Origin of the sequence: Phytohabitans maris, from assembly GCF_031085175.1 — a bacterium.
In the GTDB taxonomy this organism is placed as follows: Bacteria; Actinomycetota; Actinomycetes; order Mycobacteriales; family Micromonosporaceae; genus Phytohabitans; species Phytohabitans maris.
Genome location: NZ_JAVHUY010000046.1, coordinates 1 through 81989, shown reverse-complemented (window position 1 = coordinate 81989; position 81989 = coordinate 1). Strand labels below are relative to the sequence as shown.

Annotated in this window: 76 protein-coding genes, 21 tRNA genes and 7 pseudogenes; 42 read left to right on the top strand and 62 right to left on the bottom strand. The window is 69.4% G+C overall.

The window, feature by feature from the left end; translation table 11 throughout:
• Together RB614_RS35430 and RB614_RS35425 are read left to right on the top strand one after the other, a co-directional pair.
• Nucleotides 1–1755: acetyl/propionyl/methylcrotonyl-CoA carboxylase subunit alpha (locus RB614_RS35430; protein ID WP_308717057.1), on the top strand; the 1755-nt coding region annotated here is incomplete at its 5' end.
• 177 nt (nucleotides 1756–1932) lie between these two features.
• Nucleotides 1933–2811, top strand: a complete 879-nt coding sequence (locus RB614_RS35425; RefSeq protein ID WP_308717056.1) for a phosphotransferase family protein — start codon at nucleotides 1933–1935, stop codon at nucleotides 2809–2811.
• Here the strand turns inward: RB614_RS35425 and RB614_RS35420 are convergent.
• The 3 genes from RB614_RS35420 to RB614_RS44450 are packed head-to-tail and all read right to left on the bottom strand — an operon-like array spanning nucleotide 2808 to nucleotide 3387.
• Nucleotides 2808–3038: an alpha-hydroxy-acid oxidizing protein gene (locus tag RB614_RS35420; protein WP_308717055.1), complete on the bottom strand. Its 231-nt coding sequence runs from the start codon at nucleotides 3036–3038 to the stop codon at nucleotides 2808–2810. The genes RB614_RS35425 and RB614_RS35420 overlap by 4 nt on opposite strands.
• Complete coding sequence (locus RB614_RS35415) at nucleotides 2999–3202, bottom strand: hypothetical protein (RefSeq protein WP_308717054.1); 204 nt, start codon at nucleotides 3200–3202, stop codon at nucleotides 2999–3001. Before RB614_RS35415 ends, RB614_RS35420 begins: the two co-directional genes overlap by 40 nt.
• Entirely contained in the window at nucleotides 3169–3387 is a 219-nt protein-coding gene (locus RB614_RS44450; RefSeq protein ID WP_428983171.1) for an SDR family NAD(P)-dependent oxidoreductase, read from the bottom strand. The genes RB614_RS35415 and RB614_RS44450 overlap by 34 nt, the downstream gene beginning before the upstream one ends.
• On the opposite strand from RB614_RS44450, the gene RB614_RS35410 reads away from it, so the two are divergent.
• A complete protein-coding gene (locus RB614_RS35410; protein ID WP_308717053.1) occupies nucleotides 3338–4081 on the top strand; it encodes a cytochrome P450 in 744 nt (247 codons plus the stop codon). The two genes, RB614_RS44450 and RB614_RS35410, sit on opposite strands and share 50 nt — an antisense overlap.
• Here RB614_RS35410 and RB614_RS44445 read toward each other — a convergent pair whose 3' ends face one another.
• Both RB614_RS44445 and RB614_RS35400 read right to left on the bottom strand, forming a co-directional pair.
• On the bottom strand, nucleotides 4082–4369 hold the full coding sequence (locus tag RB614_RS44445; RefSeq protein WP_428983170.1) for a hypothetical protein: 288 nt from the start codon (nucleotides 4367–4369) through the stop codon (nucleotides 4082–4084). It lies immediately after the preceding gene.
• 58 nt (nucleotides 4370–4427) lie between these two features.
• The gene (locus RB614_RS35400) at nucleotides 4428–4712 is read right to left on the bottom strand and encodes a hypothetical protein (RefSeq protein ID WP_308717052.1); all 285 of its coding nucleotides are present in this window, start codon (nucleotides 4710–4712) and stop codon (nucleotides 4428–4430) included.
• 96 nt (nucleotides 4713–4808) lie between these two features.
• On the opposite strand from RB614_RS35400, the gene RB614_RS35395 reads away from it, so the two are divergent.
• Entirely contained in the window at nucleotides 4809–5369 is a 561-nt protein-coding gene (locus RB614_RS35395) for a TetR/AcrR family transcriptional regulator (RefSeq protein ID WP_308717051.1), read from the top strand.
• A 269-nt stretch (nucleotides 5370–5638) separates the two neighbouring features.
• On the opposite strand, the gene RB614_RS35390 is transcribed toward RB614_RS35395, so the two are convergent.
• The 4 genes and pseudogenes from RB614_RS35390 to RB614_RS35375 all read right to left on the bottom strand — a co-directional run bounded on the left by RB614_RS35390 (nucleotide 5639) and on the right by RB614_RS35375 (nucleotide 8611).
• Nucleotides 5639–6079, bottom strand: a complete 441-nt coding sequence (locus RB614_RS35390; protein ID WP_308717050.1) for an SDR family NAD(P)-dependent oxidoreductase — start codon at nucleotides 6077–6079, stop codon at nucleotides 5639–5641.
• A 98-nt stretch (nucleotides 6080–6177) separates the two neighbouring features.
• A pseudogene (locus RB614_RS35385) lies at nucleotides 6178–6441 on the bottom strand (helix-turn-helix domain-containing protein); the annotation flags it as partial.
• Nucleotides 6442–6500: 59 nt separating this feature from the next.
• Nucleotides 6501–7340 carry a universal stress protein gene (locus RB614_RS35380; RefSeq protein ID WP_308717049.1) on the bottom strand — a complete coding sequence of 280 codons (840 nt, stop codon included), beginning with the start codon at nucleotides 7338–7340 and terminating at the stop codon, nucleotides 6501–6503.
• Nucleotides 7341–8266: 926 nt separating this feature from the next.
• On the bottom strand, nucleotides 8267–8611 hold the full coding sequence (locus RB614_RS35375) for a hypothetical protein (protein ID WP_308717048.1): 345 nt from the start codon (nucleotides 8609–8611) through the stop codon (nucleotides 8267–8269).
• A gap of 24 nt (nucleotides 8612–8635) precedes the next feature.
• Between RB614_RS35375 and RB614_RS35370 the strand changes: the two genes are divergently transcribed.
• Genes RB614_RS35370 through dapB form a run of 3 tightly spaced genes read left to right on the top strand, consistent with a single transcriptional unit; the run spans nucleotide 8636 to nucleotide 10449 of the window.
• Nucleotides 8636–9403 (top strand): CoA transferase, encoded by a 768-nt coding sequence (locus tag RB614_RS35370; protein WP_308717047.1) that lies wholly within the window; start codon nucleotides 8636–8638, stop codon nucleotides 9401–9403.
• Nucleotides 9384–9698, top strand: a complete 315-nt coding sequence (locus RB614_RS35365; RefSeq protein WP_308717059.1) for a CoA transferase — start codon at nucleotides 9384–9386, stop codon at nucleotides 9696–9698. The genes RB614_RS35370 and RB614_RS35365 overlap by 20 nt, the downstream gene beginning before the upstream one ends.
• 4 nt (nucleotides 9699–9702) lie before the next feature.
• Nucleotides 9703–10449 (top strand): 4-hydroxy-tetrahydrodipicolinate reductase, encoded by a 747-nt coding sequence (dapB, locus tag RB614_RS35360; RefSeq protein WP_308717046.1) that lies wholly within the window; start codon nucleotides 9703–9705, stop codon nucleotides 10447–10449.
• Between the two features lie 103 nt (nucleotides 10450–10552).
• Here the strand turns inward: dapB and RB614_RS35355 are convergent, their stop codons facing one another.
• Nucleotides 10553–11110 (bottom strand): hypothetical protein, encoded by a 558-nt coding sequence (locus tag RB614_RS35355; protein ID WP_308717045.1) that lies wholly within the window; start codon nucleotides 11108–11110, stop codon nucleotides 10553–10555.
• Nucleotides 11111–11221: 111 nt separating this feature from the next.
• On the opposite strand from RB614_RS35355, the gene RB614_RS44175 reads away from it, so the two are divergent.
• From RB614_RS44175 to RB614_RS35315, 8 genes are all read left to right on the top strand, one after another.
• The gene (locus RB614_RS44175) at nucleotides 11222–11476 is read left to right on the top strand and encodes an HNH endonuclease (protein ID WP_346434210.1); all 255 of its coding nucleotides are present in this window, start codon (nucleotides 11222–11224) and stop codon (nucleotides 11474–11476) included.
• Nucleotides 11477–11513: 37 nt separating this feature from the next.
• On the top strand, nucleotides 11514–13139 hold the full coding sequence (locus tag RB614_RS35345) for a (2,3-dihydroxybenzoyl)adenylate synthase (protein ID WP_308717043.1): 1626 nt from the start codon (nucleotides 11514–11516) through the stop codon (nucleotides 13137–13139).
• 182 nt (nucleotides 13140–13321) lie between these two features.
• Nucleotides 13322–14548 carry an FAD-dependent oxidoreductase gene (locus tag RB614_RS35340; RefSeq protein ID WP_308717042.1) on the top strand — a complete coding sequence of 409 codons (1227 nt, stop codon included), beginning with the start codon at nucleotides 13322–13324 and terminating at the stop codon, nucleotides 14546–14548.
• A 174-nt stretch (nucleotides 14549–14722) separates the two neighbouring features.
• Entirely contained in the window at nucleotides 14723–15136 is a 414-nt protein-coding gene (locus RB614_RS35335) for a rhamnogalacturonan lyase family protein (RefSeq protein WP_308717041.1), read from the top strand.
• A 31-nt stretch (nucleotides 15137–15167) separates the two neighbouring features.
• Entirely contained in the window at nucleotides 15168–15347 is a 180-nt protein-coding gene (locus RB614_RS35330; protein WP_308717040.1) for a rhamnogalacturonan lyase family protein, read from the top strand.
• Nucleotides 15348–15782: 435 nt separating this feature from the next.
• Nucleotides 15783–17120: a glycoside hydrolase family 43 protein gene (locus RB614_RS35325; RefSeq protein WP_308717039.1), complete on the top strand. Its 1338-nt coding sequence runs from the start codon at nucleotides 15783–15785 to the stop codon at nucleotides 17118–17120.
• A gap of 455 nt (nucleotides 17121–17575) precedes the next feature.
• The gene (locus tag RB614_RS35320) at nucleotides 17576–18100 is read left to right on the top strand and encodes a family 43 glycosylhydrolase (RefSeq protein ID WP_308717038.1); all 525 of its coding nucleotides are present in this window, start codon (nucleotides 17576–17578) and stop codon (nucleotides 18098–18100) included.
• Between the two features lie 367 nt (nucleotides 18101–18467).
• Nucleotides 18468–19571, top strand: a complete 1104-nt coding sequence (locus RB614_RS35315) for a glycoside hydrolase family 11 protein (RefSeq protein ID WP_308717037.1) — start codon at nucleotides 18468–18470, stop codon at nucleotides 19569–19571.
• Between the two features lie 54 nt (nucleotides 19572–19625).
• Here the strand turns inward: RB614_RS35315 and RB614_RS35310 are convergent, their stop codons facing one another.
• From RB614_RS35310 to RB614_RS35300, 3 genes and pseudogenes are all read right to left on the bottom strand, one after another.
• Entirely contained in the window at nucleotides 19626–21080 is a 1455-nt protein-coding gene (locus RB614_RS35310) for an alkaline phosphatase PhoX (RefSeq protein WP_308717036.1), read from the bottom strand.
• Nucleotides 21081–21240: 160 nt separating this feature from the next.
• A pseudogene (locus RB614_RS35305) lies at nucleotides 21241–21574 on the bottom strand (EamA family transporter RarD); the annotation flags it as partial.
• A 67-nt stretch (nucleotides 21575–21641) separates the two neighbouring features.
• Complete coding sequence (locus tag RB614_RS35300) at nucleotides 21642–22094, bottom strand: LysR substrate-binding domain-containing protein (RefSeq protein ID WP_308717058.1); 453 nt, start codon at nucleotides 22092–22094, stop codon at nucleotides 21642–21644.
• A 302-nt stretch (nucleotides 22095–22396) separates the two neighbouring features.
• Between RB614_RS35300 and RB614_RS35295 the strand changes: the two genes are divergently transcribed.
• Complete coding sequence (locus RB614_RS35295) at nucleotides 22397–23452, top strand: glycoside hydrolase family 5 protein (RefSeq protein ID WP_308717035.1); 1056 nt, start codon at nucleotides 22397–22399, stop codon at nucleotides 23450–23452.
• 126 nt (nucleotides 23453–23578) lie between these two features.
• On the opposite strand, the gene RB614_RS35290 is transcribed toward RB614_RS35295, so the two are convergent.
• Complete coding sequence (locus RB614_RS35290; RefSeq protein ID WP_308717034.1) at nucleotides 23579–24400, bottom strand: SDR family NAD(P)-dependent oxidoreductase; 822 nt, start codon at nucleotides 24398–24400, stop codon at nucleotides 23579–23581.
• 138 nt (nucleotides 24401–24538) lie between these two features.
• Here RB614_RS35290 and RB614_RS35285 point away from each other — a divergent pair, with 138 nt between their 5' ends.
• The 3 genes from RB614_RS35285 to RB614_RS35275 all read left to right on the top strand — a co-directional run bounded on the left by RB614_RS35285 (nucleotide 24539) and on the right by RB614_RS35275 (nucleotide 27319).
• Nucleotides 24539–25462: a LysR family transcriptional regulator gene (locus RB614_RS35285; protein ID WP_308717033.1), complete on the top strand. Its 924-nt coding sequence runs from the start codon at nucleotides 24539–24541 to the stop codon at nucleotides 25460–25462.
• A gap of 266 nt (nucleotides 25463–25728) precedes the next feature.
• Nucleotides 25729–26508: a hypothetical protein gene (locus RB614_RS35280; RefSeq protein ID WP_308717032.1), complete on the top strand. Its 780-nt coding sequence runs from the start codon at nucleotides 25729–25731 to the stop codon at nucleotides 26506–26508.
• 25 nt (nucleotides 26509–26533) lie between these two features.
• Nucleotides 26534–27319 carry a hypothetical protein gene (locus tag RB614_RS35275; protein WP_308717031.1) on the top strand — a complete coding sequence of 262 codons (786 nt, stop codon included), beginning with the start codon at nucleotides 26534–26536 and terminating at the stop codon, nucleotides 27317–27319.
• A gap of 68 nt (nucleotides 27320–27387) precedes the next feature.
• Here the strand turns inward: RB614_RS35275 and RB614_RS35270 are convergent, their stop codons facing one another.
• Nucleotides 27388–29535, bottom strand: coding sequence for a 2Fe-2S iron-sulfur cluster-binding protein (locus tag RB614_RS35270; RefSeq protein ID WP_308717030.1), 2148 nt, complete (start codon nucleotides 29533–29535; stop codon nucleotides 27388–27390).
• A gap of 82 nt (nucleotides 29536–29617) precedes the next feature.
• Between RB614_RS35270 and RB614_RS35265 the strand changes: the two are divergent.
• Nucleotides 29618–29746: pseudogene (locus tag RB614_RS35265) on the top strand (helix-turn-helix domain-containing protein); the annotation flags it as partial.
• Nucleotides 29747–29761: 15 nt separating this feature from the next.
• Nucleotides 29762–30163, top strand: coding sequence for a hypothetical protein (locus RB614_RS35260; RefSeq protein WP_308717029.1), 402 nt, complete (start codon nucleotides 29762–29764; stop codon nucleotides 30161–30163).
• A 61-nt stretch (nucleotides 30164–30224) separates the two neighbouring features.
• On the opposite strand, the gene RB614_RS35255 is transcribed toward RB614_RS35260, so the two are convergent.
• The 5 genes and pseudogenes from RB614_RS35255 to RB614_RS35235 all read right to left on the bottom strand — a co-directional run bounded on the left by RB614_RS35255 (nucleotide 30225) and on the right by RB614_RS35235 (nucleotide 33546).
• Nucleotides 30225–30602, bottom strand: coding sequence for a MerR family transcriptional regulator (locus tag RB614_RS35255; RefSeq protein ID WP_308717028.1), 378 nt, complete (start codon nucleotides 30600–30602; stop codon nucleotides 30225–30227).
• 46 nt (nucleotides 30603–30648) lie between these two features.
• Nucleotides 30649–31404, bottom strand: coding sequence for an SDR family NAD(P)-dependent oxidoreductase (locus tag RB614_RS35250; protein ID WP_308717027.1), 756 nt, complete (start codon nucleotides 31402–31404; stop codon nucleotides 30649–30651).
• 562 nt (nucleotides 31405–31966) lie between these two features.
• Nucleotides 31967–32209 (bottom strand): annotated as a pseudogene (locus RB614_RS35245) (methyltransferase domain-containing protein); the annotation flags it as partial.
• Nucleotides 32210–32247: 38 nt separating this feature from the next.
• Nucleotides 32248–32688 (bottom strand): VOC family protein, encoded by a 441-nt coding sequence (locus RB614_RS35240; RefSeq protein WP_308717026.1) that lies wholly within the window; start codon nucleotides 32686–32688, stop codon nucleotides 32248–32250.
• 126 nt (nucleotides 32689–32814) lie between these two features.
• A complete protein-coding gene (locus RB614_RS35235) occupies nucleotides 32815–33546 on the bottom strand; it encodes a class I SAM-dependent methyltransferase (protein WP_308717025.1) in 732 nt (243 codons plus the stop codon).
• On the opposite strand from RB614_RS35235, the gene RB614_RS35230 reads away from it, so the two are divergent.
• Nucleotides 33532–34029 (top strand): MerR family DNA-binding transcriptional regulator, encoded by a 498-nt coding sequence (locus RB614_RS35230; RefSeq protein ID WP_308717024.1) that lies wholly within the window; start codon nucleotides 33532–33534, stop codon nucleotides 34027–34029. The genes RB614_RS35235 and RB614_RS35230 overlap by 15 nt on opposite strands.
• A gap of 68 nt (nucleotides 34030–34097) precedes the next feature.
• Here RB614_RS35230 and RB614_RS35225 read toward each other — a convergent pair.
• The 24 genes and pseudogenes from RB614_RS35225 to RB614_RS35110 all read right to left on the bottom strand — a co-directional run bounded on the left by RB614_RS35225 (nucleotide 34098) and on the right by RB614_RS35110 (nucleotide 38800).
• Nucleotides 34098–34169, bottom strand: a tRNA-Arg gene (locus RB614_RS35225).
• Between the two features lie 5 nt (nucleotides 34170–34174).
• A tRNA-Tyr gene (locus tag RB614_RS35220) sits at nucleotides 34175–34258 on the bottom strand.
• 1 nt (nucleotide 34259) lies between these two features.
• Nucleotides 34260–34333: transfer RNA gene (locus RB614_RS35215), tRNA-His, on the bottom strand.
• Nucleotides 34334–34335: 2 nt separating this feature from the next.
• Nucleotides 34336–34407: transfer RNA gene (locus tag RB614_RS35210), tRNA-Val, on the bottom strand.
• Nucleotides 34408–34508: 101 nt separating this feature from the next.
• Nucleotides 34509–34580 (bottom strand) — tRNA-Asn (locus RB614_RS35205).
• A gap of 1 nt (nucleotide 34581) precedes the next feature.
• Nucleotides 34582–34655: transfer RNA gene (locus RB614_RS35200), tRNA-Glu, on the bottom strand.
• 5 nt (nucleotides 34656–34660) lie between these two features.
• Nucleotides 34661–34733: transfer RNA gene (locus RB614_RS35195), tRNA-Val, on the bottom strand.
• A gap of 17 nt (nucleotides 34734–34750) precedes the next feature.
• Nucleotides 34751–34822: transfer RNA gene (locus RB614_RS35190), tRNA-Arg, on the bottom strand.
• A gap of 66 nt (nucleotides 34823–34888) precedes the next feature.
• Nucleotides 34889–34959, bottom strand: a tRNA-Lys gene (locus tag RB614_RS35185).
• A gap of 177 nt (nucleotides 34960–35136) precedes the next feature.
• A tRNA-Ser gene (locus RB614_RS35180) sits at nucleotides 35137–35223 on the bottom strand.
• A gap of 4 nt (nucleotides 35224–35227) precedes the next feature.
• Nucleotides 35228–35301 (bottom strand) — tRNA-Pro (locus RB614_RS35175).
• 83 nt (nucleotides 35302–35384) lie between these two features.
• Nucleotides 35385–35467 (bottom strand) — tRNA-Ser (locus RB614_RS35170).
• A 76-nt stretch (nucleotides 35468–35543) separates the two neighbouring features.
• A pseudogene (locus RB614_RS44440) lies at nucleotides 35544–36083 on the bottom strand (RtcB family protein); the annotation flags it as partial.
• A gap of 173 nt (nucleotides 36084–36256) precedes the next feature.
• A tRNA-Asp gene (locus RB614_RS35160) sits at nucleotides 36257–36330 on the bottom strand.
• 5 nt (nucleotides 36331–36335) lie between these two features.
• Nucleotides 36336–36409: transfer RNA gene (locus RB614_RS35155), tRNA-Leu, on the bottom strand.
• A gap of 78 nt (nucleotides 36410–36487) precedes the next feature.
• Nucleotides 36488–36559: transfer RNA gene (locus RB614_RS35150), tRNA-Thr, on the bottom strand.
• Nucleotide 36560: 1 nt separating this feature from the next.
• A tRNA-Thr gene (locus RB614_RS35145) sits at nucleotides 36561–36635 on the bottom strand.
• A gap of 6 nt (nucleotides 36636–36641) precedes the next feature.
• Nucleotides 36642–36724: transfer RNA gene (locus tag RB614_RS35140), tRNA-Leu, on the bottom strand.
• A 6-nt stretch (nucleotides 36725–36730) separates the two neighbouring features.
• Nucleotides 36731–36804: transfer RNA gene (locus RB614_RS35135), tRNA-Gln, on the bottom strand.
• A 37-nt stretch (nucleotides 36805–36841) separates the two neighbouring features.
• Nucleotides 36842–37282, bottom strand: coding sequence for an HNH endonuclease (locus RB614_RS35130; RefSeq protein ID WP_308717022.1), 441 nt, complete (start codon nucleotides 37280–37282; stop codon nucleotides 36842–36844).
• Between the two features lie 40 nt (nucleotides 37283–37322).
• Nucleotides 37323–37398, bottom strand: a tRNA-Gly gene (locus RB614_RS35125).
• 3 nt (nucleotides 37399–37401) lie between these two features.
• Nucleotides 37402–37474: transfer RNA gene (locus RB614_RS35120), tRNA-Glu, on the bottom strand.
• Between the two features lie 256 nt (nucleotides 37475–37730).
• A tRNA-Trp gene (locus RB614_RS35115) sits at nucleotides 37731–37803 on the bottom strand.
• Between the two features lie 346 nt (nucleotides 37804–38149).
• Nucleotides 38150–38800, bottom strand: coding sequence for a VanZ family protein (locus RB614_RS35110; RefSeq protein WP_308717021.1), 651 nt, complete (start codon nucleotides 38798–38800; stop codon nucleotides 38150–38152).
• Nucleotides 38801–39051: 251 nt separating this feature from the next.
• Here RB614_RS35110 and vanH point away from each other — a divergent pair, with 251 nt between their 5' ends.
• From vanH to vanX, 3 genes are read left to right on the top strand one after another with little or no spacing between them, the layout of a single operon-like run.
• Entirely contained in the window at nucleotides 39052–39999 is a 948-nt protein-coding gene (gene vanH, locus RB614_RS35105; protein ID WP_308717020.1) for a D-lactate dehydrogenase VanH, read from the top strand.
• An 8-nt stretch (nucleotides 40000–40007) separates the two neighbouring features.
• Complete coding sequence (gene vanA-Sc, locus RB614_RS35100) at nucleotides 40008–41048, top strand: D-alanine--(R)-lactate ligase VanA-Sc (protein WP_308717019.1); 1041 nt, start codon at nucleotides 40008–40010, stop codon at nucleotides 41046–41048.
• Nucleotides 41045–41680, top strand: a complete 636-nt coding sequence (gene vanX, locus RB614_RS35095; protein ID WP_308717018.1) for a D-Ala-D-Ala dipeptidase VanX — start codon at nucleotides 41045–41047, stop codon at nucleotides 41678–41680. Before vanA-Sc ends, vanX begins: the two co-directional genes overlap by 4 nt.
• Before the next feature lie 50 nt (nucleotides 41681–41730).
• Here vanX and RB614_RS35090 read toward each other — a convergent pair whose 3' ends face one another.
• Nucleotides 41731–43065: a DUF6745 domain-containing protein gene (locus RB614_RS35090; RefSeq protein WP_308717017.1), complete on the bottom strand. Its 1335-nt coding sequence runs from the start codon at nucleotides 43063–43065 to the stop codon at nucleotides 41731–41733.
• Nucleotides 43066–43069: 4 nt separating this feature from the next.
• The gene (locus RB614_RS35085; RefSeq protein WP_308717016.1) at nucleotides 43070–43390 is read right to left on the bottom strand and encodes a hypothetical protein; all 321 of its coding nucleotides are present in this window, start codon (nucleotides 43388–43390) and stop codon (nucleotides 43070–43072) included.
• A 117-nt stretch (nucleotides 43391–43507) separates the two neighbouring features.
• Between RB614_RS35085 and RB614_RS35080 the strand changes: the two genes are divergently transcribed.
• On the top strand, nucleotides 43508–44419 hold the full coding sequence (locus tag RB614_RS35080) for a GNAT family N-acetyltransferase (RefSeq protein ID WP_308717015.1): 912 nt from the start codon (nucleotides 43508–43510) through the stop codon (nucleotides 44417–44419).
• On the opposite strand, the gene RB614_RS35075 is transcribed toward RB614_RS35080, so the two are convergent.
• Nucleotides 44406–46394, bottom strand: coding sequence for an AfsR/SARP family transcriptional regulator (locus RB614_RS35075; protein WP_308717014.1), 1989 nt, complete (start codon nucleotides 46392–46394; stop codon nucleotides 44406–44408). The two genes, RB614_RS35080 and RB614_RS35075, sit on opposite strands and share 14 nt — an antisense overlap.
• Before the next feature lie 143 nt (nucleotides 46395–46537).
• Between RB614_RS35075 and lepB the strand changes: the two genes are divergently transcribed.
• The gene (gene lepB / locus RB614_RS35070; RefSeq protein WP_308717013.1) at nucleotides 46538–47044 is read left to right on the top strand and encodes a signal peptidase I; all 507 of its coding nucleotides are present in this window, start codon (nucleotides 46538–46540) and stop codon (nucleotides 47042–47044) included.
• A gap of 26 nt (nucleotides 47045–47070) precedes the next feature.
• On the opposite strand, the gene RB614_RS35065 is transcribed toward lepB, so the two are convergent.
• The 4 genes from RB614_RS35065 to RB614_RS35050 all read right to left on the bottom strand — a co-directional run bounded on the left by RB614_RS35065 (nucleotide 47071) and on the right by RB614_RS35050 (nucleotide 50557).
• Nucleotides 47071–48954 (bottom strand): ABC transporter ATP-binding protein, encoded by a 1884-nt coding sequence (locus tag RB614_RS35065; RefSeq protein WP_308717012.1) that lies wholly within the window; start codon nucleotides 48952–48954, stop codon nucleotides 47071–47073.
• Complete coding sequence (locus RB614_RS35060; RefSeq protein WP_308717011.1) at nucleotides 48951–49511, bottom strand: TlpA disulfide reductase family protein; 561 nt, start codon at nucleotides 49509–49511, stop codon at nucleotides 48951–48953. The genes RB614_RS35065 and RB614_RS35060 overlap by 4 nt, the downstream gene beginning before the upstream one ends.
• 294 nt (nucleotides 49512–49805) lie before the next feature.
• Nucleotides 49806–50327 carry a MauE/DoxX family redox-associated membrane protein gene (locus tag RB614_RS35055; RefSeq protein WP_308717010.1) on the bottom strand — a complete coding sequence of 174 codons (522 nt, stop codon included), beginning with the start codon at nucleotides 50325–50327 and terminating at the stop codon, nucleotides 49806–49808.
• Between the two features lie 14 nt (nucleotides 50328–50341).
• Entirely contained in the window at nucleotides 50342–50557 is a 216-nt protein-coding gene (locus RB614_RS35050; protein WP_308717009.1) for a hypothetical protein, read from the bottom strand.
• A gap of 196 nt (nucleotides 50558–50753) precedes the next feature.
• On the opposite strand from RB614_RS35050, the pseudogene RB614_RS35045 reads away from it, so the two are divergent.
• The 5 genes and pseudogenes from RB614_RS35045 to RB614_RS35025 all read left to right on the top strand — a co-directional run.
• Nucleotides 50754–51431, top strand: a pseudogene (locus RB614_RS35045) (ABC transporter ATP-binding protein); the annotation flags it as partial.
• Nucleotides 51432–51474: 43 nt separating this feature from the next.
• On the top strand, nucleotides 51475–52236 hold the full coding sequence (locus RB614_RS35040) for an ABC transporter permease (RefSeq protein WP_308717008.1): 762 nt from the start codon (nucleotides 51475–51477) through the stop codon (nucleotides 52234–52236).
• Between the two features lie 35 nt (nucleotides 52237–52271).
• Nucleotides 52272–53051: a MerR family transcriptional regulator gene (locus tag RB614_RS35035; protein ID WP_308717007.1), complete on the top strand. Its 780-nt coding sequence runs from the start codon at nucleotides 52272–52274 to the stop codon at nucleotides 53049–53051.
• A 532-nt stretch (nucleotides 53052–53583) separates the two neighbouring features.
• Nucleotides 53584–54111, top strand: a complete 528-nt coding sequence (locus tag RB614_RS35030; RefSeq protein ID WP_308717006.1) for a hypothetical protein — start codon at nucleotides 53584–53586, stop codon at nucleotides 54109–54111.
• A gap of 251 nt (nucleotides 54112–54362) precedes the next feature.
• Nucleotides 54363–54944, top strand: a complete 582-nt coding sequence (locus tag RB614_RS35025) for a Dps family protein (protein ID WP_308717005.1) — start codon at nucleotides 54363–54365, stop codon at nucleotides 54942–54944.
• A 14-nt stretch (nucleotides 54945–54958) separates the two neighbouring features.
• Here RB614_RS35025 and RB614_RS35020 read toward each other — a convergent pair whose 3' ends face one another.
• The gene (locus RB614_RS35020; protein ID WP_308717004.1) at nucleotides 54959–55978 is read right to left on the bottom strand and encodes a LacI family DNA-binding transcriptional regulator; all 1020 of its coding nucleotides are present in this window, start codon (nucleotides 55976–55978) and stop codon (nucleotides 54959–54961) included.
• Nucleotides 55979–56072: 94 nt separating this feature from the next.
• On the opposite strand from RB614_RS35020, the gene arfA reads away from it, so the two are divergent.
• The 8 genes from arfA (at nucleotide 56073) to RB614_RS34980 (ending at nucleotide 63904) form a co-directional block, all read left to right on the top strand.
• Nucleotides 56073–57581, top strand: coding sequence for an arabinosylfuranosidase ArfA (gene arfA / locus RB614_RS35015; protein WP_308717003.1), 1509 nt, complete (start codon nucleotides 56073–56075; stop codon nucleotides 57579–57581).
• 11 nt (nucleotides 57582–57592) lie between these two features.
• On the top strand, nucleotides 57593–58930 hold the full coding sequence (locus tag RB614_RS35010) for an ABC transporter substrate-binding protein (protein WP_308717002.1): 1338 nt from the start codon (nucleotides 57593–57595) through the stop codon (nucleotides 58928–58930).
• A 6-nt stretch (nucleotides 58931–58936) separates the two neighbouring features.
• Nucleotides 58937–59893: a carbohydrate ABC transporter permease gene (locus RB614_RS35005; RefSeq protein ID WP_308717001.1), complete on the top strand. Its 957-nt coding sequence runs from the start codon at nucleotides 58937–58939 to the stop codon at nucleotides 59891–59893.
• Nucleotides 59893–60708 carry a carbohydrate ABC transporter permease gene (locus RB614_RS35000; protein ID WP_308717000.1) on the top strand — a complete coding sequence of 272 codons (816 nt, stop codon included), beginning with the start codon at nucleotides 59893–59895 and terminating at the stop codon, nucleotides 60706–60708. Before RB614_RS35005 ends, RB614_RS35000 begins: the two co-directional genes overlap by 1 nt.
• A gap of 6 nt (nucleotides 60709–60714) precedes the next feature.
• Nucleotides 60715–61407, top strand: coding sequence for a family 43 glycosylhydrolase (locus RB614_RS34995; RefSeq protein WP_308716999.1), 693 nt, complete (start codon nucleotides 60715–60717; stop codon nucleotides 61405–61407).
• Between the two features lie 110 nt (nucleotides 61408–61517).
• Complete coding sequence (locus RB614_RS34990) at nucleotides 61518–62240, top strand: VOC family protein (RefSeq protein ID WP_308716998.1); 723 nt, start codon at nucleotides 61518–61520, stop codon at nucleotides 62238–62240.
• 156 nt (nucleotides 62241–62396) lie between these two features.
• Nucleotides 62397–63008 carry a dihydrofolate reductase family protein gene (locus RB614_RS34985; RefSeq protein ID WP_308716997.1) on the top strand — a complete coding sequence of 204 codons (612 nt, stop codon included), beginning with the start codon at nucleotides 62397–62399 and terminating at the stop codon, nucleotides 63006–63008.
• Nucleotides 63009–63394: 386 nt separating this feature from the next.
• Nucleotides 63395–63904 (top strand): flavin reductase family protein, encoded by a 510-nt coding sequence (locus tag RB614_RS34980; RefSeq protein ID WP_308716996.1) that lies wholly within the window; start codon nucleotides 63395–63397, stop codon nucleotides 63902–63904.
• A gap of 69 nt (nucleotides 63905–63973) precedes the next feature.
• Here RB614_RS34980 and RB614_RS34975 read toward each other — a convergent pair whose 3' ends face one another.
• Together RB614_RS34975 and RB614_RS34970 are read right to left on the bottom strand one after the other, a co-directional pair.
• Nucleotides 63974–64438, bottom strand: coding sequence for an SWIM zinc finger family protein (locus tag RB614_RS34975; RefSeq protein ID WP_308716995.1), 465 nt, complete (start codon nucleotides 64436–64438; stop codon nucleotides 63974–63976).
• 85 nt (nucleotides 64439–64523) lie between these two features.
• Nucleotides 64524–66551: a S9 family peptidase gene (locus RB614_RS34970; RefSeq protein WP_428983169.1), complete on the bottom strand. Its 2028-nt coding sequence runs from the start codon at nucleotides 66549–66551 to the stop codon at nucleotides 64524–64526.
• Between the two features lie 127 nt (nucleotides 66552–66678).
• Between RB614_RS34970 and RB614_RS34965 the strand changes: the two genes are divergently transcribed.
• A complete protein-coding gene (locus tag RB614_RS34965) occupies nucleotides 66679–66840 on the top strand; it encodes a hypothetical protein (RefSeq protein WP_308716993.1) in 162 nt (53 codons plus the stop codon).
• A 91-nt stretch (nucleotides 66841–66931) separates the two neighbouring features.
• Here RB614_RS34965 and RB614_RS34960 read toward each other — a convergent pair whose 3' ends face one another.
• The 6 genes from RB614_RS34960 to RB614_RS34935 form a co-directional block, all read right to left on the bottom strand.
• Nucleotides 66932–68206, bottom strand: a complete 1275-nt coding sequence (locus tag RB614_RS34960) for an acyltransferase family protein (protein WP_308716992.1) — start codon at nucleotides 68204–68206, stop codon at nucleotides 66932–66934.
• Between the two features lie 159 nt (nucleotides 68207–68365).
• Complete coding sequence (locus RB614_RS34955; RefSeq protein ID WP_308716991.1) at nucleotides 68366–71293, bottom strand: AfsR/SARP family transcriptional regulator; 2928 nt, start codon at nucleotides 71291–71293, stop codon at nucleotides 68366–68368.
• Between the two features lie 75 nt (nucleotides 71294–71368).
• Complete coding sequence (rph, locus tag RB614_RS34950; RefSeq protein WP_308716990.1) at nucleotides 71369–73969, bottom strand: rifamycin-inactivating phosphotransferase; 2601 nt, start codon at nucleotides 73967–73969, stop codon at nucleotides 71369–71371.
• 179 nt (nucleotides 73970–74148) lie between these two features.
• A complete protein-coding gene (locus RB614_RS34945) occupies nucleotides 74149–75615 on the bottom strand; it encodes a glycoside hydrolase (RefSeq protein ID WP_308716989.1) in 1467 nt (488 codons plus the stop codon).
• Nucleotides 75616–75788: 173 nt separating this feature from the next.
• Entirely contained in the window at nucleotides 75789–77087 is a 1299-nt protein-coding gene (locus RB614_RS34940) for an ArsB/NhaD family transporter (protein WP_308716988.1), read from the bottom strand.
• Nucleotides 77088–77390: 303 nt separating this feature from the next.
• Complete coding sequence (locus RB614_RS34935; RefSeq protein ID WP_308716987.1) at nucleotides 77391–77807, bottom strand: VOC family protein; 417 nt, start codon at nucleotides 77805–77807, stop codon at nucleotides 77391–77393.
• A 96-nt stretch (nucleotides 77808–77903) separates the two neighbouring features.
• Between RB614_RS34935 and RB614_RS34930 the strand changes: the two are divergent.
• Nucleotides 77904–78562 (top strand): annotated as a pseudogene (locus RB614_RS34930) (sugar nucleotide-binding protein).
• Between the two features lie 12 nt (nucleotides 78563–78574).
• On the opposite strand, the gene RB614_RS34925 reads toward RB614_RS34930, so the two are convergent.
• Both RB614_RS34925 and RB614_RS34920 read right to left on the bottom strand, forming a co-directional pair.
• Complete coding sequence (locus RB614_RS34925; RefSeq protein WP_308716986.1) at nucleotides 78575–80791, bottom strand: penicillin-binding transpeptidase domain-containing protein; 2217 nt, start codon at nucleotides 80789–80791, stop codon at nucleotides 78575–78577.
• A gap of 166 nt (nucleotides 80792–80957) precedes the next feature.
• Nucleotides 80958–81989: AAA family ATPase (locus RB614_RS34920; protein WP_308716985.1), on the bottom strand; the 1032-nt coding region annotated here is incomplete at its 5' end.

Sequence of the window (81989 nt, the reverse complement as noted above, 5' to 3'; positions counted from 1 at the left end):
ATGCGCAGGGTTTTGATCGCTAATCGGGGCGAGATCGCTGTACGGGTTATCCGTGCCTGTCGTGATGCGGGTCTGGGTAGCGTCGCGGTGTATGCGGATTCTGACCGGGACGCTTTGCATGTCACGCTCGCCGACGAGGCGTACGCGTTGGGTGGTGACAGCGCGGCGGAGACGTATCTGCGGATCGACAAGCTTCTGGATGTGGCGGCCAGGTCGGAGGCGGACGCGGTGCATCCCGGCTATGGTTTCCTGGCTGAGAACGCTGATTTCGCTGAGGCTGTGCTGGCGGCTGGGTTGACCTGGATCGGCCCGGGTCCGCGGGCGATCCGGGATTTGGGTGACAAGGTCACCGCGCGGCATATCGCGCAGCGGGTCGGCGCGCCGCTGGTGCCCGGCACCGCTGACCCGGTTTCCGGGCCGGATGAGGTGGTGGCGTTCGCGCAGCGGTACGGGCTGCCGGTGGCGATCAAGGCGGCGTTCGGCGGTGGCGGGCGGGGCCTGAAGGTCGCCCGTGACCTGGACGAGATCCCGGCGTTGTTCGAGTCGGCCACGCGTGAGGCGGTCGCCGCGTTCGGGCGGGGTGAGTGTTTCGTGGAGCGCTACCTGGACCAGCCCCGCCACGTCGAGGCCCAGGTCCTGGCCGACCAGCACGGCAACGTGATCGTGGTGGGCACCCGGGACTGCTCGCTACAGCGCCGCCACCAAAAACTCGTCGAGGAGGCACCCGCGCCGTTCCTCACCGAGGAGCAGCGTAGGCAGATCCACGAGTCGGCCAAGGCGATCTGCCGCGAGGCCGGCTACCACGGCGCCGGCACCGTCGAGTACCTGGTCGGTCGGGACGGCACCATCTCGTTCCTGGAGGTCAACACCCGGCTGCAGGTCGAGCACCCGGTCACCGAACAGACCGCCGGCATCGACCTGGTCCGTGAGCAGTTCCGGATCGCCGACGGCCAAAAGCTGCGACTGCTGGCCGACCCGGCCCCGCGCGGCCACTGCATCGAGTTCCGGATCAACGGCGAAGACCCCGGCCGTAACTTCCTGCCCGCCCCCGGCACCGTGACCAGGCTGCGCCTGCCCGAAGGCCCCGGCGTGCGGGTCGACACCGGCATCAGCGGCGGCAGCGTGATCGGCGGCAACTTCGACTCCCTGCTGGCCAAGGTCATCATCACCGGCGAAACCCGCACCGAAGCCCTGCAACGCGCCCGCCGCGCCCTCGACGAGATGGTCGTGGAAGGCATGGCCACCGCGCTGCCCTTCCACCGCCTGATCGTCCGCGACCCCGCCTTCACCGCCGAACCGTTCACCGTCCACACCCGCTGGATCGAAACCGAGTGGGACAACACCGTGCCACCCTTCGCCGGCGGCACCACCGCCGGCACCGCCGAAGAACGAGAGACCGTCGTGGTCGAGGTCAACGGCAAACGGCTCGAGGTCAGCCTCCCCGCCACCTTCTCCACGGGTACGGCCAATGCGGCCACCCCCACCAGGGGCGGCGCTGCGCGCCGGGCCCGGGCCGGGACCGCTACCACGGCTGCCGGCGGCGACGCCCTCACCTCACCCATGCAAGGCACCATCGTCAAGATCGCGGTAACCGACGGAGACACCGTAGCCGAAGGCGACACCATCGTCGTCCTGGAAGCCATGAAGATGGAACAACCCCTCAACGCCCACAAAGCAGGAACTGTGACCGGACTCACCGCACAGGTCGGCGACGTGATGAGCGCCGGCGCCGTCATCTGCACCCTTCTGGAGTAGCACCGCGCGGCTGGGGCGTTGAGTCGACGACCCGCCCGTGCCAACAGGATAGGCTCAAACTTGTGCGGATTCCCGGTGGTATCGGTGCAGGGTGAGCCGCCGGATACGGGCTTACGGGCCGCCGTGGCGGAGGCGATGCGCCAGGCCTTCTGGCCGGCTGTTTCGCGCCTGGATGTGGTGCCACGGGCAGGAGGGGAGGTCACGCGGGTCTTCGAGGTGCGGCCGGACGGTCCGGTGGACCCGGTCATCGTGAAGGTGTATCCGGATCGGGTTCGTTGGCGGCTCGCCAAGGAGGTGTACGTCTACCGGCTGCTGGCGCGTCGTGGCGTGACCCGCGTTCCTCGGGTGCTGCACGTCGAGCCGGCGGGTGTGCCGGCGTTGCAGCGCGCGTTCGCGGTGATGACACTCCTGCCGGGCGGCCCGCTGTCCACTGTGGTTGGTGAGCTGCCCGCGGGCGACCTCGACCCCGTCTACGGGCAGATGGGGCGGCTGCTGTCCACTGTGCACCGGATCCGCTTCCCGTCCTGGGGCTACATCGTGACCGGGATCCACGATCCTCGGTCGACGAACTCGGCGTACATGGCAGCCGAGTTCGCCGAGAAGCTGGAGCGCTTCGCCGACCTGGGCGGTGACTCCGCGCTGCGGGAGGCGATCGCCGTGTACGCGCGCGGGCACGCGGACCTGTTCGCCGCCTGCCGGGTACCGGTGTTGTGCCACAACGACTTTCACGAGGCCAACGTGCTCGTGGCCGACACCGTGCTCACCGGTTGCGTCGACGTGGAGAACGCGGTCGCCGCCGACCCACTGCTCGACATCGCGAGGACCGACTACTTCTCGATCCGCGACAGCGCGGCCAAGCGTGATGCGTTCCTGCGCGGGTACGGGCCGCTGCCGCCCGGTTGGGCCGAGCGGGTTGCGGTGTACCGGCTGTTTCACGCCGTCGACCACTGGAACCACAGCGCGTCCGCCGGCAATCGGGCCAAGCTGCCGTACGCGGTCGGCGACATCGAGACGATGCTGCGCGGCGAACCGCTCGGCCCGTGGCAGGCCCCCTAGGGCTTTTCCGCGCCGAGGGTGCGGGTGAAGTCGGGTGGGATGACGAGGTCTTCGGGGCGTAGCTCGCCGATCGACGAGCGGCCCAGTCCCATCAGCCCCGCGTCGAGGCCGCCGCGGATGATGTCCAGGACGTTCTCCACGCCCTTCTGTCCGTTGGCGGCCAGGCCCCACAGGTAGGCTCGACCGATCATGACCGCGCGGGCGCCGAGGGCGAGCGCCTTGAGCACGTCGCTGCCCCGGCGGATTCCGCCGCGTCGGAGGCGAGGAACAGCACGGCGTTGCTGATGTCACGCGCGTCGACCATCTCCACCGGGTACGTGTTGACGAAGACGCCGCCGAGGTTCGGATCGCGTTTGATCAGCGTGTCCAGGCCGCCGAGCCCTTCCACCATCGGGTGTCCACGCCATCCGGGTGCACGGTGTTCACCCGGATGTGATGCTTGGCCAGCTCGTTGGCGAGCGACCGCGAGATGCCGACGACGCCGTGCTTGGCCGCGACGTACGGGGCCAGGAACGGTAGCCCCTTGATGCCCGCCGTCGAGCTGGTGCAGATGATCGAACCGCCACCGGCGGCCACGACGGATGACCGCCGCTCACGGGCACAACGGGCCTTGGTCGAACTCAGCGACTACATCCGCGCACACATCGCCGAGCTGCGGCGCAACCCCGACCAGCAGGACCTCATCAGCGCGATGATGGCCGGCGGCGACGATGACGCACCGCTGACCGACGACGAACTAGTCTCCACCTGCGCGCTGCTGATCTTCGGCGGACACGAGACCACAACGAACTTCATCGCCAACGGCGTCCGCGCATTGTCGCGCTTCCCCGACCAGCGCGACAAACTGCTGCGGGACCGCGGCCTGGTCGACAGCGCCGTCGAAGAGTTGCTCCGCTACGACGGTCCGTCCAAAATGGTCATGCGGCGGTTGGAGGAAGACGTGACGTTGCGCGGCATCTCCATGTACGCCGGCCAGAACGTGTATCTCGTGCAAGGATCGGCCAACCGAGACCCTGACGCCTTCGACGATCCCGATAACGTCGACATCCAGCGGACCAACAACCGGCACGTCGCCTTCGGATTCGGCATCCACCACTGCCTCGGCAACTTCCTCGCCCGTATGGAGGGCAACGTAGCGATCACCGCATTCCTTCGACGCTACCCACAAGTGCGGACCGCAAGCGAGCAGCAGCCGTGGCTGCCCACGCTGATCAGCCGCGGAATGCAGGCGTGCCCAGTCGTAGTAGGGCAGCCGTACTTCGAGATTTGATCATGTGAGGCCAAGGTCGGTCGGTGGTGGCTCGTAGGCCAGGTCGGTTGGCTTGCTCACCGCTGGTGAGTGCGGATCGGCCAAGTGCTCCACGACGACGTCCCGCGCCCCGGGGGTTGCGTCACAGGCGTACTCGGCCAGAGTCCAGCAGTTCTTGCGGGGCAGGTCGCTCATCAAACCGCGGATGTACGTGCGGATCTGCCGCACCGGTTCCACGCGGGAAAAGCACGACCCGATCCGGCCGATCAGCGTGCCCAGCTTCTCCTCGACGTGGCCGGCCTCTACCACGGACGGCTTACCCAGCAACGGGTTCGTTCGAGAGCCGGGTCCAATGGCTGGGGTGGGTTCAGTCGCGAGCGCCGATCGTACGGCCGGTGGCGTGGAACAGACTCATCGGCAGCGCACCGACGGCCAGGCCGAGCAACGCCCCGCCGGGATGCCGCACTGGGTGCGCGCCCCACAGGCATAGCGCGGCAAGCGCCAAGCCCGACCAGCCGGCGAGCACGTTGACCACCGGGGAGGACCCGAACACGGTCGGGAACCGCTGCGCCGTGATGCCCTTGGCGAAGTGGGGGTATGCGTTGGCGGCCAGCACGCCGGCCAGGAACGCGAGCAGTAACGCTTGCCACATGCCGTCTCCATCCCGTTGCCGGAGAACCTCTAGAATCGGACTTGTGACTCCGCTTAGAGGATACGGACTGATCACTCCGGTTGCAAGGATCGGCCGATGACCACGGCGCGCCCGCTGCGCGCCGACGCCCAGCGAAACCGCGCGCGGGTCCTGGCCGCGGCGGAGCGGGTCTTCGCCGAGCGGGGTACCGCCGCCTCGACCGAGGAGGTCGCCCGCGCGGCCGGCGTCGGTGTCGGTACCGTCTTCCGGCATTTCCCCAACAAGGAGGCGTTGCTGCAGGCACTTGTCGTGCAGCGCCTTGCCAGGGTCGCCGCCGACGCTCGCGAACACGCCACATCGCCGGACGCCGGAGCGGCCTTCTTCGACTTCTTCGCCACCGTTGTCCATGGCTCGGGAACCAAACTCGAACTCGTGGACGCACTGGCCGAACTGGGCATCGAACCAAACGAGGCGGTCGCACCGGTCGCCGAAGAAGTGACCGAAGCCGTGGCCGCTCTACTACAGCGGGCGCAGCACGCCGGGGCGGTACGCCGGGACATAGACGTCAGGACCGTCATCGCCCTGCTCGCAGGCGCCTCTCAAGCCCACCGCTACGCTCCCGACGACCGGCCACTAGCCGTCATTCTCGATGGCCTGCAAGGTCCGATCGCCCAATAGCACCAAACCTACGGATCCGATCCGAGGCTGCCAGGCATGGGAGATCGGAGAGCCGAAGGCATCAAAGTACGGCTGCCCTAGTAGTCGGGTCGTGAGACCAGGTAACACCCAACATTGCGGACCGGGCCTGGGTTCAGCCGAGCCCTAGGCCAGGGAACGATGCGATTGCCTCGCGCATACCTTCCGGTACGGCGCCGCGTCCTGGCACCGCTTGCGTAGGGGTTGGATGTGGCTGGTGCGGCGCTGACCGGGGCGGCCACGGCAAAGCGTTAGCCGGGCATTATGGCCGGGGTCGATCCCGGCTGGACGGGGGTCAGCGGGGTGCCATCCGTCCGGATGACCTCTCCGCTGGCCGCGAGGCTCTCGCGGTACTCGGCGGAGACGGTGCCGAGCATCGGCGTCTCGACGATGCCCGGTGCGATGGCGTTGACCCGGATGCCGTACTGGGCAAGGTCGCGTGCCGCGGGAAGGGTCAGGCCGACGATTCCGCCCTTGGACGACGAGCACGCGGCCTGGCCGATCTGTTCCTCGTAGGCGGCGACCGAGGCGGTGTTGACGAGGACGCCGCGCCGGCCGTCATTGGTCGGGTCGGTGCGGGCGATCGCCTCGGCGGCCAGCGCGAGGATGTTGAAGGAACCGACGAGGCTGATCCGCACGACGCGTGCGCACAGGTCGAGGTCGTGGACGCCGCCGCGGCCCAGGACGCGCATGGGGGCCGATGCTCGCGCAATTGACGACCAGGCGCCGCCGACACATCGGAGCGTTTGTCGGCCGGGGACCACCGGGTGGTGCTGGTGCCCGAGACCGTCTAGGACGAAGTTGCCCCCACTGGGAGGCGCTCGTCCGGTACCCAGGTGCGCAGCTGCGCCGCGCTGTGCCGGAAGCGCGCCCGATACGCCGTCGCGCTCAACCCGTAGTGTGCCTTGAACCGGCGGGCGAAATAGTTGGCATCCGGCCGGCCCACGGCCCCGCCGATCTGTGTGACGGACTGGTCGGTGTGTAGCAGCATGGCTGCCGCCACCTCGACCCGAAACCGGGAGAGGTAGGCCATCGGCGGCAGACCGGTGGCCGCCTTGAACCGCCGGACCGGATTTTAGGGTTCACCCACAATTTGGTGGATCGTCGTGGGTGTTACCGGATCACGGCGATGGGGCTGGGTGCGTGGCGCAGCAGTTGGATGCCTTGCAGCAGCTCGTGGAGGCCGACCTCGGTATTGGCCCCGACCACCAATAGCCGTGCAGGACGGCTTGCCTCGACGAGGTCGGCGACGCGCTTTCCCATGACGAGGTCGACGCTGGTTGACACCTGGGGGTACTTTTCCCGCCAAGCAGCGATTGCCTCGTTCAGGCGGGCCTTCTCGGCGTTGACCTGCTCCTCTGCCTCGCTGGTTCGGCGTTTCCGCCACGACAGCGGCTTTTTCCTGGCGTGGACCACTCGGATGCTGGTGCTGTGCGCGGCCGCTTGGGCGAATCCGAAACCGAGGGCTTGATCGTCGCGGTCCGAGTCGGTCAAGGCTACGACGACCGGGGCGTCGGCGAGAGGTTCTTGGCCGAGGACGAGGACCACGGAGCAGTACGCGTTGGCGGCAACATCCACGCTGAGTGATCTGACGAGTAGGCTGCCCACGTCGCCCTCTTGGCCACCAAGGACCATCAGGCTGGCCTGTCGGGACCGGTCAACCAGGATGTCTGTGGCGGAACCGTCGACTACCGAGCCGCTCACCGCGACATCGGGATGGGTTTTGCCTATCACCGCAATGGCTGCCTGGACGTATGCCTGAGCGTCAGCTCGACTGGCGTACTCCGGAACGACGACCGGACCTACGCCGTCGAGGTCGGTGACGAACTGCTCGAACGGGTATACGAGGTGGACCGGAGTGCCCGTGCGGGCGCCTTCGTCGGCTGCCCACAATGGGGCGGCGTCGCTGCGATCGGATGGGTCGCAGCCGACGACAATAGGCGATCTGTCCATGAGTGCTCCAATGTTCCATCAGAGTGGTCGACAGATTGACGTCTTGCGCCGCCGAAGCGACCCGACGTCCGCATCATCTCTGGGAAGGAGCTGGGTTCAATGGTAGTCCGACGTCTCTGTGCGGCTGGGTTTGGGATTGCACCGGCGCCTTCCATTTCAGTGCGACGCATGACGGTTGCCGGCTCGCAGCGGCCATCGTACATATCTTCACCTTATCCGCGCGGGACGCCAATAGAGCCGGAACGTCGGGGTACGGCGGTTCTCCCACCTGGTAAGGGTGATGAAGGGTTTACGGTCGCGCACACGCATCTTTGACGGCACCCTAACCCGGGCCGTTCAGTAAGGCCGTCTGAGATTCATGATCGAGAACGAGGGAAGTGCCTTCCGATCTGGAATGATCTGTCCTGTCGAAGGCACTGATCACCTGTCACGGCACGAGTAAACGCTGCCGGAGCGCGCCCGAAGATCATGGTAAGTGCGACGCGGACGGTGGTAGGGCAATCTCGGACTTGGCCCCATTATGCAGAGGGGCCTGGTTGGGGTAGGTTACCTCGGGCCCGACGCTTGGCGATTACTGTCCGATGTGGACGGCAACGCGCTCTGTGGGCGGCTCGACGCCCGAGCACACGCCTGGGAACTGGCGTGAGCGCAACGACCCAAGCGTGGACGGATTTCGCGGGCCGGTTGGTGGTGGCGGTCGGCGGCGCACAGGCACGCCAGTGCCATGTCGCGGTAGGTGTCGGTGCCGTGGTGGGCCAACTCGCCCAGTGCAGCGCGGGAGGGTTGGCTGGTCGCGTGCACGAGTAGCCCGGCTGCGGCCAGCCTGTCGATGACCAGGCCTGTAGCGGTGGACTTCTCCACCCCGCCGGGGCCGTCCAGGGTGATCAGCCTTCCGGCCAGGCGTCAGGACTCCTCGACCATGTCGGTCACGCGGGCATCAGCGGCAGCGGCCAGCGTCCTGCGGGCACCGTGTCCGTGGTGACCGGGCACTGCTCGGTGTCGACATCGCCGATCCGGCCGCCGGCGGCGACCACGGCGGCCGGGCAGCCCTTGCCACAGCCGGAGTTCACCGAGCGCGCCGAGCAGGTGGCGTTCACGCCGACCCGGTAGCGGTCGTGGAAGTGGTAGTCGTCCAGACGCTGCGCGATGTCGGAGTCGGTGAAGATGTTGCCGACGATGAACTCGCTGTCGGCGTGCTGGGAGGCTGGAGTGCGGGCCGGCTTGCGTCGGTGTCCGTGCCGGGATCGCGGCCGGTGAGTGTCGTCCTGCACTGGTCCGACGGTCGGGGAGGCCGGGTGGACGAGGTGGCCGCACAGGCGGCGTACGGGCTGATGGCCGTCCACGGGCGGGCCGCCGACCGGACCCGGTTCGGCGTGGATTACGTGTCAACCGTCGTGGGGGTGGTCGCCGCGCGGGGAGCGCTGGCAGCGGCTCTGTCCACATCGGGCGGTCATACGGTGGAGCAGGCACGCGTACCGGCCGCGGCCCTGCTGACCGTGTCCCAGTACCTGGCGGCGTGTAGCGCGCACGATCCCGACCATGTCGAGGCGCCCGAGGCGCTCGGCGCTCCGCCACCGTTCACCCGCGCGGACGGCGTGCGGGCCGAGCCGGAGACGCTGGACCCGGAGCCGCGGCGGCGGGCTGTGGACCGGCCTGGGCATCCCGCCGCACGTGGTCGCGCGGTCGCGCTCCGCTACGCCACCGCCGGCGCACCACTTCCGGACGAGCTGCGCGCGATGGCAGCGTCGCTGCCGTACGCCCGGCTGTGCCACGCCGCCACCGAGGCGGGCGTGGCGGTGCAACCTTTGCGTGGTCACGCGGAGCGGGCGGCCGATCCCGACACGCCACCGTGGACACTGACATCGACCGGATCCGCTTCGAGCCGGTGGGGAGCGGCGCCGCCGACGGACCGGCCACTGGCTGGCACGGTGGTGGTGGAGGCGGACCGCCGGATCCAGGGACCGCTGGCCGGTCACGTGTTGCGGATGCTGGGCGCCGAGGTGGTGCGGGGTGGAACCGGCCGGCGGCGATCCACCGCGCGGCATGTCGCCGATGGTCGGTGACTGCTCGGCCCGGCCTCTTGCCCTCAACCGCGGCAGCGTGTCGTCGAGGTTGATTTGCGTTCACCCTCCGGCCCGGGCCGCGGTGCGGGACCTCCTCGCAGTCGCGGACGTCTTCGTGCACAACTGGGCACTTGGCAAGGCGGCCACCTTCGGACTGGACAGTGGTGACTTCGCCGGCGCCAACCCGGGTCTGGTGTACGCGTACGCCTCGGGCTGGGGCGAGGCTCGCGGCAGCGAGCCATCGCCGGGCACCGACTTCATGGCTAGCGTCGGTCTGGTACTTAGGTTAGGCTAACCACATGAGTCGAGTTGCTGTGCTGGGAGCCCGTGGGCGAATGGGCGTGGCGTCGGTCCGTGCGATTGTGGGCAGCTCCGATATGAGCGTGGTTGCCGAGATTGACGTTGATGATGACCTGCAAGACGTTGTCGACAAGAAAGCCGACATTGTCCTCGTGTTCTCACCCCCGGACGTTGCACGCGAACATGTCCAGTGGTGCATCGAGCAGGGGATTCACGTCGTGGTGGGGACGTCCGGCTTCGATGAGGACGCTGTGGAGCAGATCCGCGCCGCGCTCGTTAAGGCCAGTAACGTCAACGTTTTCATCGTTCCGAACTTCTCGGTAGGCGCGGTGCTCATGACCCGGTTCGCCGCACAGGCCGCCCCGCACTTCGAATCTGTCGAGATCATCGAGATGCACCATCCGGGCAAGGTGGACGCGCCATCGGGTACAGCACTGCACACGGCCGAACTGATCGCTCGCGCTCGCTCTGAAGCGGGCTGCGCTCCATCGCCCGATGCCACTCGCCTCGACCCACATGGAGTGCGCGGGGGGCGGATCGAGGGAGTCGGTGTCCACTCAGTCCGAGTCCGTGGGTTTATGTCGTCGCAAGAGGTGCTGTTCGGAATTGACGGCGAGATCCTGACGCTGCGTTACGATTCCGTAACGCGCGAGTCCCTCATGCCCGGAGTGCTTACCGCGCTACGTGCCGTCACGGGCCTTCCTGGGGTGACGGTCGGTCTCGACGCCGTGTTGGGCCTGGATTGACACAAATCAACGACAGATGACGGCCCGAACACTTGCGTGATCTCGTTCTCCGACCAACCGAACAGTATCGGTGCCGCCGATGCTGCCGGGATACAGGTGCCGATCACATAGCCGAGCGAACCATTGCAGCCGGCCTGAATTCACATTGGACACCTTCGTCGAGCAGAGTCTGCTGCCTGAGTACAACCATGGTGACCGGCGTCGACGTAACCATGCCTATCAGGTCGCCGATATCCAGATCGCCAAGGCCCGACGCCGCGGTTACCGGCAGACACTGCGGACGCTCGTCCAGCATCGGCGCCGGCTGCCCAGCCAGGACCCGAACGATCCGGACTACCGGCGACTTCGATGCGTGCGCTATGCGACGACTGGCTGCTGGGGTTCGCTGGCCCTGGCACGAAGCCGAGCGGATCAAGACGTGGATCGGGGCGTTCCTGCGCGAGCGGTTCACGGGGTGGTCGGGTTGTTCGTGCCCGAGGACGTCATCAGGCAGAGGGGTGCGAGTTACACGCGCGAAGGCAGGCCGGCGCAACTGGGGCATGGAGACTTTCATGCTCAAGACCCTCACCGGCAAACACCGCTCTTCGGTCACCACGATGGCCGCCAAGTACAAGACGGTCATCGACATCCCGGCCGGGAAGCGGACCTGTTTCCAGGTCACCGTCCCCCGCGATCATGCCAGGAAGCCACTGGTCGCCCGGATCCCGCTGCGACGCCAACGCAACGCGGTCCTTGTCGACCTGGCACCGGTCGTGGCCAGCACCAGATCGAAGTGCACCACATCCGCAAGCTCGCTGACCTCAACCGCCATGACCGGCCGGCCTGGGTCCGCCTCTTGGTCAAGCGGCGCCGCAAGACCATCGTCATCTGCCGCACCCGCCACGAGGACATCCACGCGGGCCCCCTGGCTACGAGCGACCTGCCCGACGCAGTCTGGACACTGGCCCGACCACCGATGTCCGACGTCATCGAGATGCAAGGTGAGCAGAGGCATGATGGCCCGACAGCTCAAATTAGGCTAGCCTAAGCTATGTGGGCAGGGGACGCACCTCGAAGGGAAACCAATGAGCATCGAACCGCTGGCCCTTGACGGGGTCGTTCCGTATCCGGCGGAGGCGGTAGCTAGCTACCTCGCTAAGGGATACTGGCGCGATCAAACGCTTCCCGAACTGCTGTTCGCCACCGCAGAGCGCTATTCCGACAAGGTCGCGGTCATCGACCGCGACACCCAGCTGACCTACGCACAGCTCACGGACGAGATCCTGCACCTCGCGGCTGGCCTACAGGACCTGGGGCTGAATCGTGGAGACCGGGTAGTGATACATCTACCCAATACCTATGAGTACATTACGTTCGTTTTCGCCTTGTGGGAACTCGGCGTTGTTCCCGTCGTCGCTCCCATCGCGCACCGTCGAGCCGAGATTGAGCATTTCATCGAAATTGCGGAGGCGCGCGCTTACATCACGGTCGCCTCGGACAGCGGCGCCGATCTCGCTGCGATGGCGGCAGATCTGAAGCACCGCTGGCCCCATCTGGTGAACACTGTGATACTCGATCCTGGCGGTGGCGGCGCAGAGTATGACGCGTTGCTATCGAAAGGATCGCTCGACCACATGCGACGGTGCAGCCCGCAGGACGTTGCGCTGTTGCAGATGTCAGGTGGCACGACAGGCGTTCCGAAGCTGATGCCGCACACCCATAACACGTACGGCTATGCGCTGCGGAGAAGCGTTGGAGAACGGGGCATCACCGATCGGACAGTGCATCTGCTGGTCATACCGATCTGCCACAGTATGTCGACGCGTTCGCCCGGCTTTCTCGGCGCGTTCAGCGTGGGCGCCACCATCGTGATCGCACCCAACGGCAGCCCCGATGCGGCGTTCCCGCTGATCGAGAAGCATCAGGTGACCCGCGCGTCACTGGTGCCTCCGATCCTGCTGGCCTGGCTGAACTCCTCGCTACGCGGCTCGTATGACCTCTCCAGCTTGAAGGTGCTCATGTGCGGAGGGGCGAAGTTGAGCGAGGAGGTGGCGAGGCGGGTCGAGCCAGAGTTCGGCGTGCAGCTATCTCAGAGCTTCGGGATGGGCGAGGGCCTGGTCGTCAGCAATCCTGCCGACGTCGATCGCGCGACCAGCGTGCGATACCAGGGCCGACCGGCCTCAGAGGCCGATGAAATCCAGGTTGTCGATGACGAGGGAAACGACGTGCCACCCGGTGTACCTGGCCACCTGTTGACGCGAGGGCCGTCGGTGATTCGCGGCTACTATCGCAACCCCGAGCAGAATGCTCTGGCGTTCACCCCCGATGGTTTCTACCGCACCGGTGACATCGTCGAGCGGGACGCGCGTGGATTCATCAGGGTCGTGGGTCGGTCGAAAGACCAGATCAACCGTGGCGGCGAGAAGATCGCGCCCGAGGAGCTGGAGAACGCCATCCTCTCCCATCGTGGCGTACACAATGCCTCCGTGATCGGCGTCGATGACGAGGTTCTCGGCGAACGCGTCAAGGTCTACCTGATTCCGCGGTCGCCGGAGAGCGCGGCCGATCTCACCTTGGCCAAGGTGCGTCAGTTCCTACGCGAGGCGGGCCTGGCCACGTTCAAACTCCCCGATATCGTGGAGGTCGTCGACGAATTCCCGTACACCGCAGTCGGCAAGGTCAGCAAGCGCCTGCAGCGCGAGCAGAGCTAGCGCATGTCAAGCGAGACCACACGATCTGGACTACTTTTCGTCGCCGAGTCGGTGAGCGGCTCTCTTGCGCGCGCGGTGAACCTTCTCGTAACAGTCCTCCAGCGCACAGCGCCGAGGGTCGAACTGAAGGTTGACGGAGCCAGCGGAGTGACGTTTGAGGCCCGCGCCATCCACATCAAGTCATGACTTCGCCGCAGAGCACCACACGTGTCATCATCGTGGGCGCAGGTCCTGTCGGAATGGTTTGCGCATTGGCGCTCAGCCGGCGAGGCATCCCGGTTACCGTTTTCGAGTCAGAGTCAGCACCGGTGAAGGACCAGCGTGCCGCGACCATCCATCCGAGCACGCTGGAGATGCTCGACGAGCTGGGCATCGTCGAGAAGATCCGGGAGCACTGCCTGGTCTCGAGCACCTATCGCTTCCACGACCGACCGACCGGAGACCTCGTGGCGGAGTTCGATCTCGGTCGACTCAAGGACGAGATCCGGTTCCCTTATGTACTGCAATACGAGCAGTACAAGCTGACCGCGTCCATCGCCGAAGAATACGCCAACGCATCCGACTTCGACGTGCGGTTCTCCCATACGCTGATTGGGCTGACCGAGACCGCCAGCGGAATCGAAGTGGAGTACACCTCACCCGTCGGCACGGAACGTATGGCGGCAGCCTACGTCATCGGCTGTGACGGTGGCCGATCGACGGTGCGTAAGCTCGCCGGCATCGAGTTCGAAGGATTCACGTATCCGGAGCGGTTCATCAAGATCGCGACCAGCTTCGACTTCAAGACCGTCAAGTCGAACCTGTCGCTGCGCAACTACTTCTCCGACCCGCACGAGTGGGCCAACCTGTTCAAGGTGCGCGGAGAGACACCCGAGGGGCTCTGGCGGGTGATTCTGCCGATTAGCCATGAAGAGGACGACGCCACTGCGTTGTCGGCGGCGCGCGTCGAGGAGCGGCTGCAGAAGTTCTTCCCAAAGACGGGCGCTTACCACGTCGAGTACGTCAACGTCTACGGAGTCAATCAGCGCGTTGCCGCAACCTTCCGCAAGGGTCGCATCCTGCTCGCCGGCGACAGCGCACACGTCAACAACCCGATCGGCGGCATGGGCATGAACGGCGGCATCCATGACGCCATCAACCTCGCGGAGAAGCTCCCTCAGGTAATCCGCCGTGAGGCCGGCGACGATCTGCTCGACCTTTACAGCCGCCAGCGTCGCCACGCCGCAGTGAACTACATACAGGCCCAAACGATCGCCAACAAACGGCTGTTGGAGGAACGCGACCCCGAGGTACGCCGACATAACCTCGACGAATTGCGCCGCACCGCTGAGAATCTCGACACCGCTCGCGCCTACATGCGCCGCGCGGCCCTGTTTGACAGCCTGCGAGACGCTGCCGCCATCACATGAGACACCACGGCGATGCGTTTGGCCGTACGCTATCGGAGACGATACGCCTAATCAGTAGAGCCGTCACCTACAACGGGCTGAGCGACAACACCCGCCAAGCCGTCGCCATCGACGACGTCACCCCCAGCCTCGTGGCGTTCATGAAGAACCGGATCCCCCGGCGACTTCAACCTCATGTTCACCGCCTGGCGGTTCACCGGCAGCGCCCTGACCCATCTCCCCGACGGCCACAACACCCGCATCATCGACGTTGGCGGTGACGGCAAAGACGAGATCGCGTTCCACATCGCCAAGATGAACCCCAACCGGCCGGGCCTACAGGGATACGGCGTGCAGCAGGTCAGCCCTAGCGGCCTGCGCGACTACTACCACGACGCGGCCACCGGTGCGATGATCTGGCAGCACGTCGAGTCCGGCACCGCCGACGTCGGGCGCGGCATGGCCGGCGACGTCGACCCGCGCATTCCCGGCATGGAAATCTGGGCCTTCTCCGGCCTCTACGACGCGCCCGGCAACCAGCTCGCCCAGTCCAGCACCACGCTGCGGCCGTGGCCGCAGACCGGGTTTTCTGGGACGGCGACGTCCTGATGGAGCCGCTCAACGACCGCCAGATCGAAAAGTGGAACCCGACCAGCCCGACCACCTCAACGCCAGCCAGGGCGTGCAGCCCGCCTTCCACGGCGACATCCTCGGCGACTGGCGCGAAGAGGTCGTCTACACCAACGCCAGCTTCAATGAGCTGATCGTCTTCACCACGAACCAGCCCGGCTCTACACCCTCGCCTACCGCAACGCCATGACCCTCAAGGGATACATGCAGTCGCACCACGTCGACTACTTCATCGGCAACGGCATGAGCACACCGCGGCGGCCCAGCATCACCTACCCCGCCAGGTAGGAACGACGAGGGCACGCCCCGGCCGATCCCGGACCACGAACCGGTCCGCCGGGCGTGCCCCCTATCCCGCTTCGGCGAGGGCTTGACAGCGTCTCTGTTATCGCTAACATTCACATGTAACACAGCCTTAACTAGCGTGTCGCACGCGAGGGGTCGCCCCCTTGGTTTGTCGCGAGACCCCGGGGACTCGTACCCCATTGGTTTTCCCATCCATCAGACGATGTTGTCAGGCATAGCCTGTTAACGCTAACAAGGCTCTGTCCCCGCTACGAAATGGAGGGTCGTCATCGTGCATCTGAGCCGAAGGGCGCTCGCTCGGCTCGCTGCCCTGTCGACGGTGGCCACGGCCGCCGTCGTGGTGACCGGGTCGACGGCGGCGTCAGCGGCGAACACGGCGTACGTGTTCGCGTACTTCACCGAGACGCCGAACATGTCCGGGGCGAACTACGGCCTGCATCTGGCGGTCAGCCGGGACGGGCTGAACTGGTCGCCGTTGAACCAGAACAACCCGGTGGTCACACCGACCGCCGGCACGCGCGGGCTGCGGGACCCGTTCATCCTGCGCAAGCAGGACGGCACCTTCGTGGTCCTGGCCACCGACCTCAACGGCACCAACTTCGGGGAGAACAACCAGTACCTGCATGTCTGGGACTCCACCAACCTGACCAGCTTCACCGGGTACCGCCGGGTGCGCATGCACGGCCTGAACACGCACACCTGGGCACCGACCGCCTTCTGGGACGCCGCCCGCGGCCAGTACGGCATCGTCTACTCCGCCAACAACGGCAGCGACGTGCTCATGGTGAACTACACATCGGACTTCCGGACGGTCTCGACCAACCAGGTCTACTTCAGCCCCGGCTTTCCGGTGCTGGACGGCGACGTCGTGGTCGACGGCTCCACCTTCTACCTGTACTACAAGAACCTCTCCACCGGCCTGCTCTACGGCGCCCGGTCGAGCAGCGGCGCGGCCAACAGCTACACCACATACACCAGTGGGCTGCGGCAGGGCAACGCCATCGAGGCGCCGCTGCTGGTCAAGAACAACGAGGGCAACGGCTGGCGGCTGTGGGGTGACTCGTTCAGCCCGGTCAACAACGACTTCTACGCCTGGTCGAGCTCGAACGTCGGCGGCAACTCGTGGGCGGCGCTCAACCAGCGTGACTTCACGCCGCCGCTGAACGCCAAGCACGGCTCGATCGTCGGGATCAGCTCCGCCGAGTACGACGCGCTGGTCTCGCGCTGGGGGCTGCCGAACTGGGTACGGCTGAAGTCGTCGAACTTCCCCGACCGGTTCGTGCGGCACGCCGACAACGCCGGGCGGCTGGACACGTACCCGATGGAGCCGTTCCAGGACCAGATGTGGCGGATGGTGCCCGGCCTGGCCGACTCGGCCGGGGTGTCGTTCCAGTCGGTCAACTACCCGGACCGGTACCTGCGGCACAGCGACTACGCGATCCGGTTGGATCCCAACGACAACACCGCGACGTTCCGCGCGGACGCCACGTTCTACCGCGTAGCCGGGTTGGCGGACGCGTCCTGGTCCTCGTTCCGGTCGTACAACTTCCCGGACCGATACCTGCGACACGCCAACTACCTGCTGCGGATCGACCCGCTCAGCGCGAGTTCGAGCGCCAGTGACCGGCAGGACGCGACCTTCCGGATCACCCCATAGCCGCCACCGCACCCCACAAACCCGGGGGAGTGGGCGGTACATCCCCCTGCCGTCCACTCCCCGGGGTCTATTGAGATTTCGGATTCGGGCTACCGCGATGTCCATTGTGGTCCGGACCGTTGCGCGGGGTCCCCGGGGAAACGTGGAGCGCAGCGGAGCGTTTTCTTGGGGTGCGTTCCCGCGGCCTCACCCTCCGCGTTCCCGCGTTCTCACCCCGGCCCCTGCGGGGAGCCGGCCGCCGTCCAGGGGTCTGGTCTGCGCGTTCACGGCAGCTCACCACCGCGCTGAGGCCCGCGCTTCGGCGCGAGCCTCGCTTGGGGCGGGGCTTGGGTCGCGGAGCCGGCAGCGGAGGCCGGGGATTTCGGCGAGCCCGGCGAGCCGCCGGCCGCAGCGGTGCCCGGGAGAGCATCGCGGTTTCGCCTGCCTGAAGCGACAGCGATCCGCACAGCTACATCGTGGCGCTGAGCAACCCGTGGACGGTCACCGGCTCAGGCATCGCGATCTCCGCACCCACCTATGACTGGGAGCGGCAGGGCACCCCGATGAACGAAGGCCTTTTGGGCGATCCAGCGTGGCGGCCGCACGTTCATCACCTACTGCGCCAGCGCCTGCCAAGGCCCGGACTACAAGATCGGACAGCTGACCTACACCGGCGGCAACGTGGGACCGAGGACTGGATCGTCTACCACGCCAACTCCTCGCCGACTCAGGGCTGCGGATCCACCCGCACCACCCGGATCCAGAAGATCAGCTGGAACGCCGGCGGCACCCCCAACCTCGGCGTGCCCGTCTCCACCAGCACGGTGCTCGCGCCGCCGTGCGGCGAGCCATCCGGCCCGACCGTTCCGGTCAACCGGCTACAGTCCTACAACTTCGCCGACCGGTACATCCGGCACTCCAACTCCCCGCTGCGGCTGGATCCGATCGCCACGGCGACCGGCCGCGCGGACGCCACCTTCCGGGTGACGGGCACCGGCTGAAACTTTCGGTCGAGATCCGTAAGTCTCGATCAACGGCTGAAAACACGAACCGAGACATCGGCAGGTATGCGGGCGGGAGCCACCAGCCTGACACGGCCAATCTGGCACGTTGAGTTTCCGCAATCCTTCCGGGAACTTATTGACAAACATGACGGGGTTGATCGAGACTTCGAACATCGATGAGCCTCTACGCCTGCCGGTGCCGGGCCACGGCAGCGACCGGTTCTTCGGTCGTCCCCGACCACGAGCGGTAGATCCGCGGCGTGGTACGGCGCTGGCGGCGGTGGTCAGCCCTGGCGACCTACGGCAGCGCCGAGTCGTGTCTTGCAGCGGCCTTCGGGCTGCCTCACGAGAAGGATGCACGCGCGTGAATGACACACCCACCCTCCCCAGACGCCGCCGGCGCACCCGCACCAGATTGCTCGTCGCCGGTGCCAGCGCCGTCGTGCTCGCCGCGACCTCGGCGACCCTGGCCACCGTCGCCCATGCCGAGGCTGACCGGACCGTCACGGCGAACGCCGAGGGCACCCACAACGGCTACTTCTACTCGTTCTGGAAGGACAACGGCAACGTCACGATGACGCTGGGAGCTGGCGGCCAGTACAGCGTCCAGTGGAGCAACATGAACAACATGGTCGTCGGCAAGGGCTGGAACCCCGGCTCCAGCCACAGCGTGCGGTACTCGGGCACGTTCAGCCCGAACGGCAACGGCTACCTGGCGCTGTACGGATGGACCCGCAACCCGCTCATCGAGTACTACGTGGTCGAGGACTTCGGCAGCTACAACCCGAGTTCGGGCGCCACCCGGCTGGGCTCCATCACCACCGACGGCAGCACCTACGACCTCTACCGCACGCAACGGGTCAACCAGCCGTCGATCGACGGCACCGCGACGTTCTACCAGTACTGGAGCGTCCGGCAGCAGCACCGGAGCAGCGGCACCATCACCACCGCGAACCACTTCAACGCGTGGGCCGCCGCCGGCCTGAACCTGGGCACGCACTACTACCAGATCATGGCCACCGAGGGGTACCAGAGCAGTGGCAGCTCCAACATCACGGTGAGCGAGGCCACCAGCGGGCCCACCCAGCCGACGACCCCGCCGCCCGCGACCGGGCCGCCGCCGACCACCACGCCGCCTCCGAACCAGGGCGGCGGCGCCTGCCGGGCGACCAACTCGGTCAGCGCCTGGAACACCGGCTTCACCGACAACATCACGATCACCAACACCGGCTCGTCCGCGATCAACGGCTGGTCGCTGAGGTTCAACCTCGCCTCCGGGCAGACCATCACCAGCGGCTGGAACGCCACGTACACGCCGAGCAGCGGCCAGGTGACGGCGACCAACGCCAGCTACAACGGCTCCATACCGCCGGGCGGCTCGACCACCATCGGCTTCCAGGGCACACACACCGGCAACACCGCCGCGCCGACCGGGTTCACGCTCAACGGCGCCACCTGTAGCGGCTAGGGCCTGGTCCAAGCCGCGTGGGGGCCAGGCGAGTCCGCCTGGCCCCCACCGGTGTCAGCCCAGGTACCGCTCCCACGGGCCGGTGATGGCCAGGGTGAGGCCAGGGTCCTGCATGTTGACGAAGAGCACCTTGCCGTCCTCGGTGAAGGTCGGCCCGCAGAACTCGGAGTCGTTGAGCTGGTTGCGGGCGATGGCGTAGGTCGGGCCACCGGGGATGGCGCTGAGCACGTGGGAGGCGCCGGCGCCGTCCTCGGCGAGGACGAGGCTTCCCCATGGGGTGACCGTCACGTTGTCCGGGCCGTCGAAGGTCAGGTCGGTGAACTTGGCCGGCGCGCCCTCCTCGGCCGTGGCCTGGTGCGGGAAGTAGGTGACCAGCTGGATGGTCTGGGCGCGGTAGTCGTAGAACCAGACCATGCCGTCGTGCGGTGCGGCGTCCGCGGGGAGCTCGCCCTCTTCCCACGCGTACGAGTTGACGACGTACACGCCCTCGTCGGTGCCCCACACGCCCTCGAACTTCCTCCCGCGGGTGACCTGGCCGTCGGCGAACTGCTCGCGCACCGGCTTGGTCTTCGCGTCGCGCTCGGGGACCGGGATCCACCGCACCGGGAAGGGGCGGCCCAGCTGGGCGGAGGTCAGGTAGGCCACGTCGGGCAGCACCGAGCCGTCGTCCATGACGATCGCCATCGCGGCGAGGGTGCCGGCGTCCGGGGCGAGGCGGGTGAGCACGCGGTTGCCGAGCTTGACGCCGCGCGGCGCGGTCCAGCGGTAGAAGAGGCCGTTGGGCCCGTCGGCGTCCTCGGAGAGGTAGATCTTCGTGCGGTCCTTGTCGATCGCCAGGGCCTCGTGGGCGTAGCGGCCCAGGCACTTGATCGGCCGCGGGTCGGCGCTGCCGTCGGCCCAGACCTCGAAGACGTAGCCGTGGTCCTTCTGGAAGACGCCGGAACGGCCGTCCTCCTCCCACTCGTCGCCGGCGCGGTCCTCGGTCTCCTCGCAGGTCAGCCACGTGCCCCACGGGGTGGGCCCGCCGGCGCAGTTGCTGACGGTGCCGGAGATCGCGACGAACTCACCGAGGTTGCGGCCGGCCCGGTCCGTCCTGATCACGGTGCAGCCGCCGGCGTCGACCGCGCCGGGGTCGTACACGGTCCCCCGGACGTGCGGCACGCCGAACTCGGCGCCCGGGTCGATCTCGTGGTTCTGGATCAGCGTGTACCGGCCGTGGCCGGCGTCGTAGACCGCCATGCCGTCGTGGTCGGCCGGGGTCACCCCCTGGCCCCGGTCGAGCCGGGTGACGCCGGTACGCGTGACGATCGCGTAGCTGAAGCCCTCGGGCAGGGCGAGGATTCCGTCGGGGTCGTCAACCAGCGGCGGGAACGGCTTGTTGCCGGCACCGCCGGTCGGCCGTGGCCGGCTCGGGTGGGCCTGCGCGAGGGACGGGACGCCCCCGGCGACGGCGAGGCCGACTCCGGCGGCCGCGCCGCCGGCAAGGAAGTTGCGACGAGAGGAGGGCACGAGGTTTAGCTCCTGTTCAAGACGGGTGCGACTCTGTGCAGCCAACTCCCGCGGGCCAACTCCGGCACGCCGTTCACATGGAGGATCGGCGACATCGGAGTAAAGAATCATGGTTACTGACGCGTCGCCCCGGCGACGTACACGGTTCGCCGATGCCCAGAGGCGGCCCGCCGTACTCGGCGGCCAGCACCAGCACGGCCACCGCGCCGATGCCCACCGCCGTCCACTGTGCTCGCCGCAGCCGCTCGCGCAGGACGGCCACGCCGGCGGTCGCGGGCCAGTTCGCGCAGGCGGCTGTAGCGGCGCAGGACCGCCAGCAGGACCGCCATGAACACGGCCGACCAGACGATGCGGTGCGCCAGGATCTCGCCGGCCGAGGCCGGTGCGAGCAGCTTGAAGTACAGCGGGAAGAATCCCCAGCCGGCGTAGGCCGCGATACCGGTCATCAGGCCACGGCGGTCGGCGGTGTGTGGTGTCACGGCTGTCCCAGCCATTGGCTCAGCATCGAACAGGCGCGATATGACGTCTAATGCCAATCCTGGATGTCACACATAGGCATCTTTAGTCAGTGGTGTTCGGTGCCGTGGTCGCCTCGGTCAGCGCCGCCAGTACGGCGGCGACGAGGGACTGCACGACGACCATGTCGTCGCTGAGCGAGCCGATGCGGGGGGTGAAGCCATCGGATCGGCACAGGGTGGTCAGCTCCGCCTGGCACCGGTCGCAACCGCCGATCCAGATGGAGTGGCGATGGTTCGCGAGGCTGTCGCCGGGGCGCTGGCTGACGAGGTAGATCGGGTCGTCTCCGATGTGGTCGAGGCGAAATCCCGCGTCCTCGATCGGGGCGTCGGGGTAGCGGAAGACGAGCGCGACGTCGATCTCGCCGTGCCGCAGCAGCTGCAACGCCTCGACCGGGTGACGGTCGATCAGGCTCAGCTCGATTCCCGGATGCGCCTGGGCCAGCGCGGCGGCCGCCGTGGGCACGATCGTGCTCAGCGCCGGGGCGTTGGCGGCCAGCCGGACCGGTCAGGATCGGCGTCGGACGTCATACCGCCCCGCGCGCATCCTCGCTGATGCCGAGGCCGCGCAGCCGCTCGCATGTTCGTCTATGTCTGTTTCTGACCGAGTCGGTTCGATAGATCGCGCGGCCGTTCACGCCGGGATTAGGAAGAGGTTGCTGGGGTGTTGCGGCCGCCGGCACGGGCGTCTCCAGTCCCGGGTCGGTGCGCCGGTGCACACCAGGTGGGCGGCTCCGTGCAGGGCATACGGCACGGACCGCCGTACTCGGCAACCGGATCCCCGCGAGGAAGGACAAGGCATTGACGACCCAAGAGGGCACTGAGGTACCGAGGGTTCGCCGGCGACCACTGGGGCGCGCGCTCATCGGCGCCCTGGCCGCGGTGGCGCTGATTCCGGTCGCGGCCGTCAGCGGCGCGTCACCGGCCGTCGCGGCCACCAACCAGTTCAGGGGCATGAACTGGGCCGTGCTGGGTGACAACTTCAGCACCGGCCCGCTCGTCATCCAGGGCCTGAGCCAGTCCGACAGCAACGCGACCGTGCGGGCCAAGGCCAATGCCCTCTACGACGACATGGCGGCCATGGGCGTCAACACCGTCCGGCTGCCGATCAACACCCACACCGTCGGCACGACGTGGTGGAACAACTACCGCGGCGCCATCGACGCCGCCACCGCCCGCGGGTTCAAGGTCATCCTGGCCTACTGGGAGGACGGCGCCGCCTCCGGCGGCAGGATCACGAACATCGCCGCGTGGAACACGATGTGGTCGCGCGTGACCAACACCTACGGCTCCAACACCAACGTGTACTTCGAGCCGATGAACGAGCCGCACGGCTACAGTTCGGCGGACTGGCGCAACGTCGCGGCGAACTGGCTCAGCTACCACTACTCGGCGGTGCCCAGCCGGGTGCTCATCGGCGGCACCGGCTACAGCCAGGACCTGCGGGACGTCTGCAACGACAGCCGCTTCAGCGGTACGTTGTTCTCGTTCCACCACTACGCCTTCTTCTACAGCCCGATGACGTACGACGCCTTCCGCAGCCACGTCCAGACCCGCCTGGGCAACTGCGCCTCCCGCGCGGTCGTGACCGAGTTCGGCGCGCCGATGTCGACCGGCCTCAACTACGCCAACGCGAGCAGCACCGACAACTTCGTGCGCCACATCCGCGCCGTCACGCAGGTCATGCGGGACAACCGGATGGGCGGCACCTACTGGCCCGCGCTCGGCGGCAAGCCCGGCGACATCGGCTACGACTGGTACTCGATGTTCGCCTTCAGCGGCAGCGGCACCAACCTCAACCTGACCGTCCGCAACACCTCCGGCCGCGACCGGATCCGGTACGGCTGGGGGCTTTAGCTCGGCCGTCTCCACCTGACCGCGGACAGACGCGCCCCGCGCCGTGCCTCCTGCCCGGTGCCGGGGTCGCGGCTGTCCGCGGACGATACGCTCGCCGTCGCGCGGTGCCCAATGGTGAGGCGATGCTCAGGCCGCGGCGGGCTTTGACCGACGGTCCGGGTCGAAGACACGCTCCATCATCATGGCGCTTCTGCGCCGGCTCGCGAGCCGGCTCATCAGCACGCCCAACCGGTTGGATCGCCCGTCGACGACGACCGGACCCGGGTCTCGGCGTTCAAGGTGGGCCAGAGCGGTGGCGACGACGTCTTCGGGCCTTCGCGTCCTTCCGGAGGTCAGCACGCCGGCACCCGGTCCCATGCCGGTGGTGAACTCCGTGTCGGTGGCGCCGGGACAGACGGCGAACGCGGTGAGCCCGGTGCCGCGCAGCTCCGTCCAGAGCGACTCGCTGAAGCTCAGCACGAACGCCTTCGTGGCGCTGTAGACGGCCATCCTGGGGGAGGGAAGGTAGGCGGAGACACCGGCGACGTTGACGATGAAGCCGTTGGCGGCGCTCGACATCTGTGGCATGAACGCCGCGGTCAGCTGAACCGGCGCCGCCGCGTTGACGGCGATCTCCGTGGCGAGGCGTCCGGGATCCGCGTCAGCAAACCGGGCGAACGTGCCGAACGCCGCATTGTTGATCAAGCTGGTGACCTCCACGCCGCGATCGGCGACGGCCTTGCGAAGCTCGCTTCCGGCCGCCGGATGGGCGAGATCGAAGGGGAGCGCCTCGACCCGGACGCCGTATGCGCGGCGCAGCTCGTCCGCCAGCGACGTCAACAGCTCGGCGCGACGTGCGACGAGCACGAGGTTCGCGCCGCGCCCGGCCAGAGCCGCCGCGAAGGCGGCTCCGATCCCGGAGCTCGCCCCGGTGACGAGAACGGTCTGCGAGCGATAGTCGACGCTCATGCACACACCTTCCACTGTGGATTGACAACTGGTCGACCCGGCTGGACAAGACCGAGTCAACAGGGCGGCCGGGGTGGTCGTCCAAGACCTGTTCCGCACCCCGTCATGCAGAAATGACATAACGGGTACGCTGCGGACATGGGCGACGGCGAACCACACCTCACGGCCCCACGGCCCGGTCCCGACCTGGACCTGAGGCTGGTCCGCTACTTCACGGCCGTCGCCGAACACCTCAACTTCGCCCGTGCCGCGCAGGCGCTCCGCGTCGCCCAGCCGTCGTTGAGCCGCCAGATCCAGCGACTCGAAGACACCCTCGGCGTACGCCTCATCGAGCGCACCACCCAGGGCAGCCGGCTCACCGCCGCCGGCGAAGCCTTCCTCCCGCGGGCACAGACGCTCCTGCACAACGCCAGCCAGGCGGTGCGCGCCGCGCGTGGTGCCGCGCCGCCGCACACGATCACCATCGGCTACGTCGAAGACCTCGTCGTCACCCCCGCGGTCCGTGACCTGCGCCGCCGTAACCCCGACGCGCATGTGCGCACCCGCCACCTGGGCTGGCACGAGGCCCGCGCCCTGCCCGAGCGCCGGGTCGACGCGCTGGTCGTCCGCACGCCACTCGCGATCCCCGGCGACGACCTCGACATCACCGTCCTCTACGAGGAGCCGCGGGTGCTCGTCCTGCCCGCGTCTCACCGCCTGGCCGGAAAGGACACCGTCACCCCGGACGACTTCGCCGACGAGCCCATGGTGGCCTGCGCCGGAGCGCCCTCGGCGTGGACCGGTTTCTGGCGACTCGAACCCCGTCCGGACCAACGTACGGTTCCCCTGGCCCCGCTGCTCGCCGACACCGTCGAAGACAAGCTCGAAGCCGTCGCCGACGGCCAGGCTGTCGCCCTCGTGGCCGCGGACGACCCGCGCCTGACCTCGCGGGACGACGTCGTCACCGTCGCGGTCGACGGGATCGAGCCCTGCCACGTCGTCGTCGCCACCCGCCGCGACGACGCCAACCCGCTCGTCGGCCGGTTCCGCCAATCCGCACAGGCGCATCTGACCCGTCATTGACCGCGGGACGACCCACGGCGGAATCACGCAGTATCGGCCGGCGTGATTACGCAATCTCGTGGCCTGGACGCGTGCAGCGCCAGCCGCCCACTTGACCTGCTGCCCCGCGTACGCCGAAATGCTCTTGGCGGCCTTGCTTGCTCGCGCGGGTCCTTCGCCTCGGGAGGAAGGCGTCCCCCAGCCGCCCGAAATGGCGTTGCGCGGATCCCCGATCGATCGAGGCCGCCCTGTCTTTTGGGATCGGTAACCGGACGGAGGAAACAGATTTGCGACGAAGACTGGTACGCGGCCTGATCGCGACGCTGTTGGCGGTCGGGGTCGCGGTGCCCGCCAGCGTTCAGCCGGCCCAGGCTGCCGACGTCAGCGACTCGGTCATCACCCTGACGTTCACCGCGCTGAGGATCTCCCGCGGCGGCCTGTCCGCGGGTGAGATCGAGACGCTGGTCCGCGAGGTGGTCGGCCTGACCGTGCAGGCCCGCAACGAGGTCATCAGCCACATCGACGGGCACGTCGCCGCCCGGGCGCTGGGCGAGATGGACGCGTTCACCATCGAGTTCACCAACTACGAGCAGTTTCGCCACGACCAGCGGTGGGTGAGAAACCTGGCCAGCAGGCTCATCTCGTCCGCCTCGGTCGACAAGAGAGAGCTGGACGCCACCCAGGACGACAAGGCCGCCGACGCCATCGGGCACGCCCTCAACGTCAAGTACGCGATGGCCGAGGTGGCCGCCACGGACGCCGGGTACACCCCGGAGTCCAAGAGCCTGCTGCGCCAGCGGTACATCCAGGCCAACGAGGCGATCCTGCAGAAGCTGGAACCGGAGTGCCAGGTGACCTTCACCGACAACGACGCCTACCGGTACACGCGGACCTGGCAGTGCACGGCGGCCAACGGTGAGGACGCGACCGCCACGGAGACCCTCGACAAGCTGACCGGCCAATGGATCAACCCACCGGTCAATGTGGAGGATCTCAAGCTCGCGGCCGCCGTCAACTCCAGCTGGAAAGTGGCCAAGAACATCCTGCCCACGTTGAAGCAGCCATAGGAGACGAGCAGTGAGAAGAAGACTGTTGACCGGCCTCGCCGCCGCCAGCCTGGCGCTGTCGATCGCGGTTGCGGGCACCGGCGTGCCGGCCCAGGCCGCCGAAACCAAGCGCGCGACCGAAACGGCCAGCCCGCAGCTGTTCGCTTTCGACTGGGTCAGCCTGACCGTCGCCGTGGCCGGCTACCTGTTGAGCGGCAGCGGAGGCGGCGGCAATCTCGAAGCGGCGATCAACGAGATCAAGCTGGCCATCGAGCAGAGCAAGACCGAGATCATCGCGCAGATCGACGCCATCGCCGCCGCCGAGGTGGAGGCCTGTCTCGAAGCACACACCATCGAGTTCCTCAACATCGACTTCATGGACGAGTTCACGCTGCGGGCGTGGGCCCAGAACGCCACCAACTGCGCCACCCAGGCCAGCGCGTTCGCGGGCGCGGTGCAGAGCCCGCAGGCGGTCGACAAGATCGGCTTCGTCATCGGCCCGATCTTCGCCATCGTTCTCGCGGCCCGCGCCCAGGCCGGCTTCGTCAACGGCACCGACCTCGTCCTGCAAAGCCAGATCCGCGCCTACGAAGCCGTCGTGACCAAGCTGACCCCGACCAACTGCCAGTTGATCGTGACCAGCGAGGGGAGCGCCTTCTACGAGAAGTGGTGGACGTGCTGGGCCTACAACGGTGACGTCGGAAGGTCATCGCCCTGTTTCGGGCGCAACTGCATGCCGAACCGGACGACGGCCGAAAACCAGGCCACCCTAAACACCAGCCGCCCGGTCGCGGTCGTCGCGCTGCCCAGACTCCGGGCCGCGCTGCCCTGACACTGTCCACCAACCTTCGCCGGGGCGGGTGACCAGCGGCCGAACGCCGCCGGTCACCCGCCGAACGTTCACGGGTCGGCGATGTCGAGGGTGACCTTCGACAGTGGACAGCCCACGCAGGTCAGCACGTAGCCGTCGGCTTTCTGCTGTGGGGTAAGGCAGTTCGGCTCGCTCTGCGCGATCTGTCCGGTGTGGAGCTTCACCATGCACTCGCCGCAGTTGCCGACCGTGCAGGAGTACGGCATCGGCAGCCCCGCCGCGAGTCCCGCGTCGAGGAGCGTCTGGCCGGGCTCGACCACCACCGTGCCGACCGGCTGCCCGTTCTCCTCGACGGTCATCTGCTGCGGGACGGTCGCCACGGCCACGGTCTCCGCCCCGCTGGTGTAGCGCTCCTGGTGCACCAGCGCGTCCGGGACCCCGAGCCCGGCCAGCACGCCGTGTACGGCGTCCATCAGCGGTTCGGGGCCGCAGATGTAGAAGTGGGCGTCCCGAGCCGGAGCCAGGCCGGTGACCCAGCGGCGTACACCCTCCGCGCCGAGCCGACCGTCCCTGCGGGTCAGTACGTGGGTGACCGACAGCCGGTCGGGGTTGTCCCGCTCCAGCCGGGCCAGCTCGCCGGCGAAGATGACCTCCTGCTCGCTGCGGCTGCTGTAGAGCAGCGCGATCCGGCCGCCATCCGCCCGACCGGCGAGCCGCGTGCGGATGATGCTCATCATCGGTGTCACCCCGCTGCCCGCCGCGACCAGCACGATCTCCTCCGGCTGTCGCGGCCCGGCATGGAACGAGCCCGACGGGCCACGCACCGCGAGCCGGTCACCGGCGCGCAGGTTTCGGTGCACGTGGGTGGAGAAGCGGCCGCCCTCGACGCGCTTGACGGTGACCTCCAGCCGGGACGCCCCGGGCGCCGACGAGGCGGAGTAGGCCCGTCGCACCGGCCGGCCGTCGACGTCGGCGACGAGCGTGAAGAACTGCCCGGGCCGGAAGTCGAACGTACCCGGGCCGTCGCCGGCGTCCTCCAGCACGAGCGTGACCGCGCTCGGCGTCTCCCTGCGCACCTCGGCGATCCGCACGTCCCGCAAGGGGTTCTCCGGCCCGCTTTCGCCGGCAGGACGCCGGCGCAGGCGGCGGGCGAGGCCGCGGCGCCGGTTGCCCACGCTGGGCTCGATGCCCTCGTAGCCCTCCTTGCGCAGCCCCGAACGGTAGGCGCGGTTCATCACCAGCCGCAGCAGCCGGGTCACCCCCGGGATCGCCCCGAGCGCCTTCAACAGGAACGCGGGCGGGGCACCCTCGGCGTCCGTCGAGTTGGCGGCGAGGTGTTCGCCGGCCAGCGCCATCAGGTCCGGCACCTCGCCGGGGGAGACGTGCGCCTCCGGGCTCCACAGCCGCGAGCGCGCCACGGCGTCGTTGCCGGTCACCTCGGCGTGCTCGACGTCGATGAGCAGCGCCGCGTGCGGAGGCATGCCGCGTAGCGCCATCGTCTCCAGCAACGCCGGATCGTCGGTGATCGCGCCACGGCCGCGCACGTGCAGCACGCCGCTGCGTCCCGGGACGAGCGCGGCGAACGACAGCCGGTCGTCCCGTAACAGGTTGTGCAGCGTATCGGCGCGCTTGTTGCCCTTTCGGTCCGGGATGGCGAGCGTGCGGCCGTCCAGGATCCGGGCCACCGCCTGCCGATCCCCGCGCGGGCTCGTGTCGCTCCCGCCGGACGAGTCCCATGTAGACAGTGCGAGGAACGGCGCCGCGGCGAGGAACTCGGCGACGCCCGGCCGGCCCAGCGGCCCGTCACCGGCGATCCCGGCGGCCGGCGCGGCCACGGCGGGCGGCTGCCACAGGCGGGAGCGGAGGACGGCTTGCGCGCAGTGCACGTACGCCTCGTCGATGTCGACGGCCGTCTCCGCGCCCGTCCGCGCGGCCACCGTGCCGTTGACGCGCAGGATCTCCCCGACGCCGGGCAGGAGGAAGAAGAACGAGACCGGACCCCGCGGCTCGCCGGACCCGGGCAGCGAGAACGAGATCCGCGTGGGCGAGTGGACGCGCGCGAACCCCGGCCGGCCGCCCACGAAGGTGGTCCGGCTGGTGCCGCCGGCGTCCCGGTAGCCGAACGCCGCGATCGGGCACCGGGCGAGGATGGTGCGGCACCCCTCGTCGAGGGCGCTGATCTGCTTGAGCATGACCATCGGCGCCGGGCGGCCGACGGTCGTCTCGACCTCGTCCACCGTCGTCAGCCGGTGCCGGGTCTGATCGTCGTGTGCGACCCGGGTAGGCGCACCGTCTGGCCTCACGGCATCCCGCGAGCGCATCCTCACCGCCGCTGCTCACGTTTTCGCCGAGCACGGCTACGCCGCCGGCACCACCAACCGCATCGCCGAACGCGCCCGCATCTCCATCGGCTCGCTGTACCAGTACTTCCCGAACAAGGACGCCATCCTCGCCGAGCTGCTGGTGCGGCACATCGACCGCGGCACCTGGACGCAGGTCGACCAGCTCGACCTCTCCGCCGGGAGCCTGGCTGCGACGGTACGGACACTGGTCCGCGACGCGATCGACAACCACAGGGACGACCCGCAGCTGCTACGCATCATGATCGAGGAGGCGCCGCTGTCGCAGGAACTGCTCGACACGATCGACCGGCACGGACGGACCCGCGTCGCCCAGCTGCGCGATCTCCTCACCCGGCACCCGGATGTCCGCGTCCGCGACGTCGACACCGCGGCCGAGCTGATCCTGTTCACCGTGGAGATGAACACGCACAAGATCATGGCCGATCCGCGGACCATCCCGGTCGAGACGTTCGAAAACGAGCTGGTGGCCATGGTGGCCCGGTACCTGCGCGGCGACCCTTAGAGAGGTTTCGGAGTCGGGGTGGCTTTCGGCCGTTGGCGCATGACAGCCTTTGTCCGGGGCGTCACGTCGTGGCCTCGGCCTCCTCCCATGCGCTCAGGTAGTTTTTGATCGCTTGACGGTTGCGCTGCAGGGCGTCGATGCGTCGTTCGATGCTGACGAGCTGGCGTCGCAGTCCGTCCAGGTCCTTGACGGTCGGACAGTGGCGGGTACCGGGGTGTTCCGTCTCAGCGTCCAGGCACGGCAGGACCTCACGGATCATTTCTGTCGTCAGGCCGGCTTCGAGAAGCTCGCGGATCTGCAGCACGCGGTCGATGGCCGGTTCTCCGTACTTCCGGTACCCGTTGCTCGACCGGAACGGGTGCAGGATGCCGACCTGTTCGTAGTAGCGCAGCAGCCGGGGTGCCACTCCCGTCCTCGCCGCCAGATCGCCAATCTTCACCGATGTCTCACTTGCCCTTTCGTGGCCCGCGACCAGTCCACCAGCATCAAATGCCGAATCCGCCATCGACGGTCAACAGCGCGCCCGTGATGAACGCGGCCTTGTCGCTGGCGAAGAAGGTGACCGCCTTGGCGATGTCGTCGGTGGTGCCGAACCGCCCGAGGGGCGTCAGGGCCACCTGTGCGGCTCCGTTCGGCCCATCCGCGGGGTTCATGTCCGTGTCGACCGCGCCGGGCTGCACGACATTGACGGTGATACCGCGTGGACCAAAGTCGCGCGCCCACCCGCGACCGAGCTGGTCAATCGCCGCCTTACTCGCCGCGTACTCGGCGACGCCAGGGGTGGGAATGCGGTGCGCAACGATGCTTCCCACCAGGATGACACGCCCGCCATCCGGCAGATAGCGTGATGCGGAATGCGTGGTGACGATAGTCCCCAGCACGTTCGTGGCCATCATCTGCTGGACTCCGTCGAGGAGTTCCAGGTCCAACTGGTCGACTGTGCCCATGACGGCGACTCCAGCAGAATTCACCAGAACGTCGATTCGGCCACCCAGGAACTCGGCAGCCTGCTCGACAGCGGTGGACGCCTCGTGGGGAACGGACTGGTCCGCCCGCACAGCAAATGCCTTCGCCCCAAGAGCGGCCAGCTTGGCGACAACCTCTTCCGCCTGCTCGCGCGACTTTCGATAGGTGATGACAACACTCGCACCCTCACGCGCCAGTTCGCGGGCAATCCCAGCACCGATACCCCGGGACCCTCCGGTCACCAGCGCAGTCCGTCCCGTCAATGCCTTGGACACGGCGATCTCCCTACAGTTTCAGCTGACTCAGACTGACTCAGCCAAAGCTAAAGATTGACACTAGTGTCAAGGTCTACCTCCGTGGCCGTGACGGTCGTCACCCGACATTCGCGGCGGGTGGGGCTTGCCCCGCGAAGCCGGCAGCGGAGGCCGGGGATCTCGGCGAGCGCCAGCTCGCCGCCGGCCGTAGCGGTGCCCGCGGGAGCATGCGGTCCGCAGCTGGCGCGGACCGGGGCAAATCCTGTCCGAAGAAGCACCGGAAAGCGCACGGACCCGCTCGACTGGCCGGACGCGACCGTCGTGAGCGGTGACATCGTCACCCGGCTCAAGGAGGAATCCGATACCCGATGCATTACCTGGTTTCGGTAATCCGCGACAAGCCCGACCTGGCCACCGCGGACGAGATGGCGGCCATCGACGCGTTCAACGAGCGGCTCGTGGCGGAGGGTCAATCGGAAGGTCGAGCTACGGCCGTTCCTGGGCCAGTGAGCGTGCGTGGTGTCCGGTGCGAGTTCACGCTTCGGTCGCGGTTGCCGCGATCGCGGAGTGTGGCCGGTGAGTGCCGTCGCTGGGCGATGAACTCGGGGACCATGTCGATTCCCGCCGCGTCGACGCCCAGCGAGCGAAGGTAACCGGTGATGTGTCCGGGTCCGCAGCCCAGGTCGAGCACCCGACCGGGCCGGATCGACAGATGCCGCCCGATGAAGGCGAGGTCGTCGGCGTGCACCCGCTGGCTGGAGCCGAACAGCTCGATGTAGAGATCCGCCACGGACGCATACGCCTGCCGGACCCGCTCCGCGTTCACCGCGTGACTATACGAGCTCCGGCCGCGATCGCGTCCTTTCAGCTGAGCTGTTGGGCCAAGCCGACGACGATGCCTTCCGGGCCGCGGACGTAGCAGAGCCGATAGCTGTCTTCGTACCGCGCGAGCTCGCCGACGAGCTCGGCGCCGTGGGCGCGCAGGCGGGCAACGACGTCGTCGATGTCGTCCACGGCGAACATGACACGGCGGATGCCCAGCGTGTTTGCCGGCGCGTCTTTCGGCTCGGGGCTGATCGCCTTCGGCGTGTGAAACATCGCCAGCTCGATCCGGCCGTGCCCGTCCGGGGTCCGCAGCATCGCGACATCCTGGCGGACGTCGTCGATCCCGATGACGCGCTCCACCCAGCGTCCCTCGATCGGCCCCTTGCCCTCAAGCTCCATGCCAAGCTCGACGAAGAACGAGATAACGGCGTCGAGGTCGTCGACAACGATGAGGACGTTGTCCATCCGCTGGATCGTCATGCTGGGTCTCCTCGCTGTGCTGCGGCCACCATGGCCGGCATCCGCTCCTGAGACGGAGCCACCAGCCCGTTCTCGACATCCTTCGCATCATCCCCCTCCGGAATCCCGTGACGGGGCAGGTCCGAGTCATCGCTCGGGCGTGCCGATTCCAGGGACGGTGGCGAGGACGCAGATGACCGGCGGGCTGAGGGCGAGGGTCTGGGTACTCATCTGGGTGAAGCCGGCGCCGCGCAGCAGGTTCTCGATCTCGTCGGCGGCGTCGCGGGACGTGCCGGCGCTGGCGCCCGGGCAGCGGGGCTGCGACGCGATGGCAATGCGCCCGCCGGGCGCGAGTCGCCGGCGCAGCTCGGCGAGGCGTTCGGCCGGCGCGGGCCAAAACCCGAGGGAGTTGACGGCGAGGATCGCGTCGAAGGGGCCGTCGAGCGCGGGCGGAAGCCGATCGGCCGGGGCATTGACCAGGGTGACCCGGCCGGCCCGGATCGCGGCGGCGTTGCGCCTGGACGCCTGCCGGAGCATCACTTCGGAATGGTCGACGCCGTGCACGTGGCCCGCGCCGGCGCGGACCAGTTCCGCGACCGCGATGCCGGGGCCGAAGCCGACCTCGAGGATCTGGTCGGCGGGGCGAACACTGAGCAGCGAGACCACCCAGCGGTTACGCCGCCGGTTGGACGGGCGGTGGGCGAACACCCAGCCGGTCACGCGCCCGGCCGCGCCCCGAGGTCGGTGGGCCTGGCCGACGACGTCGCGGTCCAGGGCGCGCACGGCCGCGATCCCGGCACACCCGATCAGGTACTCCGCGGCCGCGGTCACCATCCGCCGCACCGCGGGTGGCAGGCTTGCCTCATGTCGTCTTCCCATGGCCGGCAGTCAACGACTTCAAGTGCGCCTGAAGTCAACTCGCCCGGCGGCCTGCTCACCATCGGCGAGCTGGCCCGCCGCGCCGGCGTCACCACCTCGGCCCTGCGCTGCTACGAGGAGCTCGGCCTGCTCGCCCCACCGGCCAGGATCTCCGGCCAGCGCCGCTACCCCGAGTCGGCGGCCCGGCTCGTCGCCGCCATCCTGCTCTACAGCGACGCGGGCTTTACCCTCGCCGAGCAGAAGACCCTCCTGGCCAACCAAGCGAGCACGCCCGGCGACCGCAGAGAGCTCATGCGGCGCAAGCTTGTGGAGCTCGACAAGCAGATCGCCGCCGCGCAGGCCGCCCGCGAGGCCATCCTGCACGGGCTGCACTGCCCCCACGACGACATCACGCGATGCCCCAACCTCAACGCCGGCATCACCGCCCGGCTCGCCGGCGAGACCTTGTCAGAGTCCCACCAGCGGTTGCACGCCCAATCCTGACGTCCGCCCGCGGCACGTCCACAGTGGATGGCATTGCGTGCCCGCGTTTCGCGTGCCCGCGCTTTACGCGCCCCCGAGAGGATTCGAACCTCTGACCTCGGCCTTCGGAGGGCCGCGCGCTTCCGCTGCGCTACGAGGGCATGGGTGCGGGCGGAGAGACTCGAACTCCCTGAGCACGAAGGCAACCGGGTTACAGCCGGCCCCACCTCACCATCGGTGGCGCGCCCGCATGGGGTGACTGGCCGGAGTCGAACCGGCGCCTTCAGGGCCACGACCTGACGCTCTACCACTGAGCTACAGCCACAGTGCCTGAGGAGGGTGTCGAACCCCCGGCCTCCGCTTTGTAAGAGCGGCGCTCTCCCGCTGAGCTACACAGGCATCGCGGCGTGCGCCGCGTGCGAATCGAACTCGACCACAGCCTGGATATAAGCCAGGTCCCACCAACCAGATGGGCTGCGCGCGCGCCGGCCCCTCCATCGCTCCGACGCCCGGATTCGAACCGGGATCACGCGGTTAACAGCCGCGGGCCCTGCCTGTTGGGCGACATCGGAATGGTCGCGCGTACGGGACTCGAACCCGTTTCCCCGACTTGAAAGGACGAGAGCCTACCCATAGCCGAACGCGCGAAGCGTGCCCCGAGACGGAATCGAACCGCCGATCTCCGCCGTGTCGAGGCGGCGCCCTGCCAGCTGGACCATCGGGACGTAGCGGTGGCCGGAAGTCTCCCGCCCAGGAGTCGAACCCTGACCGACCGCTTAGGACGCGGGTGCTCTCTCCATTGAGCTAGCGGGAGGAAATTGAGCTGGCGGGAGGAAATGGTGCGGCATCCAGCCAGCGCACATGCCGCGATCGTGAATCGTACGCCGTGAAGGAATCGAACCTTCGTCTGCCGATTAAGAGTCGGCGGCTAAACCACTCAGCTAACGGCGCATGGCGGAAGGTATGCTTCTGTGCATGCCCTCTGAGCTTGACCGGGCCTGAGTCGCCGGCATCATGCACGGCGACGGCTGCGTAACGATGAATGGACCTGGCCTGGCGCGAGCGTCGATGAAGCGACGGCGACCGCTCGTCGTTGGGCCGAGGTAGCCAGAACCGGCCGGCAATCGCTGGCGGAAGGTAGACGAGTCGAACGCCCGCCGTTTCCGGCGCCTCCGGCTTTCGAGGCCGGCTGGCCCCCACGGGCCGGTACCTTCCACAGTCGGGCTGACCGGATTTGAACCGATGACCTCCGCGTCCCGAACGCGGTGCGCTACCAAACTGCGCCACAGCCCGTTGAGTCGGGGTAGCCGGATGCGAACCGACGGCTTCTTCGCCCCAGAGCGACGCCCTTTCCACCTGGGCGACGACGGGAGGAGCGGAGAGTCGGGGACTCGAACCCCGAACGGTGTGACCCGCGACGGGTTAGCAACCCGCTTGCCTTGCCGATGGCGAACTCTCCAGAGGGCGGCGCCCGGAGACCTATTCCGGCGGGCGTACTCCTGGGCCCACCACAGGTCCCGCTGGTACGCGGCCATCTGCGGCGTGCCGGCCAGGAACACGGCCAGGTCCCGGTCCGGCAGATCCGCGTTGTGCGGCAGGCCTCGCGCGACGGCCATGTGCCGCTCGGCGAGTTCCTTGCCGATGTTTCGCGAACCGGAGTGCAGCATCAGCCACACCCGGTCGTCAGGGCTGTCCTGCTCGACGCAGACCTCGATGAAATGGTTGCCGCCGCCGAGGGTGCCCATCTGGGTGTGGGCTCGTCCCTCAAGCTTGGCCACGCCATCGTCGAGGGTGCCGAACTGCCGCCAGAACGCTTCCCAGCCGGCCTGCTCGAGACCACGGATCCGGCGTGGGTCGACGGCGCTGTCGCGCTGGGCGAAACCAACCGGGATCGCGGCCTCGACGGCGGTACGCAGCGGGCCGAGGTCATCGGGCAGCTCGGTCGCGGTGAGCGACGTGCGGACCGCGGACATCCCGCAGCCGATGTCGACGCCGACGGCGGCCGGCGAGATGGCCTGACGCATGGCGATCACCGAGCCGACAGTGGCGCCCTTGCCGAAATGGACGTCGGGCATGACCGCGACGCCCTCGACCCAGGGCAGGCTGCCGATGTTGCGTAGCTGCTGGGCGGCCTGCGGCTCGATGCTGTACGGGTCGGTCCAGACCCGCACGGGCGCCCTCGTGCCCGGCAGCGGGTCGAATCCCATGGTCGGCGCCTCCTGTGGTCGGCTGTTGCGATCGCTTGACGCGCCTCGTACGGGATTCGAACCCGCGCATCTCCGCCTTGACAGGGCGGCGTCCACTCCGCTGGACCGACGAGGCATGCGTACCCGGAGCGCGATTCGAACGCGCACTGTGCCGGCTCTGAACCGGCTGCCTCCTGCCGTTGGGCTACCCGGGCATGGTGGACAACCTCGGTATCGAACCGAGCAGGCGCTGCTTGCAAGGCAGCGCTGCACACCTGTGCGTCGCCCGTGAGAGCCAGCGTCCGGGCTCGAACCGGATCCGCCGCGTTACGAATGCGGTGCACCACCCGTCGTGCTGCGCTGGCATGGAGCCGACGCCCAGGCTCGAACTGGGTCCACCGGTTTACAAGACCGGGGCACAACCCGTTGTGCTTCGTCGGCGAGTTGTGTCCGAGGCGGGAGTCGAACCCGCACGCCCCGAAGGGCACTAGCACCTCAAGCTAGCGCGTCTACCGTTCCGCCACAGGGACATGTTGCTGGGAGCGGAGGATTCGAACCTCCAACCTTCCGGTTCAGAGCCGGACGTGCTGCCAGATTGCACCAGCTCCCAAAGGCGGCCGGCGGAGAGAGGTACGCCGGCCGCGTCATCAGCGCACCGCGAGCGACGCCCACGTCGGGGTCGCCGGCTCGAACCGCAACCGCATCCCGGCCTCGGCGGGGGTGCGGTCGCCCTTGCGCTGGTTGCAGCCATCGCACGCGGCGATGGTGTTGGACCAGGTGTTCCTGCCGCCGCGGGAGCGGGGCAGGATGTGGTCGACGGTCGTGGCGTGCCCGTCGCAGTACCCGCAGCGGCGGTCGTCGCGGGCCAGCACACCCGGCCGAGACCAGGCCGGGCCGGCGGTGTACCGCCACTTCGTGACCACGTACCGGACCAGCCGCACGACCGTGGGGACCGGGTAGACGCCGATCAGCCGGTCGGGCTGGGCTTCGTGGACCTCGGCGACACGCCGCACGAGCATGCGTACGGCGTGCCGGAGACTGACCCGGTGGAGCGGGCCGAGGTCGGCGTTGATGACCAGGACGTCCACCGGATCCTCCTTTCCTCGTCGTGCCAAGCTGAGTCCTCAATGGAGCGGACCGCGGGGATCGAACCCGCGTCTTCGCTTTGGAAGAGCGACGTGAGCACCAGCCTCACCAGATCCGCATGTGGGCCGTGCCGGTCTCGAACCGGCCACCTCCTCGCTGAGAACGAGGTGAGCTACCCGCTGCTCCAACGGCCCATGACGGCAGCGGTCCCGGTCCTGAACCGGCATGGCTTGTCCTCTCCCGCCGCCGAGCGCCCTTCCCCCGGATCGAATCCCGCCGCCGAGCGCCCTTCCCCCGGATCGAACGGAAAACCCCAAACCGGGTCCGGTCGCTCCCGAACCACCCGGCCGGCCAACGGATTCCTCCGCTGGCCGGCCGGGCATCGTGTGTATGCCATCCACTGTGGAGTTCTCAACCATCGACGCCATACCGGGCGAGCCCAGGGCGAAGCAGGGGCGGCAGGACTCGAACCTGCAACCGGCGGTTTTGGAGGCCGCTGCGCTGCCAGTTGCGCCACGCCCCTAGGAAAAAGGTTGTGCAGTAACGAAAACGCCGCCCGGTCCCTTGTCTGGGTGGGCGGCGCTCGCGCTGTCTGTCGCGCTTACGTCCGCCGTGGGCCCAGGCTCGCCTTGTCGCTGGCGGTCACGTCGGTGAGTCGCTCGGCACAGGGCACGCCAGCGACACCGAACAGCGTGTGCCGCTGCGGTTTCGATGAGGTGTGCCACAACATCGCCGGTAACTCCTCAGGTCGTTGGTGCCTTGTGTTCTTACGGTAAGGGCGCGCGTCCAGAAGGGTCAACCGCCTTTTCGGCTCCGGCTATTCCGCCATCGCGCGCGGCGGCCCCATCCCGGCCGCGTACAGCCTGCGGCTACCGCGGCTCTGGCCGGTGAGCGACCGGTTCCGGATGGTTGCTTCCTGCGGGGTACGGCGCCGGCGGCCGGTTGCGCCGCGCCCATCGGGTCCCGTCCGGCGTAGCACGCCACCAGCGGCGCGACGCCAGTGCGGCCAGCCCGGCGCCGGCGGCGTTGAGCAGTACGTCGTCCACAGAGGACACCCGGTCCAGCCGCAGGATGTACTGGGCGGTCTCGACCAGGACCGAGCAGCCCGCCGCGAGCGCCAGGATTCGCGGCAATGAAGCCAGCGCCGCGAACCGCGGCGGAGCGAAGAATCCCAGCGCCGCGAACACCAGCAGGTTGCCGACGACCTGGCCGGTCAGCGTCAGCGGCTCCCGGTCGGCGACAATCGTGAGCAGATCCCGCAGCGGTACGAGGCTCAGCCGACCAGCGACGGCGCCGGCCTGCTCGCCCGGCAACAGGATCATCCATACCCACGGCACCGTCCCGTAGGCGATGCCGACCTCGGCCAGCGACATCCGCCATGCCCGCGCCGGCGTGGTGCCGGTGGCACTCCGGCGCCGTGCCAGAGCCCACACCGCCAGCGCCGCGAGCGGCAGCACGGCCACCGTGAGGAGCACCACGCCGGTGAACGTGCCGAGCAAGCCGTGCCAACCCCGGACCATGCCGTCTCCGCTTCCGTCCGACCGTGGAATCTACCCGGGGCCGTTGTCGCTCGCCGGCCGCTGCCGGGAGAGTGGGCATAACAAACCACAGCTTACCGGCCGGTAGCATATCGTCGGCATATCGAAAACCGGATACGTGCTGGCAACATCCCATTCCCTTGACTGGAGAAATGTCCTACAGGGAACCAGTGCGTACAGCGGCCCGTCGCAGCCGATCGCTGGCGTCCGCGTCCTCCTCGACCGTCGCGACCATGGGCATCACGATTTATGGATGCGGGCAGGACGAGGCCGTCTTGTTTCGAGAGATGGGGCCCCGCTTCGGGGTAATCCCGACCATCACCGAGGCGGCGGTATCTGAGGCAAACGTCGAACTGGTGTCCGGAAACCGCTGCATCAGCGTCGGTCACAAAACCCAGGTCACGACGTCCACACTTCTCGCGCTCAGCCGAGCCGGAGTGGCGTACATCTCCACGAGAAGCATCGGATACAACCACATCGACCTGCGGTATGCCGAGAGCGTCGGCATCTCCGTCGAAAATGTCGCCTATTCACCCGACAGCGTGGCCGACTACACGCTGATGCTGATGCTCATGGCGGTGCGAAACGCGAAGCACATGATCCGCCGGGTGGAAGTCCATGACTACAGGCTGAACGAGGTACGCGGGAAAGAACTGCGCGACCTGACCGTCGGGGTCGTCGGCACGGGACGCATCGGTGCCGCCGTCATGGACCGGCTGCGGGGTTTCGGCTGCCGAATACTGGCCTGTGACAACCGTCCCAAGACCTCGGCCGACTACGTTCAGCTCGACGAACTGCTACGGCGTAGCGACATCGTGACGCTCCATACGCCACTCAACGCGGATACGCACCATCTCCTCAGCCGTCGACGTATCGAACGGATGAAGCACGGTGCCTTTCTCGTCAACACCGGACGCGGCTCACTTATCGATACCGAGGCCCTCATCTCGGCCTTGGAAAGCGGCAGGCTGGGCGGAGCGGCGCTGGACGTCCTCGAAGGGGAGGAAGGAATATTCTACGCCGACCGCAGAAACAAGCCCGTCGAGAGCGAGGCGCTGCTGCGGTTGCAGAGCCTGCCGAACGTGCTCATCAGCCCGCACACCGCCTACTACACGGACCACGCACTGAGCGACGCCGTCGAAAACTCCATCATCAATTGCCTGAGATTTGAAGGCAGGTAGGTAGCAGCATGGATAGGTTGAAAATCGGGATTCTGTTCGGGGGCTGTTCCGAGGAACATCCTGTCTCCGTCAAATCCGCGCAAGAGGTCGCCAGGCATCTCGATGTCGAAAGGTACGAGCCGTTCTACATCGGGATTACCAAGGGCGGCGCCTGGAGGCTCTGCGACGGCCCCGGCGTGAACTGGGAAGACGGCGGTGGCCGCCCGGCTGTGCTGTCGCCGGACAGAGGCGTACGCGGACTGCTGGTCCTGGACCACGGTAAGTACGAGACGATCAGTCTGGACCTGGTGCTGCCGGTCCTGCACGGCAAGCTCGGCGAAGACGGCGCGATGCAGGGCTTGCTGGAGCTCTCCGGCATCCCGTACGCGGGCTGCGACGTCCAGAGTTCCGCCCTGTGCATGGACAAGTCTCTCGCCTACGTCGTCGCCAGAAGCGCGGGAATCGCCACACCGAACTTCTGGATCGTCACGGCGAACGAAAACATCGATCCCGCCCAGCTCACCTATCCCGTCTTCGTGAAGCCGGCGCGTTCGGGTTCGTCCTTCGGCGTCAGCAAGGTGTCTCGCGGAGAGGAGCTGCCGGCCGCGGTGGAAACCGCCCGGCAGTACGACTCGAAGGTGTTGATCGAGGAGGCTGTCGTCGGCAGCGAGGTCGGATGTGCCATCTTGGGCAACGATCTGGACCTGATCGCCGGCGAGGTCGACCGGATCGCGCTGTCCCACGGATTTTTCCGCATCCATCAGGAGAGCCAGCCCGAAAGCGGTTCGGAAAACTCGACCCCGATCGTTCCCGCGGACATCTCGGCAGAGTCACGCTCGCTCGTCCAGGATACGGCCAAGGCCATATATCGGGCTCTGGGGTGCCGGGGACTGTCGCGGGTGGACATGTTTCTCAAGGAGGACGGAACGGTGGTCCTCAACGAGGTCAACACGTTCCCCGGCATGACCTCGTACAGCCGCTATCCGAGGATGATGGCGGCTGCGGGCTTGACGCTCTCCGACGTGATCGACCGGGTGGTGTCGTTGACGCTGACAGGAAAACCTCTATGAAGGACGGCTTTGTCTTCGTAGACGAGGTGGTGCCCGGCATCCGTTGGGATGCCAAGTATGCCACCTGGGACAACTTCACCGGCAAGCCGGTGACCGGATACCTGGCCAACCGGATCGTCGCCACGAGGGCTTTGTGCGCGGCCCTGGAAAAGGCGTGCGAAAAGGCCGAGTCCCTCGGCTTTGGTCTGCTCGTGTGGGACGGCTATCGCCCGCAACGTGCCGTCGACTGCTTTCTGCGCTGGTCGAGACAGCCGGAGGACGGCCGGACGAAGCGACGGCACTATCCGAATATCGACCGAGCCGAGATGTTCGAGAAAGGATATGTGGCCGCCAAGTCGGGCCACAGTCGGGGCAGCACGGTCGACTTGACGCTCTATCACCTGGCCACCGGTGAGCTCGCGCCCATGGGCGGTGACCACGACCTGATGGACTCGATCTCCCATCACGGAGCGAGGGGGATCGCGGAAGCCGAAGCGCGAAACCGTCGACACCTCTGCTCCATCATGGAGGCCTGCGGCTTCCGGCGGTACGATCGCGAGTGGTGGCACTACACGCTGAAAGACGAGCCGTACCCGGACACCTATTTCGATTTTCCGATCGAAGCGGTCGGCGGCGGCGCGCGGGCGGCGTAGCCACGCGCCCGCGGCGGTGAGCGGCGCGGTGCACCTCCGCCGAGATGGGGTCAGGTCATCGCGTCCGGGTCGTACGCGCCGGGTGGCAGCCCGAAGGTCCAGCCGATCGCGTCGCGGGGGACGGTCTGGTCGGGCGGCACCCGCAGCACGTAACGCTTGACGGAGCCGTCCGGCTCCGGCGTCGAGTTCATCACATCGACCAGCGTGATGTCCTCGCCGGCGTTCGGGTCCGGGATCCGCCAGAGCGTGCCGTAGCCGTCGGTCGCGACCCGCCGCGCGCCGCGGGCGTCGAGGAGGCGCTCGTACCCCAGCCGTTCGGCCACCGCACGGCGGACCTCGGCATTGGGCTCGGCGAGCCACTCCTCAGCGGTCCACGCGCCGTCGATGACGCCGCGCGGGACCAGGACGCCGCGCCAGGCGTACAGATCCCAGCCGTCGCGCCAGGCGATCGCCGGCCCGTCGGCGCAGTGCGGACGGGGGCGATGCGGAGCCGGCCAGTCCACCACCAGCCGCACCGGCCGTTCCACCATCGTGCAGTGCCGCGCCGACGGCCACCAGGTCCAGCAGGAACGGGCGGCGGCGATGACCGGGTCCAGGACCGCGGCGAGCCGGCCGGGGTAGCGGGCGAGCCCGGCCCGCCGGCACGCGTCCAACTCACCGGCCATCTCGGCCGCCAGCTGCGCCTGCCCGCGCATCATCCCGTACACGGCCTCCGTCGCGTACGGCCCACCGTACCGGAAGGGCTCGAACCCCTCGGCGCACGCGCGCCGGATCACTCCGTCGACCGGTTGGGTGTCCAGCAACGGGGACCCGTGCGGAAACCAGCGGCGGGTGTAGGTGTAGCCCGCCTCCAGGGCGGAGACCGGCTTCGCCAACTGTCCTGGATGGACGGACGAGGCGCCGAAGACCCGCGCGACGGCGGCCCGCATCCGCAGCCCGCGCAGGCCCCTCGTGCCGGGAACGCCGTGCAGGCGCGCACTGACCTCGCCGGTCGTCTCCACCACCCGCCTGCCCTTCGCGAGGTACTGCGGTCGCTTCCAGAACGGCGGTGGGGCGTCGAGGAGTGCGCCGACCGACGCGCCGACGGAGTCCCTGATCCGCTGCGGCAACCTCGCCCACCCCTGCGCGGAGTGGAGCTCTTCGACGAGGCTTTCGCGGCTGCCGGACCATGTCCACTGTGCCCAGAAGCTCACCAGCAGGCCGCTCAGGGGCGAGTCGGTCCAGACGAACACCGGCGGTGGCAGGCGGTGGAGGCGGTACAGCTCGCCGACCGCCGCCTCGGCCGCCGCGCGGTCGGCCGGCTCGGTGGACAGCAGCGCGGCCCGCCAGTTCGCCGCCGCCTCCTCCCGCCACGAGGCCGGCGGCTGACGCCGTCGGCGGAACACCACCTCAGTCCGCGACGGTCCGCGGCCAGGCGGCCGGCTGATACTCCCGCTGGCGGATCACCTGGTACGCGCCGGCGGGCAGCACGATCGGGTCGTGCTCCTCGTGCACCAGCCGCGCCGGCCCGCCGGCGATCCGCAGGAACCGCTCGCCGCGACCCTCCAGCAACTCCGCGTGCGGCTCGCGGATCGCGTGCCGGTGCCCGGTCGCCTCGCCGTGCGCCAGCACCACCGCCCCGTCTTCGCGCGCCACCGGCGTCAACCCGTCGGGCAGCCGCTCCACCGCGACCACCAGCACGTCCCCTTGCCGGTACTGCGAGCCAGCCATGCCGCCAGTATGCAACGCCGGCGCACCGCACCCATCGCCGTGATCGGCCGCCGCTGATCCCTCGCCGCGGACGGAAATTCCGTGCCGGTCTGGAGCCGCGGTGGCTAGCGTACGTGGATGAGCACCATCCCGATGGCCGGGCTACGACTGCGCTTCTTCACCGATCCGGGCGAGTTCCTCGCCGTGGCGGGCGACCACCTGGCCGCCGACCCGGTGGTCAGCACCGTCGTGACGACGGCCACCCATCGCGTACTGTCGCAGCGGAGCGCGGGCATCGCACAGTCCGACCGCAACTGGTGGCTGGTGGTCAGCGACCGTTCCGGTGCGGTGGTCGGGGCCGGGATGCGCTCGGCGCCGTTCACGCCCTACCCGCCATTCCTGCTGCCGATGCCGGACGAGGCGGCCGTGGCGCTGGCTCGCGCGTTGCACGAGCGTGGCGAGGAGGTGTTCGCGGTCAACGGGGCGCTGCCCGCCGTCGAGCTGTGCGCCGGTGAGCTGGCCCGGCTGGGCGGGGGCCGGGTCGAGGTCAGCCAACACACGCGGCTGTTCGAGCTCGGTGAGCTGGTGCCGCCGGCGCCGGTACCCGGTGGGTTGGTGGCCGCGACCGAAGACGACCTGGACCTTGTCACGGAGTGGTTCGCCGCGTTCGTCGGCGACGCCGACGAACAGGCGGGCCGCCCGCGTGGCGCCAGCGCGCACGAGATGCCCGACCGCGGCGAGATGCTGCACCGCGTCCGGTCCGGCCGGTTGTGGTTTTGGGTCGACGCGACCGGGCAGCGGGTCCATCTCACCGGGGCCAACCCGCCGTCGTTCGGGGTAGCGCGGGTCGGCCCGGTCTACACGCCGCCGGCCCACCGCGGGCGCGGCTGGGCCAGCAACACCGTCGCGGAGGTCTCCCGCCGGATCCAGGCCGAGGGCGCCCGGGCCTGCCTGTTTACCGACCAGGCCAACCCGACCTCGAACAAAATCTATACCGCCCTCGGCTACCGGCCGGTGGTCGACATGGCAAACCTCGTCATCGTCCACTGAGGCCGGACGCGGCGGCGGCCCGATCACAGGCCAGACGTGCTGACGGGTTCTCGTCGGGAACGCCCGGGCTGCCCGCCGCCTGCCGCACGGCAGCGATCAGATTGGCCCGCTCCAGGTCCAGCGTCCGCCACGCGGTCGCGGTGTACCAGCCCAGCGCATGGGCAAGCGCGGCCGCCACCGCTGGGGCGCCGCGTTCCCGCTCGGCGAGGTCGCGGGCGTACTGGCGCAGGAGATCGTGCATCCGGTACCGGCCGGGCGTGGGCGTCTCCAGCAGTTGAGCGTCGACAAGCCGCTCCAGCACCCGTTCGGTGACGTGCTCGGCCCGACCGAGGAGCTCTGCCGCGACCGGCACGGCCACGTCCGGCCCGTCCGGGACGCCGAGTAACCGGAACGCCATGGCGGCCCAGGTGTCCATCTCGTCGCCGCTCGCGACCAACTGCTGGTACGAAACATCGAAGCTGGTCTGTACGCTTGCCTCGGCGAGCTGAAGCTCGTCGAGGCGCCGCCGAGCGTCCGCCAACCGCTCGGTCAGCGCGGCCACCGTCCATCCCGGTCGCGCCGCCAACCGGGCACCGGCGATCCGCAGCGCCAGCGGCAGCGAGCCACACCAGCGGATCAGCTCGGCCGCCGCCTTGGGCTCCGCGGCCACCCGGTCTCGACCGGCCAGGCGGGCGAGCAACTCGATCGCCTCCGCCGCCGGCAGAGTGCTCAGGTGCATGTGGGCGGCGCCATCGAGAGCGGACAGCGGGCGGCGACCGGTGACGAGGACCCGGCATTCCGGACCGGCGGGCAGCAGCGGGGCCACCTGTGCGGCGTCCGCGGCGTTGTCCAACACGATGAGCAGGCGGCTGCCGGCCGTCCGGGAGCGAAAGGCCGCGGCGGCTTCCGCCAGTGTCGTGGGGACGGCTGCCGGGTCCGTGCCCAGCGCGCGTAGGAACCAACCGAGTACGGGCAGCGGCTCCAGGGGCGTCAGCCCGGCGGTGGCGCCGTGCAGATCCATGTACAGCTGGCCGTGCGGGTACCGCGCGGCGAGTCGATGGGCGGAGTGAATCGCCAACGCGGTCTTGCCGACTCCGGGCATCCCGGCGATCGCCGTGACCGTCGGCGCCCCGTCGCCCGTGCGGTCGAGTTCGGCCAGCTCTGCTGCCCGGCCGGTGAACTCGCGAGCCGGAATCGGCAGTTGCCTCGGCACCGGACTCGGGCCGGGTACGGGCGCGGAGGCCGGCCGGGCCGGCGCGGGGCTCGGATCGCCGACGAGGATCCGCTGGTGTAGCTCCTGCAACTCCGGGCCGGGATCGGCGCCCAGCCCATCGGCGAGCCGCCGGCGCAGCCGCTCGTAGTACACCAGCGCGTCGGCCTGGCGACCGGTTCGGTGCCACGCGAGCATCAGCTGCTGAGCCAGCCGTTCGTCGAGTGGGTGCGTCTCGGCCCGGCCGGCCAACGCGGCGAGCACCTCGGCGTCGCGTCCACCGCGGAGCCGGAGATCGGCCAGGTCCAGCTCGGCGGAGTAGCGTTCCGCCTCGACGCTGTCCCGTGCGGCGTCGATCCAGGTCGTGTCCAGTCCGGCGAACGCCTCACCCCGCCACAACGCAAGTGCCTGGGTCAGCGCGGCCGAGGCGACCCGGTCGTCGCCACCGGCGGTCCGCGCCCGGTTCAGCAGAGCGCGGAAGTTGTGAAGATCCACGGCCTGGGGATCGACGGCGAGCAGGTAACCACCGGCTCGCCGGCCGAGGCCGACGTCGTCGCCGGCGTCGGCCAGCGCACGACGCAGGCGCGACAGGTAGCCGTACAGCGTCTCGCGGGCGCGCGCCGGTGCCCGCTCTCCCCAGACGCGATCGATGAGCTGGTCGACGGAGATCAGCGAATTGGCGTCGACCAGCAGGGCGACCAGTACGCACTGGCGTCGGGAGTGACCAACGTCGAGCCGCCTTCCGCGCAGGCGTGCCTCGACCGGCCCGAGCAGACGGAACTCCACAGCACAACACCCCTGGCCGACAAAGGTTTCGCAGGTGCTCCAGATCTACCAGCGACCGGCTTCAAGGTTGCTTCAAGACTCCTGCAAGGTCGTGGCGGCAATGTCTGTCCCGCTGGACCCGCAGCACGACAGTGAGGGCGACCGTGATCCGAACACTCGGCACACTCGCCGTCGGCGCCTTGGCGCTCGGCGCGCTGGCCTGGCTGGTGCGCCGGCGCGTCTTCGTGGTAACCGTCCGCGGCGGCAGCATGGAGCCCACCCTGTCCGACGGCGATCGGCTCGTCTGCCGGCGCGCAGGCATCGCCGCGGTACACCGGGGCGACATCGTCGTGCTGGAGCGGCCCGACACCGACCGGCACTGGACCCGCCCCCCGGTGACCCGCATCGGCAAGGGGCAGGAGCTGCTGGTCAAGCGGGCCGTCGCGGTACCCGGTGACCAGGTGCCTCGCAGCCTCGTGCCGGCACTCGCCGGACGGCCCGAGGACCGGGTGCCGCCGCGCTGCCTCGTGGTCCTCGGCGACAACGGCGCGCACAGCCTCGACTCCAAACGCCTCGGCTACATTCCCGCCGAGCGCGTGCTCGGCGTCGTGCGGCGCCGGCTGGGGACCACAACACGACGCGCTCGCCACAGCACGACGATCGAGGCATGACGGGCGGGAGCCGACGGCCCCGAGTCTCAGCCCGCCGACCGCGGGCCGACCACCGTCGCCGGAGGCTGCGCGGCGTACCCGCGCGCCTGGAGGTCGAACAACCGGGCGTAGTGGCCGCGCAGCGCCAGCAGCTCCGGGTGCGTGCCCCGCTCGACGACCTCGCCGCCGGAGAGGACGACGATAAGGTCGGCATCGCGGACCGTGCTCAGCCGGTGCGAGATCAGCACGCTGGTCCGCCCAGCGCGGTACCGTCGCAGCCGCTCGTGAATGTCGTACTCGGCCTCCGCGTCCAGACCTGAGCTGGGCTCGTCGAGGATCAGCAGGTCGGGGTCGTCGCGCAGAAACGCCCGGGCGAGCGCGACGCGCTGCCACTGGCCGCCGGACAGAAACACCCCCGTGTCCGGGTCGGCGCGATCGTCTTCGTCGAAGAACGTCCTGGTCAGCAGCGTGTCGTACCCCTTGGGCAAGCTGGCGAGGCCGTCGTCGATCCGGGCCCAGCGTGCCGCGCCGCGGACGCGGGCCTCGTCGCCGAGGGAAGCGAGGTCGCCGAAGCCGATGTTCTCCCGCGCGCTCAGCTCGTAGGTCATGAAGTCCTGGAAGACCGCGCCGATCCGGCGGCGAAGCTCCTCGACCGAGAGGACCCGCAGGTCGGTGTCGTCCCAGTGGACCGATCCCCGCGCCGGATCGTAAAACCGGCACAGCAGCTTGACCAGGGTGCTCTTGCCGGCGCCATTGAGGCCCACCAGGGCAACCGCCGCCCCGCGCGGGATCGTCAGGTTCACCCCGCGCAGCACCCACGGGTGCCCGTCGTCGTAGCGGAACCAGACGTCACGCAGCTCGATACCGCGCTGGAGCGGGGCGACCGGTGCGGGAACCGCCGCCAGCGGCAGGTCCGGCGCGGCCCGGACAACCGCCTGGTAGTGGTCGAAGGTCAGCACCGAGTGGTGGGCGTCCGCCGTGTCGCCGACGATCGTCCCGAGCGCCGCCTGGGTACCGGCGACCGCGGCGACGAACACGGACACGTCGCCGACGGTCAGCGCTCCACCGCGGGCTGCGCTGATCGCCCAGACCAGGCCGGTACCGGCGACCAGCGCGCCGAGCAGGCCGAGCAGGCCCTGCGTACCGAGCTCGCGGCGGTCCATCCGGCGGTTGGCGGCATGCACCGTCGCCAGCTCGCGCAGCATGCGCCCGCGCAGGAACCCACCGAGGCCGAACAGGCGTACCTCCTTGACGGCCTGGATGCTGGTGAGCAGCTGGGCGTAGAAGAACTCGCGACGCGTGCTGTGGTTGACCTGCCACAGCATGTCCGCCCGGCCGCGGCTGAGCGCCAGCTCAGCGCGGAGCGTCGGCAGCGCCGCGGCGGCGACCGCCAGCGCCATCCAGTGGCTGGTCGCGAGCAGCGTGCCGAGGAAGCCGGCCATCGTGATGGCGCCCTGAGCCACGCCGAGGCCGGTTCGCAGCAGCTGTCCGGGAGCCTGCCGCCCAGCGGTCTCCGCGAGCTGCAGGCGGCCGCGGAACGCGGGGTCCTCGAACCGGCGCAGCCCGACGAACCGGTTGACCGCGTCGTAGAGCTGCCGGTTGGCCAGGCGGGTCACGGACCGGCCCAGCTCGTTCTGGGCGTACCGCAGTGCGTGCGGGACGACCACGGCGAGGACTCCGACGGCCGCCAGCGACAGTGCGAAAGTGACTACTGCGCCGGAGCCGGCGTCGCCGGAGAGCCCGTCGATGACGAGTTTGGTGAGCCACGCGGCGGCGACCGGTAGCAGGCCCTGGAGGATCGTGAGCGCTCCTTGCGCGAGCACGCTGCCCGGCTGGGCGCGCCAGGCGAGCACGCCGGCGCGCCACAGTAGCCCGGCGACGGTACGGAGCCCGAGCCGGCCCGGACTCCGTACCGTCGATGGATCGATCACGACGCGAGCGACGTGAGGTGCGCCGTGGGCTGCTCGGGGAGCTGCCAGCCCGACGACGCGACCAGACCGTCGCGATCGAGGGTGGCGAACGCCGGGAACGCGCGGACCCCGAACGCATGGCTGACGGTCCCCTCGGTTTTGATGTCACGCTCGATGACGACCCGCGCGACCGGCTCGAGCTGCCGCAACAGTTCCTGGACGGCGGGCTGCTCGCCGATGACCACCGCGAGCGCCTGCGACCGCCCGCCGGGAAGGGCACCCGCTCTCTCGACGAAGCGCGGGGCCTGCTCCTTGCACGGCTGGCAGCCCGGGCTGAAGACCCCGATGAGCGTCTCGCCGGCGAGGTCGTCGCGGGTCACGCGCGTCCCGTCGGTCGTCGTCGCCGCGAACTCGGCCGGAGCCGCCCCCGCGCTCAGCATGACCTCGGGCTCGCCCGCCCCGCCGGCCGCGAGCAACTCGCTGTGCTCGCGGAGCCGGCGAATGACTCCGAAGGTCAGAATCAGGTTCAAGATCGCGACAGCGCCGATGACGACGGTCGCGCTGACGACGTAGGGCATGGGTGTTCGCTCCTTCCTGGCCCGGTGTCGTGATGGCGAGACGCCGGCTCAGCAGAGGCAGAGGGTCGCCGGGGCGCACGCCGTGCACTTGACGGTGCAGCCCGTCGTCACGTAGCACGTCCGCTGGTAGGCAAGGGGGCTGGTCGTCCCGCACCGGACGCAGTAGCAGAATTCGCTCCACGACTCCGGCGGGCATGCGGCCGCGGCGTCGGCCTTGTCGACTAGCAGAGCGAGCAGGCGGTCTGCCATCCCGTTGACGGATCTGGCGAGCAGGTCCATTGCGATTCCTCCTGGTCAGGTCGGGTTCGTGGTGTACAGGTCGATGACGTCGTCGAGCCGGACGAGGACCATGCCGCCGACGAGCCCGGCGGCCGCCGCGAGCACGGCACCGGCTGGCTGTGCCGGTCCACCCGCCGTGGCGAGGCCGGCCAGGCCGCCGGCGGCGACCGCGAGCAGCGCGGCGTTGCGCACGACGTGCCGGAGGCCAAGATTCGTCCCGGACGTCCCGAAGCACTGGCAGCGGGCTCGCACGCCGCGGTGGATCGTCGTGATGGTCGCGACCGTGACGGCGAGCAGCAGTCCCGCCGCGAGCAGAAAGCCGATGTCGGGAGCGACCACCATCGCCACCACGATCGCCGCCTCCGCGGCGACAACGGCTCCCGCGGCCGGTGCGGCGAGGCGAGGCGGCAGCAGCCGCAACTGCCGGACCGACCCGGTGAACGCGGAGAACGCCGGGCGGCTCCGGAGCTTGCTCGCCGCCGCGGCCACGAACACCACGCCGATCAGGCAGCGGCAGCCGATGACGAAACCGGACATCCCCGCCGTCCGCCTCACACGCAGCAGCGGATGTCCGACGGCCAGCACGCGCCGCAGATGACCGAGCAGGTGCTCTGCACGGTGCACCAGCGGTAGTAGGCAAGCGCTGCGGGACAGTCGCAGAAGCAGTACTGGGCGTAGCGCTCCGTCGGGCATGCGGCGGCGGCGTCGGCCCTGGTCACCAGCAGACCCAGAAGCCGGTCGCTGAGGGCGCCAACAGCTTGGATCATGGACTCCTCGCTTCCCGCGGATACGGGTCCCCCGGTCGTGGAGGCTGGTACGTAGCCGCGAAAGCGATGCTGCGGAATCGACCTTGGCGGAAACCTTGAGCGAACCTTGAGGCCACGCCGATGCGCGTTCCAGACGTCGGCCTCTGCCCCTGCGGGCTTGACCTTGACGCTGCGTCAACCCTCCATGCTGGCTGCCATGAGCATCCCGACGGCAAGCGCCCGCGCCCCCGGGCCCGCGATCCACGTGCGGGGCCTGGAGAGGTCGTACAAGCAGCTGCGTGTGCTGCGCGGTGTGGACTTCGAGGTGGCCCGGGGGACCATCTTCGCCCTGCTCGGCTCGAACGGGGCGGGCAAGACCACGGTGGTGAGGATCCTGTCCACGCTGCTCAAGGCCGACGCGGGGAGTGTCCGGGTCAACGGCTTCGACGTCGCGACGCAGGCCGCCGACGTGCGCGCGTCCATCAGCCTGACCGGGCAGTTCGCGGCGGTCGACGAGATCCTCACCGGGCGGGAAAACCTCGTCCTGGTCGCCAGGCTGAGGCACGTCAGGCAACCGGGCGCGATCGCGGACGAGCTGCTGAGGCGCTTCTCGCTGACCGAGGCGGGCGCGCGGAGGGTCGCCACGTACTCCGGTGGTATGCGCCGCCGGCTGGATATCGCGATGAGTCTCATCGGCACGCCACCGGTCATCTTCCTCGACGAGCCGACGGCCGGTCTGGACCCGCAGGCGCGCATCGAGGTGTGGCAGGCCGTCGAGGAGCTCTCCGAGCGCGGCACGACCGTGCTGCTCACCACCCAGTACCTGGAGGAGGCCGAACACCTCGCCGACCGGATCGCGATCCTCCACCAGGGTCGGATCATCGTCGACGGCACCCAAGACCGCACGACGACGTCGAACAAGTAGGTGGGGGACACACATGGCCACGCACTTCCTCGGCGACACCGCCGTCCTCACTGGACGGACCCTGCGCCACGTCACCCGCAGCCTGGACACCATCATCACGACCGCGATCACGCCGATCGCCATCATGCTGATGTTCGTCTACGTGTTCGGCGGCGCGATCGACACCGGATCGGTCTCGTACGTGAACTACATGCTTCCCGGTATCCTGCTCATCACCATCGCGTCGGGCATCTCCTACACCGCTTTCCGGCTCTTCGGGGACATGCAGGGCGGGATCTTCGAGCGATTCCATTCCATGCCGATCGCCCGGTCGGGCGTGCTGTGGGCACACGTGCTGACCTCGCTGGTCGCCAACGTGATCTCGCTCGTGCTCGTCTTCGGCGTCGCCCTGCTCATGGGCTTCCGCTCGGGTGCCGGGGTGCTGTCCTGGCTCGCGGTCGCCGGCATCCTCATCCTGTTCACCCTGGCGCTGACCTGGATCGCCGTGATCCCCGGCCTCACCGCGAAGAGCGTGGACGGCGCGAGCGCGTTCTCCTACCCGCTCGTCTTCCTGCCGTTCATCAGCTCGGCCTTCGTGCCCACCGGCACCATGCCCGGCCCGGTGCGCGCCTTCGCCGAACACCAGCCGGTGACCTCCATCGTCAACACGCTCCGCGGCCTGCTCACCCAGCAGCCGGTCGGCACCGACGTCTGGACCGCCCTCGCCTGGTGCGCCGGCATCCTCGTCGTCGCCTACGTCTTCGCCAACGTCTCCTACCGTCGCCGGATCTCCTGAGCCACCGGCGGCCGGGCTTGGGCGAGGATCAGAGCATGCTCACGATCGGTCAACTCGCGGCGTACGCCGGCGTCACGGTGCGGGCGGTGCGGCACTACCACCACGTCGGACTGCTGCCCGAGCCGGAACGGGACGCCTCGGGTTACCGGCGGTACGGCGCCACGGCGGTCGTGTCGCTCATCAAGATCCGCACCCTCGCCAACGCCGGCGTACCGCTGTCGCGGATCGGTCAGATGCTCGAAGCCGACGCGTCGACGTTCGCCGAAGCGATCCAACGGATCGACAGCCACCTGCGCGACGAGATCGAACGGCTGGAGACCAGCCGCAAGCAGATCGCTGAACTCACCGCCGGGGACACGCTGGCACTCCCGCCGGAGGTGATCTCCTATCTCGAACGGCTCCGCCAGATCGGGGCTTCAGAGCGGATGGTGGAGCGTGAACGGTCCGGCTGGATCCTGATCGCGGCTCGCTGGCCCGAGCACATGCGCGAGGTCATATCCGCGAAGCACGCGCAGCTCGACAACCCGCAACTCGTCCGGCTCTATCGGCTCCTGTCGGAGCTCCTCGAAAGCGGCGCGGACGACGACGACCCGCTCCTGGAGGAAGCCGCCGACATCATGGCCGACCTGCAGGAGCAGGCATACGCCGCCGGCGAGGGCTTCGGCGAACAGGTGCACGACGACCTGCCGTTCCACCTCCTGGACGCACTCGCCGTCGAGATCGACCCGCGGGCGCAGCGGATGCTGGACATGATGCGCGAGCGCGGCTGGGCCAGCTGGACCCGGCTGGAACGGCTGACCAAGCCACCCGAGTGACCGCACCGATGGGCTGTGATCGAAGCGCTGTAGCGAACCCAAAGGATTTGAGCTACCGCGACGTCCGCGGTGGTCCAGACCGTTGCGCGGGGTCCCCGGGGAAACGTGGAGCGCAGCGGAGCGTCTTCTTGGGGTGCGTTCCCGCGGCCTCACCCTCCGCGCTTCACGCCCCGACGCGAGACGCGTCGCTCCGCGGTCTGCTTTCGCGGCAGCAGTACGCGCGGGCGCTGCGCGACCGACTCGCCCAGGTCGACGCGCGTATCGCCGCCGTCAAGGACGCCGAGTCGGCACAAGGCCCTCTCCCGTTGCCGGCGCGCGCGGGGCCTTCTCCGGCAGCCGGTGGTCGCGCCGCGACCACGGCGGCGGATGGTCGCGGCGAGGTTCACGAGAAGTTTTCACGTCCAGCCATTGACATCGATGGCCGTTTCGTTACCAATGGGTAATGTGGTTAACACGGCCGTGTCCCCACTTTCACCAAAGATCGTAACTTTCATCGGAGATCCGTACTTCCACCGAAGAAAGGAGACATTTGATGTTCGGCATCAACGGCCGGCGTGTCGCGGCCGGGTCTGTCGCGGTCGCGATCGGTGGCCTGGGGGCCGTCGCCGTGCAGTCGCCGGCACGCGCGTCCGACTTCTCGGCGGCGTACACCTGCACCGCCCCGGTACTGGGCACGCAGAACGTCACGATCGACGGGTCGCTCACCGCGACGCCCAACCCGGCCGCGGCCGGCACCGTGGTCGACTTCGACCTGCACATCTCGCAGGTCAGCCTCACCGCCCCGGTCGCCATCAACTCGTGGACGATCACCGCGGACCTCGACGTCAGCGGCGCGGAGACGGCGCAGTTCCAGGTCAGCGGCTCCGGCGGCGGCGTTCCGGCGAACCAGCCGATCAGCGGTGACCTCGCCGGCACCTGGACCCCGACGGCGGCCGGCACCGACGAGATCCGCGGCGGTGACGTCACGGTCAACGCCAACGTCGTCCTGCTCGGCAACATCACCATCGACTGCACCCCCGACGAGCCGCGCCCGGTGGCGGAGACGCTCGCGGTGAGCTGACCCGTCAGCAAAAGGTGATCAGGACCTGTCCCGTACGCCGTCGCGGTGGCCACGGCGTGCGGGACGCCCTGATCACGCCGCGGGTCGCCGGGGTTTCGGTGAATCGCGCGCCCGCGGCGTTGCCAGGTGGCACCGTGAGCGGAGAGGAGCGCTGGAGGACCGATCGAACGGCGCGTTGGTGCGGGCGGCGAGGAGGATGGGCGATGGCCGGTCAACGGCGACAGGCACGCGGGTCAGCGGATACGACGAAGGTGCGGGAGCGGTACCAGCATCTTTTCGAGGGTGACGGTGGCGGCAGCCAGCCGATGCTGCACGAGCTGGGCATCGAGATCCAGGACTTCGGCGCCATGCGGCTGCTGCCGATCGCGTTGAGCAACGAGGTACGCGCCGAGTCCTGCCAAGCGCTCAACCGGATCCTCGCGGACAGCCAGATCCTGTACAGCCTCTACAAGAAGCACCACTGGCTGATGCGCGGTCTGACCTTCTACCAGCTCCACCTGCTGCTGGACAAGCACGCCGAGGAACAGCTCGAGCTGATCGACATGATCGCCGAGCGGGTGCAGACCCTGGGCGGCGTGGCGGTCGGCGATCCCCGCCACGTCGCCGAGATCACCACCGTCCCGCGGCCGCCCAACGGCGCCGAGGAGGTGTTTGCGATGCTGTCCCGCCTGCTGGAGGCGCACGAGATCGTCATCGCCAAGGTCCGCGACGCGATCGAGGCCACCGACCGCAGCGGCGACGCCGGCACCAACGACATCCTCGTCAGCGACGTGCTGCGCAGGAACGAGCTGCAGGTCTGGTTCATCGCCGAACACCTCGTCGACCAGCCCTGACCCGCACGCTGCGCTCAGCTCGCCGGCGCCGTTGCGGTGCTTTCGCGGGGGATCAGCCGGTGCGGCACCGTCTGTTCGCGTGGTGGGGTGCCCTCGGTGGACGCCAGCCGGGCGGCGAGCAGGTCGACGGCGATCCGGGCGAGCTCGACCTTGTCCGGCGCCACCGTCGTCAACGTCGGCACGGAGAAGCGGCCGTCTTCGATGTCGTCGAACCCGGCCACCGCGACGTCGTCCGGCACCCGCAGGCCGGCGTCGTGCAGGGCCCTCATCGCGCCCAGCGCGAGCGTGTCGTTGAAGCAGACCACGGCGTCGGGGCGGGCACCCGTGGCCAGCAGGGCGCGCATCGCCTCGGCGCCCTCGGCCCGGTGCCAGGCCGGTGCGGGGGCGACCAGCGTGTCGTCGCGGCCGAGCCCGGCGGCGCGCAACGCCTCGCCGTAGCCGGCCAGCCGTAACCGGGCGGTGGCCCCTTCGGCCGTGTCCTGGGCGCCGATCGCGGCGATGCGCCGGCGACCCGATCCCAGCAGGTGCGCGGTGACGTCCCGCGCGGCGGCGACGTTGTCGATCGCGACGTGGTCGGCCTGGCCGTGGGCGACCCGCTCGCCGAGCAGGACCATGGGCGTGGCCTTGGCGCCGGCGTCGAGGTCGGCGCCGCCCAGCGCCAGCGGGCTGAATATGAGCCCGTCGATCATGTGGTCGCGGATGCCCGCCGCCACCAGCCGCTCCTGCTCCGGGTCACCGTTGGTCTGGTCGATCAGTACGGTCCACTCGTGCTGCGCGGCGGCGCTGACCACGTGCTTGGCGAGCTCGGCGAAGTACGGGATGTCGAGCTCGGGAACGGCCAGCGCGATGATGCCGGTGCGGCCGCGGCGCAGGTTGCGGGCGTTGATGTTGGGCCGGTAGTCGAGTGCGGCGATGGCCTCCATGACGCGGGCGCGGGTGTCGGGCCGCACGTGCACGTACCCGTTGACGACGTTCGACACGGTCTTCACCGAGACCCCGGCCCGCTCGGCGACGTCCTTCAGCCTGTGCCGCACGGCCGTACCCTCTCTCCCCAACGTTTCGGATCGCACATTATCGCGTACCAGACTCTTTACAACGTTGCATACAACGTTGTAAAAATCTACAGGTGTGGACACAGCACAGTTGACCGTCGATCCGGCGTTCCGCATCGGGCCGGTCCACCGGCGCCTGTTCGGCTCGTTCGTCGAGCACATGGGTCGATGCGTCTACGGCGGGGTCTACGAGCCGGGGCACCCCACCGCAGACGGGCACGGCCTGCGGCGTGACGTCCTCGCGCTCACCCGCGAGCTCGGCGTGTCGGTGGTGCGCTACCCGGGCGGCAACTTCGTCTCCGGGTACCGGTGGGAGGACGGAGTGGGTCCGGTCGGCGACCGGCCGCGCCGGCTCGACCTGGCCTGGAAGACGATCGAGACCAACGCGTTCGGGCTCGACGAGTTCATGCGCTGGGCGCGGGCCGCCGGCGTGGAACCGATGATGGCGGTCAACCTCGGCACGCGGGGTGTGCAGGAGGCGTGCGACCTGCTCGAGTACGCGAACCACCCGGGCGGCACCTACTTCTCCGACCTGCGCCGCAAGTACGGCGCCGAGGAGCCGTACGGGATCCGGCTCTGGTGCCTGGGCAACGAGCTCGACGGTCCCTGGCAGGTCGGGCACAAGACCGCCGACGAGTACGGCCGGCTGGCCGCCGAGACGGCTCGGGCCATGAAGATGGTCGACCCGTCCGTGAGCCTGGTCGCCTGCGGCAGCTCCAACCGGGGGATGCCCACGTTCGCCGCGTGGGAGGCCACCGTCCTGGAGCACACCTACGAACACGTCGACTACATCTCCGCGCACACCTACTACGACCCGTCGGACGGCGACCGGCCCAGCATCCTCGCGTCCGCCGTCGACCTGGACGCCTTCATCCGCGAGGTCGTCGCCACCGCCGACCACGTCGCGGCCAAACAGCGCCGCAAGCGCCGCCTCATGGTCTCGTTCGACGAGTGGAACGTCTGGTACCAGGAGCGCCTGCACGCCGACCTGGGCCGGCGCGGCTGGGTCGAGGCGCCGGCGCTGATCGAGGACACGTTCACCGCCACCGATGCGGTCGTCGTCGGTGACCTGCTGGTCACGCTCCTGCGCCACGCCGACCGGGTCGGCGTGGCCTGCCAGGCTCAGCTGGTCAACGTGATCGCGCCGATCCGCACCCTCAACGGCGGGCCGGCGTGGCGGCAGAGCATCTTCCATCCGTTCGCGCTCGCCGCGCGGTACGCCCGCGGCACGGTGCTGCGCACCGAACCGGTGGGCCCGTCGCACGACACCGCCCGCTACGGCAGGGTGTCCTCAGTGGACACCGTTGCCGTGTACGACGAAGAGGCCGGAGGGCTCGCCGTCTTCGCCGTCAACCGCGGCGGTACCGACATCCGGCTCGACATCGACCTGCGCGGCCTGCCGGGCCTCGCCGGTGCCGAGCACCTCGCCATCGACGCGGGCACCGAACCCGACGCCGTGAACACCGCCGACGACCCGGAACGGGTCGTGCCACGCCTGCGGGAGCGGCCGCAGGTCGACAGTGGACGGTCCGCCGTCCGGCTCGCACCGGCGTCCTGGAACCTCATCCGCTATAAACTCCCGTAAGGAGGGTCCATATGACCATCCAGCGTGCCGAGCTCAGCCGTCGCCTGCTGCTCGGTCTGGGCATCGGCGTCGGGGCCGCCGCCACCCTCGGCCTCGCCGGCTGCGGCGACGACGACAGCGAGGGCGGCGCGGCCTCCGGCGACGGCGGCCGGACCTACGAAGGACCGAAAGTCTCGCTGAACCTGTGGAACGGCTTCACCGGCGGCGACGGCGACATCTTCAAGAAGCTGGTCGACCAGTTCAACGGCGAGCACGCCAACATCGCGATCACCGTCGCCACCTACCGGTGGGAGGACTACTACGCCAAGCTGCCCGGCGCCGTGACCAGCGGCAACGGCCCCGACATCGCGGTGATGCACATGGACCAGCTCGCCACCTTCGCGGCCCGCAAGGTGATCCAGCCCGTCGACGACGTCGCCTCGGCCCTCGGGCTGACCGAGGCCGACTTCGCCCCGACGGTCTGGAAGGGCGGCCTGTACCAGGACCGGCGGTACGGCATCCCGCTGGACATGCACCCGGTCGGCTTCTACTACAACAAGACCCTGCTGCGGCGGGCCGGCCTGGACCCGAACAAACCGCCGGCGAACCGGTCGGAGCTGGAAGCGGCGCTGACCGCCTTGAAAGGCGCCGGAATCCAGGGCTTCTGGATGAGCCCGTTCCAGTTCACCGGCGGCATGACCGGATACTCGCTGGTGTACCAGTTCGGCGGCTCGCTCTACAACGACGACGCCACCAAGGCGACGTTCAACTCACCGGAGGCCGTGGAGGCGGTCACCTGGTGCGCGCAGCTCGTCTCCGGTGGGCACTCGCCGGCCAACGTCGGCCAGGACGCCGACTACCTCGCGCTCAAGAGCGGCAGGAACGCCTTCAACGTCAACGGGATCTGGCAGGTCAACGACCTGAAGAAGAGCCCGGAGGTCCAGTGGGGCGTGGCGGCGATGCCGCAGATCGGGTCGAGGAAGTCGGTCTGGGCCAACTCGCACAACTTCACGATCGTCCAGCAGCCGCGCGGCGCCGACGCCAACAAGGTCGCCGGTGCCAAGGTGTTCATCAACTGGCTCAGCCAGCACTCGCTGGACTGGGCCGCCGGTGGCCAGGTGCCCGCCCGCCGCTCGGTCCTGGACGACCCCAAGTTCGCGGCGCTGACCGAGGTCAACACGCTGGCCGCCGAGCTGCCGGACGCCGCGTTCCCGCCGGCCGCACCGGGGATCGGCGACGTGACGCTGCTGTTCTACACCGCGTTCAACGAGGCCGTGCTCGGCAAGAAGTCACCGAAGCAGGCGCTGGACGACGGCGTCGCCAAGGCCGACAAGCTCCTGGCGGACAACCGCAAGAAGTACGGGAGCTGACCGGCGATGGCCGCTCCGCTCGTGGCCGAACCGACCGTGACGGGGGCGGCGCCGGTCGACGCGCCGCCCCCGGCCGCCCGGGTCATGCACGGCCGGGCGACCCCGTACCTGTTCCTCCTGCCGTACCTGCTCATTTTCGGCGTCTTCGGCCTGCTGCCGATCGTGCTCGGGGTGTGGCTCAGCCTGCACCAGTGGGACTTCCAGCTGCCGAACAAACCCTTCGTGGGCCTTTCCAACTACAAGGAGCTGTTCTCCTCCGGCTCCCTGGTGTACGGGGACTGGTGGGAGAGTGTCCGGGCGACCGCCATCTTCACCGTGGCGTCGGTGCCGCCGCTGGTCGTGCTGCCGCTCGGCATGGCGCTCCTGCTCAACCGGTCGTTTCCGGGACGGACGTTCTTCCGCGCGCTCTACTTCGCGCCGTACGTGCTCGGCGTGGCGGTCATCGGTCTGCTGTGGCGGTTTCTGCTCGACGCCAACCTCGGCTTCGTCAACCACCTCCTCGGCGTGGTCGGCCTGCCGTCGGACACGCCGTGGGTGACCGCGACTCCGTGGGCATGGCTGTCCCTTGTCGGCGTGACGGTGTGGTGGACCTGCGGCTTCAACGCCGTCATCTACCTCGCCGGCCTGCAGGACATCCCGGCCGAGCTCTACGAGGCGGCCACTATGGACGGTGCGGGCGCCTGGGACAGGTTTCGCCACGTGACGCTGCCGGGGCTGCGGCCGGTGCTGCTGTTCGTCGTCACCACCACGATCCTGGCCTCGGCCAACATGTTCGGCCAGTCCTACCTCATCACCCAGGGCGCGCCGGGCAACGAGACCCGCACCGTCGTGTCGTACATCGTCGAGCGGGGCCTGGCGCAGAACGACGCCGGCCGGGCGGCCGCGATGAGCATCACGCTGACGCTGATGCTGGTGCTCGTCAGCGTCGCCAACTTCCGCATCTTCCGCTACCGGGAGGACTGATGAGGAAGGCACGCTACCTCGTCCTGATCGCACTGGCGGCCGTGTTCGTCGTCCCTCTGGTGTGGATGGTGCTCACCTCGCTGAAGAGCTATTCGACGGCGCAGCAGAGCCCGCCCACCTGGCTGCCGGACCCCGTCTCCACCTACGGATACGACCGGCTCTTCCAGCCCGGCTCGCAAAACCCGGTGCTGCTGTGGTTCGTCAACAGCATGCTCGCCGCGACCCTGCACGCCGCGCTGGTGCTGGTGACGGCGTCGACCGCCGCCTACGCCTTGGCCCGCATGCGGTTCGCCGGCCGGCGCCTGGTCTTCGCCGTCGTCGTCGCGACGCTGTTCGTGCCGCCCGCCACGCTCATCATCCCGGGCTTCCTCGTCGCCGACACGCTCGACTGGCTGGACACCCTGGCCGTGGTGGTGGTGCCCGGTGCCGCCAGCGCGTTCGGCGTGTTCTTCCTGCGGCAGTTCTTCCTGACGCTGCCGCGCGAACTGGAGGAGGCCGCGATCCTGGACGGGGCGAACCAGTGGCAGGTGTTCTGGAGAGTCGTGCTGCCGCTGTCCAAGCCCGCCCTGGCCACGCTCACCGTGCTGTCGTTCCTGAGCAACTGGAACGACTTCCTGTGGCCCATCTACGTGTTGTTCAGCGCCGACCGGCTCACGCTGCCGGCCGGGCTGGGCCTGTTGCAGGGCGCCTACATCGCCGACTACCCGGTCATCATGGCCGGTGCCGTGCTGGCCAGCGTTCCGGCGCTGTTGTTGTTCGTGCTGGCCCAGCGCTACGTCATCGAAGGCGTCTCGCGCAGCGGGCTGAAGGGGTAAACGTCGATGAAACCGCTCGTCCTGGCGGCCGCGATCCTCACCGTGCTCAGCGTCGGCGCCGCACCGCCGGCAAGCGCGCGACCCAGGCACGCCACCTATACGAACCCGGTCTCCGCGCCCGCGGCGGACACGTTCGCCGATCCGGCCGTGATCCGCGGCGGCGACGGACTCTGGTACGCCTTCGGCACCAGCGACCCGCTCAAGGCCGGCGAGACCACGCACCGGCTCATCCCGATCCTCCGCTCGGACGACCTCGTGCACTGGACGTACGCCGGTGACGCGTTCTCCACCGTGACCCGGCCGGCCTGGGCCACGCCGACCGCCGGCCTGTGGGCGCCGGACATCCGGCGGATCGGCGAGCGCTACGTCCTCTACTACACCGTCACCGACACGGCGCTCAACCCAGGCGACGACTCGGCGATCGGCGTCGCGACCGCGCCCACACCGCTCGGGCCGTGGACCGACAGCGGCATGGTCGAGGGCCCGCCCGCCGGCACGACCTGGCTGCGCCTGGCGCACACCGCCGCCCGCGGCGAGCACCGGTACCGGGCCGGCTACAGCACCGACGGGCGGCATTGGACCTGGGGCGGCACATGGACGTTCGGCGCGGGTGCGGCGCCCCGGATCGGCCTGATCGCCCACGGCGGCGACGATCCGCCAGCGACCGCGGTGTTCGACTACTTCCGCGTGTACCGCTGAGGCTTCCGCGTGTACCGCTGAGGCCGAGTCTCGCCCCGGGCGGAAACGGCGGGCACATTGTCGTACCTATGGGTAATCATGTGTCGACGCCCAACGGAGGGGGAGTAACGATGATCGGCACGCTGCGGACCGTCGTCCTGGACGCGCGTGACATCGCCGGCCTGGCCCGGTTCTACCAGGAGCTGGCCGGGTGGACGCAGATCCACGCCGACGACGAGTGGATCACGATGACCACCGACGACGGCTGGCGGGTGGCGGTCCAGCTCGCACCGGACCACGTGCCACCCCGGTGGCCGGATCCCGCCTATCCCCAGCAGGCCCACCTCGACCTGCGGGTGCCCGACCTGGCGGCGGCCACCGCCCGGGCACAGGAGCTGGGCGCGACGCTGCTGCGCCGCAACGAGGCGTGGCACACCATGGCCGACCCGGCCGGGCACCCGTTCGACCTCTGCCTCAACGCCGACGACCCGCGCACCACGCTCATGGGCGTGATGCTGGACTGCCCCGACGCCAAGGAGCTGAGCGTGTTCTACGCGGAGCTGCTCGGCAAGCCGGTGACCTACGAGGGCGACGGCATGGCGATGATCGGCGAGGAGGGTGCCCGGCCGCTGATGTTTCAGCAGGTGGCCGAGTATTCGCCGCCGCGCTGGCCGGACCCGGCCCACCCGCAGCAGTTCCACCTCGACGTGCGGGTCGACGACGTGGCGGTGGCCGAGCCGCCGACGCTCGCGCTCGGCGCCACCCGCCTGCCCGGCGAGGGGGACAACTGGCGGGTCTACGCCGATCCCGCCGGCAAGCCCTTCTGCCTGGTGTGGGACGTCGATCAGGGCTGACCGGCCGGCGCCAGGGCAGCGGCCCCGAGGAGGGGGCACGTCGTGCTGGCCGATCCCGACGGCAACGAGTTCTCCTCGACGGGGAGTCGACCGCGGCGCATCCGGCGGGCCGTGCGGGAGCGATGAGTTCGGCACGCGGATCGGGTCTACCTTGACATGACCCGAATCATCGCGGACATCTCGATATCGCTCGACGGCTTCGTCACCGGGCCCGACCCGGGCCCGGACAGCGGTCTGGGCGCCGGCGGCGAGGCCCTGCACACGTGGGCGTTCTCCGACGACCCCGACGACCGGGAGGTGCTGCGCGAGGCGACCGCCCGTTCGGGCGCCGTCGTGCTGGGCCGCCGGCTCTTCGACCTGGTCGACGGGGCGCACGGCTGGAACGACGAGGTCGGCTACGGCGCCGGCGAGGTCGGCAAGGGCCCGTTCGTCGTCGTGACGAGCTCGCGGCCGCGGTCGGTGCGGCTCACCAACCTCGACTGGACGTTCGTCACCACCGGTCTGCCCGATGCCGTCGCCGCCGCGCGGGAGCGGGCGCTGGCGGCCTCCGCCGACCGCGGGCAGGACCTCGACGTCGTACTGATGGGCGGCGGCGCCCTCATCGGCTCGGCGCTCGACGCCGGGCTGGTCGACGCGCTGACGCTGCATCTGGCCCCCGTCGTGCTGGGCGCCGGGACACCGCTGTTCACCGGCGCGGCGCACACCCTGGTGCGGCGCCGCGTGATCCCGACGACGACCGCGACCCACCTGACCTACGACGTCGTTTAGCGGCTTTCGGGGGCCGGGAGCGTCGTAGCTTTTTCAGACAGATGTATGCCCCGGTCCGCCTCAGCTGTGGACCGCATGCTCCCGCGGGCACCGCTGCGGCCGGCGGCGAGCTGGCGCTCGCCGAGATCCCCGGCCTCCGCTGCCGGCTCCGCGGGGCAAGCCCACCCGGGGGGCAGGACGAGCGGCGCCCGCAGCATGTGCGTGGGAGCTGTCGAGTCGCACGCACAGACGGGGCAGCTCGAGAGCTTCCCGCACGCACACATCCGCCCGACGGCGCGGTGGCGAGATGTCGTGGACGCACAGACCCCCCAGCACTCAGTCCCGCCAGCCGGGCGTCGTTGGCCCGGAGTTGACATGAACTGTGGTTGAGGTTTTACCGTCTGTTCGTGGATCGAGGAGCTGCGCCGGAGCCGGTAACCGAGCGGTTCAGGGAGGCTTTTCGCCGGTACCCGACGGGTGTCGCCCTCATCTGCGCGGCCGGCCCGGAGGGGCCGGTCGGGCTGACGGCGTCCAGCGTCGCGTCGGTGTCACTGGCGCCACCGGCGCTGTCCTTCTCGGTCATGGGCACCCGCTCGGCGCGGCTTCTACTCGAAGCGCCGAGCTTCGTCGTGCACCTTCTCGGGCGCAAGCACGTCGACCTGGCCCGGGCCTTCGCCCAGACCGGCGGGGCGCGTTTCGTCCCGGAACAGGGCTGGCGCACGCTCCCTTCGGGCGAACCGATCCTGCCCAGCGCCCTCGCCGCGCTGCGCGCTACGCCCCTGCACCTCGTACCGGTCGGCGACGCGACCCTCGTCGTCGCTTCCGTGGTCGAGGTCTTTCACGGACCGGACGACGGGGCCCTGATCCATCACGCCAGGGCGTTCGCCACCTCGTCGCCGTTGCCGGAAGAAACCTGACGCCTCGCGCGCCGTCGGCGACCACCGGGGGTCCCGCTCGCGGACGGCCGCCGTGGACCGGGCGGCGGGCTAGGGGTCGAGCCGGGCCGCCTGGCTGAGCAGGTCGGCGCCGAGCGGCTCGTCACGCAGGGCGGCTGCCACGACCAGGTCGGCTAGCTGCTCGTGGGTGAGCCGCCGTGCGGCCTCGGCGTAGCTGGCGCGCGTGGTGTCGATGGGTTCGTCGTCGGGTGGGGTCGCGGCGGCGGAGAAGTTGATGCCGCCGGCGACGGCCGCCAACACGAGCGCGGCCGTGTGGGCGCAGAGGTCTTCGTCTTCGTCCGTACCCGGGCAGGTGCATCGGCCGGTGAGGGCTCCGTCGACGATGCCCACCCACGGCCGGAAGACGCCGTCCGAGGCCTCCACTCGGGCCTGGGCGCCGCCGCCGGCGGGCTCGAGCTCGGCGATCCCGTCGTCTTCTCGCAGCCGGTCGGCGGCTTTCTCGACGCCGGGTGGGATGGACTCGCGAAACGCCTCGACATCAATGCGGACCGCCACGCGGGCACCCTACCGGCCGGCCGCAAACCCGCGGCGACGGCCCCGGGCGATGCGCGCTGACCTGGACGTCACGGCTCGTGCCGGGTCACCCGAGCCACCGGTCGAACCAGGCACGGGTGCGGCGGAGCACGTCGAGCTGGTGGTTGCGTTCACGGATCGAGTGGTTCTCGCGGGGGTAGACGACGTACTCGTGCTCGACCCCGAACCGGCGCAGCGCGCGGTGGAAGAACCGGGCCTGCGACAGCGGCACGTTCGTGTCGTTCTCGCCGTGCAGGATCAGCACCGGCGTGCCGACCTTCGCGGCGTACGAGATGGGGCTGAGCCGGTCGTGGGGGTGCGGGCCGGTCCCTTCCCAGCCGGTGCTGCCGCCGAGGGCGGCCTCGAACGGTCCCTCTTCTCCGGTCGCGGCGAGCATTCCCCAGTCGCTGATGCCGGCACCCATCACGGCGGCCTTGAACCGGTCGGTCTGCCCGACCGCCCAGGCGGCCATGAATCCGCCGTGGCTCCAGCCGCCGATGCCCAGCCGGTCGGGATCGGCGACGCCGCCGGCGACGAGCAGGTCGATGCCGGCACTGATGTCGCCCCACTCGTCCAGGCCGACGGCGCCGGCGACGCGCACCGCGAAGTCGTGGCCGTGGCCTTGGCCGCCGCGCGGGTTGGGCAGGAAGACCGCGTAGCCGGCGGTCGCCAGCCACTGGCCGGAGGGGTACCAGCCGAGCTTGAGCCCGTCGGCGTACCGGTCGTACGGGCCGCCGTGGACCAGCGTCACCAGCGGGAAGGGGCCGTCCTCGCGGGACCGGCCGGCGGGCAGGATCAGCAGCCCGTCGAGCGCCAGCCCGTCCGACGCCTCGTACGACAGGCGTCGCTGGACACCCCACTGGACGTCGCGGAGTTCGGGCCGCAGGTCGGTCAGCCTCGCCAGCGGCCCGCTCGGGGGACCGGCGTGGACGTTTCCGGGCCGGTAGGACGTGCTCACCACCGCCGCGACGGCGTCACCGTGCCGGTTCGTGGTCAGCGACGTCGCTAGGCCGTCGAGCCGGGACACCTCGACAAGCGTCGGCCCGGCCGGATCGAGCCGGTGGATCGCGGTGTCGAGCCCGTCCGCCACCAGCACCAGCGGCACGCCGGCGTCGACCTGGACCAGGTGGGTCGGGCAGACGGTCATGCCGGCGGTCAGGTTGCGGTGCTCGCCCACCGGCCCGTCCACCGGTACGGCGACGTCGAGCACCGCGCGCCCGCCGACCAGACCGGGCGGGGTCTTCGCGACGTACGCCAGGTGCCAGCCGTCGCCGGCGCGCCACCAGACGAGCGACGACGCGCCCGCCGCCGCCGGGCCGAGGTCGCGCGTGACGCCGCTGTCCGGGTCGAACAGGTGCAGGGCCGGCTCCACCAGGCCCGGATCGATGTCGGGCGTGGACCAGGTCAGCACCGCCAGCGTTCCGCCGCCGGGCCGCTGGGCCACCTCCACGACATGGCGCTCGCCGAACCCGTCCGGCGTCCGGATCCGACCACTGTGTACGTCGAGCAGCCGCAGCCGGTCCGGGCGTACGCGCTCACCCCACACCCAGGCGTCGTCGCGCTCCCCGCGCCGACGTTCGTCCTCAGTGGACGGCTCATCGGCGGCGATCACCACGACCAGGCCCGGATCGGCACCGTCTTCGTGCTGCCGGTCATGGGGACGGTCGCCGACCGCGAGCGGGAGGTGACCGGACACCCCACCGGCCCAGGACGTGACCGCCCGCACGGCACCGCCGGCCAGCCCCACCCGGTGCAGTTGCGCCGTGCCACGCTCGGCCCGGTCGGAGAGGAAGTAGATCGACAGCGAGTCCGCCGCCCACCGCAGCGCCGAGTCGTACGCCTCACCCGGCGTCAACCGCCGCGGCGGCTCGGCCCCGTCGACGGCGGCGACCCAGAGCTCACCGACCGGGTGAACGCCGGCCCGCCCGACCGGGGCGACCACGTAGGCGACCCACCTGCCGTCCGGCGACAGCGCCAACGCCTGCGGAACACGACCGTCGACCACCAACTCGGCGGTGAGCTGTGCACGGGCCACCGACGCACAGTATCCGGCCGGGTTCGCGGACGAAGCGCGGCGTGCCCGCACGGACGTCATGGCTCATGGGACAAGGGGCAGCGCCGCTTTCGATAGAGTCAGCTGATGCCCGGCGCGTGAGCTCAGCCTTCGGCGGGCTGGGGCTTCGCACCCACCGCAACGGCATGGGAAGGGGTACCGTCCCGGGGTGCCTGCCGGAGTCGCGCGTCCGCTGATCTTCGTTGACATCGACGGCGTGCTCATCCCGTTCCGGGCCCGGGCGGTCGGCACAGCTCGTTCGGGCAGCGCGGTGGGGGACATTGCCGGCGACGCCGGCAATCCGTTGCTGGAGCGTTTCGGGCGTGCATGACCTAGCCGGAACCAACTGCGCCAGATCCTCGCGGAGCGCGATGGGCCCGCAAATCCCGCGGTGCCGGCTTCCCCCGAAGCACTACGCTCCGTTAGCGAGCTTCCGGGATTGACGCCGCCCGGGATGTGGCCAGGGCAGCAGGTTCCGGGTGGCCGCGGGGTGTCTGCGGAACCGCACGATCCGACCGGTCCGCCGGTGGTAGACGGTGACTAGGCGGCGGGACCGGAAGTAGGTATTTGATTCTCATGCGAAGGAACGGTTGCTCCACGCTTTGGTACGTCAGCGCCGAGATGGCCAGGACCACTGGCACGACGATGACGGCGGTGGTCAGCAACGCGTTCTCGATCGGGCTGAGCCAGCGCAGCTCGATCAGGTAACCGTTGTCGGCCAGGTAGCTGACGACGAGGAAGTGTAGGAGGTAGATCGAATAGCTGGTCTCGCCGACCTTGGCGACGACCCGGGACGGCAGGCTGGTGCCGCGGCAGGTCGCGGCGTACGTGAGGATGACCAGTGCCCAGACGCCGCCTTCGACGTCGACCCAGGCCAGCCGCCACGCCTCGTTGGAGTGGAAGCCGTGCGCCTGGTTGAACGCCCACAGCGTGACGATGGCCAGAGCCAGGGCGATGCCTGTCTTCCACCAGCCCCGAAAGCGGTCCCGGTAGCGCACGAACAGCCACGCGGCGATCATGCCGAGGAGGAACTGGTCGATGCGGCCGGCGATATTGAGGTAGAGCATGCGGTGGGCGTCGTGCGTGGTGGCGGCGGCCCAGACCAGGCCCCGGACGACGACGATCGCGGCGAAGAGCCGGACGAGCATGCTGATGCCAAACCTGGTGAGCAGCCGGTTGAGCAGGGGAAACACCAGGTAGAACTGCATCTCGACCGCGACGGCCCAGAACATGCCTGAGACGTCACCCAGCATCATCCCGCCGGGTAGGTTACCCAGGCCCAGGACCGCCTGCGCCAGGCCGCTCAGGCTGAACGCGTCGGGATTGGCCGCGATCCCGATGACCAGAAGCAGCACGAACATGGGGTATATCCGCAGCAGCCGGTTGGCCATGAAGCGGGACCAGGACACCTCCCGATCCAAGGTGCCGACGGTGAAGATGAACCCGCTCAGCACCATGAACAGCGCGACGGCGGTGTGGCCTTCCAGGACGAAGGTGAGGACCGGGTTCGACGAGTACAGCCAGCCGGTTCGGGAGTTGAACGAAGTGTCCCTGATCGCGGAGCTGAACAGCTGGACGCCGTGGTAGAAGACGATCAACAGAGCGGCGAAAGCGCGGAGATGGTCGACCGAGGCTAGGTAGTCGCGGTTGGCGCTGCGCAAGTCGGCTCCCATCTCGATCGCGACCCCGCCGGTCACCCGCGTCATGATAGCGGGGCATCCGTTTCGAAGTGATTCGCCTTGAGCGGGTGGTCGAGGTCGTCCGTGAGCGCGCGGGCGCGCACGGCAGGGAGTCAACCACTGAACCCCTGCCACCCGCGCACCCACACGAGGGACTTCAGGGGAGCTTCGATATCGTCAGCCGGAGCCGGCGGGGGTGCCGGCTAGCAGGGCCCGCACCTCGTCAGCGAGCGGGGAGCCGAGGCGCTCGTACATCTCCAGGGCCGCCTGCCACCGGTCGCGGGCGTCGGCAGGCCGGCCCTGCGCGTGCAGCGTCGTGCCGTAGCGGCGCAGCGCCTCCGCCTCAAGGTAGCCGGCGCCGAGCTCGCGCAGCACGGCCAGGCCGCGCGCGAAGCACTCCCCGGCCTCGTCGTACCGGCCCAGCTCGTGGTGGATGGCCCCGATGTTGACCAGGCTGTCGCCCTCGGCCCGCCAGTCGCCCATCTCCCGCCGGATCGCCAGGCTCTCCCGGGCGCACTCCATCGCCTCCGCGTAGCGGCCGGTCATCCGGTGGATGGTGCTGAGGTTGGACAGGCCGTTGCCGGTCGCGTTGTCGTTGCCCAGCGACCGTCCGATCTGGACACTGAGCCGGTATGCGTCGGCGGCCTCGTCGAGCCGGTCGAGCTCCTTGTACACCAGGCCGAGGTTGCTCAGCGCGATCGCCTCCGCGTTGCGTTCACCGACCTCGCGGTTGATCACCAGCGCCCGCTCGCCGCACTCGAGCGCCTCGGTGAGCCGGTGCATGCGCACGTTGACGCCGATGAGGTTGGTCAGCGACGCGCCCTCGCCGCGCCGGTCGCCCAGCGAGCGCTGCAGGGCGAGCGCCTGCTCCAGGTGGCGCAGGGCCGTGGTGTAGGCGCCGCGCATCTCCGCCGCGCCGGCGAGGTCGACGTGCGCCTGGGCGTGGCTGGCGACCTCACCCCGCTCGCTGGCCGCGGCGACGGCGGTCTCGTTGACCCGTACCAGATCGCGCCAGAGCCCGCGGACCAGGAAGAACCCGAACAGCGCGTGGGCGAGCTGGGACGCGGCGGCGCCGATCGCGGGCGTGGCGGCCGCGTGCGCGACGACGGCGAGCACGTTCTCCCGTTCGGCGGCCATCCAGGCGACCGCGGACGCCCGGTCGGCCAGCGGCGCGCCACCCTCGGTCCACCGCTCGCCGGCCAGCCGCAGGCGGCTGTCGCCGGGGCGGATCAGGGACAGGCTCCGCCACGCGGTGGCGGTGTAGAAGCGGGTGGCCCGGGTGACCGCCTCGATCTGGTCGGCCGGCCGCAGGGTGGCGGCGAGCTCGGCCGCGTAGAGGCGCATCAGGTCGTGCAGCCGGTAGCGGCCCGGTGCCGGCGACTCCAGCAGCCGCGCGTCGACCAGCCGCTCCAGCAACGGCTCGACGGCGCCGTCGCCGAGCAGCGCGGCCGCGACCGGCACGGAGAAGTCCGGGCAGATCCACCAGCCCAGGCGGGCGAACGCGCCGGCCGCCGCCCGGTCCGCCGGGTCCGCGCTGGTCTCCAGCTCCTGATAGGACACCGCGAAGCTGGCCCGCACGCCGATATCGGCGACCTCCAGCTCGTCGAGGCGGTGGTTTTCGCCGGCGAGGCGTTCGGCCAGCACCGCCATCGACCACGCCGGCCGCGCGGCGAGCCGGGCGCCGGCGATGCGCAGGGCCAGCGGCAGATATCCGCACCGCCGCGCGACCAGGGCGGCGGCCTCCGGGTCGGCGGCGACCCGTGCCCGGCCGGCGAGGCGGGCCAGCAGCTCGACCGCCTCCGCCGGCCCCAGTACGTCGAGTGGCAGCGGTGTGGCGCCGCTGAGCGCGGCGAGCGGCCGGCGGCTGGTGACCACCACGGCGCAGCCCGGCGTACCGGGGAGCAACGGGCGAACCTGGGCCTCGTCGGCGGCGTTGTCGAGCAGCACCAGCAGCCGGCGCCCGGCGGCCTCGGTGCGAAACCGGGCCGCCGCCTCCGCCAGCTGGGACGGCACCTCGGCACCGGGTACGCCCAGCGCGCGCAGGAAGCGCCCCAGCACTTCGAGGGAGTCGGCGGCGGTCAGCCCGGCGGTCGAGCCGAGCAGGTCGGCGTAGAGCTGCCCGCCGGGGAACTCGCCGGCGAGCTGGTGGGCGACGTGCACCGCCAGCGCCGACTTGCCGACCCCACCCGTGCCCTGGATCGCGGAGACCACCACGGGTCCGGCCGGCTCCGGCGCGCGGAGCAGGGCGTGGAGCGCTCCCACCTCGGCGGCCCGGCCGGTGAAGCTCGGGATGTCGGCCGGCAGCTGCTGCGGCACCGGCCGCGTGGCCGGTGCGGGAGCCGGGGGAGCGGGGTCGGTGCCGCGCAGGACGGCGAGCTCGACCTCGCGCAGCGCCGGCCCCGGGTCCACCCCCAGCTCCTCGCGCAGCCGCGTGCGCGTCCGCTGGTAGAGGTCCAGGGCATCGGCGGTACGCCCGGAGCGGTGCAGGGCGAGCATCAGCTGCCCGACCAGCCGCTCGCGTACCGGATGGGTGGCCGCCAGCCCGGTCAGCTCGGCGACGATCGCCGCGCTGTCTCCGGCGTCGAGCACGGCGTCGTACAGCTCCTCCTGGCTCTGCAGGCGCAGCTCGGCCAGGCGCAGCGCGGCGCCGGAGATGACCGGGGTCGGCGGTGCGTCCGCGAACGGGTCGCCGCGCCACAGCCCGAGCGCCCGCCGGTACTCGTCGACCGCCCGGCCCAGGTCACCGGCGAGGCGCGCGGCCCGGGCCTGGGCCAGCAGCTCGTCGAACCGGTGCAGGTCGAGCTCGCCGTCGGCCACCACCAGCAGGTATCCCGGCTTGCGGGTGACCAGCCGGGCCGCCGCGGCGGCACCGCTCGGGCCGCCCCGCAACGCCCGGCGCAGCCGCGAGACGTAGCCGTGGACCAGCCCGCGCGCGTCCGGCGGCGGGTCGGCCGGCCACAGCTCGTCGACCAGCGTGTCGACGCCGACCAGGCCACCGGCGTTGATCAGCAGCACGCCGAGCAGCGCCCGCACCCGGGGTGGCCGGAAGGCCAGGACGTGCTCTCCGTCGCGAACCCGCAGCGGGCCGAGGACACCGAACTCCAAGGATCCACCCCCCATGGATCGAGACGCGCCTATTCTGCCAGTCTCGCTCCAGCGGGGACGGCTTTCCCGGTGTGGTCAGTCGGGCAGGATTTCGACGAATCCGCCGGTTCCGTGTACCCGGATCCGTTGCCCGTCGGCGATCAGCCGGGTCGCGTCCACCACGCCGACGACGGCCGGCAGGCCGTACTCCCGGGCGATGACCGCGCCGTGGGTCATCAGCCCGCCGACCTCCGTCACCAGGCCGGCGATGGCGACGAAGAGGGGCGTCCAGCTGGGGTCCGTGTAGGCGGTGACCAGGATGTCGCCCGGTTCGAGGTCGGCCTCCCCGATGTCGAGGACGACGCGGGCCCGGCCCTCGACGGTGCCGGCGGAGACCGGCAGGCCGGCCAGGGCTCCGGCCGGCACGTCGCCGCGCCGGTACGCCCCGGAGATGGCCTCGCCGTCCGAGGTGAGCACCCGGGGCGGGGTGAGCGCCTGGTACGACCGGAACGCCTCCGCGCGCCGGCGGATCAGCTGGCCGTCCACCTGGTTGGTGCGTACGACGTCGTGGAGCTCCGGGAACGTGAGGTAGAAGATGTCCTCCTCGTCGGCGAGCACGCCGGCCCGCACGAGGCGCTCGGCCTCGCCCAGCAGGGCCCGCTTGTACACGAAGTAGCGGCTGACCATGCCGTACTTCGGATACTCCCGGTACCCGATGAAGGTCCGGACCCGGTCGATCATCCGCTTGGTCTCCTCGGCCCTGCCCTCCCCGTCCGGCCGGGCCCGCAGGCGTTCCAGCAGCTCCCGCTCCTTCTCCCAGGCCTCCTGCCGGCCTTGCTCGAAGCGCCGCTCGCCGGCTCCCGGCGCGAAGTTCTTGATGTTGCCGAGGATCGTGGGAATGAGCGTGGAGGGGCGTTCGCTCCAGCGCGGCCGGGTGATGTCGATCTCGCCGACGCAGCGCACGCCGTACCTATCGAGCCAGGCCTCGATGGCGTCCCGCGCTTCCCGCCCGCCCGCGAGCTTGGGCAGCTCGTCCAGGAAGTCCTCGTCCTCGACCTGCCGCAGAAACGCCACCACCTCCGGATGCGGGCGGATCACGTCGGCGACGTCGAGCAGCGCCAGCCCCATCTCCGACGTGACGTTGTGCGGAACGGACTGCGTGAGCGTGTCCGCCGCGTTCTTCTCGCCCAGCCACGCCTCCAGCCGTTCGTTGAGCCACCACGTGGCCTCCATCGCCGACTTGAAGACCTGATGGCTCCGGCGATCGAACAGGATCCGCCGCAGCTCCTGGATGTCCGCCTGGATGAAGTCGAGCAGCGCCGCTCCGGACTTCGTCCGGATGTCACGTTCCGCGGCGGCGACGGACGCCTCGCTCTGCGTGATCAGCTCGGTGACGATGGCCGGGTCGGTCTCGATCGCGACCGGTGCGCCGCCGGGCAGCGGCCCTGGGGGACCCTCGTCCGGGAGCGGCCGGACGAAGCCGTCACGGTCGAGGACGGTCCGCACCGCGTCCACGGTCAGTGGATCGGATCGCTCCATGAGCTCCAGGAAGCCGGTGCGGCTCGCCGGCGTGGCCAGCCGCTGGGTGACGTCGACGAACAGCCGGCCGCCGGCCTCGGCCATCGGCGCGGGGGTCGTCATCTGCCAGAAGGAGAGCCCGAGGGGCTTCATGGCGTCGGTCATCATCTGCTGGTGGCCGACGGAGAGGTAGACGTGGTTCTGTTCGTCGCCGGCCTCGGGGATGGGAAACAGGGTGGTGATCGGCCGGCTCTGGACGATCTGGAAGCCGTCGTCGACCAGGCACCACTCGATGTCCTGGGGGTGGCCGAAGTGCGCCTCGATCCGCCGCCCGAGCTCGACGAGCCGTACGACCTGCGGGTCCGTCAGCGCCGGCTGGTCCTGCCGCGCCGGGTCGACCGCCTGCTCCCGCGTACCGCCGTCCGGCGCGGCGTGGATCGCGACCCGCTTGGCGCCGATCGCCCTGGCGACGACCTCGCCGTCGCGCACCGTGTAGACGTCCGGGTTGACCAGGCCGGAGACCAGGGCCTCGCCGAGGCCGAAGCTGGCCTCCACCGAGGCGACCTTCCGGTTGCCCGTGACCGGGTCGGCGGTGAACAGGACGCCGGCCGCATGCGGAAAGACCATTCGCTGCACGACCACGGCCATCTGGACCGTGCGGTGGTCGATGCCGTTGCGCTGGCGGTAGGTCACGGCCCGCTCGGTGAAGAGCGAGGCCCAGCACCGGCTGACGTGCTGGAGGATCGCCGCCGGCCCCACGACGTTCAGATACGTGTCCTGCTGGCCCGCGAACGAGGCCGTCGGCAGGTCCTCCGCCGTCGCGCTGGACCGCACGGCGTACGCCGCTCGCTCACCGTGCTGCGCGAGCGCGCCGGTGACCGCCGCCGCCAGGTCGTCGGGGATCGCGACCCCTTCGAGCGTCCGGCGGATCTCCGCGCTGAGCGCGCGGAGAGCGTCCCGGTCGTCCGGGTCCAGCCCCGACAGCCGATCCAGGTGAACGTCGATCGCCGGCGCTTTCGCCGTCACCCGCCGGAACGCGTCCGTCGTCACGCAGAAGCCGGCCGGCACGCGGATGCCGTCGATCCGCGACAATGCCCCCAGGTGCGCGCCCTTCCCACCGACCAACGCGCCCCGCGTCTCGTCGATCTCTCGAAGATCCAGCACATGTCGCTCGCTCATGCGATTCCTCCGGGACGCCAGCGCGCGCCCCATATCCGCAGGTTGTGGCTCCGGCCGACGATTCTGCGGTACCACCCGGGTCTTGCCGCAAGCCCCCCAGCACGCTATATCTTGAAAAGGGTAAGGAGAGAATCTCCTTACCCTTCGTCTTTTGGGCCCGTCCTTTTGCTTTCGCCGTGCTAAACGGTGACGCCGTCGACATGGAGCGTCTGCACCGATGCCGCGGGGAAGGCGAGGCTGACCCGCTTGCCGTTCACCCGGATGTCCTGGCGCTGGGTGTACCGGTCGCTGCCGGCCGGCACGGTGGTCCAGCGCGGCACCACGCCGCCGGTGCCACCGGCCACCTGGCCGAAGCCGGACAGGTCGAAGGTGAGCGTCTGGGCGGCGCCGGTGTTGACCGCGACGATGACCAGCCGGCGAGCGGCGGGGTCGTAGGCGGCCGCGGCGTAGCCCACCCCCGTGTCGATGATCCGCATGCCGGGGCGGATGTGCCGGGTGAACTGCGCCAGCACGTAGTACTTCGGCTGCACCGCGCCGGCGCGGAGGGTGTCGAAGTCGTACTGGATGGTCGCCCATCCGGCGCTCGGGTCCATCACCTGCCAGTAGCACCAGGCGGTCGGGTGCAGCCAGCGCCAGTCCAGGCAGAGGTTGCGGGCCATCGTGATGCCGGTGCCGTCGCTGTCGCCGCTCTCGGAGTTCCACAGGGTCTTTCCGGCGGCGCGCACGTCGTTGTACAGCAGGTCCCGTCGACCGTTGGCACCCTGGTACCCGTGCACGTTGACCTGCCGTACCAACGCTTTGGTCGCGGCGTCGAAGCTGTTCCAGGTGGTGCGGGCGAGGTCGTAGCTGGTCTCGTCGGACGCCGAGACGGCCACCCCGCCGAGACCCTGGCGGTCCAGCTCGGTGCGCAGGTTGGCCAGGACGCTGCGCTGCGTGGTGGCGTCGATGTGGCAACCCTCCTGGGTACCGTTCGCCTGCCACCAGCTCGACGACGGTTCGTTGAAGGGATCGACGGTCCGGAAGGTGACGCCCCAACGGTCGCGGGCGTAGCGGGCCGTCACCGCCAGGTGCAGGGCGTGCTGGCGGTGGTTCCACGACTGGAGGTTGAGGCCGCCGTCGGCGGCGCCGGACGGGTTGTGGTTGAGGCACATCCACCACATTGGAGAGTTGGCGAACAGCTCGGCGATCGCCCCCCGCTGTACGGCCTTGCCCAGTGCGGCGCGTTGCTTGGCGTCGACGTTCCAGTTCCACGCCGACGACGTCGGGTCCTCGTTGCGCCAGTCCTGCCAGAAGCCTTCTATCTGCTTGAAGCGCGGGATGTTGGGGGAGGCCACCATCGTCTCGCCGTCGACGCTGTTCCAGCCGCAGGCGCCGAGGTTGTAGCGGGCGATGTTCAGGCCGAGTCCGGGCAGGGTGGCGCCGTTGTAGGAGACGGAGTTGGTGGTGAAGAAGATGTCCGCGAAGTCGTCGCGGTCGCCGAACACGTTGGCCCACCAGGCCAGCGAGGTGCCCCAGCCTTCCCAGGCGCCGTAGTCGGCGTTCGGACTGATCGTGACGGTGGCGTCGGCGCGAGCCGGGCCGGCGACGAGGGCGCTGCCCACGACACCGGCGCCGGCGGAGGCGAGCAGCGTCCGGCGACTGACCATGGTTCCTCCAGAGTCGGGTGAGACTGTCGGGCGGCGCGGCGAGCCCGTGCCGCGGGCCGGCCCAGGCCACCAAAGCATCCGTACCAATCGATGTTATCGCTAACAGCCTGTCCCGGCGACATCGGAGAGCCCGCCAATCTCGGCGCGCCCGGCTTCGCCGCCCCGCCGTGCGCTCAGGCGAGGGCGAAGTAGCGCAGCCACAGGTACGGCACGGCGAGCGCGACGGTGACCACGGTGACGACCAGGCCGTACTTGGTGAACTGCCAGAAGGTGATGGGTTTGCCGGCGCGTTCGGCGATGCCGAGTACGACGACGTTGGCGGAGGCGCCGACGGCGGTGGCGTTGCCGCCCAGGTCGGCGCCGAGCGCGAGGGCCCACCAGAGCACCTGGGACTGGCTGGTGCCGCCGCTGCTGTGGACCATCTCGGCGACCACCGGGCTCATCGTCGCGACGTAGGGGATGTTGTCGACGACGGCGGAGAGTACGGCGGATCCCCACAGCAGCACCATCGTGGCGAAGAAGAGCCGGCCCTCGGTGGCCTCGGTGGCGGCGCGGGAGATCTCCTCGATCACGCCGGTGTTGACCAGGGCGCCGACCATCACGAACAGGCCGGCGAAGAAGACCAGCGTCGGCCATTCCACGTCTTTGGCGACCTCGCCGGCGTCCAGCCGGGACAGGGTCAGCAGGGTGAGCCCGCCGACGATGGCGACGACCGACGGTTCGAGGTGCAGCACGGTGTGCAGGACGAAGGCGGCGGTCACCAGGGCCAGCACCACCATGCTGACGATCAGGAGCCGGCCGTCGCGGATGGCGTCGCGTTCGCGCAGGGTGGCGATGTGCGCGGCGCGTTCGGGGTCGTAGCGGAACGCGGACCGGAACAGGATCCGGCACAGCCCCACGAACACCACGAGCAGCAGCAGGACGAACGGGGCGAGGTGGATGAGGAAGTCGTTGTAGGACAGGCCGGCGCGGCTGGCGATCACGATGTTGGGTGGGTCGCCGACCAGTGTGGCGGTGCCGCCGATGTTGGCGGCGAGGACCTCGGCGATCAGGAACGGGGTGACGGGGACGTCGAGGCGTTCGCAGACCAGGAAGGTGACCGGTGCGATCAGGAGGACGGTGGTGACGTTGTCCAGGAAGGCGGAGGCGACCGCGGTGACGAGCACGAGCAGGACCATGACCCGAAACGGGCGGCCGCCGGCGCGTTTGGTGGCCCAGATGGCGAGGTATTCGAAGGCGCCGGTGCGTTTGAGGACGGCGACGATGAGCATCATCCCGACGAGCAGGAAGATGACGTTCCAGTCGATGCCGGCCTCTTCGGAGAAGAAGGCGTGCTCGGCGTCGGTGGCGCCGATGACGAGCATGACCGCGGCGCCGCCGAGGGCGGCGGCGACCCGGTGGACCTTCTCGGTGGCGATCAGGACGTAGGCGACGGCGAAGACCGCGACGGCGGCCCAGGCGCCCCCGCTCACGCCCGCCCTCGCTTCGCCGCGGGCCCGATCGGGCCGCGGGCACGGGCGGCGCCGGCGCCGGCGAAGGGCGCGGCCAAGTATCGTGCCCGCAAAGGGGTGTGCCTCCTGCCCGGTGGACAACACAACGACGCCGACCAGACTTCCCGGCACACCTGGGGATCACCCTACCTGCCCAGACGCCGGCACCACAGTATTGAGACCGGATGGCCGGCGGCCGATCAGGACCGGCCTGAGCGCCGGTACCTTTCAGGTCCGCGTCAGCTGAGCAGCACGCGGGACGCCACGGAGGGCTGCGAAGGACGGTTATGCCGCCGCGGCCGCCTCGGTGCGCGCGTTGAACACCAGTTCCCAGAGGTGCCCGTCCGGGTCACTGAAGTAGCCCGTGTACGACCCGTCGTGGTCGGCGGCGGGCCGGGAGGCCGACCCTCCGGCCGCCGCCGCGCGCGCGAGCGTGTCGTCCACCTCTGCCTTGCTGCCCATCGCGCACGAGATGGTGCACGCACCCGGGGCGGGAACGCCGTTCGACTCGACGCCGGCACGGCTCGTGTACGTCGCGTACTGCGAGTGCTCGATCAGAAACAGCGACAGGTTTGGCAGCTCGAACGCGATCATGCCCTCCTCGATGCCGGGCGTGGCCAGCTCCAGACCGTCGCGGTAGAAGCGCAACGACCTCTCCACATCCATGACCGGCAACGAAAGGACGACGGTAGCGGGCTTCATGTGGGCAACCTATCGGGCATCGGTTCGACACGACAGTCGCCGTGCCGTGCCGCCCGCGTCGAACGGCAAGGGGGCTCAGGCGCCTACGGTAGCCGGATGGTTGTTCTCGTAGTGGGCGGCAGCGGCCTTCTCGGCCAGGAGGTCACCCGCCAGGCGCGGGTCGCGGGCCAGCGGGTCGTGGCGACGTTCCACAGCCGCCCGCTGCCACTCTCCGATGTGGACTGGCGGATGCTGGACGTCCGAAACCGCCAAGGCGTCGCCGCGCTGGTAGAGCAGATCCGACCCGCCGTGGTGGTCAACGCCGCGTACCGGCAGAGCGACTGGACGACCACCGCGGACGGCGCCATGCACGTCGCCGCCGCGGCGGCGGCCGCTCGCCCCACGAGAAGCTGGTGCACGCGCTCGCCTCGGGCGCCACCGCCGGTGCCCTCTTCACCGACGACGTGCGCTGCCCGGTCCACGTCACGGACCTGGCCGCCGCACTGCTGGAGCTGGCCGGCTCGTCGTACTCCGGCATCCACCACGTCGCCGGCGCCGACGCGGTCAGCCGCTACGAACTGGGCGTGCTCATCGCGCGCCGGGACGGCCTCGACGCGAGCGCCTTACCCGCCGGCCGGCGCGCCGGCAGCGGTGTCGCCGGCCCGCTCGACGTACGCCTCGACTGCGCCAGGACCCAGGCGAGACTGACCACATCGCTGCGCGGCGCGCGTACGTTCCTCGCCCCGACGCCCGGCGGACCCGCGTCGATCAAATAACAGCAGATCACCTCACGTACCCGCGGCCGCAGCGAGGATTGCCCCGCCGATGCGGGTGGCATCACCGGCTCCGCCCGCGCCGGCTTGTTCGAGGAACACGGCCAACGCCGCGATCGGTTTGCCGTTCTTGACGGCGAACCCAATGAACCATCCGTGGGTGTTACGACCGGCGCCAGCTTGGGCGGTACCCGTCTTTCCGGCAACCCTGATCCCGTCAACCCGCGCGTTCTGGCCGGTCCCGTTGTCGACGACGTTGTACATCATGTCGCTCAACACGTCCGCGGTCTGCGGTGTGAGCGGCTCGCGAAGGACGCTGGGATGGGCGTTGTAGGCGATTGTGCCGTCCGCGTTCACCAGCCTGTCGACCAAGTAGGGACGCATCTGACGTCCCTTGTTGGCGATCGTCGCGGCCAGCAGGGCACCTTGCAGCGGGGTCATCCTGACGTTGGCCAGCCCGATACTGGCGTTGGCGACCGCGTTGACGTCCGGCTGTCCGGCAGCAGTGGTCATCGCTCCGGTGTCGCTGGCGCCAACGGCCATGGCATTGGCCTCGTCCCGGTCGAATGTAGGGACGGTCGCGAAACCGAAGGCGCGCGCCGTGCTCTCGATTCCGGCGCTGCCGGTTCTTTCGACCCCCAGCCGCGAGAAGGCGGTGTTGCAGGAGACCGTAAACGCCTGTTTGAGCGTAATGGCATCCGGGCATACGACGTTCGGTGCGTTTCTAACGGCCACGGTGACGCCTGGAGGTTGGTAGTGGTCGCCGCCGCGGATCATTTGCTCCGAAGTCGTCCCGCCGTTCTGCAACGCCGCGGCCGCCATGACCACCATAAAGATCGATCCAGGCGGATAGGCCTGCGAGATCGCGCGGTTGAGTAGCGGTTGTGTCCAGTCGTTGCTAGCTTTTTCGTATGCGGCCCGGGCCGAGCTCGGGTCCGATGCGACGAGTTCGTTCGGGTCGAAGGCCGGTGTTGACACGCTCGCCAAGACCGCGCCAGTGGCTGGATCCAACACGACCACGGCACCTCGGCCGGCCGGGTTCCTGCTCTGTGACAGTTCTCGGAATGCCGTTTCCTGCACTTCCCTACGGAGGCTGAGCACCACCTGGCCACCGGATCGGGTTGCATTACCCGCGAGGAACGCATCCTCGAGCCGCTCCACTCCGGTGGCCGGCAACGCGACAGGGGCGACGCCCACGACGTGCGCGTAGGCCACAGCGGAGTATGACCGCCGATCGTCGCGTCCACCCTGGTCGCTGCGGGCGACGACCAACCCGCTCACGATGATCTGTCCGCGAAGCACGCCCGCGCCGCCATGGCCCGGACGCGTGAGCTGCCACGCCACCGGCACAGTGACCGCGAGCAACACTATGGCCAGCATCGGTCCGATCACCGCGGTCCTCCGGCCCATACTCCCCACGGAGGCGCCCAGCAGCCGCTGGCCAAGACGCTCCACCAGGCCCGGCCTCGCCGGCGGTGCTTCAGGCAACGCACCGATCAACGCCATGGCGACCTGCGCCGCGTTTTCGCATGCGATATTGCGCCACGCAGTGACGTCGGCCCAGTCCTTGTCGCCGTCGGCGAGATCGCTGATACCCCGAACCACCATCGCCAGCGCCTGGTTGAGATGCGCGGCGTGGGCGGCGCCAGCACTTTCCATCTCGATTGCGGCAGCGTCGTTGTAATGTCGATTTATCTGCTCGCGCAACGGTGACGTGCGGGAATTCAGCACTACCTCGCCAGCCGCGATCGGTGCGAAAAGGATGCGAGGCGCCCCCGCGTCCAGAGTGCGTCCCCACCCTTCTCGGCGAAAGGTCCGCGCAACGCTCCGGGCGATCTGCTCCAGCTCATGCGGCGCCTCGAAAACGCGCGGACGGGCACGAAACCCTTCTGGCTCCCACCGCCCGCCGTGATAGGCATACACGCGCGTTGCGACCACCACGTCGCCAAGCCTCAAGCCGTCGCGGAGCGCGCCCGCGATCCCCACAAAGAGTAATGCCTTCGGCTTGAACATGGCCAAGGCCCGCTCCGCGAGGGCAGCCGCGACGGTGTTGCCCTGCCCCGTCAACGCCAACGCGACTCGGACCTGCCGGCCCGGCAGAACACCGACCTCGAAGATTGTCCCCATCGAATGGCGCTGCTCCCGCAGATCTATAAGGTGCGCGCGGACCGCGTCATACTCCTCGTCCAACGCGGTCAACACCACCGCGACGACATCCTCGCTTTCGGACACAGGAGCGAGTTTACGCACGTAAGCAAATCTGATCGGGCCCCGAATTATCGGGATGGTGGCGGGCCTGGTTAACAGCGCTGGCGCGGGCAGGTCTTCCAGATACCGCCATCGGCCGTCGCCGGACCCGCGCCGGGCGCCGCCAAGCGCGCGGCCGTACCCGGTGTGGTCAGCCAGCCGTGGCGGTCGTGACGTGGAAGACCAGTCCCGGGCCGTCGGCGGGGTCGCCTTCGCAGTCGACCACGACGATCTGACCCGGCTTGAGCTCGTTGAACAGGATCCGCTCGGACAGGTTGTCCTCGATATCCCGCTGGATCGTACGACGCAACGGCCGCGCACCCAACACCGGATCGAACCCCTTCACCGCCAGATACCGCTTGGCACTGTCGGTCAACTCCATCGACATGTCCTTGTTCCGCAACTGCGTCTCGATCCGAGCGATCATGATATCCACGATCTCCAAGATCTCCGCCTGCTGCAACTGATGGAACACGATCGTGTCATCGATCCGGTTCAAGAACTCCGGCCGGAAATGCTGCTTCAACTCATCGTTGACCTTCTGCTTCATCCGCTCGTAGTTCGACTCCGAGTCCTCCGACGCCTGGAACCCCAAACTGACCGCCTTGGCTACATCCCGAGTACCCAAGTTCGTCGTCAAGATGATCACCGTGTTCTTGAAGTCGACGATCCGCCCCTGACCATCCGTCAACCGCCCATCCTCCAAGATCTGAAGCAGGGTGTTGAACACATCCGGGTGCGCCTTCTCGATCTCGTCGAACAACACCACCGAGAACGGCCGCCGCCGCACCTTCTCGGTCAACTGACCACCCTCGTCATAGCCGACATACCCGGGCGGGGCACCAACCAGACGCGACACCGTGTACCGATCGTGGAACTCCGACATGTCCAACTGGATCAACGCATCCTCGCTGCCGAACAAGAACTCCGCCAGAGCCTTGGACAACTCGGTCTTACCCACCCCCGACGGACCAGCGAAGATGAACGAACCCGACGGCCGCTTCGGATCCTTCAACCCAGCCCGTGTACGCCGGATCGCCTTCGACACCGCCTTGACCGCATCCTCCTGGCCGACGACCCGCTTGTGCAGCTCGTCCTCCATCCGCAACAGCCGGGACGTCTCCTCCTCGGTCAACTTGTACACCGGGATACCCGTCCAGTTCGCCAGCACCTCGGCGATCTG

Excerpts from the sequence above, each read along its gene's own strand:
- RB614_RS35415 (WP_308717054.1), bottom strand. The coding sequence starts at position 3,202 with ATGGTGGAAGGGCTCGGCGGCCTGGACACGCTGATCAAACGCGATCCG.
- RB614_RS35410 (WP_308717053.1), top strand. The coding sequence starts at position 3,338 with ATGCCCGCCGTCGAGCTGGTGCAGATGATCGAACCGCCACCGGCGGCC.
- RB614_RS35400 (WP_308717052.1), bottom strand. The coding sequence starts at position 4,712 with ATGTGGCAAGCGTTACTGCTCGCGTTCCTGGCCGGCGTGCTGGCCGCC.
- RB614_RS35395 (WP_308717051.1), top strand. The coding sequence starts at position 4,809 with ATGACCACGGCGCGCCCGCTGCGCGCCGACGCCCAGCGAAACCGCGCG.
- RB614_RS35390 (WP_308717050.1), bottom strand. The coding sequence starts at position 6,079 with ATGCGCGTCCTGGGCCGCGGCGGCGTCCACGACCTCGACCTGTGCGCA.
- RB614_RS35380 (WP_308717049.1), bottom strand. The coding sequence starts at position 7,340 with ATGGACAGATCGCCTATTGTCGTCGGCTGCGACCCATCCGATCGCAGC.
- RB614_RS35365 (WP_308717059.1), top strand. The coding sequence starts at position 9,384 with ATGTCGCCGATGGTCGGTGACTGCTCGGCCCGGCCTCTTGCCCTCAAC.
- dapB (WP_308717046.1), top strand. The coding sequence starts at position 9,703 with ATGAGTCGAGTTGCTGTGCTGGGAGCCCGTGGGCGAATGGGCGTGGCG.
- RB614_RS35345 (WP_308717043.1), top strand. The coding sequence starts at position 11,514 with ATGAGCATCGAACCGCTGGCCCTTGACGGGGTCGTTCCGTATCCGGCG.
- RB614_RS35340 (WP_308717042.1), top strand. The coding sequence starts at position 13,322 with ATGACTTCGCCGCAGAGCACCACACGTGTCATCATCGTGGGCGCAGGT.
- RB614_RS35335 (WP_308717041.1), top strand. The coding sequence starts at position 14,723 with ATGTTCACCGCCTGGCGGTTCACCGGCAGCGCCCTGACCCATCTCCCC.
- RB614_RS35290 (WP_308717034.1), bottom strand. The coding sequence starts at position 24,400 with ATGAGCGTCGACTATCGCTCGCAGACCGTTCTCGTCACCGGGGCGAGC.
- RB614_RS35285 (WP_308717033.1), top strand. The coding sequence starts at position 24,539 with ATGGGCGACGGCGAACCACACCTCACGGCCCCACGGCCCGGTCCCGAC.
- RB614_RS35240 (WP_308717026.1), bottom strand. The coding sequence starts at position 32,688 with ATGACGATCCAGCGGATGGACAACGTCCTCATCGTTGTCGACGACCTC.
- RB614_RS35230 (WP_308717024.1), top strand. The coding sequence starts at position 33,532 with ATGTCGTCTTCCCATGGCCGGCAGTCAACGACTTCAAGTGCGCCTGAA.
- RB614_RS35235 (WP_308717025.1), bottom strand. The coding sequence starts at position 33,546 with ATGGGAAGACGACATGAGGCAAGCCTGCCACCCGCGGTGCGGCGGATG.
- RB614_RS35110 (WP_308717021.1), bottom strand. The coding sequence starts at position 38,800 with ATGGTCCGGGGTTGGCACGGCTTGCTCGGCACGTTCACCGGCGTGGTG.
- vanH (WP_308717020.1), top strand. The coding sequence starts at position 39,052 with ATGGGCATCACGATTTATGGATGCGGGCAGGACGAGGCCGTCTTGTTT.
- vanA-Sc (WP_308717019.1), top strand. The coding sequence starts at position 40,008 with ATGGATAGGTTGAAAATCGGGATTCTGTTCGGGGGCTGTTCCGAGGAA.
- vanX (WP_308717018.1), top strand. The coding sequence starts at position 41,045 with ATGAAGGACGGCTTTGTCTTCGTAGACGAGGTGGTGCCCGGCATCCGT.
- RB614_RS35085 (WP_308717016.1), bottom strand. The coding sequence starts at position 43,390 with ATGGCTGGCTCGCAGTACCGGCAAGGGGACGTGCTGGTGGTCGCGGTG.
- RB614_RS35080 (WP_308717015.1), top strand. The coding sequence starts at position 43,508 with ATGAGCACCATCCCGATGGCCGGGCTACGACTGCGCTTCTTCACCGAT.
- RB614_RS35060 (WP_308717011.1), bottom strand. The coding sequence starts at position 49,511 with ATGCCCTACGTCGTCAGCGCGACCGTCGTCATCGGCGCTGTCGCGATC.
- RB614_RS35055 (WP_308717010.1), bottom strand. The coding sequence starts at position 50,327 with ATGTCCGGTTTCGTCATCGGCTGCCGCTGCCTGATCGGCGTGGTGTTC.
- RB614_RS35050 (WP_308717009.1), bottom strand. The coding sequence starts at position 50,557 with ATGATCCAAGCTGTTGGCGCCCTCAGCGACCGGCTTCTGGGTCTGCTG.
- RB614_RS35040 (WP_308717008.1), top strand. The coding sequence starts at position 51,475 with ATGGCCACGCACTTCCTCGGCGACACCGCCGTCCTCACTGGACGGACC.
- RB614_RS35035 (WP_308717007.1), top strand. The coding sequence starts at position 52,272 with ATGCTCACGATCGGTCAACTCGCGGCGTACGCCGGCGTCACGGTGCGG.
- RB614_RS35030 (WP_308717006.1), top strand. The coding sequence starts at position 53,584 with ATGTTCGGCATCAACGGCCGGCGTGTCGCGGCCGGGTCTGTCGCGGTC.
- RB614_RS35010 (WP_308717002.1), top strand. The coding sequence starts at position 57,593 with ATGACCATCCAGCGTGCCGAGCTCAGCCGTCGCCTGCTGCTCGGTCTG.
- RB614_RS35005 (WP_308717001.1), top strand. The coding sequence starts at position 58,937 with ATGGCCGCTCCGCTCGTGGCCGAACCGACCGTGACGGGGGCGGCGCCG.
- RB614_RS35000 (WP_308717000.1), top strand. The coding sequence starts at position 59,893 with ATGAGGAAGGCACGCTACCTCGTCCTGATCGCACTGGCGGCCGTGTTC.
- RB614_RS34995 (WP_308716999.1), top strand. The coding sequence starts at position 60,715 with ATGAAACCGCTCGTCCTGGCGGCCGCGATCCTCACCGTGCTCAGCGTC.
- RB614_RS34990 (WP_308716998.1), top strand. The coding sequence starts at position 61,518 with ATGATCGGCACGCTGCGGACCGTCGTCCTGGACGCGCGTGACATCGCC.
- RB614_RS34985 (WP_308716997.1), top strand. The coding sequence starts at position 62,397 with ATGACCCGAATCATCGCGGACATCTCGATATCGCTCGACGGCTTCGTC.
- RB614_RS34970 (WP_428983169.1), bottom strand. The coding sequence starts at position 66,551 with ATGACGTCCGTGCGGGCACGCCGCGCTTCGTCCGCGAACCCGGCCGGA.
- rph (WP_308716990.1), bottom strand. The coding sequence starts at position 73,969 with ATGAGCGAGCGACATGTGCTGGATCTTCGAGAGATCGACGAGACGCGG.
- RB614_RS34945 (WP_308716989.1), bottom strand. The coding sequence starts at position 75,615 with ATGGTCAGTCGCCGGACGCTGCTCGCCTCCGCCGGCGCCGGTGTCGTG.
- RB614_RS34935 (WP_308716987.1), bottom strand. The coding sequence starts at position 77,807 with ATGAAGCCCGCTACCGTCGTCCTTTCGTTGCCGGTCATGGATGTGGAG.